Below are 111,926 nucleotides of genomic sequence, written 5' to 3' on the forward strand. Positions count from 1 at the left end.
CCGGGGGGGGGGGGGTGTTGTGGGGCGGGGGGGCCCCCCGGGGGCCCCGCCCGGGGGGCTACATCGGGTCCAACACCCGGGGGGCCCCGCCCCCCCCCCCCCCCCCCCCGCACTGGTCCCGCGCTGCTCAGCAGCCGCGGTCCACCAGGTCGAAGGACTCGTAGTGGTCGGCGGTGTAGTAGTCCTCGTCGGTCTGCTCGCCGGTGACGATGCGGCGGGCGCCGCGATCCGGGGATCCGGGGGTCTCGACGGTGTACTCGTGGTAGTAGCCGCTGTCCTGCTGCGGCAGGATGCCTTCGCGGTTGTCGAAGACGGTGCCGTCCTGCGGATAGGGGTAGGGGCCGCCCTTTTCTATGAGGTCCAGGGTCTCGTGGGCCTCGCCGGGCAGCTTCGAGTAGCAGATGTCACCGACGGCCGCCGTGTGCGCGGAAGTCGCGTGCACGGGGGCTGTGTGCACGGAAGCCGCGTGTACGGGGGCCGTGTATGCCACCGCGGCGGGGGCGGCCGCGGGCGTGACGGCGACGGCGGTGGGGCCCGCGAGGAACAGGGCCGAGGCGAGGGCGCCGAGGGCGCCGATCCGGGTGATCCGTGGGGGGATTCTCATGGCGTACAGCATGACGCGCGTAGACATGGACCTGTCAATCCAAGTGCGGGAAATTTCCCGGGAGTTCACAGAGAGAGTTCACAGGGAGGGACGAAGGCGCGGCGGACGCGAGACGCTCAGCGGCGGCAGCCTTTGCCTCTGAGGCAAATCTTTTGCCCGCCGGGCCGAAACTGGCTATACCAGAGATATGACCGAACCCCTGGACAACGGGGCCGACGCCGCGGCCGAAGAGCTGCCCGCCGTCGCGCCCCGCCTGCGTGACCTGCGGCGTCGCGCGGGGCTCACGCTGGAGACCGCGGCCCGGCGGGTCGGTCTGTCGCCCGCGCACCTCTCGCGCCTGGAGACCGGGCGCCGTCAGCCCTCGCTGCCGATGCTGCTCTCCCTGGCACGGACGTACGCCACTACGGTATCCGACCTGCTCGGCGAGACCGCGCCGGAGCTCCAGCCGGTGTTCCGCGGCAGCGACGCCGAGCCCTCGGAGGCGGGCGGCTGGACGTACTGGCCGATGGGCGGCCCCGGCCGGGCCATGCAGGCGCTGCGGGTGTTCGTCCCGCCGCACGACGGCCAGGCCGGGCTGGTGCGGGTGCACCCCGGCGAGGAGTGGCTGTACGTGCTCAAGGGCCGGCTGCGGCTCACGCTCGGCGAGACGCAGCAGCTCCTCGATCCGGGCGACGCGGCACACTTTGACTCGCTCACGCCGCACCGCATCGCCGACGCCGCCGGCAGCGGCACCGAGATCCTCTTCGTGCACACCCTCATGCAGAGCGGCGCCACCGAACTGTGCCTGGGCGGCGGCACCCGCCGCGGCCTGTGAAGCCGCCCGTCGTGGAAAGGACCAGCACCGTGTCCGAGCAGCCCGCGTCCCCGCCGGCGTCCGCCGGAGCCCGAGCCCGAGCCCGTAAGAACGACGTCGAGGACCGGGCTCCGCTCGGACTGTCCGTACGGGTCGCCCTCTATGTCGTCGGCTCGCACGTCCTCCTGGCGTTCCTCAGCTTCATCGTGGTCATGCTGAAGTCCGCCTCCTGAGCCCGCGGTGCGGGGGGCGCCCCCTCGGTCGCAGGGGGGTGCGACGACGAGCCCGAGGTGGAACCCCACTCATTAAGGCCCCGAGCGGCCGCTCTGTCGCCACACTGGAGGGGACCACGCGGGGCACCGCCCCGCCGTTGCCCGCCGAGGAGGCCGCCCATGGCCCGTTCCGCGACCGAAGTCCTCGACTCCGCCGTACGAGAGCTGGCCCCCGCGCCCGGCGCCAATCCCCTCGTACCGGCCATCGCCGCAGGTGAGGCGCCACGCGAGGTCTTCGCCGCGCTCGCCCTGGAGCAGCACCACATCATCGCCTCGGACCGGCGCAGCTTCCGCCACCTCGCCGGGCGGGCCGCCGCCGAGCCACCGCTCGCGGCGTTCTTCTCCTACCTCGCCGACGGGGAGGGCATCGCGCTGGAACACGTCCGCACCCTCGCCGGCGCCTGCGGCCTGACGGAGAAGGAGACCGCGGCGCACGAACCGCGGCCGGGCTGCCAGGCGTACCCGGCCTACGCGGCCTGGCTCGCCCTCGGCGCCGAGCCGGCCGACGCCGTACTGGCCCTCGCCGCCAACTTCGCCGCGTGGGGCGACTACTGCCGCGCCGTCGGCCAGGCCATGCGGCACCGCTACGGCTTCACCGACGACGCCTGCGCCTTCTTCGACTTCTTCGCCACCCCGGACCCGGAGCTGACCACCCGCACCCTGACGGCCCTCCAGCACGGCCTGGACTCCGGAGCCCTGGACCTCCCCCTGGCCCACCGCTACGGCCGCCACCTCCAGGCGTACGAGCTGATGTTCTGGACGACCCTGACCTCACCACACCGGCCGTAGCGGCGGCAGCCCGTCACCACCCGCATTCAACGCGCCGATCACACGTGCCAGTTCATCCCGCAGGACGGACAGGTCCGGCGCGCCCGCCCGCCGGGCCGTCTCGTCCTCCAGCTCGTGCAGGATGCGGCCGGCCACGGCCAGGTGGCGGTGCGCCGCGTCGGTCAGGACCACCAGCTTGCGGCGCCCGCCCGCGGGATGCGGCTCGCGGCGTACGTACCCCCGGCGCTCCAGGTCGTCGACGAGCTGCCCGGCGGCCTGCTTCGTCACGCCCAGCCGCTGCGCGAGCTCACTGCTGGTGGCTCCCGCGCCACGCAGCACCTGGAAGGCCATGCCGTGCACGGGCCGCAGATCCGGATAACCGGCCTCGGCCACCCTGCCGGTGAACTCGGCGAGCAGCAGCTGGAAGGCCATGCCGAGCAGGAAGGTCAGCTCGGTATCGGGGAGCCGACCACCGGGGGGCCGGTCGTCGGGAAGTTGATCGTCGGAGAGTCGGTCATCGGGGAGTCGGTCGTTCGGGCGCACGGATCCATGGTGACACACGCGAGTCAAGCTGCTTTACTCATCGAGCGAGTAAAGCAGCTTGACTCACCATGAGGATACGAGGAGAGACGCCATGCATGTGATCACCCCGTCCCCCGACCACGTCACCGCCACCCCCGCCGCCGTGATGACCGGGCTCGCCGCGCCCAGTCGGGGCAGCGTCGAACTGAGTACCTGGCGGGTGCGGATGGACCCGGGCGCCGCCGGGCCGGAGCACGCGGTCGACCGTGAGCAGGTGTGGACGGTGACCGACGGATCGGTCGAGGTGACGGCGGCGGGCCGCACCGAGACGGTGGCCGCGGGGCAGACGGTCGTCCTGCCGGCCGGCGTCGTACGGCAGTTCCGTACCGCCGGGGAGCCGTGCGAGGCGATGGTCGCCATGCGCGCCGGGGGCCGGGCCTCCGTACCCGGAAGTGAGGGGGACCGGCCGTTGCCGTGGGCGAGTTGAGTGCGGGCGCGGCGGACAGCGATCCCGTGGGCGCGGCGGGGCCAGTGGCCCGCCGCGCCCCGGAGGTCAGTCGCGTACGAGCAGTTCGCCCGTCGGGGCGGTCAGTTCGCCGGCGTCGTTGATCTTCTGGCCACGGAGCCAGGTGGAGCGGACCACGCCGTGCAGGGTCTTGCCCGCGTAGGCGGTGATCTTATTGCGGTGCTGGAGGGCCGCGGGGTCGACCGTGAAGGTGGCGTCGGGGTCGAGGACGGCGAAGTCGGCGTCGCGGCCCGGGGCGATGGCGCCCTTGCGGTCGAGGCCGACCAGGGCGGCGGGGGCCGCCGCCATCCAGCGGACCACGTCCTCCAGGGAGTGGCCGCGGGCGCGGGCCGCCGTCCAGATCGCGGGCAGGCCGAGCTGGAGGGAGGAGATGCCGCCCCAGGCGTCGCCGAAGTCCGGGGTCTTCAGGTCGGTGGTGGAGGGCGAGTGGTCGGAGACGATGCAGTCGATCGTGCCGTCGGCCAGGCCCTGCCACAGCGCGTCCTGGTTCGCGGACTCACGGATCGGCGGGCAGCACTTGAACTCCGTCGCGCCGTCCGGGATCTCCTCGGCGGTCAGGGTGAGGAAGTGCGGGCAGGTCTCGACCGTGAGCTTGACGCCCTCCGCCTTCGCGGCCGCGATCAGCGGCAGCGCGTTGGAGGAGGAGAGGTGGAGTACGTGCACCCGGGCGTCCAGCCGCTTGGCCAGGGCGATCAGGCCGGCGATCGCGTCGTCCTCGGAGACCCGCGGCCGGGAGGCCAGGAAGTCGGCGTACTTCGGGCCGCTGACGGGCGGCGCGCTCTCCAGGTGGTCCGGGTCCTCGGCGTGCACGATGAGCAGGCCGTCGAAGCCGGCGATCTCGCCCAGCGCCGCGGCCAGCTGCTCCTGGTCGAGCTGCGGGAACTCATCCACGCCGGAGGGCGAGAGGAAGCACTTGAAGCCGAAGACACCGGCGTCGTGCAGCGGCCGCAGGTCCTTGACGTTGCCGGGGATGGCGCCGCCCCAGAAGCCGACGTCGATGTGCGCCTTGGACCGGGCGACCTCGCGCTTGGTCTCGAGGTTCTCGGCCGTGGTGGTCGGCGGGAGGCTGTTCAGCGGCATGTCCACGAGGGTGGTGATGCCGCCGGCGGCGGCCGCGCGGGTGGCGGTCCAGAAGCCCTCCCACTCGGTCCGGCCCGGGTCGTTGACGTGGACGTGGGTGTCGACGAGGCCGGGCAGGAGGACGTCGTCGCCGAAGTCCTCGACCCGTGCCCCGGCCGGCACCGCGGCGTCGTGCGGCAGCACCGCGGCGATCTTCCCGTCCTTGACGGTGACGGACGCCGCGCGCGTCCCCTCCGGAGTGATGACCCGCGTGGAGCGGAGCACCAGCTGTACGTCGGACACCCGGTCCCCTTTCTTGTTGCTCGGTTTTCTTGCTGCTCGACGTTCTTACTGCTCGCGCGAGTGCGGGTGTTTCCGCACTACGAAATTCAACTTTCTGTTGAAGAGTCTTCACTTCGGGCAGCGACCCGTCAAGACCCTTCAGAGGCCGTCGGCAGCAGTCATCAGACGTCAGATGACTGATGTCTAAGCGGAAAAATTGGCGTCACCGCTGCGACGACGCCCGCTGCCCGCTGATCGGCCAGCCGCCGATCCGCTTCGGGCGCGGTGCGGCGAAGCTCCGTACGGTGCTCGTGGTGAGGCCCAGGCCGACCACGGCCTCGGCGAACTTCACGGCCGCCGCGACGCCGTCCACGACCGGCACGCCCAGCTCGGCCGCGACCTTCTCCTGCAGCCCGGCCATCCCGCCGCAGCCCAGGCAGATCACCTCGGCACCCTCGCGTACGAGTTCGCGCGCCGTCTCGACGATGATCCGCTCGGTCCGGTGTGCGTCCTCCTCCAGCTCCAGCACACCCAGGCCGGTGCCGCGGATGCCGGCGCAGCGCTGCAGCAGGCCCGCGGTCAGCAGCCGGTCGCTGATCTGCGGCACGGCGCGGTCCAGGGTGGTGACGACGCCGTAGGAGTGGCCGAGCATCATCGCCATCTGCGCGGCACTCTCGGTGATGTCCAGGACGGGCACGTCCAGCAGCTCCTGCGCACCCTCCCGCCCGGGCTCGCCGAACCCGGCCATGACCAGGGCGTCGAAGGGCGTGTCGATGGTGGTGAGCCGGTCCAGTACGGCCGCGGCGCTGAGGTATCCCTCGAAGTGGCCCTCGATCGACTCCGGGCCCCAGAGCGGTTCGGTGGCGAGGATCTCGGTGCCGGGGGCCGCCACGGCGGTGGCGGTGGCGCGGATCGATGCGGTCATGGAGGCCGTGGTGTTCGGATTCATGACGAGAATGCGCATGACGCTCCAGGAAGCCGGAGGCTTCGGCCGGGAAGCGCGACGGGGCGGCCCGGGGGTGGACACGGGCCCGGCAGCGGGGGCTCCGAGGGGGGCGGTCCGGCGCTTCGGTGAATTGGAGGATTCCACAGAATGAGAAGTAGCTTTCGCGTTGCAGAACGTAGCTTCGCCCACTAGGACCGTCAAGGGATCCCGGCCAGTAACCCAGGTCGCATCCCGGGTCAGCCGCCAAACGGGGGCTGACCGGCAGGAACGACTGTGCGATAGACAGTGTGTCGACAGCGGAGGACCGGTAGGCTGCTCCGGTCGGACGCGGAATTCTCCCTCTGCACGCGCCGGGCCCGACACCACCTGATCCGAAAGGAATGCGACGTGCCGTCGTCCAGCGCCAGCACTTCCGACGCAGCCAAGCCCGCAGCCGCGAGCGGCGGCGTCCAGTCTCTCGAGCGCGCCTTCGACCTGCTGGAACGGATGGCAGATGCCGGCGGCGAAGTGGGTCTCAGCGAGCTGTCGGCCAGCAGCGGACTGCCGCTGCCGACCATCCACCGCCTGATGCGCACGCTGGTGGCCTGCGGCTACGTACGCCAGCAGCCCAACCGCCGGTATGCGCTCGGCCCCCGCCTGATCCGCCTCGGCGAGAGCGCCTCGCGCCTGCTGGGCACCTGGGCCCGCCCGTACCTCGCCCGGCTGGTCGAGGAGACCGGCGAGACGGCGAACATGGCCCTGCTGGACGGCGACGAGATCGTGTACGTCGCGCAGGTGCCGTCCCGGCACGCGGTGCGCATGTTCACCGAGGTCGGCCGGCGGGTGCTGCCGCACACCACGGGCGTGGGCAAGGCGCTGCTGGCGAACCACTCACCGGAGGAGGTCCGCGCGCTGCTGGGCCGTACCGGCATGCCGGCCGCGACCGAGAAGACGATCACCGAGCCGGACGCGTTCCTGGACGCGCTCACGGAGGTCCGCGGGCAGGGCTTCGCGGTGGACGACAACGAGCAGGAGATCGGCGTGCGCTGCATCGCCGTGCCGGTCCCGGACTCGCCGACCGCCGCGGCCATCTCGATCTCCGGCCCGACCGGCCGCGTCACCGAGGCCGCCACGGACAAGATCGTGCCGGTCCTCCAGGAGGTCGCCCGCGAGCTGTCGGTGGCACTGGCGAACCAGAACCCGGCGTAACCGGGCAGCCGCCCACCACGGACGTACGAAGCGGGGGGGGGGGGGGGGGCCCCCCCCCCCCCCCCCCCCGCTTCGTACGTCCGTGTCTCTCAGCCGCGCGGCAGATCACCGAAGAGGTCGATGACCTTGCGCACCTCGGTGAGCGTCGGCGACAGCGCGCTGACCGAGCCCACCGCTCCCGCGATCAGCAGCAGGGAGCGGCGCAGCCGCGGCACTTCCGGCGTGCCGCCGCTCACCATGGCGTCCAGCGCGGCCAGTTCCTCCTCGGCGACGCCCCGGTCGGGCAGCTCCGCCGGGTACCCGGCCAGCTCGCGGCGGAGCCTGGCGACGGCCACGCGCAGCGCTTCGACGCGTGGATCGTCCGCGACCCCGGTCTCCTGCCTCGCCCTCTGCCTCTGCCATTGCTCCACAACGACGGCACCCTCCACGGCCGTTGGTTCGCACCGCACCTCATCGCCCCCTCACCCGGCCCCGCTCCATCGGGAAGCCGCGGATCAGTTAACGCCACGGTGCGCTATTCGCGCCATACGGAGAGCGAAATTCAGTTGTACCTCTCCCCCGCCGTCACATGACGCCCCACCGGCCCGTCCGGGGCGCCACTGGGGCCCGGTACCCCCGCGACCGGGAGTGTCACGACCGTGACCGGCGCTGTTCGGCGCGGGTCGGGCGGCAAATCTGACGCAGAATCGCCGTCGCGCCGGACGGCGCTTGACTTCCGGTACGCGCCCGTGGTGCGCCGGGCGCACCGGAGGCGGGCACGGCGCCGCGTGCTGCGACGCGCCGCGATGCGGTAAGCACGTCCCATGACGACCTCCGGCGCCGACGCGCACCCCACCGCTCCCCCGCCCGCCCCGTCCGCGGGAGCCGGCCGGCCGCCCGTCGCCGGCCTGCTGCTCGCCGCCGGCGGCGGGCGGCGGCTGGGCGGACGCCCCAAGGCGCTGCTGGACTTCCGCGGCCGGCCGCTGGTCGAGAACGCCGCGCGGGTGCTGCGGGAGGGCGGCTGCGGCCCGGTGCACATCGTGCTGGGCGCTGCGGCGGACACGGTACGCGCGCGGGCCGAGCTGTCCGGGTACACGGTCACCGAGAACCCGGACTGGGCGCGGGGCATGGGCGGCTCGCTGCGGGCCGGCCTCGCCTCGCTGGCCGGTACGGGCGCGGGCGCCGTACTGGTCTCCCTCGTCGACCAGCCGGGCATCGGGTCCGCGGCGGTGGCCCGGCTGGTGGCCGCGTACGAGGCGGGCGCGGATCTGGCGGCGGCGGTGTACGAGGGGCGGCGCGGGCACCCGGTCCTCTTCGGGGCGGAACGCTGGGCCGCGGTCGCGGCGGGCGCGTCGGGCGACCGGGGCGCGCGGGACTATCTCGCGGCGCACGCCGACGCGCTCACGCTCGTCGAGTGCGCGGACGTGGCCGAGCCGTACGACATCGACACCCCGGCCGACCTGCCCCGACTCGGCAGCCCTGGACGGGGGCCCGGCGGTAATGGAGCGTGACCACGGTGGCACTCAGCGCCATTCGATCGCCTCATCTGTCGATCAAAAGAATCTCGACGTCAACAAACCATTGAACTTCCGCCATAAGGAAACTACTCTCCACTGGTCAGAAGCGCCCTGAACCCCAGACGGCGCCCGCGACCGTATCTCGGAGCCCTCGGCACCCAGTGCCGCCAGGAGGGCGCCCCGGCGGCCGTCAAGGCACCGCTGCTGAATGGAGTGACAGCCCATGTCCGCACCAGCGCCGTCCCCGCTGGCCATCGTCGAAGCCGAGCCCCTGGAGCGTCAGGGCGAGGTCCTCACCGAGGCCGCTCTGGCCTTTGTGGCTGAGCTGCACCGCCGGTTCACCCCCCGCCGCGACGAACTCCTCGCCCGCCGCGACGAGCGCCGCGCGGAGATCGCCCGCACCAGCACCCTGGACTTCCTCCCCGAGACCGCGCACATCCGCGCGGACGACTCCTGGAAGGTCGCCGAGGCCCCCGCGGCCCTCAACGACCGCCGGGTGGAGATCACCGGTCCCACCGACCGGAAGATGACCATCAACGCGCTCAACTCGGGCGCCAAGGTCTGGCTCGCCGACTTCGAGGACGCCTCCGCTCCCACCTGGGAGAACGTCGTCCTCGGCCAGCTCAACCTGATCGACGCGTACGAGCGTCGGATCGACTTCACCGACGAGCGCAGCGGCAAGTCGTACGCGCTCAAGCCCGCCGAGGAGCTCGCGACCGTCGTGATGCGCCCCCGCGGCTGGCACCTCGACGAGCGCCACCTCCAGCTCGACGGCAAGCCCGTCCCCGGCGCCCTGGTCGACTTCGGCCTGTACTTCTTCCACAACGCGAAGCGCCTGCTCGACCTCGGCAAGGGCCCGTACTTCTACCTCCCGAAGACGGAGTCGCACCTGGAGGCCCGCCTCTGGAACGAGATCTTCGTCTTCGCGCAGGACTACGTCGGCGTGCCCCAGGGCACCATCCGCGCCACGGTCCTGATCGAGACGATCACCGCGGCGTACGAGATGGAGGAGATCCTCTACGAGCTCCGCGACCACGCCTCCGGCCTGAACGCCGGCCGCTGGGACTACCTCTTCTCGATCGTGAAGAACTTCCGCGACGGCGGCGCCAAGTTCGTCCTGCCGGACCGCAACGCGGTCACGATGACGGCCCCGTTCATGCGCGCGTACACCGAACTCCTCGTGCGCACCTGCCACAAGCGCGGCGCGCACGCCATCGGCGGCATGGCGGCCTTCATCCCGAACCGCCGGGACCCCGAGGCCAACGAGAAGGCGCTCGCCAAGGTCAAGAACGACAAGGACCGCGAGGCCGGCGACGGCTTCGACGGCTCCTGGGTCGCCCACCCCGACCTGGTCCCGATCGCCCGCGCCTCCTTCGACGCGGTCCTCGGCGACAAGCCGAACCAGAAGGAGCGGCTGCGCGAGGACGTCTCCGTCTCCGCCGCCGACCTGATCGCCATCGACTCGCTCGATGCCAAGCCCACCTACCAGGGCCTGGTCGACGCGGTCCAGGTCGGCACCCGCTACATCGAGGCGTGGCTGCGCGGTCTCGGCGCCGTCGCCATCTTCGGCCTGATGGAGGACGCGGCCACCGCCGAGATCTCCCGCTCGCAGATCTGGCAGTGGGTCGACGCGGGCGTCGTCTTCGAGGAGCCCGGCCACGAGGGCGAGAAGGTCACCGCCGACCTCGTCCGCCGCATCGCCGACGAGGAACTGACCGCCATCCGCAAGGAGCTCGGCGAGGAAGCCTTCGCCGCCGGCAAGTGGCAGCAGGCCCACGACCTCCTCCTCCAGGTCTCCCTGGACACCGACTACGCCGCCTTCCTGACCCTCCCGGCGTACGAACTCCTGGACTGACGTCCCGCACGTCAACGCCCCCGTCGCGCTCCGCGACGGGGGCGTTCGCGTGCCACCCGTTCCTCAACTCCCCACGCCCTGACGGGTATACGTCACCCCCCGCGCCTGGTAGGAAAGCTTCCTAACGATTGGGGAACCCCCCACGGAGCGCTCCTGGCAGGAGGAGATCCACCATGCGTACCCGATCGAAAGCCGCGGCGGCCGGCAGGGCCGCCGCCAGTGTTGTTCTCGGTCTCGCGCTGTTCGCCGTGCCCTCGGCGGCGCACGCCGGGCCGGCCGGGCTCGATGATCCGGCGAAGAAGGAGATCGCCATGCAGTTGGTGTCCAGTGCGGAGAATTCCTCGCTGGACTGGAAGGCGCAGTACGGGTACATCGAGGACATAGGAGACGGGCGCGGATACACCGGCGGGATCATCGGGTTCTGTTCCGGGACGCATGACATGGTGGAGCTGGTGGAGCTCTACACGCAGCGGAAGCCGGGGAATGTGCTGGCCGAGTACCTGCCCGCGTTGCGGGCGGTGGACGGGAGCGATTCGCACGAGGGGCTGGACCCGGGCTTCACCGACGCATGGAAGAAGGCCGCGCAGGACGCGGACTTCCGGAAGGCGCAGGACGACGAGCGGGACCGGGTGTACTTCAACCCCGCGGTGAAGCGGGGGAAGGCCGACGGGGTCGGGGTGCTGGGGCAGTTCGCGTATTACGACGCCGTCGTGATGCACGGCGACGGGGACGACGCGACGAGCTTTGGCAGCATTCGGAAGAAGGCGATGGGGAAAGCCAGAACCCCCGCACAGGGCGGGGACGAGCGGACGTACCTCGGTGCCTTCCTGGATGCGCGGGTGTGGGCCATGAAGCAGGAAGAAGCGCACAGCGACACCAGTCGGGTGGATACCGCGCAGCGGGTGTTCCTGAACAAGGGGAACCTGAACCTGGATCCGCCGCTGGACTGGAAGGTGTACGGGGACCCGTACCACATCGGCCGGTCCAGCACGCCGTAGGCCGGCGGGCCGGGGCACCCCACGCGCCCCAGCCCGCCGGTGACCGAGTGGCGGCCGGCGCGCCGGTCAGTGCGCCGTCGCCGGTTCCTCCACCGGCGCGCCGGCCCGCTTGCCCAGGTGGTTGAAGACCAGGTTCAAGGTGACCGCCAGGAGGCAGCCGGTGGAGATGCCGGAGCCGAGGACGATCTGGGCCCAGGAGGGGAAGGCGTCGTAGAAGCCGTCCGAGAGGGCCGGGGCCAGGCCCGCGCCGAGGGTGACGACGACGATCAGGGCGTTGTCGCCGCGGTGCAGGTCGGCCTGGAGCAGGGTCTGGATGCCGCTGACCGCGATGGAGCCGAAGAGGAAGAGGCTCACGGCGGCGAGGACGGGCATCGGTACGACGGAGATCAGCGCGGCGGCGGCCGGGCTCAGACCGATCAGGACGAGCAGGCCGCCGCTGAGCGCGACGACGAAGCGGCTGCGCACGTTGGAGATCACGACCAGGCCGATGTTCTGCGCGAACGCGCTGGCGTGGAAGGCGTTGAAGAGCGGGCTGAGCGCGGAGCCGAGGCTGTCGGCGCGCAGGCCGCGGGCGATGGTCCGCTCGTCGACGTCCTTACCGACGATCTTGCCCAGGGCGATCATGTCGGCGGTGGACTCGGTGAGGATCACCAGCATGACCACGCACATGGAGACGATCGCGGGGAGGGAGAACTCGGGGGCGCCGAAGTGGAGCGGGGAGGGGATGCCGACCAGGGCCGCGTCGTCGAGCTTCGAGAAGTCGGCGAGGCCCATCGGGATCGCCAGCAGCGTGCCGAAGACCATCGCGAAGAGCATGCTGATCTGCTTCAGAAAGCCGCGGGTGAAACGCTGCAGGAGCAGCATGACGAGGATCGTGGCGCCGGCCAGGGCGATGTTCTCGGGGTGCGGGGTGCCGCTCGACGAGCCGTCCACGATCCAGTCGTACGCAACCGGGATGAGTGAGACGCCGATGAGGAGGATGACCGAGCCGGTGACCACGGGAGGGAAGAAGCGGACGAGGCGGGAGAAGTAGGAGCTCACCAGGAAGCCGAAGAGGCTGGAGACGATGATGGCGCCGAAGACGACGGGCATGCCCGCCTGCACGCCACCCTGCGTCGTGAGGATCGTCAGCATCACGCCGACGCCCGCGAAGGAGACGCCGTTGACGAACGGCAGCTTGGAGCCGATGAAGTTCCCGATGCCGAGCGTCTGGAGGAGGGTGGCGATGCCGGCCATGAGGAGGCTGCCGCCCATCAGGACCGCGGTGTCGCCCGGGGACATCTTGGCCGCGACGGCGACGACGAGCGGTACGGAGACGGCTCCGGCGTACATCGACGCGACGTGCTGAAGGCTCGCGACGAGCATGCGGCCCGCCGGGAGGATCTCGTCGACGGGGTGGACGTCCTCGACGGGGCGGTCTGCGGCAGTACTCATGGGTGGCGCTTCTTCCGTCTACAGTACGAAAACCGGCCCCACCCCATGGGCAGGACCGGTTTCGAGACTGGAAAGTAACTTCCATAAAGCCTGGGGGCTGCGGAGACGTTACGTCAGTGCACCCCGGCAGCGGAAGACCCTTCTGCCGTCCGCTGCTGCGGAATCCCCGAACTCGTATCTTCCGCCGAACTCCCCTTCTTTGCCCCGAGATGGTTGAAGAGCAGGTTGAGGATGATGGCGATCAGACAGCCGGTGGAGATCCCGGAGTCCAGCACGACCAGCAGGTCCTTCGGGAAGTTGTGGTAGAACTCGGGCGCCGCGATCGGGATCAGGCCGATGCCGACGGCCGCCGCGACGATCAGCGCGTTCTCGCCCTTCTCCAGCGCCGCGGTGGAGAGCGTCTGGATGCCGCTCGCCGCGACCGAGCCGAAGAGGACGATGCCCGCGCCGCCGAGGACCGGCAGCGGTACGAGGGAGATGACCGAGGCGGCGATCGGGCAGAGGCCCAGGACGATCAGGATCAGGCCGCCGGTCGCCACGACGAAGCGGCTGCGTACCTTGGTCATCGCGACCAGGCCGATGTTCTGCGCGAAGGCGCTGCACGCGAAGCCGTTGAAGAGCGGGCTGATGGCCGTGCCGAGGGTGTCGGCGCGCAGGCCGCCCTCGATGGTGCGCTCGTCGGCGGGCCGGCCGACGATCTTCCCGAGCGCCAGCATGTCGGCGGTCGACTCCGTCATGCAGACCAGCATCACGATGCACATCGAGATGATCGCGGCGACGTCGAACTGCGGGGCGCCGAAGTGGAAGGGCGTCGGGAAGCCGATGACGGCGGACTTGCCGAGCACGCTGAAGTCGGTGATGCCGACGGGGATCGCGATGAGCGTGCCGGCGATCAGGCCGAGCAGGATCGAGATCTGCTGGAGGAAGCCGCGCAGGGTGCGCCGCAGGACCAGCACGATCACGAACGTCAGCGCCGCCATGCCGATGTTGGTCAGCGAACCGTAGTCCGGCGCCGCCGCGTTGCCGCCCTGGGACCAGTTGAAGGCCACCGGGAGCAGCGAGACGCCGATCAGGGTGATCACGGTGCCGGTGACCACCGGCGGGAAGAAGCGGACCAGCTTGGAGAAGTACGGCGCGAGGAAGAAGCCGAGGACGCCGGCGACGATCACCGCGCCGAAGATGATCGGCAGCGCGTTCTCGGGGCCCTGCGCCTTGCCGATGGCGACCATGGGAGTGACGCCCGCGAACGAGACGCCGTTGACGAACGGCAGCTTGGCGCCGATCTTCCAGAAGCCGAGGGTCTGCAGCAGGGTGGCGATGCCGGCGGTGAAGAGGCTGGCGCCCATGAGGAACGCCGTCTCCGTCGCGCTCAGCCCGCAGGCGGGCCCGACGATCATCGGCGGGGCGACCACGCCCGCGTACATCGCGGCCACGTGCTGCAGGCCGCTGGTGAACATTTTGAATGGCGGAAGGGTCTCGTCGACCGGATGCTTCCGGTCCCCCTCCACGTGCTGCCCGGGTGTTGCGGCCACTGCGGGCCTCCTTCGATTTCTGTACCACCGGGCGGTGGCACGAGCCTGTCACGGAGGGACTGCCATGTGATGCCGTGCGGGTGCGAGTGCGGATGCGGGTGTGGCGACGCGCTTATGGCGCGCGTGGAGGGGTGATGCGTGGTGACGCGGAGAGCGGGTGCGGTACCGGCCCGGGGACGCGGGTGAGTGCCCGCGTCCCCGGGTTACGGCGCTTGTGGACCCCGCTCGGATCCACAAGCTCAGCCGGGGGCCGTCCCCCCCGACCGAGTCTTCAGGTGTGCCGTACAGGCTGTGCCGTACGAGTGGTGCGTACCGCTGGGGTCAGCCCCCGGCGGCGATCCGGGCGAGCCGCTGGGACTCGGCTCGCGCGGTACGTGCGATGGCGTCCTCGTCGACGGTGACGAGGCGGTTGTCCTCGACCACCGGCGCGCCGTTGACCAGCGAGAGGGTCACCGGGGCCGCCGCGCCGAAGACCAGCGCGGTGACCGGGTCGGCGATGGTGGAGTGGCCGAGGCCGTCCAGCTTCCACAGCACCAGGTCGGCGAGCTTGCCGGCCTCCACCGAGCCGATCTGGTCGGCCCGGCCGAGCACCCGCGCGCCGCCGTGGGTGCCCAGGCGCAGCGCCTGACGGGCATTCAGGGCGGCCTCGCGGTGCGGGCCGAGGCGGTTGATGAGCAGCGCGTTGCGCAGTTCGGTGTGCAGTTCGCCGGACTCGTTCGAGGCGGTGCCGTCCACGCCGAGGCCGACCGGGACGCCGGCCGCGAGCATGTCCGGTACCCGGGCGATGCCGGCCGCGAGGCGCGCGTTGGAGGACGGGCAGTGGGCGACGCCCGTACGGGTGCGGGCGAACGCCTCGATGTCGGAGTCGTTCATGTGGACGCAGTGCGCCATCCACACGTCCGCACCGAGCCAGCCGGTGGACTCGAAGTACTCGGTCGGGCCCATGCCGAACAGCTCGTGGCAGAACTTCTCCTCCTCCACCGTCTCGCTGCCGTGGGTGTGCAGCCGCACGCCCTTGCGGCGGGCCAGTTCGGCGCCCTGCTTGAGGAGGCCGGTGGTGACCGAGAACGGCGAGCACGGCGCGACGGCGATCTGCGTCATCGCGTCGAAGGAGGCGTCGTGGTGCCGGTCGATGGTCTCCTCGGTGGCCGCGAGCGCGCCTTCCAGGGACTCCACCGCGAAGTCCGGCGGCAGCCCGCCGTCCGACTCGCCGCGGTCCATCGAGCCGCGGGCGAGCGTGAAGCGTACGCCCATGTCGGACGCGGCCTTGATGATGGCGCCCGACAGGTCGCCGGAGCCGCGCGGATAGACGTAGTGGTGGTCCATGGCGGTGGTGACGCCGCCGCGGGCCATCATCGCCAGCGAGCCCTGCGCTGCCGCCGCCGCCATCGGCTCGTCGATGCGGGCCCAGGTGGGGTAGAGCGCGACCAGCCAGTTGAACAGGTTGTGATCGGTGGCGAGGCCGCGGGTGATCCACTGGTAGAAGTGGTGGTGCGTGTTGACCAGGCCGGGGGTGAGCAGGTGGCCGGTGCCGTCGATACGGCGTACGACACCGTCCAGGCCCTCGGGCGCGGAACCCGCGCCCACCGACTCGATCCGGTTGCCGGCGACGACGACATGCCCCGAGGCGTACTCGGTGTCGTCGGCGTCGACGGTCGCGATCGCGCAGTTCTCGATGACGATGCGCGCGACCCCGCTGTCAGGGGATGCCGATGCTGCCATGGCGGTTCCTTCGTTCTCTGGCGGTTCGGGCACGGCATGGCCCTACGGGATTTGAGTGCCGGAGCCGGGCGAGGCAGCTGACAGTACTGCCGCCCGCGGGGTGCTCCGGGTGCCGAGATGATGGAAGAACAGGTTGAGCAGGACCGCGACGAGCGCACCGGCGCTGATACCGGAGCCCAGGACGGTCTGCGCCCAGGCCGGGAAGTCCGCGTAGAAGGTCGGCGCGGCGAGCGGGATGATCCCGGCGCCGAGCGACACGGCCACGAGGATGATGTTGGAGCTGTCGTCCAGGCCGGCCTCGGAGAGCGTGCGGATGCCGCTGACCGCGATGGAGCCGAAGAGGACGATGCCGGCACCGCCGAGCACGGGCATCGGGACCAGCGAGACGACCGCGCCGAGCACGGGGAAGGCGCCGAGCACGATGAGGGCACCGCCCGCGACGGCGACGACGTAGCGGCTGCGTACCTTCGTGAGCGAGACGACACCGACGTTCTGCGCGAAGGCGCTGGTGGGGAAGCCGCCGAAGATCGGTCCGATGAGCGTCGCGATGCCGTCCGTACGAAGACCACGCGTGATGGTCTTACCGGTGCACTCACGGTCGCAGATCTCGCCGAGCGCCAGCATTCCCGCGGAGGACTCGGTCATCAGGACGAGCATGACGATGCACAGCGAGAGGATCGCGGCGGGCTGGAACTCCGGCGGGCCGAAGGCGAAGGGCGTGGGCAGCGCGGCGATCGGCGCCTCGCGCAGCGAGGAGAAGTCCGCCAGGCCGAACGGGATCGCGGCGAGCGTGCCGATGACCAGGCCGAGGAGGAGCGCGATCTGCTTGAAGAAGCCCCGGGTGAACCGCTGGATGAGCAGGATGACCACGAGCGTGAAGCCGGCCAGCGCCAGGTACTTCATGTCGCCGTAGTCGGACGCCTTGGCGTCGCCGCCCTGCGCCCAGCCGACCGGTACGGGCATCAGCGTCACCCCGATGAGGGTGATCACCACGCCGGTGACCAGCGGCGGGAAGAATTTCAGCAGCTTGCCGAAGAAGGGGCCGACGGCGAGGCAGAAGACGCCGGCGACCATGACCGCGCCGTAGATCGCGGGCAGTTGGTGCCCTTTGGCGGTGGTCTCCGCGATGGCGAGCATGGGCGTGATGCCGGCCGAGGAGGCGGCGTTCACGAACGGCAGCCGGTTACCGGCGATCTTCCGGATGCCCAGGGTCTGCAGAAGGGTGGCGAGCCCGGCAATGAGGAGGCTCGCGGCGATCAGCCGGGTCTGGCCTGCCGAGTCCAGGTGGGCGGCCTGGCCGATGATGAGCGGAGGGGTGACCACGCCGGCGTACATGGCGGCGATGTGCTGAAGGGCGGCGGGGACGAGCCGCTTGGGCCCCAGCTTCTCGTCCACCGGGTGGACGTCGGTTTCAGGGTGGTGCTCAACGTGCGATTGCTGTGCCATGGGTCGTTCCCCTCAAGGTTTCGCGGCCCCCTCCCGCCGTGCGGGATAACGGGAGGGGGAGGCGAGGCACTTCGCGGCGTGGGAGAGCCGTCAGAGGTTGGTCATGTCCACCGGGATGCGCGCGTCGACACCGTCGCGCAGGATGGTGGCCTCGATGAGCCCGTACGGGCGGTCCGCCGCGTAGTAGACGGCCCCGTCCTTGGCCTCGTTGTCGAGACCGAAGGGCGAGAGGTCCTGGCGGAAGTGGTGCTTGTTCGGCGCGGAGAAGCGGATCTCGTCTATCTCACTGCGGTTGTTGATGACCCGCGAACCCATTTGGTACAGGGTCTGCTGCAGGGAGAGCGAGTAGGTCTCGACGAAGGCGTTGAGGATGTGCTTCTTGGTCTGGTCGTAGGACCGCTCCCAGTTGGGCATCCGCTGTTCGTCGGACGTCCAGTTGTGCCGCCACCAGGTGGAGAGCGAGGTGGCGAGGATGCGGTCGTAGTCCTCCTGCAGCGTCGTGTACTTGTCCTTGATGTAGCCCCAGAACTCGGAGTTCGTGGAGTTCATCACGGTCAGGTCCTTGAGGCCCGAGAGGATCTCGAACTTCTCGCCGTCGTACGTGATCTGCGCGAGGCGGGTCTCCTGGCCCTTGCGGACGAAGGAGTGCTTGACCTCGTCGGCGCCGATGAACTTGGAGTTGGCGTCGGAGCCGGCGATGCGCTCCCAGGCGTACTCCTCGATGCGGATGCGCGCCCGGTGGATGGACGGCTGGCTGTCGACGAAGTGCCGGGCGAGGTGGATGCCGTACTGCTCGGCGGACTCGATGCCGTATTCCTTGGCGAACGCGAAGCAGGTGTTCTTCGTCGTGTCCGTGGGCAGGCAGTTGGCGTTCGAGCCGGTCAGGTGGACGTCGTCGAGGTCGCCGGAGAGGGCGACCGAGACGTTGAGGTCCTTGATGTGGTGCGTGTCGCCGTCCCGGGTGATCTTTACGACCCGGTTTTCCGCCTTGCCGTACTGGTTCTGGCCGAGAATCGTGGGCATGTCGGTGCTAGCTCCCTCGGTATACGGAGTAGCCGAACGGGTTGAGCAGCAGCGGTACGTGGTAGTGCTCGCCCGGCTTGACGGCAAAGGTGATTGCCACCTCCGGGAAGAAGGCTCCGCTGTCCCGTAGCGCGGGGGCGTCCTGCTGTTCCTCGGCTTGCTTTGTGGTGAAGTACGCCTCCGTCTCGAAATCGAGGCGTACGTGCGTGGTGCCGGCCGGCAGGGCCGGCAGGTCCTTGCAGCGCCCGTCCGCGTCCGTCTTGGACGCGCCGTGCGCGGTCCATGAACCGTCACTGCCGGAGCGCACCGAGAGCGTGAGGGCCACGCCCTCTGCGGGGCGGCCGACGCTGGTGTCCAGGATGTGCGTGGACACCGACGTCTCATTGGCAGCCGTGTCGCTGCTCATGCTGCGTCTCCTTCTGCGAGGCGGGTCAGGCGAATGCGGTTGATCTTGACGAGCTCTCCACGCACGATCTCTCGTTCGTGTTCCGGCGTGTTGTCGATCCGGTTACGGACCGCGTCCCTCATCTGCTCGGCGGTCAGGCCGGTCGCGCAGATGAGGAAGACGTGCCCGAAGCGCTCCTGGTAGGCCAGGTTCAGTTCGAGCATCTCGGCCTTGAGCTCGTCGGAGGCCCCCGCCATCCCGCGCTGCTCGCGCGAGGAGGTGGGGTCGCCCGGCTTGGGGCGGCCGATCGGCGGGTGCCCCGCCATCGCCTCGGCCAGGTCGTCCGCCGTCAGCTCTGCCATGGCGGCGTCGCTGGCGGCGAAGAGGGCCTCGGTGTCGGCGTACGGGCGCTGCGCGAGGATCTTGCTCCCCCACGCCTCGCTGGCACACACCTCGTGCAGCGCGGCCTGGGCCTCGCTGACATCGGCGGCATTGAACCGGGTGAGCCCCGGAGTCGTACTCGAAGACACGGGAAGCCTCCGTGGCTGCGTCGTGCTGTGCGTTGGACGGGCTGGGCATAGCTAAGTCTCCCGACAACACCACGTCAACACTTTGTTGAAAACTCGGCAACACGAAAGCCGCCGTTCCGGAAACCCGGAACGACGGCTTGTGGCGGTTTGCTGGGAGGTAAGGGGCGGGAGCCGGTCAGCGCTCGACCTTCGTCCCGTTCTCCCTGTTGAGGTAGTTGTACACCGTAAACCGGGACACTCCGAGCGCGCTCGCGACCGTCTCCACGCCGTGCCGTACGGAGAAGGCGCCGCGGGTCTCCAGGATGCGCACGACCGACTGCTTGGTCTTGCGGTCCAGCTCGGCGAGCGGGCGGCCGTGCCGGCGCTCCAGGTCCGCCAGCAGGTGGTCCAGGGAGTCGGAGAGGTGCGGCAGCCGTACGGCCACCCGGTCCTCGCCCTCCCAGGCCAGCACGACGTCGTCCCCCTGCGCCAGCTCCGGCGCGACCATCTCCCCGCCCATCGCGTCCACCAGCGGCTTCACCGCCTGGACGAACGGGTGGTCGGCAGCCTCGGTCACCGCTCGGCCTCCTTGCCGTCCTGGCCGTCCCGGCCCTCGCGTACCACGTTGACCTGGAGCGAGACGCGGGTGGCGCCGGCCGCCAGGGACTGCCGCAGCAGCGCGTCCACCGCGGTGAGCACCCGCTCCGCGTCCCCCTCGGCGGTATTGCCGAACGGGCCGACGTCGACCGCGTCCAGCTCGGCACCCGTGACGACCTCACGGGCCACCACCGCGTGGTCCGGCGCCTCGTCCAGGTCGAACGGTTCCGTCGTGAACTCCACTCTCAATCGCACACCCGTCAACCTACTGCCGACGTCGGGCCGGCCACCAGAATCGGTCGGACGTCACCCCTTGACAGCTCTCCTTCCCCGCGGGCACTCTTCCAATACGCAGAAAGAAAGTTTCGCAATACGGAAGGCGCTTACCCCGCATGGGCTTCACCGACACGCGCTTCGACGTCAACCTGTCGATCCTCTTCACCGAGCTCCCGCTGCTGGAGCGCCCCGCCGCCGCGGCCGCCGCCGGCTTCACCGCGGTCGAGCTGTGGTGGCCGTGGGTCGACGCGCCGGTGCCCGAGCAGGCCGAGCTGGACGCCCTGCGGGACGCGCTGAACGACGCCGGCACCCAGCTGGTCGGCCTGAACTTCTACGCCGGGCAGCTGCCGGGCCCCGACCGCGGCGCCCTCTCCCTGCCGGGTGAGGAGTCCGAGAAGTTCCGCGCCAACGTACCGGTCGCGGTGGAGTTCGCCCGCACGATGGGCTGCACGGCGCTGAACGCGCTGTACGGCAACCGCATCGAGGGCGTCGACCCGGCCCTCCAGGACGAGGTGGCCCTCGCCAACCTCATCTACGCCGCCCGCGCCGCCGACTCCATCGGCGCGACGCTGCTGATCGAGGCGCTGAACAAGCCCGAGTCGCCGCTCTGCCCGATCGTCTCCGCGCCCAAGGCCCTCGAGATCGTCGACAAGGTCAACGCGGCCACCGGCCTCGGCAACGCCAAGTTCCTGATGGACCTGTACCACCTGGCCATGAACGGCGAGGACCTCAACGAGGTCATCGAGTCGTACACCGAGAAGACCGGGCACGTGCAGATCGCCGACAACCCCGGACGCGGCGCGCCCGGCACCGGCCACCTGGACTTCACCGACCTGGTCAACCGCCTCAAGAAGGCCGGCTACGACGGCTGGGTGGGCCTGGAGTACAAGCCCGGCGACCGCCCGAGTGCCGGTGCCTTCGAGTGGCTGCCCGCCCCGCTGCGCGCCGCCGGCCGGAACTGAGCACGGACGACTGACGGACGGGCCGGGGGGAGCGACCGATGCCGAGGACGACCGCCGCAGCGGCGGCAGCCCGGATCGTCCGGGACGAGGGCGGCGACGCCGCCTTCGGCTGCCCGGACGCGCCCGGCGGCCCGCTGTACGCGGCGCTCGCCGACGCCGGCACCGCTCTCCGCACCGCACGCCACGCGCAGTCCGCGGTGCACATGGCCGACGGCTGGGCCCGCGCGAGCGGGCGCACCGGAGTGGTCGTCGCGGGCGCGGCGTCGGTGCCGGGACTGGCCCCCGGACTGCACGCCGCACGCGCCGACGGCGTACCGCTGGTCTGCCTCGCCGAGGGACCCGTGGAGCCGTTAGGGGCGGTGGCCGGGCAGGTCTTACCGGCCGCCTCCGCCGCCCGCCTGCCGTGGGCGCTGCGCGAGGCGTTCCGTACGGCCCGCGAGGGCCGGCCGGGCCCGGTGCTGGTCGAACTGCCCGCCGACACCGAGGCGGAGATCGCATACGATCCGGCGGTCGACGCACCACTGCCGACACGCAGCGGTATACCGCATCCACGACAGGTCGCGGCCGCCCTGGAGCTGCTGCTGGCCGCGCGCCGGCCGCTGCTGCTGGCGGGCGGCGGGGTGACCGCGGCGGACGCCGGTGCCGCGCTGCGCGCGCTGGCCGGGCGGTTGCGGGTGCCGTTCGCCGACACCCCGGGCGGCCGCGGCTGCGCGGCGGACGGCGACGAGCTGTACGCCGGTACCGTCGGGTGCTCTCCGGGACAGCGGGCCCTCGACGCGGCGGACTGCGTGCTCGCGGTCGGCACCGGGCGGGCCGCCGGCCTCCTCGCGGGGGTGCGCACGGTGATCCAGGTGGATGCCGAGCCGTCGGCGATCGGCGGGTACGGCACCGCCGGGCCGGGAATCGTCGCGGATGCCCGGCTCTTCCTGGAGGGGCTGCTGGACTCGGCGCTCGACGGTGGGGAGCGCCGGGAGTGCGCTCAGTGGACCAGGCCCGCCGGGGCCACGGTCCCCGCGTCCGGCCCGGGCGGCGCTCAGGTCCCGGTCCGCCGGGTCCACGCGGAGCTCGGCGCGGTCTTCGGTACGGACGCCTGCTTCGTCCTCACCGAGGAGGTGTACGGCGAGTGGAGCGGCGCGCTGCTCCCGGTCGGCGGGCCACGACGGCTGCTGCTCGGCGGCCGCGGCGGGCCGCCCGGCTGGGCGGTGCCCGCGGCGCTCGGCGCACGGCTCGCACTGGCCGCCACGGCGCCGGACACCGTGCTGGTCGGCATCGGCACGGGTCCCGGACTCCCGCCGCTCGCCGAGGAGTTGGCGGCCGCGGCGGAGTGCTCGGTGCCGTACGTGCAGTTACTGCTCGGCCGGGACGAGCGCGGTCCGGACGCCGTGCGCCTCGCCGAGGCGTACGACTGCTCGGGCTGCCGGGTCACGGACCGGGAAGGGCTGCGCTCCGCGCTGGAGTGGGCCCGGAAGGAGGCCGTCTCCACGCGGCGGCCGGTCCTGGTGGACGTGCTGGCCAGGCCCGGCGCATAACAGCACGCACAGACTTCCGGCGGCGGCGCCGACACCTGTCCTGTCGCGCCCAGGTGCCGCCGCCGGGACCCTTTTCCGGCCGCTGCGTGCGGTGGTAGAAGGTCACGAGCAAGTTTTCAACAAACTGTTGACGTTTGGTTGGAGCCCTCCATACGCTCCAACATGCGGAAGTCGGCTTCCGCGCTCTTCGTACGGAAGGTCACCATGACGAAGCCCTCGCTGACGGCGCGCACACTCACCACGGAGTCGGGCGCCCCCGTCGCCGACAACCAGAACTCCGCCACCGCCGGCATCGGTGGCCCGATCGTCCTGCAGGACCAGCACCTCATCGAGAAGCTCGCCCGCTTCAACCGGGAGCGCATCCCGGAGCGTGTGGTGCACGCCCGCGGTTCCGGCGCGTACGGGTACTTCGAGGTGACCGACGACGTCACCGGCTTCACCCGCGCCGACTTCCTGAACACCGTCGGCAAGCGGACCGAGCTCTTCATCCGCTTCTCGACCGTCGCCGACAGCCTCGGCGGCCCGGACGCGGCCCGTGACCCGCGCGGCTTTGCGGTCAAGTTCTACACCGAAGAGGGCAACTACGACCTCGTCGGCAACAACACCCCGGTGTTCTTCATCAAGGACCCGATCAAGTTCCCCGACTTCATCCACTCGCAGAAGCGCGACCCCTTCACGGGCAAGCAGGAGCCGGACAACGTCTGGGACTTCTGGGCGCACTCCCCCGAGGCCACCCACCAGGTCACCTGGCTGATGGGCGACCGGGGCATCCCGGCCTCCTACCGCCACATGAACGGCTACGGTTCGCACACCTACCAGTGGACCAACGCCGAGGGCGAGCAGTTCTTCGTCAAGTACCACTTCAAGACCAACCAGGGCATCCGCTGCCTGGACGCCGACCAGGGCGCCGAACTGGCCGGCAAGGACGCCACCTCGCACCAGACCGACCTCCTGCAGTCCATCGAGCGCGGCGTGTACCCGTCCTGGACGCTGTACGTGCAGATCATGCCGGCGGCCGAGGCGGCGGACTACCGCTTCAACCCGTTCGACCTCACCAAGGTGTGGCCGCACAAGGACTACCCGCTGCAGCGCGTGGGCCGGATGGTCCTGGACCGCAACCCGGACAACGTCTTCGCCGAGGTCGAGCAGTCCGCGTTCTCGCCGAACAACTTCGTGCCCGGCATCGGCCCGTCCCCCGACAAGATGCTGCAGGGCCGGCTCTTCGCCTACGCCGACGCGCAGCGCTACCGCCTGGGTGTCAACCACACCCTGCTGCCGGTCAACGCGCCGAAGGCCACCAAGGTGAACAACTACGGCCGGGACGGCTTCATGGCCGCCAACGCGTACGACCGGAACGCGAAGAACTACGAGCCGAACAGCTACGGCGGCCCGGTCCAGACGAACGAGGCGCTGTCCGCCCCGTTCGCCGTCACCGGCCACACCGGCACCCACGAGGCCCCGCAGCACACGAAGGACGACGACTTCTTCCAGGCCGGCGAGCTCTACCGGCTGATGTCGGAGGAGGAGAAGCAGCGGCTGGTGGCGAACATCGCCGGCGGTCTCTCGCAGGTCTCCCGCGACGACGTCATCGAGAAGATGATCTCGCACTTCAGCGCGGCCGACCAGGACTACGGCAAGCGCGTCGAGGCCAAGGTCCGCGAGCTGCGCGAGGACTGAGTCCGGTCCTCGAAAAGGCTGCGTGAGGACTGACGGGAGGTCAGCACCCTTGCGCGTCCGTACCGTCCGGCCCGTTGAGGGGTGGCCGGGCGGTACGGACCGGCCGGCGGCTTCGGCCGCCGGCCGACGGTGGGCTCCGCGGCGCGGCGGGGGAAACCAGTGCGGTGGTACGGGCGCGTCTCATAGGGAAGGGCGCGTCCTCTCCCCCGCACCGCGGAGCACACCTTCCTCTTCTCATCCCCTCCCCCTCCCCAGACTCCGTCCGGTGGCGCGTGTCCTGTCGCGCCTGTAACCCGTGTCACCGGGCGGGAACCACCCGCAGGGCCCGCTCGTCCGTACGGTCACGGACGTGCGGGCCCTGTGCGCGTCTCCCCTCCCGACTCTCCTCGCGATTCGCCCCACGAACGGCGCGTTCCGGGGGACCATGGACGGCGATGAGCCGAACGACCCGCCAGGAGCCGAACATGGCCGACAGCGTGCCGGTGCGCTGCCCCACGTGCCGCCGCGAGAACGCCTTCACGCCGCCCACCTTCCCGTGCGCGTGCGGGGCGCCGCTGACGATGCCCGTGCTGCGCGGCGGGGTGCCCGTCGAGATCCAGCACCGCACCTGGCAGAGCTCCTGGGTCGAGGTGCGCTGCGAGTCCTGCGGGCGGCTGGACGAGTGGCCGGCGCCGGAGTCGGCGTGCGCGTGCGGCACGGTCGTCCGGGTACCGGTGATACCGGCCCCAGGCCCGCCGGCCCCGGAGACCACCCCGCTCGGCCGCGCGGTGCACCACTCCCCCTCGCCCCCGGCCACGCTGCGGCCCGCCTTCCGCCCGGTGACGATCCGCACCGCGCGGGACTGTGTCACCGCCGCCGTCCAGTACCTGAAGTGGCTGGGCTTCACCGAGGTCGTACGCGCCCCCGAGCGCAGCTCGTCAGGGGTGGACGTACGAGGCCGCGGGCTGGTCGCCCAGGTCGACCCGACCACCCGCCCCACCCGCCTCCGCGAGATCGAGACGGTCTGGCTGAACGGCCTCAACGACTCCGCGCTCGCGGTGTTCTTCTCGCTGGCCGGTTACGCACGCGACGCCCGCGCCCGCGCCGACGCGCTGCACGTCCCGCTCTTCGTCATGGACCTCACGGGCACCCCGCAGCCGGTGAACGACCCGGCGGACGAGCTGATCAGGAAGGGCCCGTGACCCGTTCCCGGTCCTGACTCCGCTCGGCGCGGTCCGGGTTCCGGTCCGGGCTCTCCTGCGAGTTCCGGTAACCGAACAGCGCGTACACGACCATGCCCAGCGCCATCCACCCGGCGAACCGCAGCCAGGTGATGGGGTCGAGGTTGCTGATCAGCCAGACGGAGAAGGCGACGCCGATGGCCGGTACCAGCGGAACCAACGGCGTACGGAAGGCCCGCGGCAGGTCGGGGCGGGTGCGGCGCATGACGACCACGGCCACCGCGACCACGATGAACGCCATCAGAATGCCGATATTGGTGAGATCGGCGGCCTCCCTGATCGGCAGGAACCCCGCGATCACCGCCGAGCCGATACCGACCGGCCAGATCACCCGGGTCGGCACCTGCCGCTTCGGGTGGTTGCGGGCGAAGTAGCGCGGCAGCAGGCCGTCCCGGCTCATCGAGTACCAGACCCGGGACACCGCCAGCATGTTGGCGAAGGCCGAGGTGGTGATGCCGATGATCGCGCCGACGGCGACGACCATGCCGAGCCCGCCGAGGCCGACCGAGGCCAGCGCGCTGGAGAACGGGCTGTGCACGTCGATGCGGCGGTAGTCCTGCATGCCCAGCAGCACGACGCAGACCAGCAGGTAGATCACGGCCGCGATGCCGAGGGAGATCACGATGGCCTTCGGCAGCACCTTCTTCGCCTCGGCGCTCTCCTCCGCGGCCGCGCTCATCGCGTCGTACCCGTACACCGCGAAGAACGTGGTCGCGGCGCCGGTGAACGCGCCGCCGAGGCCGTACGGCAGGAACGGGCTGTAGTTGCCCGCCGAGATGTGGAACGCCCCCGCGATCACCACCAGCGCCACGATGCCCAGCTTGACCACGACCAGGATCGTCTCGAAGCGGGCCGACTCCTTCGTACCGCGCGAGAGCACAAAGGCGAGGAGCAGGCACAGCAACGCGGCGAGCAGGTCGACACGGTGCCCGGCGCCGGTCCCGGGCGCGCCGAGCATCCAGGTCGGCAGGTCGATGCCGATGCCTTCCAGGACGTACGAGAAGTAACCGGAGACGGCGATGGCCACGACGGCGACGATCGCGGTGTACTCCAGCAGCAGGTCCCAGCCGATGGCCCAGCCGACGACCTCGCCGAGCGCCGCGTAGGAGTAGGTGTACGCGGAGCCCGCCTTCGGGATGGTGCCGGCGAACTCGGCGTAACAGAGCGCCGCCGCGCTGCTGGCGATGATCGCGATCAGGAAGGAGAGCATGACGCCGGGCCCGGCGTCCTCGTGCGCGACGACCCCGGCCAGCGAGAAGACGCCCGCGCCCACCAGGCCGCCCAGGCTGAGCGCGACCAGCTGCCACAGGCCCATCGTGCGGCGCAGCCCGCCGGCGGACTCCTCCTCGGAGGAGTCCACGGGCTTACGGCGGAAGATCTCTCTCGCGACGCTCACAGGACGAACCCCTCGGGGAAGGGATCGCGGGGATCCAGGAGGTAGTTGGCGGTGGCGGTGATCCAGGCGCGGCCGGCGAACTCCGGTACGACGGCGGGGAGTCCGCCGACCTCGGTGGTGCCGACGAGGCGTCCCGTGAACCGCGTCCCGATGAACGACTCGTTCACGAACTCGGTGTTCAGGGGCAGTTCACCGCGCGCGTGCAGCTGGGCCATCCGGGCCGAGGTGCCCGTGCCGCACGGCGAGCGGTCGAACCAGCCCGGGTGGATGGCCATGGCGTTGCGCGAGTGCCGGGCGTCGGAACCGGGCGCTATGAACTGGACGTGCTTGCAGCCGGAGATGAGGGGGTCGACGGGGTGCGCGGGGCGGTTCTGCTCGTTGACCGCGGCCATGATGTCCAGCCCCGCGGCCAGGATTTCCTGCTTGCGTGCCCGGTCGAAGGGCAGGCCGATGCTGTCCAGTTCCACGATGGCGTAGAAGTTGCCGCCGTACGCCATGTCGTAGCGGACCTCGCCCAGCCCGGGGACGTCCACCTTGGCGTCCTGTTCGAGCGCGAAGGCGTCCACATTGCGCAGGGTGACCTTCTCGGCCGCGCCGTCCCGCACCGTGACCCGCGCCTCGACGAGCCCGGCCGGGGTGTCCAGCCGGACGACGGTCTCCGGCTCGGTGACCGGGACCATGCCGGTCTCGACGAGGACGGTGGCGACGCCGATCGTGCCGTGCCCGCACATCGGCAGAAAGCCGCTGACCTCGATGTACAGGACGCCCCAGTCGGCGTCGGGGCGGGTCGGCGGCTGCAGCAGGGCGCCGCTCATGGCGGGGTGGCCGCGCGGCTCGTCGACCAGGAACCGGCGCAGCCCGTCGAGGTGTTCGACGGCGTACCGGCGGCGGTCGGCCATGGTGGCGCCCGGTATCGGGCCGACCCCGCCGGTCACGACGCGGGTGGGCATGCCCTCGGTGTGCGAGTCGACGGCGCTGAGGGTGCGTACGGACCGCATCAGGCGGCCCCCAGCTTCTCCAGCGCGGTGATGGCGCGGGCCATGTCGGCGCGGACCTGCTCGCGGTGCTCCGGGATCAGCGGGCCGCGCGGCGGGCGGCAGGGACCGCCGTACCGGCCGACCTGCTCCATGCCCGCCTTGATGGCCTGCACGAATTCGGTGCGGGAGTCCCAGCGGAAGGCGGCGACCAGCGGCTCGTACAGCGCGCGTGCCTCCTCCAGGCGCCCGGCGCGCGCGAGGGCGTACAGCTTGGCCGACTCCGCCGGAAAGACGTTCGGGAAGCCCGCGAACCAGCCCACCGCCCCCATCAGCAGGCTCTCCAGGACCACGTCGTCCGCGCCGCTGATGATGTCGAGCCCCGGCGCCTGCTCCTTGATCTCCAGCACGCGCCGCACGTCGCCGGAGAACTCCTTCACCGCCACGACGTTGTCGATCTGCGCGATCTCGCCGAGGAGGGCGGGCGTCAGGTCGACCTTGGTGTCGATGGGGTTGTTGTAGACCATGACGGGGAGGCCGACGCCGGCCACCGCCTCGAAGTGGGCGAGCACCTCGCCGGGGTTGGCGCGGTACATGGTCGGCGGCAGACAGAGCACGCCGTCGGCGCCGTCCTCGGCAGCCGCCTCGGCCCAGTACCGGGCCTGGTGGCTGCCGACGCCGTGCACGCCGACGATGACGGTGCCGTCGTCGCCGACCGCCTCGATCGCGGTACGGGCGACCGCGCGGCGCTCCTCGTCGGTGAGGGAGGAGTACTCCCCCAGCGAGCCGTTCGGGCCGACGCCGTCGCAGCCGTTGTCCACCAGCCAGCGGCAGTGCTCGGCGTAACGGTCCAGGTCGGGGGCGAGCCCGGCGGGGGCGGCAGGGTCCTCGCGGTACGGGAGCGCGGTGGCGACGACCACGCCGCCGAGGCCGGCGGGGCGGTGGGAGGCGGTGCTGTTCATGCGGTGCTCTCCTTCGGGTCGGTGTCCGGTCCTTCGGGGGTACTGGCCGGCTCTGCTTCGGAGGTACGGGTCGGCTCCGCTTCGGAGGTACGGGTCGGCTCTGCTTCGGGCGTACTGGCCAGCTCACCCAGGCGGATGGGCTGGGCGATCGGGCGGCGGTGCGGGGCCGCGACGGGCAGGCCGTCCGCCGGGCGCGCGGGCCGGTCCCCGCCCGGCCGGGCGGTGAGTTCGGCGACCGTGGGGCCGCAGATCCGGGCCTGGCAGGGGCCGAGGCCCGCACGCGTGGCGAGCCTGGTGACGCGCGGCGCGGCACCGGCCTCCTCGGCGGCGGCCCGGCAGAGCGTCCCGTAATCGGTCTCCTCGCAGCGGCAGATCACGGTCTCCGGGCGCAGCCAGCCGGGCCAGGCCGGCCCGATGGGATGGGCGGCGGCCAGCCGAGCGGCGAAGGCCCGGCCCCGGTCGCGGTTGCGGCGGACCCGGCGCAGCGCGGGTGCCGCGGGGTCGCCGCCGGCCGCTAGCCAGCCCGCGAGCGCGCCTTCGGTACGGGCGGCCGGCGCGCCCGCGATGCCGGTGATCTCCCCGGCCGCGTACACGCCCGGGCAGCTGGTCAGCTGGTCGCCGTCGACGGCCACGAACTCACCGGCCGGGGACCGCAGTAGCGCGCAGCCCGCGGCCAGCGGCAGCTCCAGCTGCGGGCTGAAGCCGTGGCTGACGCAGAGCGCGTCCACGGGGACGGTCCGCTCGCTGCCGGGGACGACCGACCAGTCGGGCCGCAGCCGCGCGGTGACGGCCTCTTCGACGCGGCCTTTTCCGCGCGCCTCGATGACGGTCCTGCCCATGCGGTACGGGACCCGGTGGCGGGCCAACAGGGCGGTGTACTCGGCGAGTTCGGCGGCCTTGCCGGGCTGCTCCGCCAGTTCCCAGGGGCGGCGCGCCCAGCCGCGGGCGACGGTCGCGGGCGGATTCGCCTCCAGGACCGCCCGTACTCCGGCACCCGCCTCCAGCAGCGCGGCGGCGACGGGGAGCAGGAACGGTCCGCTGCCCGCGAGCAGCACATCGTCGCCGATGACCAGCCGCTCCCCCTTGGCGAGCGCCTGCGCCGCGCCGGCCGCGTACACGCCAGGCAACTCCCAGCCGGGGAAGGGCAGTACACAGTCGTGGGCGCCGGTGGCCAGCACCAGCGCGTCGGGGGCGAGGGTGCGGCGGGGCCGGTCCGTGCCGTCGGCGGGGCCGGTCAGGGTGTGGACGAGGGGCGGACCGGGCTGCCCGGGTTCCGGCCGCTCCAGCGCCCAGACGGAGGTCTCCGCGCGCCAGGTGCAGCGCGGGTGGCCGAGGACGCGGCGGCGCAGGCGGTCGAACGCGGACCACCCGTGGTGCAGCCGGCCGGGCCGGGCGGCGCCGTACTCCTCGGGCAGCATGCGGTGGTACTGGCCTCCGGGCCGCTCGGCCGCGTCGAGGAGGGTGACCGCGGCCCCGGCGGCGAGCGCGGAGGCGGCGGCGGAGAGACCGGCGGGGCCCGCACCGACGATGACGACGTGACGGCCCGTCATGCTCGCTCCTCGGGCGTACGGGACTGCGTACGCACCTCGTCCCCGTCCGCCCGGCTCTGCGTGGTCACCACGTCCCCGTCCGCCGCCCGGCGCCGGCAGGCCCGTACGTCCGGCGCGCCGTTCACGGTCAGTACGCAGTCGAAGCAGACGCCGATGCCGCAGAAGACACCGCGCGGGGCGCCCGAACGTGCCGTGCGCCAGGAGGTGCGGCCCGCCGCGAGCAGTACTCCTGCGATGCTCTGGCCCGCGATGCCGGTGACCGGCTCGCCGTCCACGGTGATGCGCAGCGGCCGCTCGGGCCGCCGCCCGGTGGCGTCGTCCGCGGCGCGGATCAGTCGGGGGCTCATGCGCTCTCCTCACTCAGGGCCGGTGCGCCCAGTACGGCCGGGCGGTCCACCCGGAACGGGGCGGGGTCGATCTCCGGTTCGGTGCCGCGCACCAGGTCGCGCAGCACGCGGGCGGTGCCGAGCGAGAGCCCGATGCCGGCGCCCTCGTGGCCGCTCGCGTGCCACAGGCCCGGCAGCCGCGGGTCGGCGCCGATGACCGGGAGGTGGTCGGGTACGTACGGGCGGAAGCCGCCGTACGCGCGCATCACGGGGACGTCCGCGAGGCCGGGGAAGAGCCGGAGCGCCTTCGCCGCGATCGCGGCGAGCACCTCGGGGCGCAGCCGGTCGTCGAAGCCGGTGCGGCGGCGGGAGGAGCCGAGCAGGACCGTGCCGCCGCGGGTGGCCTCGACGACGGCGGAGGTCTGCAGGTCCTCGGCGCTGCTGCCGACGGCGCCCACGTAGTCGGCGTCGTAGACCTTGTGGAAGACGGTGGGCGGCAGCGGGGCGGTGACGAGGATGTCACCGCGGCGGGGGCGGACGTCGACGGGGGCGCCGAGGCGGGCGGCGAGCCGACCGGACCAGGGGCCCGCCGCGTTGACGAAGAGGTCGGCGGCCAGGTCGCCTTCAGTGGTACGGACGGCGGTGAGGCGGCCGCCCCGGGTGCGGGCGCCGAGGACCTCGCAGCCGGTGCGCAGCGTGGCGCCGTGCGCGAGGGCGTCGCCGAGCAGCGCCGCGGCCGCGGCGGCGGGCTGGACCTGGGCGTCCTCGGGGTAGTGCAGGGCCGCGGCGTGGTCGCGGGTGACGTGCGGCTCGGCGGCGGCGAGCGCGGCGGCGTCCAGGACCTCGGCCCGGACCCCTGCCGCGCGCTGACCGGCGGCGAAGTCCGTCAGCCCCGCGGCGCCCGCTTCCGTCGTGGCGACGACGATGCCGCCTTTGGGGTCCCATTCGACGGCGCGTACGGCGTCGGCGCTGCCGGCCGGCCCGTCGGCGATCGTGGCGAGCGCCTCGGGCCAGAGGCGGCGCGACAGCTGGGCCAGCCGCAGCTCGGGGCCCGGGCCCTTGTCGGAGACGAGGACGTTGCCCTCGCCGTGTGCGGTGGTCGCCTCGGCCGGGCCGCCGCGGTCCACGACGGTGACCTCGAAGCCGCCGGCCAGGGCCAGTTCGCGTGCACAGGCCGCGCCGACGATCCCGGCGCCGAGAACCACGACCCGCGTTCCGTTCATCGACCGCATACAGCGCTCCTCCGTTCGCTTTAACGAACACTCAGAGGCTAGGAGGACACCCGAGGGAGGTCAATGGAACGCACACGGGATTTGATCTGACGTCACGTCAGTCGAGCACGGCGTGCAGGCCCTCGCCCTCGGGCCGGCGATCGGTCCGGTACTGGAGCAGCAGCACGGAGCGGACCGGCCCCCCGAGCGCGGTGTACGCATGCGGCTGCCCCGCGTCGAAGCCGATGTAGTCCCCGGGCTCCAGCTCGATCCGCTCGCCGTCCACGTCCACGGCCAGCCGCCCCGCCTGCACGATCGTGTGCTCGGTGCCGACGTGACCCAGCGAGTTCTGCCGCGCGCCCTCGCGTACCTGCTGGTCGTACACCTCGAAGCCGCCCTCGCCGAGCTCGAAGCGACGCAGCGGCCGCAGGTCGACCGCGTCGCCGCTGAGCACCTCGACGTCGGCGGCGCGCACCACGGTCGGGCCGTCGGCCGGCCGGGTGTCCAGTAGCCCGGAGATCGGCATCTCCAGCGCGCGCGAGAGGCTGAACACCGTCTCGATGGTGGGGTTTCCGGTGCCGGACTCCAGCTGCGACAGCGTCGCCTTACCGATCCTGGAGCGCCGGGACAGCTCGGAGAGCGAGAGTCCCCGCCGCGCCCTGGCGCGCTTCAGGTTCGCCGCCAGCATGTCCCGGATCGAGCCCTCGGGAGCGCTCACCCTTCCCGCCCTTCCGCCGCGGCACGACCCCGCGCCTGTTCTGTCAACCGAACGGCACCTCGTCGGTACCGTTCATCTCCCCGAACAGTCTACGGAGTACCGCAACGACAAGAAGGGCGCACGGAACCAGCCATCAACCGACCGGCACCATGCGCCCGTTCTGCTCCGTCACACCCCATTCGCCCCGCCCGGAACGGCGGGCGAGACTTATCCCACAGCGGCGGCCTCGCCCTGCGAACCCCGCGACCCCTGTGAGCCTTGCGCACCCTGCGCGGCGGCCGGCGGCACGGGGCCCGCCGACGAGCCGCCGTCCACGGCGATCTCGGCGCCGGTCAGGTAGGCGGAGGCGTCCGAGGCGAGGAAGGCGACCAGGCCCGCGACGTCGTCGGGCAGGCCGATGCGGCCCAGCGCGACACCCGGCGCCACGCCCGCGTCCGCCGTGGCGGCCACCTCGGCGAGCATCGGGGTGTCGATGACGCCCGGGTGCACGGAGTTGACCCGGATGCCGTACTGGCCCAGCTCCAGCGCCGCGACCTTCGTCAGGCCGCGCAGCCCCCACTTGGACGCGCCGTAGCCGCCCGTACTAGGGATGCCGGTGAGTCCGCCGACGGACGAAATATTGACGATGGAGCCGCCACCGGCCGCGACCATCGCCTCCCGGACCGCCTTGATGCCGAGGAACGGGCCGACGAGGTTGATCCGCAGCGTCCGCTCGAAGTTCTCCACGCTCTCGTCCGCCAGCGGCATCGAGCGCAGCACACCGGCGTTGTTGATCAGTACGTCCACGCCGCCGAACTCGGCCGTCGTGGTGGACACGACCGTCTGCCACCCCGCCTCGTCCGTGACGTCGAGGTGCACATAGCGCGCCGCCCCGCCGATCTCGTCGGCGACCCGCTTCCCGGGCTCGTCCAGCACGTCGGCCAGGACCACCCACCCGCCGAGCCGGGCGAAGAGCCGGGCCTCGGCCTCTCCCTGGCCGCGGGCCGCACCCGTGATGATCGCGGTCTTGCCTTCGAGCGTGAGCACAGGGCTTTCCTCCATCACCTCATCAACAGGCCCCTCAATCAGCCATATGACAAGAAGTCAGGTCAAGAGCTCTGCACCACATAATGACCGCATGTTCGATCACCACGCCCTGCGCGCTTTCTGTCTGGAATTCAACGGCTCGACCGAGGAATTCCCCTTCCCCGGCAACCCCGACGTGGCGGTCTACAAGGTGGGCGGAAAGATCTTCGCGCTCTCCTCGCTGGACGCCGCCGACCCGCTCACCGTCAGCCTGAAGTGCGACCCCGAGGAGGCGGTCCGGCTGCGCGCCGCCCACCCCGAGATCGTCCCCGGCTACCACCTCAACAAGCGGCACTGGAACACCGTCTCGCTGGCCGGCGCCCTCCCCGACGACCTGATCCGCGCCCTGATCGAGGACTCCTACGACCTGGTCGTCGCCGGCCTGCCGCGCGCGGAGCGTCTCCGCCTCGACCGCCCCTGAGCATCCGGATCCCGAGCAGCCGTACAGACCAGATCTCGAGCCGTACAGACCAGATCCTGAGCTGTGCACCCCGGATGTTGAGCTGTGCGGCCCAGTCGGTCGCGGCCCGTCCGCCGCGTTCTACCACCGGGAGCCCCGGAGGCCCCGTCCTCCCCCGTGGAGGTTCCTACGCCTGGCCGGCTGAACCGCCGGACACCTCCCCCGCCAGCCGGTCGCGGAGTTCGATCTTGCGAACCTTGCCGCTGACCGTCATCGGGAAGGACTCCAGGATGTCGAGGTAGCGGGGGATCTTGTAGTGCGCGAGGCGGTCGCGGCAGAAGGCGGCCAGCTCCTCCTGGGTGAGCGTGTCGGCCGGGTCCTTGAGGATGACGCAGGCCGCGATCTCCTCGCCGTACTTCTCGTCCGGCACGCCGACCACCTGCACGTCCGCGATCTTCGGGTGCCCGTACAGGAACTCCTCGATCTCCCGCGGATAGACGTTCTCCCCGCCTCTGATGATCATGTCCTTGATCCGGCCGACGATCCGCAGATAGCCGTCGTCGTTCATCACCGCGAGGTCCCCGGTGTGCATCCAGCCCTCGGGATCGATGGCCTCCGCCGTGCGCTCCGGCTCCTCCCAGTAGCCGAGCATCACGCTGTACGCGCGGGTGCACAGCTCACCGGGCTCGCCGCGCGGCACGGTCTCGCCGGTCACCGGGTCGGCCACCTTCACCTCGACGTGCGGCAGCACCCTGCCCACCGTCTCCGTACGGTGCGCCAGATCGTCGTCGCGACGGGTCTGAGTGGACACCGGCGAGGTCTCGGTCATCCCGTAACAGATCGACACCTCGGCCATGTGCATCTCGGCGACCACCCGCTTCATGACCTCCACGGGGCAGGGCGAGCCCGCCATGATGCCGGTGCGGAGCGAGGAGAGGTCGTACGAGGCGAAGTCGGGGAGGTTCAGCTCGGCGATGAACATCGTCGGGACGCCGTAGAGGGACGTGCAGCGCTCCTGCTGGACGGCGCGCAGGGTGGCGGCCGGGTCGAAGGCGGGCGCGGGGATCACCGAACAGGCGCCGTGCGAGGTGATCGCGAGGTTCCCCATCACCATGCCGAAGCAGTGGTAGAAGGGCACCGGCAGACAGACCCGGTCCCGCTCGGTATAGCCGATCGTCTCGCCCACCCAGTAGCCGTTGTTGAGGATGTTGCGGTGCGAGAGCGTGGCGCCCTTGGGGAAGCCCGTCGTGCCCGACGTGTACTGGATGTTGATCGGGTCGTCGGGGGCGAGGGTCGCCGCGATCTCCGCCAGCCGCTCCGCCGGGACCGCCGTGCCGGCCGCCAGCAACTCCTCCCAGCTGGGGTCCGCGATGTACACGACCTCCCGCAGCCGTGCGACGTCCGCCCGCACCTCCCCCACCATCCGCCGGTAATCACTGCTCTTGTGCGCGGTCGCGGAGACCAGCACCTCCACACCCGACTGATTCAGCACATACGCCAGCTCATGCACCCGGTACGCCGGGTTGATATTGACCAGGACGGCGCCGATGCGGGCCGTGGCGTACTGGACCAGCGTCCACTCCGGGCAGTTGGGCGCCCAGATGCCCACCCGGTCGCCCTTGCTCACCCCTTGGGCGACCAGCCCGCGCGCCACCTCGTCCACGGCCCGCCCGAACTGCTCGTACGTCCACCGCCGCCCGCCGGCCACGTCGACCATCGCCTCGCGGTCACCGAACCGCTCGATGGCCAGCTCCAGGTCGGCGCCGATCGTGCGGTCCAGCAGCGGGCGCTCACGCTCGCCGCTCTCGTAGGACAGCGGCCGGCCGTCCGGTGCCGTGCCGTTCTCGGCGGCATTCTCGGTGGCGTTCTCGCGTGCGCTCATCGATGGTCCTCCTCGCGGGCAACGTGCCGCCCAGCATGCCCCGCCCCTCTCCGGCCCGCCTACCCCGGCGCGCGAGAAAGATCGCCCCGGCCACGGCCCATACCTCGTCCGTGACATCGAGGCCCGGGGTCTCCCCCGAGCCGCACGGCCGGTTCCTTCGGCTCAGTCTTCCCTCGCGAGCTCGCGCAGCGCCTTCCCCACGTACGTCATGGGGTCGATGAGCTTGCCGTCCTTGCCCACGACGGAGAGGGCCTTGGCGCGCAGCAGTCCGATTCGCCCGCCGCGCTGCCACTCCTCGTAGAGCAGCGTGGTGATGAGGAAGCCCGACAGTGCGAAGAAGACGTCGACCCCGACAACACCCCATTCCGTCAACTGGAAGTGCCCCAGCAGCACGAGGAGTACGGCGATGCCTCTGAGTCCGTCCAACGGGGGCCGGTGGCCCAGAAGGTGAGGGGCTTCCGGCAGGGTTTTCCGGCCCATCGGGGCGCTCCTGAGGTCCGTAACCGAATGGACGCGCCCGGGATGCGCCCCGGGCGGCAGTCACAAGACTCGGTCCCATGGCAGAACAACGTCTCGCCCGGAACCGGACTTCCTCCGGAACGTCCACTCGGCGCGCCTCAGCGGAGCGGGGGCCCGAGAAGGCCGCCCAGCACGCGTGCGCGCGGCTGGAGGCGCTGATCGGCCATGCCCCGGAAGGGGCGTCCGCTGTCCGGCGTACCGAGGAGGGCTGGTGCGTCGTCGTGGACGTCCTCGAGGTCCCGCGGATCCCGGACACGACCAGCCTCCTCGCGTCCTACGAAGTGCAGCTGGACCGCGACGGTGAGCTGCTGGAGTACCGAAGGGTCCGCCGTTACCGAAGGGGTTCCGCGGACGAGTGAACCGTGGTGTCCGACCAGCCGAGAGGACGTTGCCATGACCATGACGACAACTACGTACTCCGACGACGTCATGTGCCGGCCTCGCGCCGGCACGCTCTACGACGTACTGGAGCTCATCCTCGACCGCGGCATGGTGATCGATGTCTTCGTCCGGGTCTCCCTGGTCGGCATCGAGATCCTGAAGATCGACGCACGCATAGTCGTGGCCAGCGTCGACACCTACCTCCGGTTCGCCGAGGCGTGCAACCGCCTCGACCTGGAGCGCGACTCGGGCAGCACCACCATTCCCGAGCTGCTCGGCGGCGGCGTGGCCAAGTCCGTCGGCAAGCGCAAGGTGAAGAGAGCCGCCGAGAGCGTGGGAGACACGGTGCGCAAGGCGGTCGGCGGTGGCGACGACGAGGACAGCGAAGACGAGGCCGAGGAGCAGGAGAAGGAGCAGCCCAAACGGCGTGCCCCGTCCCGCAGCCCGGCAAGCAAGCGTCGATGAGCGGAGGACTGAGCTGTGGCAGACCACGGTCTGTACGTCTATGCCGTGATCCGGTCGGGGCAGCCGCTGCCGGCGAACGCGCGGGGGGTGGGCGGCCCCCCGGCCACGCCCCGGCTCCTGCGCGAGGGCGCCCTCGCCGCGGTTGTCAGCGATGCCCCTCCCCAGCTGCGCGCACGCCGCCGCGACCTGCTCGCGCACCAGGAACTCCTGCTCGCGCTCGCTGAGGACGGGCCGGTACTTCCCATGCGCTTCGGCGTCGTCGCCCCGGATGAGCAGACCCTGCGCGAGCAGCTGGCCGAGGCGCGGACACGACACCTCGCGACGCTCGAGCAGCTCGCCGGCCGGGTCGAGTTCAACCTCAAGGCCGTGCCGGCGCAGAACGCGCTGGCCGCCCTGGTCCGCGAGGACCCGGCGATCCGGCAGCTGCGGGAAGACGCCCGCCACCGTCCCGGGTACGCGGCCGACCTGCGGCTCGGTGAGGCCGTGGCCGCCGCGCTGGCCCGCCGCGCGGCCGAGGCCGGCACGGAGGTCGTGCGGGAGCTCTCCCCTCTGGCACACGCGGTGGCCGCGGGGCCGGAGGTCCAGGGGTGCGCCGTCAACGCCTCCTTCCTCGTCGACCGGGAAGCGGTCGAGCGTTTCTCCGCGGCGGCCCGGCAGCTCGCCTTCACGCACCACGAACGCGCCGAACTCCGGCTGGCGGGCCCACTGCCGTGCTACAGCTTCGTCGCCGACCGGGCCCCCGCGCCGACCGCGGTGACGTGACATGGGCTTGATCACCGGTCTGCTCACGCTTCCGCTGGCTCCGGTCCGCGGCGTGGCCTGGGTGGCGGACAAGCTCAAGGACGCCGCCGAGAACGAAATTCACGACCCGGCCGTACTCCGCGCCCAGCTGGGCGCGCTCAACCAAGAGCTCGAAGACGGACACCTCGGCCTCGAAGAATTCGAGCGGCAGGAGGAAATGCTGCTCGACCGGTTGTACGCGTCCACCCCCTCCCCCTCCCCGTCCCCCACCCCACCACCTGCCGAGCAACGCGAATGCGACTCCACATGGACCAACAGACCAAGGTGACACTGGCGGCCGCGGTGATCGGCGGCTATGTACTGGGCCGGACGAAGAAAGGCCGACTGGCTCTCACTGCCGCGACATACCTGGCGGGAAGGCGGTTCGGCCTCCAGCCGCGTCAGCTCGCCGCCGAGGGAATGCGCAGGCTCGGCGAGATCCCGCAGGTCGCCGAACTCCAGGAGCAGTTGCGGGGTGAGGCGCTCGACGCCGGCCGCAAGGCGGTCACGGCCGCCGCGAACCGCAGCATGGCGTCATGGGCTGACGCGCTCAGCGAGCGGACGGCACGGCTGGGTTCGGCCGACGACGAGGCGGAGGAGGGCGAGGAACAGGAGGGCGAGGAAGAGGACCGGGGCCAGGGCCGGGACCGGGACCGGGAGCCGCCCAAGCGTGCCGCGAAGAAGGCGGCGAAGAAGGCACCGGCGAAAAAGACGGCCGGGGCGCGGAAGTCCGCGGCGAAGAAGACGGCGAAGAAGGCACCTGGAAAGCAGAAGACGGGGAAGCAGAAGACCGGAACGCAGGAGACGTCCTCGAATCGCGCTGCCAAGAAGACGGCCAGTCGCGCAGGTCGGCGGAGGTAACGCGGCATGGGCAGGACGGAAGAGGAACAGCCCGAGGAATCGGGGATCAGCCGGCTGCGCGAGGAGCTGACGAAGTACCTCAGCGCCCAGGCGGGCCAACTCGCCGATAAGGCAAGCGAAAAGCTCACCGGCCTCACGGACCAGCTGTCCGACGCGGCCGACAACGGCGGCTCACTGCCCGCCATCGGGTCCCGCCTGCTCAAGGGCGAATCCCCGCTGAAGGCGATCGCTTCCGAAAAGGCCAAGGGCGTCAAGGACAGCATCGTCGGTAAGGCCAAGGAGACGTTCGGGGGCGGCAAGGGGAAAGGCGGCTCCAGCGGCGGCAAGTTCATGAACATCATCGAAGTCCTCGATGTGGGCGTGCCCTTGCGTACCGCTTACGATCACTGGACGCAGTACGACAAGTTCAGCAGTTTCACCAAGGGCGTCCAGAACGTCTCGATGAGCGATGAGGCAACCAGCGACTGGAAGGTCAAAGTCGGGCCGTCCGCCCGCAGCTTCAAGGCCACCGTGCTGGAGCAGATCCCCGACGACCGCATCGTCTGGACGTCAGAAGGGGCGAAGGGCACCACACGCGGGGCGGTGAGCTTCCACGAGCTGGGGCCGACGCTGACGCGCATCGTCCTGGTCCTCGAGTACTACCCGGCCGGCTTCTTCGAGAAGACGGGCAATCTCTGGCGGGCGCAGGGCCGTCGCGTGCGACTGGATTTCAAGCACTTCCAGCGGTACGTCACGCTCACCGACGAAGAGCCCGAAGACGCGTGGCGCGGCGAGATCCGCGACGGCGAGGTCGTCGTGTCGCACGAGGACGCGGTGGCGAAGGAAGAGGAAGAAGGCGAGTCGCGGGACGAGGAGGGCGGCGACGAGTACGAGGAGGCGGAGGACGAAGGCGAGGGCGAAGGCGAGGCGAGCGACGACGAGGACGCCGAGTACGAGGACGAGGACGAAGAAGAGGAAGAGGGCGACGAGGAGTGAGTGACGTCGATTTCCGGGCCGGCTCCGCTCCTGTACCGGGACCCCCGAACAACAACCTCGCCGACATCCTCGAGCGCGTTCTCGACAAGGGAATCGTCATCGCCGGCGACATCAAGATCGATCTCCTCGACATCGAGCTCCTGACCATCCGGCTGCGGCTCTTCGTCGCCTCGGTCGACACCGCGAAGAAGGCCGGCATCGACTGGTGGGAGACCGACCCCGCGCTCAGCTCCCGGGCCGCCCGCAGCGCTCTCCGGGACGAGAACCGCGAGCTCCGCGCCCGTCTGGAGTCTCTGGAGGACGGGACGCAACAAGAGAACGAGGAGACACGGCAGACCGAGGAGGCACGACGCACATGACGCAATGCGCCTCCGGCCCGGCGGCCAAAGCCACCAAGTCCACCGAGTCCGCCAAAGCCACCAAGGCCACCAAGGCCACCTACGTCTTCGCCGTAGCCCGCACTCTGGACCCGGCCGTCGTCGCGGATCTGGGCGGGATGACCGACGGCGAGCCCGTGCGCGTCCTGCCGCTCGGCTCACTGACCGCTGTCGTCCAGAGCGTCCCCGCTCACGACTTCACCGACGATGCCTGGCAGAAACGCCTCTCGGACCCGCAGGACCTCGAACGGTGCGCCCGCTCCCACCACGAGGTCGTGTCCGCCTCCGCGGCACACGGCCCCGCCGTCCCGCTTCCCCTGGCCACCCTGTACTTCAGCGACGCGAGAGCCCGGCAGGCGCTGGAGGACGAGGCGGACCGCTTCCACGCCGTACTCAGGCGCATCGCGCACCATGCCGAGTGGGGCGTGAAGGTCTACGGCCCCCCGGCCTCGCCGCCCGACGATGTGGACCGGCCCGCGCCGGCCGCGGACCGCGGCCGGCCGGCACCGGGCGCCGGCCTCGCCTACCTGGAGCGCAAGCGCGGCCTCCAGCAGCGGCGCGAGCAGCACCATGAGCGGAGTCTGCGGATCGCGGAGGAGGTGGATGCCGAGCTGGGAAAGCTCGCCACTGCCGCGCGCAGGCTGCGGCCCCATGGCCACCGGCCGTCGGACGCGCGAGGCAGCCAGCTTCTCAACGCCACCTACCTCGTGGCCGAACACCGCGCGCACGAGTTCGCCGAGCTGACCCGGGCGTTGCGCGGCCGGACCGGAGCGCGCATCGAGATTTCCGGCCCGTGGGTCCCCTATTCGTTCGTCGGCGAGGTGTGAACGATGACGAGAGAACCGGTGCCCTGGGACACCCCCGGGCCCCTGTCCGGACCGATCGGCGTGCCGCTCGTCGACCTGCTGGACCGCGTGCTGGCCACCGGTGTGGTCGTGAGCGGTGACCTGGTCATCGCCATCGCGGACGTGCCGCTGGTACGGGTCTCCCTGAACGCGCTCCTCTCCTCGGTCAGCGAACGCGTACCTGCCCCATGGCCGGACGGAGGGCCTCTGTGACCAGCGCACGACTCGACGTGGACCGCGACCGGCTGGGGAAGGACCTGGTCACCCTCGTCCTGACCGTGGTGGAGCTGCTGCGGCAGCTCATGGAACGCCAGGCGATCCGCCGCGTCGAGCAGGGAGACCTGCTCGACGGGCAGATCGAGGAGATCGGCACCACCCTGATGATGCTCGACCAGCGCATGACCGAACTCTGCGAACAGCACGGCATCCGGCCCGAGGACCTCAACCTCGACCTCGGCCCGCTCGGGACCCTCCTCCCCACGGCTGACGGCTGACGACGAGAAGGCCGCAGTCAGTTCTGCGGTCAGTTGATCTGCCGGTCCCGCCCCGACCAGTAAGGCTCGCGGAGCTTGAATTTCTGGATCTTGCCGGTGGCCGTGCGGGGGATGGCCTCGCGGAATTCCACGGTGGTGGGGGCCTTGTAGCCGGCCATGTGCTGCTTGCAGTGGGCGATGATGTCGGCTTCCGTGGCCGTGGCTCCCTCGGCGAGGACGACGAGGGCCTTGATGGTCTCGCCCCACTTCTCGTGGGGGACGCCGATGACGGCCACCTCGGCGACGGCCGGGTGGCTGAAGATCGTGTCCTCGACCTCGATCGAGGAGACGTTCTCGCCGCCGGTGATGATGACGTCCTTCTTGCGGTCGGAGATGGTGAGGTGGCCGTCGGTTTCGTCGAGGATGCCGCCGTCGCCGGTGTGGAACCACCCGTCGCCCAGGGCCGCTTCGGTCTCCTCGGGCTTTTCCCAGTAGCCGTCCAGGACCGTGTTGGAGCGGGCCAGGACCTCGCCGGAGTCGGAGATGCCGAGCTTGACGCCGAGGGCGGGGATGCCGGCGCGGGAGAGTTTGCGGGCGCGCTCCTCGGCGGGGAGGGCGTCGTCGGCGGGCTGGAGGCGGTTGAAGGTGAGGAGGGGGGAGGTCTCCGTCAGGCCGTAGATCTGGGTGAACTCCCAGCCCAGTTCGTCGCTCATGCGCTGGATGGTCTTGCTGGGGGGCGGGGCGCCCGCGCAGACGACGCGGACGCGGTCGCGGCCGGGGATCTCGCCCTCCCAGGTGGCCGCAGCGTCGAGGACCGCGTTCCAGACCGCGGGAGCTCCGCACATGAGGGTGACGCCGTGTTCCTCGACGCGGCGGAGGATTTCGGTGCCGTCGACCTTGCGGAGCACCACCTGCTTCACGCCGAGGCCGGCCATGACGTACGGCATGCCCCAGCCGTTGCAGTGGAACATCGGGAGCGTGTGCATGTAGACGTCGCGTTCCCAGGCGCGGGTGTGCAGGCCGAAGGTCAGGCCGTTGACCCAGATGTTGCGGTGGGTGAGCTGGACGCCCTTGGGGCGTGCTGTGGTGCCGGAGGTGTAGTTGATCGTGGCGGTGGCGTCCTCGTCCGGGTTCGACCAGGGGCGCGGCTCGACGCCGAAGCGCATCAGCTCGGATTCGGTCTGCTCGCCGAGGACGAAGCGGTGGCGGGCCTTGATGCCGGACAGCGCCCCGTCCAGCTCCGGGTCCACGAGGAAGACCGAGGCGCCGCTCTGCTGCACCAGGTACTCGACCTCTTCGGGCTTGAGGCGGAAGTTGATCGGGACGCAGATGCGGCCGCTCATCGGGACGGCGAAGAGGAGCTCGAGGAGGCGGGCGGAATTGTGGCTGGCGACCGCCACGCGTTCGCCCTCGCCGACGCCGAGTGCGTCGAATCCGGCCTGCCAGGCGCGTACGCGCTCGGCGAGCCGGCCGTACGTGGACTCGGGCACCGGCGGGGCCGGCTGGTCCGGCTCGTCGATCACGCCGGGGCCGGTGGCGAAGCCGAGCTCTGCCCGGTCGAGGAAATCCGCGACGGTCATCGGTGTCCGCATTGCACTCTCTCCTGTATTCGCAGCATTCGGCCGGTGCGGCGCTGGTGGGGTCCGGACAGTGCCGCTTCCGTATCCTCGACCGACTCTCCGTCGGTCAACCCCGTCGGCGTCCTCCTCATTGCCCCGCGGCTTCCGGCCATCGTGTAATCAGTGACGCAGGTCTCACCACCCCCGAATGGGGGGAAGCGGAGGTTAGCGCGTGCTGAACGAGCCAGAGCAGAGCGGGTCGGCGGACGTCAGGGCGGCGCTGCTGCGGCTGCGCAGGGCCAGCGGGCTGCCCGTGGCGTTCGGCGGCCTGGTGACCGGCACGGGCCGGTTCCGCATCACCGAGCTGACCGGTGCGGCCACCACCGCGCTGCGCGGGCTGTCCATCCACTCGGGCAACGGCCTGGGCGGCAAGACGGCGGCCCGCTCCCGGCCCTTCGCGGTGACCGACTACCACTCCTCCGCGGTGATCAGCCATGAGTACGACGCGGCGGTGGCCGCCGAGGGACTGAAGTCCGTACTGGCGGTACCGGTCGTGGTGCGGCGGCGGGTGCGCGGCGTGCTGTACGGGGCGCTGCGCCAGCCGCTGCAGCTGGGCGACCGGCCGCTGTCCGCCGCGCTGGAGGCGGCCAGGGAGCTGGAGCAGGCGCTGGTGGTGCAGGACGAGGCGGAGCGGCTGCTGTCGGTGGCCCGGCAGCCGACCGCCGCCGATCCGGTGATGTGGGAGGAGGTCAGGGAGGCGCACAGCGCGCTGCGCACCCTGGCGCAGCGGGTCGGCGATCCGCTGCTGCGGCAGGAGATGCTGGCGGCCTGCGGCCGGCTCGCCGCCGCCTCGGGCGACGCCCGCGGGGGTCCCGCCGTGGCGCTCTCGCCGCGCGAGGTGGACGTGCTGTCCTGCGTGGCCTCGGGCGCGACGAACATCGGGGTCGCCGAGCGGCTGGGGCTGCGCCCGGAGACGGTCAAGGGCTATCTGCGCTCCGCCATGCGCAAGCTGGGCGTCCACACGCGGCTGCAGGCCGTGGTCGCGGCGCGCCGGGCGGGCCTGCTGCCGTAGCGGCGCCTTCTCGTGCCCAGGATCTCCGGCAGGCCACGGGCGCGATCCTGCGAGACGCTGGAGGAGGGCGTCGGTGCAGGTGGCGTCAGTGAGGAGGGCCGGGCGTGGCGGATCCCGCGACCGGGAGCGAGCCGGAGCCGGTACTGCCGGCCGGGCTGGTGGCCGGGGTCTACGTCCAGGACGGCTTCGGGCGGATCTCGTACGTCAACGACAAGGCCGAGGAACTGCTGGGCCGCACCGCCGGCGAGCTGCTCGGCGGCGACCCGCACGAGCTGCTGCACCGCAACCCCGACGGATCACGGCTGCCGCGGCCGAACTGCGTACTCCTCCAGGCGTTCCTGTCCGGTCAGGCGCTGTCCCTGGACGGCTGCCAGTGGTTCGCGCGCGGGGACGGCGAGCTGATCTGTGTGGGCGGGGTGTCCGTGCCGTACGAGGTGGACGGCGCGCCGGACGGGGCGGTCGTGGTCTTCTTCGAGCGGCCACCGGGCGACTCACAGACGCCGACGCCGCCGGAGAACCTGGAGGCGCTGACCGACCTCGCCGACCGGCTGACGATGGTCGCCGAGACCACCGCCGTGCTCACCTCCACGCTCGACCTGGACGAGTCGCTGAAGCGGCTCGTACGGCTGGTGGTCCCCCGGTTGGCGGACTGGGCGGTGGTCGATCTCCTGGAGGAGCAGGGCAAGCTGCGGCGGGTGGCCGTCGTCCATCACGTCGGCGGGCGGCACGTGCGGGTGGAGGAGCTGGCCGGGCCGATGCCGCCGCTGCTGGAGGGGTCGCGGATGCCGCTGTCCCGGGTGCTGCGCGGGGCCGCGCCGCGGATCGTGACGCCCGAGGACTACGCGGGGCCGCCGGACTCCGGCATCGCCGTCCAGCAGCGCGAGATGTTCCGGGCGATCGGCATGCGGTCCGCGGTGATCGCGCCGCTGCGCGGCCCGGGCAAGGTACTGGGGGCGCTGACCCTGATCCGTACGGAGCAGGAGAAGCCCTTCGACGCGGCGGAACTGGCGCTGGTCGACGACATCGCCCGCCGGGCCGGTCTCGCCGTGGACAACGCGCAGCTGTACGAGCGGCAGCGGCGGGTCGCCGAGACCATGCAGCGCCATCTGCTGCCGCCGCTCCCCCGGATCGAGGGCCTGGAGATGACGGTGCGCTACCACCCGGCGCCGCACGCCTCCCGGGTCGGCGGCGACTGGTACGACGCCTTCCGGCTGCCGGACGGGGCGACGGCGCTGGTCATCGGGGACGTGGTGGGCCACGACCTGCAAGCGGCGGCCTGTATGGCGCAGGTACGCAACATGGTGCGGGCCTTCGCCTGGGAGCACGCCGAGGCCCCGTCCGTCACCGTCGGCCGGCTGGACCGGGCTCTTGTGCACATCAGCGACGTGCAGCTGGCCACCATGATCCTGGCCCAGGTCGAGCGGGACGGCGACTGGCAGCTGCGCTGGACCAACGCCGGGCACCCGCCGCCGCTGCTGGTGCACGACGACGGCCGGGTGCGCTTCCTGGAGCACGGCGCCGCCGACCTGGTGCTCGGTACCGAGCTGCCGTCCACCCGCACCGACTTCCGGCAGACCCTCCCGCCGCGCAGCACGGTCGTCCTGTACACCGACGGCCTGATCGAGGCCCGGGACCTGCCGCTGAGCGAGGGCCTGGACCAACTCGCCGGCTTCGCCGCCGCCCTGGCCGACCGCTCCCTGGACGAATTCTGCGACCAGCTGATCAGCAGGGCCCTGTACGCGGCCAACGAGGACGACGTGGCGCTGCTGGCGCTGCGGGTGCCGGGGACGCCGTAGGAACCGACGCCCCACCAACTGCCGCCCCGGGAACCGACGCCTTGGGAACTACTGCGCCGACTGCTGGGCCGGCGGGGCCGGCATGCGGAAGTCCAGGACCTCGGTGGCTTCCCGCTCGGTCTTCTTGGCGTACTCGCGCGCCTCCGTGGCAACGTCACCATGCTCGTTGATGAGCTGATCGTAGATCGGGGTGAGTGGTCTGTCCGGCGAGTTCATCGTGCGGTGTTCCTTCGTTCTCGGACATGGCGGCAGCCGCCCACGAATGGCGCGGGCGGTCGGCCGCCGATCTTAGCTTCCGGCTCCCGGGAGCGGTATTGCTGCCCTCAGGCAACCGATCCGATACGGCGTGCCGTGACCGACGTGTCGTGATGGATCGGGGTATGCGCGCCGGTGAGCGGCACGCCGGTGCCGCCGCGGCGGGTGGCGACGATCTCGGCGGCGATGGAGAGGGCCGTCTCCTCGGGGGTCCGGGCGCCGAGGTCGAGGCCGATCGGGGAGCGGAGGCGGCCGAGTTCGAGGTCGGTGAGGCCGGCCTCGCGCAGCCGGTCCAGCCGGTCCAGGTGGGTGCGGCGGGAGCCCATGGCGCCGACGTAGGCGACGCGGAGCCTGAGGGCGCGCTCGAGGAGGGGGACGTCGAATTTGGCGTCGTGGGTGAGGACGCAGAGGACCGTACGGGCGTCCAGCTCCTGGGAGTCCAGGTAGCGGTGCGGCCAGTCGTTGACGATCTCGTCGGCGTCGGGGAAGCGGGCCCTGGTCGCGAAGACGGGGCGGGCGTCGCAGACGGTGACGTGGTAGCCGAGGAACTTGCCGGCTCTGGCCAGCGCCGCGGCGAAGTCGATGGCGCCGAAGACGAGCATCCGCGGCGGCGGTACGGAGGATTCGACGAGCAGGGTGAGCGGGACGCCGCACTGGCTGCCGTCCGCGCCGATCTCGACGGTGGTGGTGCGGCCCGCGTCCAGCAGCGCGCGGGTCTCCTCGACCGCGGTGCGGTCGAGTGCGGGGTGGCCGCCGAGGCTGCCGGTGTGGCTGCCGTCGGCGCGGACGAGGAGGGCACGGCCGAGGAGTTCGGCCGGGCCGGAGACGATGCGCGCGAGGGCCGCCGCCTCAGTGGTGACGGCGGCGGCCACCGCCGCGACGAGCGTCCCGGAGGTGCTGTCCACCACCGGGGCCGGGGGGTCGTCCGGCCCCTGAGATGGCTCCGGGGCGCTCGTGCGTACCGGGGTGACGAGGATGTCGATGACGCCGCCGCAGGTCAGTCCGACGGCGAAGGCGTCCTCGTCGCTGTATCCGAATTGCTCCAGCACCGGCTCGCCGGTCTCCAGAGCCTGTTGGCACAGCTCGTAGACCGCGCCCTCCACGCAACCGCCGGAGACGGACCCGATCGCCGTGCCGTCGCGGTCGACGGCGAGGGCGGCGCCCGGCTGCCGGGGCGCGCTGCCGCCGACGCCCACCACGGTGGCCACGGCGAAGTCGCGTCCCTGCTCGACCCACCGGTTCAGCTCATCGGCGATGTCCAGCATGTCCAGCTCCTTTGTGCGATTGCGCGGAGGGCCGGTCAGGGCCTCCTGGCGAGGCGGCGGGAGAGGTCCCTAATGCCCCACATTGACGAAAGCGAAGTTGAAGATGAAGACCACCGTGAGGATCCACATCAGCGGTCCCGGCTCACGCCACTTGCCCTGCGCCAGCTTGATCGCGCAGTACGAGATGACGCCGGCGGCCACGCCGTTGACGATCGAGTACGTGAACGGCATGAGGACCACGGTCAGGAAGACCGGGATCGCGACGGAACGGTCCTTCCAGTCCACGTGCCGTGCGTTCTGCATCATCATCGAACCGATGACGACCAGCGCGGCGGACGCGACCTGGGCGGGCACGATCTCGGCCAGCGGAGTGAAGAGCAGCGCCAGACCGAAGAGCAGGCCGGTGACGGTGGCCGACAGGCCGGTACGGGCGCCTTCGCCCACGCCGCTGGCGGACTCGATGAAGACGGTCTGGCCGGAGGCGCCGGAGACGCCGCCGATCGCGCCGCCCGCGCCGTCGATGAGCAGCGCCTTGTTCAGGCCCGGCATCCGGCCGAGGTGGTCGGCGAGCTTGGCCTCCTGGCCGACGGCGATGATCGTGGCCATGGCGTCGAAGAAGCCCGCCAGTACCAGGGTGAAGACGACCATGCCGACGGTGGCGGCGCCCAGTTCGGCGAAGCCGCCGAACTCGACGTGTCCCAGCAGTCCGAAGTCCGGGGTGGAGACCAGGGTGTCGGGAAGCTTGGGGGTCGCGAGGCCCCACTGCTTGTCGCCCAGCCCGTTGACCGCGGTGACGATCAGCGAGAAGACGGTGCCGACGGCGATGCCGATGAGGATCGCGCCGGGCACGTTGCGCGCCAGCAGCATGAAGATGACGAGCAGGGTGATGCAGAAGGCGAGGACCGGCCAGCCGGAGAGGTGGCCGCCGACGCCGAGGGTGACCGGCGCCGAGGCGTTGCCGATGCCGACGAAGCCGGCCTTGACCAGGCCGATGATGGTGACGAAGAGGCCGATGCCGATGGTGATCGCGTGCTTGAGCGCCAGTGGGATGGCGTTCATGATCTTCTCACGGAGACCGCTGATCACCAGCAGCATGATCACGACACCGTAGATCACACACATGCCCATGGCCTGCGGCCAGGTCATGTCGCTGATCACCTGGGTGCCGAGCACGCCGGAGACGCTCAGGCCGGCGGCGAGCGCCAGCGGGACCTTGCCGACGATGCCCATCAGCAGCGTGGCCAGAGCCGCCGCGAAGGCCGTCGCCGTGATCACCGCGCTGGGTGAAAGGGTGCCGCCTGCCGCGTCCTTGCCGCTGAGCAGGACGGGGTTGAGCAGGAGGATGTACGCCATCGCCATGAAGGTGGTGATGCCGCCGCGCAGCTCCCGGCCGAGGGTCGAGCCGCGTTCGGATATGTGGAAGTACCGGTCGAGCCACGACCGGCCGGAGGGCTGGCGCGTACCCGCGCCGGCGTCCTCCGCCGTGGTCGTGGGCTCGATGGTGGGCTGGGTCATGGTGCCTATCTCCCAAGGTTCATAGGGGCACTCACAAGGGGGGAAATGTGAGATTTGGGATGGAGCGGGCCGCACGACCCGGGGGACGGCCCGAGACGAACGTTTTTCAGCCAGGTGCGGCGCCGAGGACGGATCCTAGGAGCCCGGGCTGACGTGGGGGAAACTCCGGGCGGTACGAACCGCAGGAGGACGGACAGGACACCCCAAATATCCGTACCGCCCGGAGGCTTTTCACGTGCCGGTGAGGTGTTCTGGTCGCACCGGCGTCTTGGTGAGCGCCAGCCCGGTCGCCGCCCGGATCGCGGAGAGGACTGCCGGGGTCGACGACAGGGTCGGCGCCTCGCCGACGCCACGCAGCCCGTAAGGCGCGTGCTCATCGGCAAGTTCGAGGACATCCACCGGAATGGTGGGGGTGTCCAAAATCGTGGGGATCAGGTAGTCGGTGAAGGAGGGGTTGCGCACCTTCGCGGTCTTCGGATCGACGACGATCTCCTCCATGACCGCCACGCCCAGGCCCTGGGTGGTGCCACCCTGGATCTGGCCGATGACGGACAGCGGGTTGAGCGCCTTGCCGACGTCCTGCGCGCAGGCCAGCTCGATGACCTTCACCAGGCCGAGTTCGGTGTCGACCTCGACGACCGCGCGGTGCGCCGCGAAGGAGTACTGCACGTGGCCGTTGCCCTGGCCGGTCTCCAGGTCGAACGCCTCGGTGGGGCGGTGCCGCCACTCCAGCTCGGTCTCCACCACCTCCTCGCCCAGCACGTCCACGATGTCGGCGAGCACCTCGCCGCCGTCGGTGACGACCTTGCCGCCCTCCAGGAGCAGCTCGGCGGTGGCCCACGCCGGGTGGTACGTGCCGAACTTGAGCCGGCCCTTCTGCAGGACCTGCTCGCGCACCGCCTCGCAGCTGTTCTTCACCGCGCCGCCGGTGACATAGGTCTGCCGGGAGGCGGAGGTGGAGCCGGCCGAGCCGACCTGGGTGTCCGCGGGCTGGATGGTGACCTGCTGGACGCCCAGCTCGGTGCGGGCGATCTGCGCGTGCACGGTGACGCCGCCCTGGCCGACCTCGGCCATCGCGGTGTGCACGGTCGCGACCGGCTCGCCGTTGATGACCTCCATGCGGACGCGCGCGGTGGAGTAGTCGTCGAAGCCCTCGGAGAAGCCGACGTTCTTGATGCCGACGGCGTAGCCGATGCCGCGGACGACGCCCTCACCGTGGGTGGTGTTGGACAGGCCGCCGGGCAGCGCGCGGACGTCGGCGCCCTCGGTGGTCTCCCACTGGTTCTCCGGCGGCAGCGGCATGGCCTTCACGCGGCGCAGCAGCTCGGCGACCGGGGCCGGGGAGTCGACCGGCTGCCCGGTCGGCATGAGCGTGCCCTGCTCCATCGCGTTCAGCTGCCGCAGCTCGACCGGGTCCATGTCGAGCGCCTTGGCCAGCTTGTCCATCTGTGCCTCGTACGCGAAGCACGCCTGGACCGCGCCGAAGCCGCGCATCGCACCGCAGGGCGGGTTGTTCGTGTAGAGCGCGATGGCCTCGATGTCCACGTCGTCGACGGCGTACGGGCCGACGGCGAGCGAGGAGGCGTTGCCGACCACGGCCGGGGAGGCGGAAGCGTACGCGCCGCCGTCCAGCACGATGCGGCACTTCAGGTGGGTGAGCTTGCCGTCCTTGGTGGCGCCGTGCTCGTACCGGAGCTTGGCCGGGTGCCGGTGGACGTGCCCGAAGAAGGACTCGAAGCGGTTGTAGACGATCTTCACGGGCTTGCCGGTACGGAGCGCCAGCAGGCAGCCGTGGATCTGCATCGACAGGTCCTCGCGGCCGCCGAAGGCGCCGCCGACGCCGGAGAGCGTCATGCGCACCTTCTCCGGCGGCAGGCCGAGCACCGGCGCGATCTGCCGCAGGTCCGAGTGGAGCCACTGGGTCGCGACGTACAGGTCGACGCCGCCGTCCTCGGCCGGCACCGCGAGGCCGGACTCCGGGCCCAGGAACGCCTGGTCCTGCATGCCGAACTCGTACTCGCCGGTGACGATCACGTCCGCGCGCTTCGCGGCCTCGTCGGCGTTGCCGCGGACGATCGGCTGGCGGTGGACGATGTTCGGGTGCGGTACGTGGCCCGCGTGGTGGTCCTTGCGGCCCGGGTGGAGCAGCGGGGCGTCCTCGGCGGTGGCACTGGCCTCGTCGGTGACGACCGGCAGCTCCGCGTAGTCGACCTTGATCTTGGCGGCGGCCCGGCGGGCGGTCTCCGGGTGGTCGGCGGCGACCAGCGCCACCGGCTCCCCGTGGTGCCGCACCCGGCCGTTGGCCAGTACCGGGGTGTCCTGGATCTCCAGGCCGTAGTTCTTCACCGCGGTCGGCAGGTCGTCGTAGGTGAGGACCGCGTAGACACCCGCCTGGGCGAGCGCCTCGGAGGTGTCGATGGAACGGATCTCGGCGTGCGCGACGGTGCTGCGCAGCGTGTAGCCCCACAGCATGTCCTCGTGCCACATGTCCGACGAGTACGCGAACTCGCCGGTCACCTTGAGCGTGCCGTCGGGCCGCAGCGTGGAGGCCCCGATGCCGGCCGGGGCCGTGCTGCCCTGGGTGAGATTGGTCGGTGTCCGGGTGACTTCGGCCATGGTCAGGCCCCCGTTCCAGCGGTTTCGGACTCCCCGCGGGCGGCCGCGAGGCGGACCGCGTCGAGGATCTTCTCGTAGCCCGTGCAGCGGCACAGGTTGCCCGACAGCGCCTCGCGGATGTCGGCGTCGGAGGGCTGGGCGTTGCGCTCCAGCAACTCGTCGGCGGCGACCAGCAGGCCCGGCGTGCAGAAGCCGCACTGGACGGCGCCCGCGTCGATGAACGCCTGCTGGATGGGCGAGAGAGCTGCGTGCGGGGAGGTGCCCTGCTCACCGGTCCGGCTGTCGCCCGTACCGGCGGGCCTGGCGGCCCAGCCCTTCGCCTCGTCCAGCGTCGTGCCCTTGGAGCCGCAGGCGCCCGTCCCGCAGCCGCCCCGCTCCGCGCGCTGCCGCGCGAAGTCCGCCAGCCCCTCGACGGTGACGACCTCGCGGCCCTCGACCTGGCCGGCCGCGACCAGACAGGAGCACACCGGCACCCCGTCCAGACGGACCGTGCAGGAGCCGCACTCGCCCTGCTCGCAGGCGTTCTTCGAACCCGGCAGGCCCATCCGCTCGCGCAGCACGTACAGCAGGCTCTCGCCTTCCCAGACGTCGTCGGCGCTCTGCTCGCGGCCGTTGACGGTGAATTTCACGCGCACTGTGCGCCTCCTCCTGCTGTGCGGCCGTCGCCGCGGTAGGACTCCCAGACCCAGCCGAGCGTGCGCCGGGCCATGATGCCGACCGCGTGCCGGCGGTACTTCGCGCTGCCGCGCACATCGTCGATCGGGTTGCAGGCACCGCTCGCCAGCTGGGCGAACTGCTTCGCCACGGACGGCGCAACCGGCGCGCCGGACTCCCAGTGGCCGCCCTCCTCCAGCGCCGCGGCGAGAAATACCTCCGCCTCCTTGGCCCGTACGGGGGTAGGGGCGGCCGAGCCGATGCCGGTCCGTACCGTCTTCGTCTCCGGGTGCAGCGCGATACCGAACGCGCACACCGCGATCACCATCGCATTGCGGGTACCCACCTTGGAGAACTGCTGCGGACCGGTGGCCTTCGGCAGGTGGACGGCGCGGATCAGCTCGTCCTGCTCCATGGCGTTGCGCTTCACGCCGGTGTAGAACTCGTCGATGGGGATCATGCGGACGCCACGGGCCGCCGACTCCACCTCGACCTCGCCGCCGGAGGCGAGCAGCGCGGGGTGCGCGTCGCCGGCCGGCGAGGCGGTGCCGAGGTTGCCGCCGACGCCGCCGCGGTTGCGGATCTGCGGGGAGGCGACGGTGTGCGAGGCGAGCGCCAGTCCGGGCAGCTCAGCACGGAGGTTCTCCATGATCTGGGTGTACGGGACGGAGGCACCGAGCCGTACCGTGTCCGCGCCGGTCTCCCACTCCGCCAGATCGCCGATGCGGTTCAGATCCATCAGGTACGCGGGGCGGCGGTGGTCGAAGTTGATCTCGACCATGACGTCCGTACCGCCCGCGATCGGCACAGCGGTGGGGTGCTCGGCCTTGACGGCGAGCGCCTCCTCCCAGGTGGCGGGGCGAAGGAAGTCCATGCGCGGCTCTCTTCATCCGAAGGTGTTCATCGGTCGTTCATGTTTCAGTTACGCGATGTGACCCAGTACACGCGCCGGTTGCGTACCCGGTGCAGTCACCGAAACCATGAAGCGGTTGGCTGGCCAGGGCAGCTGTCTTGTAGATTCGAACGAAAAGCGGGGCGCGGCAACCTCGCGGTATTCCACCGGCAGCATTCAGACAGAAAGATCGGCGGGCGACGACGTCATGCGGCTCCGCACACTCCTGGACACCGACTCCCTGGGCCTGCGGCTGCTCGGGGGCGAGGACGAGCTGGACCGTACGGTCCGCGGCGTGATGACCACCGACCTGCGCGATCCCAGCCGCTATCTCTCGGGGGGCGAGCTGGTGCTCTCCGGGCTCGCCTGGCGGCGCGAGCCGGAGGACTCCGAGCCCTTCGTACGCATCCTGGCCCAGGCCGGGGTGGCCGGTCTCGCGGCCGGCACGGCGGAGCTGGGCCCGGTCCCCGAGGACCTGATCGCGGCCTGCGCCCACCACCACCTGCCGCTCTTCTCCGTTGCCGAGTCGGTCTCCTTCGCCACGGTCACCGAGTACGTCGTACGGCAGGTCTCCGGCGAGCGGGCGGGCGACCTGGCCGCCGTCGTCGACCGGCACCGCCGCCTGATGACCTCGGGCCCGGCGGGCGGCGGCCCCGAGGTCGTCCTCGACCTGCTCGGCTCCGACCTCGACCTGCGCGCCTGGGTCCTCTCCCCCACCGGACGGCGGATCGCGGGCGCGGTGCCCGGCGGCGACGCCACACCGGCCGGGGACGCGGCGGTCGGCGCCCGGCTGGCGGGCGAGCACCTGGCCGCGGCGCGCAGCGGGCGGCGCAGCCCGCACCGCGTCCTGCTCGGCAACAGCACGTACTCCCTCTTCCCCATCCGCAGCGGCGGCCGCGACCTGCGCGAGACGGTGCTCTCGGACTGGCTGCTGGCCGTCGAGGCGGACGCCGGTGACTGGCCGGCCGAGCGGCTGGACCTGCTGCAGGGCGTCACGCAGCTGATCGCCGTGGAGCGGGACCGGCGCGACGCGGCCCGTACGGTGCGTCGCCGGCTCGCGCAGGAGGTGCTGGAGCTCGTCCAGACGGGTGCCGCGCCCGCCGAGATCGCCGCCCGCCTGCGGGTCGCCGCGCCCGTGCTGCTGCCCGGCCTGGGCACGGCGCCGCACTGGCAGGTCGTGGTCGCACGCGTCGAATGGGACGGCGGGGACCTGCCCGGCGGCCCGGTCGCGCAGACCCTCCTCGAAGAGATCCTGGTGGACCCCGCCAGCGCGGGCCCCGACCCGGCGGACCGCATCGCCGTGGCGCACACGGGGGACGAGGCGGTCGCACTGGTACCGCTGCCCGCGCTGCACGAGGACGACGCGGACACCAAGGCCGACGGCCTGCACGCGGAGGCGCTGCTCCGGGCGGTCCAGGAGCCGCTGGCCCGCGGGCTCGCGGACGACGGCCGGCTCACCATCGGCGTCAGCGCCGCCGTCCACTCGGCGGAGGGGCTGCGCGGCGCGCTGGAGGAGGCCCGGCACGCCCGCCGGGTCGCGGCGGCCCGGCCCGGCCCGGTGTGCGCCGCCGGCCACGAGGAGCTGGCCTCGCACGTCCTGCTGCTCCCCTTCGTCCCCGACGACGTGCGCCGCGCCTTCACGGCCCGGCTGCTGGACCCGCTGCGGGACTACGACCGCCGGCACCGCGCCGAGCTGATCCCCACCCTGGAGGCGTTCCTCGACAGCGACGGCTCCTGGACCCGCTGCGCCGGCCGGCTGCATCTGCACGTCAACACCCTCCGGTACCGCGTCGGCCGCATCGAGCAGCTCACCGGCCGCGACCTGTCCCGCCTGGAGGACAAGCTGGACTTCTTCCTGGCGCTGCGGATGACGTGAGCACGGCTCGGCCGGCCGTGCGCGCGCTGTGATCCCCGCTGGCCAGGCCCCGCACGACCGGTGATCAAGGCTCGATAAGGTTTTCCCATGGCGATGACGAACGGGCCGGAGGCGGCCGCCGGGCCGGACCCGGCGGAACCGGCGGACCCCGCGGAACCGACGGCTCCGGCGGCCCCGGTCTGGCAGGCGCCGAGCGAGGTCGAGCAGCAGCTGTACGACGCGAAGACGCGCGGCGACTGGCCCGCGTACTTCGACGTACTGGCCCGCAACGAGCTGTACATCGCCGACTCCCGGGCCGCGGCCGACGCCCATCCCGGCACGGTGCGCTTCCAGCCGTACTGGGACCGGCGGACCGGGACGCTCTGCCTGGCCGCCTTCACCCTCGGCATGCTGCCCGCGCCCGTCGAGGACCCGGTCTTCTGGTCCGGCTCGCTGGACTGGTTCGCGCGCAACTGGGAAGCGCACGACCCGCCGTGGCTGGCCGTCAACCCCGGCAGCCCCTGCGAGGCGTACTTCCCGACCTCCCCCGGACACCGCGCCGTGTGGCAGCGGCACGCCGCGGCCGCCGCGGCCGAAGAGCCGCAGCAGCAGATCAGGCTGCGCACCCTGCACGTGGGCGGCCCGCTGCACGGCCCGGTGGCGCACGGACTCGCCTGCGGGGCGCTGCTCTTCGTCAACAACGGCCGGCCGTGGAACGCCATGGCCCACCACGGCCGGGGCTACTACCCGGAGAAGAAGCAGCTCGCCGAATTCTGGAACGTCACCGACCGCGCGACGTGGCAGCAGGCACAGGAGCGGCTGACCGCCGCCGACATGGTCAGCGAGGTATGGGAGTTCGCGCTCGCCGTGCGGCGCTCGCTCGCGCTGGACTTCGCGGGCGCGGTGAGCGTGGACCACTGGCGCGGGGTGGCCGAGCGGGTACTGCGGCACAACGCCGAGAAGGGCGCCGAGGTCAAGCTCACCCCGGAGGGTGTCACGAAGACCGAGCCGCCCGGCGAGGCGGAGGTCGCCTCGCAGGTCGCCGGGGTGCAGCGGCTCATCGGCCGGATCGCGCGGTACGAGGCGCGGTTCCGCGCGGACGGCGTACTGGCCGAGGGCAAGTTCGTCCGGTCCGTCGAGGCGTGGGACTACGGGCGGGCCTCGGGCATGGCCCGCTGGGGGCTCGGCGCGCGCTACTGCACCCTGCCGGAGGCGGAGCAGGCCGTGCTGCGCGCGGGCGCGGCGAGCCGGAGCGCGTACCGCTCCTGGGAGGACTTCTCCGCCGGCTTCATCCTCGGCCGCTGCTTGCAGTTCGACGAGGAGGAGTTCGGCCACTGGTACACGGACATGGCCACCGCGCACCAGATCCTCACCACCGATCCGGCCAGCCCGTGGCGGAACATCCCCTGGGAGTAGCGCCGCGCGTTCGGTCCCGGGGATGATCTCCGCTCCCCCGCCACGCGCGCCGCACCGCCGCCATCCGGTGGTCCGCACTCCGCCACGCGTCCACCGCCCTCTCCGTCACCGGGACCGGGCGGCGGGATCACGGGGCGGGCGGCGAAGGGCGCACGGCGCGGGGCCGACCGCGCGACTCCGGATCACTCGTTCGAGCGGCTTTCGCGTGCCGTCGCGACGGCCTTTGAAGCGCCAGGTCAGAGCGCTCGGTGACCGATCACCCCCGGCACACACCCCGCCGGACAGCCATGATCAGCTCCTCTAGCGGCTCAACTCCGCTTCGTACACGGCCCGCCGGAGATTGTGAAATCATTCACCCAGCCCCTTGGCCCCACGCCGAAATTCGTGCTGAGATTCGCCCACTGCTTCCAGTCCAGCTCAAAGGTGCGCTCGGGGAGGGCAATGTGGCGGACACCGCCATGCCGGAATCTGCCGAAACCGATGGGTCCGAAGGATCTGTCGAACGACTGCCGGTGCCGGGAGCACCGGTGACGGGACTGCCGGCGGCCAGGACCGCCGGTCCGGCCGCGGACGGGCACGGAAACGGGGACGACCCACTGGACCGGGCGGTCTGGCGGCTCAGGTCCCGCGGCTGCTGGGACGACGCGGCGGCACTGCTCGAACCACACGCGGCGGCGCACCCGACCGCCGCGCTCCGCCGCGCCGCGCTCCTCGTGGAGCGCTGCATGTTCACCTGTACCGGCTGGGCCGAGGCCGAGGACGCGCTGCGGTACGCCGAGGCCCGCGCGGGCACCGACGACGAGCGCGGCGACGCGGCCTGCGAGCGCGGCCATCTCGCCTACGCCGCCACGGTCCTGGGCGTACGCGACCGCGCCGACGAGGCCAGGGCGGCACTCGGCCGCGCCGCGGCGCTGCTGCCACCGGCCGCCGAGGGGCGCGCGCTGCTGGACTTCCGGCGCGGCCTGATGGCCGAGCACATCGCCGACAGCCCGCAGTCGGCGCGGGCCGCCTACCGCCGCGCCCACGCCGCCGCGACCGCGCACGACGACTCGCTCCTGCTCTCCTTCACCTGGCGCCATCTGGCCGGACTCGCCCTGCGCGACGGCGAGTTGGCGGAGGCGAGGCACGGCTTCGCCGAGTCCCTCCGCATCCGCGAGGAACTGGGCTACCTCATCGGCACGGCCCCGGCCCTCGCCGCCCTCGCCGACGCCGCCCCGGAAGAAGACGCCGCCCGCCTCCGCGCCGAAGCCGCCCGCCTCTTCCGCCTCATGGACGGCATCCCCACCTGGCTGGCGGACCAGCTGCCGACGGCGGCGTAACGACCGGAATCCCGGGGGGAGTTCGGAGCCTCGGGGGAATTCGGAGCCTCGGGCGAACCAGCGCCCCGCAACGGAAGAAGCGCGCCTCAGTGGAGGAAGCGGTTTCCCGTGAGGTGGTCGCGGGCGATGCGTTCGGTGAGGGGGAGGTCCTGGGCCTGGAGGGCGTCCAGGAGGGCCATGTGGTCCGAGGCGTCGGCCAGGAGGTCGGCCACGCCGACGCGGGTGCCGCCGCACGGCCAGGCCGTGCGGCGCTGGACGTCGTCGGCGACGAGGGTCAGCTGGCGGTTGCCGGTCAGGGCGAGGAGCGCGCGGTGGAAGGCGCGGTCCGCCTCCGCGTACGCCACGCAGTCGCCGTGGCCGGCGGCCGTGACGGTCGCGGCGGCCAGCGGGCGCAGCTCCTCCCAGCGCTCGGGGGACAGCGTGCGGGCCAGCCGCAGTACGGTCGGCACCTCCAGCATGGCCCGTACCTCCGCCAGCTCGGCGAGGTCGCGAGGGGTGCGCTCGGCGATCCGGAAGCCGCGGTTGGGGACCACCTCGACCGCGCCCTCGGTGGCGAGCTGCTGCATGGCCTCGCGGACCGGCGTCGGCGACACGCCGAAGCTCTCGGCGAGCGCGGGCGCCGAGTAGACGGCGCCGGGGGCCAGCTCGCCGGAGAGCAGCGCGTCGCGGAGGGCCGACAGGATCTGCGCGCGTACGGAGTGCCGCTGCGGCTTGCGTACGGACGGCGTGGCAGGTGGCGCGGGCGGTGGCGCCGCGGGCGGGGCCGCGACCGCGTGGGTGGCGGCCCCGTCGGCGTCGGCCGGGTGCCGTCCGCGTACCGCCTCGGGGCGCCCCTGTGCGGGCACGCGGGCGCGTATTCGCGGCGGCTGTTCCGCTCCGCGCTGCTCCATGGGGTACCTCCAGATGTCCTTGAGCACCATAGGCGGCCCCTGCCGCAGTTCAAACCTCGGAGAGTTCCGCTAAGGTAAGCCTTACCTGCCTACGACGCGATTCGGTGGTTCTCCGCATGAATGCTTCCGTCCTCGCCGCCCCGCCGTCCCCTTCCCCCGTGACCGGCGCCTATGCCCGGCTCACCGAGGTGTTCCCGGGGCTGCGGGTGACCGAGCTCGGGCCGCGGGACGCGGCACCCGCGGGCGAGGACTGGACCAGCGCGGCGGAGCTGGCGGCCGGCGGCGCGGCCCTGGACGCCTTCCTGGCCTGGGACGACGCGCAGGTGATCAAAAACTACGGGAAGCGCGCCCGCCCGGACGTGGTCGCCAGCTTCGGTCTGCACCGGTACGCCTGGCCGGCCTGCCTGCTGATCACCATGCCGTGGTTCCTGCACCGCCGGGTGCCCCGGCTGCCCGCCGGCGCCGTCTTCTTCCCGCGCGAGCTGGGCCACGCCGCCGTACGCGTCACGTCCTTCGCGTGCCTGCCCGACGACCCGGCGGCCGGGCTGCCGGGGGCCGTGGCCGTGGCCGACGAGGAGGCGCTGCGCGCCGAGGTGCGGGCCGCGGTCGCCGAGCACCTCGGGCCGGTACTGGACGGCTTCCGGCCCCGCGTGCGGCGCGGCCCGCGCGCCCTGTGGGGCATGGCGACGGACGAGATCGTCGAGGGGCTGTGGTACCTCGGCCACCTGCTCGGCGAGGAACGGCGCGCCGTGGCCGAGGTGGCGCGGCTGCTGCCGGGCGCGACGGCGCCGTACGTCGGCGGCGCGGGCTTCCGCGAGCTGACCGGCCCGGCCGGGGAGAAGCTGCCGACGCGGGACCGCGCGAGCTGCTGCATGTTCTACACGGTGCGTCCGGAGGACACCTGCGTCACCTGTCCGCGTACGTGTGATGCGGACCGGGTCGCGCGGCTGACCGCGAGCGCCTGACCCGAGCGCTCCGCTCCCCCGCCACGGCACTCCACTTCCCCGCCACCCGATCGAGTGGCGGTAATCGAACTCAACTGCCGCCGCCCTCAAGGCTGTGCGAACAGTTCGCCCCTCTCGGCGGCCCTGGCCGCCTCCTTGGCGTCCTCTTGCCCCGAAAACCCCTGCCGTACCGACCGGCTCCGCCAGGATGTCGCGCGAAACGCGTACCGCGATGCAAGGGGTCCCAGATGAGAATGACGGACATATCGCTGGACTGGCTCGTCCCGGGAGCCCTGCTGCTCGTCGGTGTCACGGCAGCCGTGGCGGTGGTCCTGCGCGGCAAGCAGAGCGCGGACAAGGCGGCCGACGACTCCTGGGAGCGCAGCGAGGAACGCCGGCGCCGCAAGGAGGCGGTCTACGGCTCGGCCTCCTATCTGCTGCTCTTCTGCTGCGCCGCGGTGGCCGCCGCGCTCTCCTTCCACGGCCTGGTCGGCTTCGGCCGGCAGAACCTCAACCTCTCCGGGGGCTGGGAGTACTTGGTGCCGTTCGGTCTGGACGGCGCCGCGATGTTCTGTTCCGTACTGGCCGTGCGCGAGGCCAGCCACGGTGACGCGGCGCTCGGCTCCCGGATGCTGGTGTGGACGTTCGCGGGCGCGGCCGCGTGGTTCAACTGGGTGCACGCGCCGCGCGGCCTGGACCACGCGGGCGCGCCGCAGTTCTTCGCGGGCATGTCGCTGTCGGCCGCGGTCCTCTTCGACCGGGCGCTGAAGCAGACCCGCAGGGCGGCGCTGCGCGAACAGGGCCTGGTGCCCAGGCCGCTGCCGCAGATCCGGATGGTGCGCTGGCTGCGTGCCCCGCGCGAGACCTTCGCCGCCTGGTCGCTGATGCTGCTGGAGGGCGTGCGGAGCCTGGACGAGGCGGTCGATGAGGTACGCGAGGACCGCCGCGAGAAGGAGCGGACCCGGCGGCGCCGGCGCGAGCACCGGAAGCTGGACCGGGCCCGGGTGCGGGCGCTGAACCGGCAGCACCGGTGGGGGCGCGGTGTCCGTCAGGTGCCGGACGTGACGGCCGGGCGGCCGGTGGCGCAGCAGGCCGAACCGCCGGCGATCGAGGGCCAGGCGGCCGGGGGCCGTACGGCCGGAGACCGCGGGCACGCGGCGGAGGGCCAGGCGGTCGAGGCCCCGCCCCCGGCCGGGGGCCCGGGCATCGAACCGGAGGGCGGCCGGTCATGGAACCGCCCCACGCTGAAGGCCGTGGCCGGCCGTGCAGGCGGCGCCGAGCGGTCGGGCCCGCGCACCGTGGACCTCACCGCCGAGGACGACACGCAGACGATCCCGCGGCTGGACTCCCTGGAGGAGAAACTCGCCGAGATCGAGCGGCAGTTCGGCTGAGCGCAGCAGGACGACAGAGCGGCGGGCCGCCCCCTGGAGGGCGGCCCGCCGCACGTTCGCCGATCCGGGCACCGGCATTCACTTCGCCGTGCCGCCCAGTTCGAACCACACGCACTTGCCGACGCCGTGCATCCGTATGCCCCAGGCGTCCGCGAGCGAGCGCACCAGCATCAGTCCTCTCCCCGAAGTGCCTTCGGTGGTCGGTCTGCGGGGCTGCGGCCGCCGGGATACAAAGTCCCGCACCTCCACCCGCAGGCGGTCGGTGACCGTCACGGTCACCACGGCACCCCGGTCGGTGTGCACCAGGGCGTTGGTGACCAGCTCGCTGATGAGCAGCTCCGCGATGTCCGACCTGCCGGAGTCCCCCCAGTGGACCAGCAGTTGGCGCAGGTCCCTGCGGACCGTCGCCACCGCCGTCAGGTCGGCGTGGCGCAGCCGGTGCCGGATGGCCCTCGGCCGCTGCCCTTCGATCCATGTGCCGCCACGGCCGTCGAAGGGGCCGGTGACCGGCCCGTCGATCCGTCCGTGCAGTTGCTCGCCCCCTACAGGCTGACGCTTCATCCTCCCCGCCCCGAGCGCTCCGGTGTCCCCGATCTTCATCCCCGATCTTTCGAACAACCTCAGATCGATGCATGCCCACCGGGATACGACCCAAGCTTCGCCCCCTGCTTCCGCATATGCCACGAGATGCCCGGCTGGTCCCGACCAAGGCCCGGCCCGGCTGTCATGACAAGGGCAGAAACATGCGCGTGCCCCGGCCGTCCGTAGGACGAATTCGCCCTCGCTGTCGACCGGCCCGCTGCCGCAGCCGGTACAGCTCGTCCCGGCGGAGCCGTCGAGGCGCGGGGTCCACCGAGTGGCCCGGTGCGGCTACGCCCGCGTCCGCGCCCCTCGCGGCACCGCGGCGCAGCCCGGAAGCCCCTGACGCTTCCTGCCGCGAACGGCACAGCTGCGGGGCATGTGCCCCGCTGGACGGTAACGGCTCAGAAGCGCGGGATGTTGCGGAGGTTCGACCGGGCCATCTGCACCATCCGGCCCACGCCGCCGTCCAGCACGATCTTGCCCGCCGAGAGCGCGAACCCGGTCACCATGTCGGCGCTGATCTTCGGCGGGATGGACAGCGCGTTCGGGTCGGTGACGACGTCGACGAGCGCGGGCCCGTTGTGCTTGAAGGCGTCCCGCAGCGCGCCCCGCAGCTGCTTGGGCTTCTCCACACGGACGCCGTACGCGCCCGCCGCCCGGGCGATGGCCGCGAAGTCGGGGTTCTGGTTGCCGGTGCCGTACGAGGGCAGGCCCGCGACCAGCATCTCCAGCTCGACCATGCCGAGGGAGGAATTGTTGAACAGGACGACCTTCACCGGCAGATTGTGCTGGACCAGGGTGAGGAAGTCGCCCATGAGCATGGAGAATCCGCCGTCCCCCGACATCGAGACGACCTGCCGCCGGCGGTCGGTCAGCTGCGCGCCGATGGCCTGCGGCAGCGCGTTGGCCATCGAGCCGTGCGTGAACGAACCGATGACGCGGCGGCGCCCGTTGGGCGTGAGGTAGCGCGCCGCCCAGACGTTGCACATGCCCGTATCGATTGTGAAGATCGCGGAATCCGATGCCTCCTCGTCCAGTACGGAGGCGACGTACTCGGGGTGGATTGGCACGTGCCGGTCCACCTTGCGGGTGTACGCCTTGACCACGCCTTCCAGCGCGTCGGCATGCTTCTTCAGCATCCGGTCCAGGAAGCGGCGGTTCTTCTTCTCCTGGACCAGCGGGGTCAGGCAGCGCAGCGTCTCCCGTACGTCGCCCCAGACAGCCAGGTCCAGCGTGGAGCGGCGGCCGAGGTGCTCGGCGCGCACGTCGACCTGCACGATCGGCACGTCCTTCGGCAGGAACGCGTTGTACGGGAAGTCCGTGCCGAGCAGGATCAGCAGATCGCACTCGTGCGTGGCCTCATAGGCCGCGCCGTATCCGAGCAGACCGCTCATGCCCACGTCGTACGGATTGTCGTACTGGATCCACTCCTTGCCGCGCAGCGCGTGGCCGACGGGTGACTTGATCTTCTCGGCCAGTGCCATGACCTCGGCGTGTGCGCCCGCCGTACCGCTGCCGCAGAAGAGCGTCACCTTGCCGGCCTGGTCGATCATGCGGGCGAGCTGCGCGATCTCGGCGTCGCCGGGCCGTACGGAGGGCCGCGAGGTGACCAGTGCGTGTTCCTCGGCGCGTTCGGGCGCCTCCTCGCCCGCGATGTCGCCGGGCAGCGCGACCACGGAGACGCCGCTGCGGCCCACCGCGTGCTGGATCGCGGTCTGCAGGACGCGCGGCATCTGCCGGGTGTTGGAGATCAGCTCGCAGTAGTGGCTGCACTCCTGGAAGAGCTGGTCGGGGTGGGTCTCCTGGAAGAAGCTGGTACCGATCTCGCTGGAGGGGATGTGCGAGGCGAGAGCCAGTACGGGAGCCATCGAACGGTGCGCGTCGAACAGGCCGTTGATGAGGTGGAGGTTGCCCGGGCCGCAGGAGCCGGCACAGGCGGCGAGCCGGCCGGTGATCTGGGCCTCGGCGCCGGCCGCGAACGCCGCGACCTCCTCGTGCCGGACCTGGACCCAGTCGACGGCCGAGGTGCGGCGGATGGCGTCGACGACGGGGTTCAGGCTGTCGCCGACGACTCCGTAGAGCCGCTTGACCCCGGCGCGCGCCAGGATGTCGACGAACTGCTCGGCCACGGTCTGCTTCGCCATCGCGCGCACGCCCTTCGGGTGGGGATCAGTGGCTCGCGCCGCCCGTCGGGCGTTTTGCCCGCTTCACGGCATTGGTTCGGTTCTACCACTCCATCCCGGGGCGGAGCCGGAAGGTGTACGTCGTGCTGCGCCGTGCCGCGGGCGGTACTCAGCTGTCCCAGACCGCCGCGGCCGTGCGGTCCTTCGCGTGGCCCTTCACCCGCAGCTGGGCGTCGGCCAGGAAGGCGGCCAGCCCCGGCGGCTCGGTCTCGGCCCACCGCCCGGCCAGCCGCGCGGCGAAGTCGGGCGCCTCGCGCAGCGGCTCGGCCAGCCCCGCGCTGCACAGCAGCAGGGTGTCGCCGGAGCGGGCCACGGAGGCGCGGAAGAGGAACGGTTCACCGACGGGCTCGGGAGCGTTTTCGGGAGCGGCCTGGCGGGCGGCTCCCGGGGCCCCGGTGACCCCGAGGTTCATCGTCGGCTCCGGGTCCTGCGCGGCCGGGTCCCGCACGGCCGGCTCCTGGCCGGCGAGGCCGCGCTGCGCCGGGATGCCGGGCGGCTGCGTGCCGTACCCGACGACCGGCCCGCCGACCGCCTCCTCCGGCGGCAGCGGCGGCTCCAGGTCCTGCCAGACGCCGTCCCGGAGCCGGAAGAGCCCGCCGTCGCCGAGGCCGAAGAAGACACGGGTGCGGCACGCCGGGTCGGCGGGCAGCAGCAGGCAGCGCAGCGAAGCGGTATAGGCGCGGGGGTCGAGGCCCAGCTCGGCGGCGCGGGCCCGCAGCCGGCCGTAACTCCGGTCGGTGAGCCGCTGCAGCCCGGACCTGAGCGCTTCGCGGCGGCCGGTACGGATGTCGTCGGCCAGCCGGGCGCCGGAGCGGCCGACGGCGGCGCCGATCCACTGGCAGACGTCCCGCGCCGCGCGGTGCCCCTCGGGCGAGCCGTGCGCCCCGGAGGCGACGGCGAGCAGGATCAGCGTCTGCCGCCCGCTGCCGAAGCAGGCGGTGAGCAGGGCGTCGCGGCGCGGGTCGCCGCGGTACCGGGCGGAGTCGCCCCGTACGGAGGCGGCGCGCAGCGTGAGCGTGCCGTACTGCGCGCCGTCCAGCTCGGTGTCCGGGACGAGCCCCGCGAGGTCGTCCGGGTCGGCGGCGGGCAGCGCGACCGGCTCGGCCGCGTACGTGGGCGGCCGGTCCCCGATGAACTCCACTACGGGGACGGGCGGCTCGGCCTCCACGGCCGCGTCGGCCGCACCGGCTGCTTCGTCGGCCTCATCGGCCGTGTCCAGCGTGCGCAGGGCTGAGTCGACGCGGTCGTCCAGCGTGTCCGGCGCGGTCGAGGGCCCCGCGTCACCCGGCTTGCCGTCGCCCGCTTCGTACAGCTCGCGCCACCAGTCGTCCTCATGTCCGCGTGTGTCCCCCTGCTGGCTCATGGACCGTATTGTCCATGGCCGAGTGGCGGCGAAACAGTGCACAAAAGAGTGCTCCGCGACGCGTCACCGGGCCGCGTCGACGCCCTCCAGGGACAGCAACGCGCGCTTGCGCTCCAGGCCGCCGGCGTATCCGGTGAGCGAGCCGTCGGCTCCGATGACGCGGTGGCAGGGGCGCAGAATCAGCAGCGGATTCGCGCCGATCGCGGTGCCGACGGCCCGTACGGCGGGCCGGGTGGCCCCGATGCGGCGGGCGATCTCCCCGTAACTGGCGGTCTCGCCGTACGGGATGGCGTCCAGCGCCGTCCACACGCGCTCGCGGAAGGCGGTGCCGCGGGTGGCCAGGGTCAGCGCGAAGTCCCGGCGCTCGCCCGCGAAGTACTCCTTCAGCTGCCGTTCCGCCTCGGCGAAGGCGGCCGGTTCACGGGTCCAGTCCCCCGAGGGCACGACGCCGCCCTTCTGGTCCGGCAGGGAGAGCGCGGTCAGTACCGTGCCGCCGGGGGCGTCGGCCGACGCCTCGCCCACGAGGGTCAGCCGGCCGAGCGGGCTGTCAAGCAGCGTGTAGAGCGGCATGGTTGATGCTGTCCTTCGGGTCGTGGTTGTCGGCGTGCGCCGGGGCGTGGTTTTCGCAGTGCGCGGTGTCAGGCTCTTCGGGTTCGTGGGCGGCACCGGCCTGAAGGCCCACGTGCCGGAGGTACTGGCAGGCGTACGAGCGCCAGGGCCGCCGGCGCTCCGCTTCGGGGCCGGCGTCCGGCGGGCCCACGTCCGGGTCGCCCAGCGCGCGCCTTCGGATGACCGCCGCGGCGGCGGGGCCGACGCCCGGGAGCGCGGCGAGGGCCCGTTCGGCGGCGTCCCGGTCCGCGCCCGCCGCGAGGTCCACCGTGCCGTCGGCGAGCGCCGCGCACAGCGCCCGTACGCCCTCCCCGACGTCCGCCCCGGCCAGCTCCTCCGGCGTCGGGAAGAGGTGGGTGAGCGTGCCGTCGGGGGTGTCCAGCGGCTTGCCGTACGCCCGTACGAGGGCGGCGGCGCGCTCCGGTGTCCCGCCGAGCACGGTCCGTACCGCCTGCTCCGCCGGATCGGCCGCGCCCGGCGAGCGCAGCCCGGGGCGGGCCGCGACCAGCGGCCGGAGCAGCGGGTCGGCGGAGAGCCGGGCGGCGACCGCGTACGGATCGGCGTCCAGGTCGAACAGGCGGCGCAGCCGCTGGCCGGCGGTGGGCAGGTCGCGCAGGTCGGTGAGGTGCAGCCGGCAGTCGAGCCAGCCGGAGCGGGCCGGTCCGGCCGGCCCGCCGGGCCGCTCGCCGACCTCGGCGACGGCGGTGCCGTGGGTGAGGCGCAGGGTACGGCGGTACGTACGGGCCCCTGGAGCACCGATGATCTCCTCGACGCCCGGTACGGCCGCTTCCTGGAGCTCGTCGAAGATCTCCCGCGCTGCGTACGGGCCGCGGAAGGCGAGCCGCAGCGGGATGCCGCCGGGGGTGCCGTGCTCCCCGCGCGCGGTACGGCCGCGTGCCGCGGCGCGCAGCTCGCTCGGGGTGCTGCCGTAGATCTCCCGCATGGTGGCGTTGAACTGGCGGATGCTGCCGTATCCGGCGGCGAACGCCAGCTCCGTGACCGGCAGCCCGGTGGTCTGGAGCAGGATGCGCGCGGTGTGGGCGCGGCGGGCGCGGGCGAGCGCGACCGGGCCCGCGCCCAGCTCGGCGGTGAGCTGGCGCTGGACCTGGCGGGCGCTGTAGCCGAGCCGTGCGGCGAGGCCCGCGACGCCCTCGCGGTCGACGACGCCGTCGCCGATGAAGCGCATCGCGCGGCCCACCAGGTCGGCGCGGACGTTCCAGTCGGCCGAGCCGGGGACGGCGTCCGGGCGGCAGCGGCGGCAGGCCCGGAAGCCGGCGCCCTGGGCGGCGGCAGCGGACGGGAAGAACCGCACGTTGGCCCGCTTGGGCGTGACCGCGGGGCAGCTCGGGCGGCAGTAGATACCGGTGGTCACCACGGCGAAGAAGAATTCTCCGTCGAAGCGCGCGTCCCGGCTCGCCACCGCCTCGTACCTGCTGCTTTCGTCCTTCACACCGTCCAGTGTGCGGGATCGGGGCGAGGGCTTCCGGCGGAAATCGGACATGGCGTTCGGGCCGCCCCGGGGGACGGCCCGAGGACGACCCCGGGACGGCCCGAACGCCGGACGTCAGGGCCGCGTCCCCCGCTTCCGCTCCCCCATGTGCCGCCCGAGCGCCTGCTTCTGTTTCCAGTCCCGGCGCAGCTCGGCGCGGAGCCGGGCGTCGGTCTTGGCGACGATGCGCTGGTTCTCGCGCAGCAGCTTGCGGTAGCTGTCCAGGCGGCGCTGCGGCAGATCGCCCGCGTCCACGGCCGCCAGCACCGCGCACCCCGGCTCGGCGGTGTGCGCGCAGTCGTGGAACCGGCAGTCGGCCGCCAGCTCCTCGACATCGGTGAAGGTGCGCGCGAGGCCCTCCTCGGCGTCCCACATGCCGACGCCGCGCAGCCCCGGGGTGTCGATCAGCACCCCGCCGCCGGGCAGCGCCAGCAGGTCGCGGGTGGTCGTGGTGTGCCGCCCCTTGCCGTCCCGGTCGCGCACGGCGTGCACGTCCTGCACGTCGGCGCCGAGCACGGCGTTGGCCAGGGTGGACTTGCCCGCGCCGGACCGGCCGAGCAGGACGGAGGTGCCGCCGGCCAGTACCGCCGCGAGGACGTCCAGGCCGGCGCCGGTCGCCGCGCTCACCGCCAGTACCGGCACGCCGGGCGCGGCCGTCTCGGTGTCGGCGACGAGGTGGCCGAGGCCCGCCGCGTCCGGCACCAGGTCCGCCTTGGTCAGCGCCACGACGGGGGTGGCGCCGCTCTCCCACGCCAGGGAGACGAAGCGTTCGACGCGCCCCAGGTCGAGCGGCTCGGCGAGGGAGACGGCGACGACCGCGTGGTCGATGTTGGCGGCCAGGATCTGGCCCTCGGAGCGCTTGGAGGAGGCGGACCGCACCAGGGCGGTGCGCCGCGGGAGCAGCGCGCGGACGACGGCGTCCGGCCCGCTGCCGGGATCGATCGCGGCCCAGTCGCCGGTGCACGGCACCTTGAGCGGGTCGCCGGTGGCCACGAGCGCGGTGCTCGCGAGCACGGTACGGACGCCGTCGCCGCCGGGCACGACGGCGTCCACGCGGCCGCGGTCGATGCGGACCAGGCGGCCGGGCAGCAGGCCCTGCTCGGCGTACGGGGTGAACTCCCGCGCACGGTCCTCGTCCCAGCCGTAGGGAGCGAGAGGGTGCGCGGCGGTGATGTCGGACGTGAGGTCGGACAACGGGATGACCCTTCGAAGCGGGTGGTCCCGGCGAGGGCGCGCAACTCGGGCGCGCCGAAAAGGAGTTGAGGTCAGCCGGGAACCACGGAGGCGATATGGATGATCTTCCGGATGCGGGCAGCGCCCATCTCAACGACAGTCATCAGTACTCACCTCCTGATCCCTCTGATTCCTCATCAGTCGACGTCACCGACCTTAGACCGGCACCATGCGGCGGCGCCAGCGGTTTTCCCAGGGGTGGCGTCACCGCCCGCGGCGGCGGGTCAGGCCGGCCGGTCACCGCCCTGCAATTGCTCGACGGCCTGGACCAGCGGCGCGAGTACGGGGTCGGCGGCCGCCTCGTCGAGGGCCTCGCGCAGGGCGGTGTTGTGGGTGGGGCGGGCCTCCTCCAGCAGGCGCCGGCCGTCGCCGGTGACGTCGGTGTAGATGCCGCGGCGGTCGGTGGGGCACAGGTAGCGCGAGAGCAGCCCGCGGTCCTCCAGCCGGGTCACCAGCCGCGTGGTGGCGCTCTGGCTGAGGACGACGGCGTCGGCGACCTGCCGCATCTGCAGGTGGCCGCCCTCGCCGTCGTGCTGCCGGCTGAGCACGTCCAGCAGCGAGTATTCGCGCACGCTCAGCCCGTGCCCGGCCTGCAGGGCGCGCTCGATATGGGCCTCGATCCTCCCGTGCAGCAGCGAGAGCGCCGACCAGCTGTGCGCCAGTGCGGTCATCGCCGGGTCGGTGGCGGTCATGAGCAGCTCCCTCGGTCGGGTCGTACGAGCGGTGGGGCCGTACGGGCGGAGGCGCCGGCAGGGGCCCTGCCGCCGTATCACTGACTCAACTATACCCGCGTTTGCCATTAGCCATCGTGTGCAACTATTGTCGACGCATGTAAGGCGCTCATGCCCGTAAGGCGCTCGCGCCGCTTCCTGCTTCCCTCCGCATGTCAAAGGACCCTCGTCATGCCGCTCGCACTGCTGGCCCTGGCCATAGGGGCCTTCGGAATCGGCACCACGGAATTCGTGATCATGGGGCTGCTGCCCCAGGTCGGCGCGGATCTCGGCGTGTCCGTACCGACGGCCGGTTTCCTGGTCACCGGCTACGCCCTCGGCGTCATGGTCGGCGCGCCGATCATGACCGTCCTCGGCACCAAGATCTCCCGCAAGAACATGCTCATGCTGCTCATGGGCCTGTTCATCCTCGGCAACGTCATCTCCGCCGTCGCCCCGGTCTTCGCCGTCATGCTGATCGGCCGGGTGGTGGCCTCGCTGGCGCACGGCGCCTTCTTCGGCATCGGCTCCGTGGTTGCCGCCGAACTGGTGGCACCGGAGAAGAAGGCCGGCGCCATCTCCATGATGTTCACCGGCCTGACCGTGGCCAACGTCGTCGGCGTGCCCCTGGGCACGTTCGTGGGCCAGAGCGCCGGCTGGCGCGTGACCTTCCTGATCGTCGCCGCGCTCGGCGTGCTCGGCCTGGCCGGCGTCGCCAAGCTCGTACCCGACGTGCCCAAGCCGGAGGGCGTCCAGCTGCGGCACGAGGTCGCCGCCTTCAAGAACACCCAGGTCGTCCTGGCCATGGCCATGACCGTCCTCGGCTTCGGCGGCGTGTTCGCCGCGATCACCTACATCGCGCCGATGATGACCGAGGTCAGCGGCTTCGCGGAGTCCTCCGTCACCTGGCTGATGGTGGTCTTCGGGCTGGGCATGGTCGCCGGCAACCTCATCGGCGGCCGTTTCGCGGACCGCAAGCTCATGCCGATGCTCTACACCGCCCTCGGCGGCCTGGCACTGGTCCTGCTGCTGTTCACCTTCGTGGCGTCCGGCAAGGCCGCGTCCGTCGTGGCGATCTTCCTCATCGGGGCGCTCGGCTTCGCCACCGTCCCGCCGCTGCAGAAGCGCGTACTGGACCACGCCCACGGCGCCCCGACGCTGGCCTCAGCGGCCAACATCGGCGCCTTCAACCTGGGCAACGCCCTGGCCGCCTGGCTCGGGGGCCTGGTGATCTCCGCCGGGCTCGGCTACACCGCGCCCAACGCCGTCGGTGCCGTCCTGGCCGCCGCCGCGCTCGTACTGGCCGTCCTCTCACACCGGCTGGAGCTGCGGCCCGCCCGTACGCCTGCGGCTCCCGCCGCGCCCGCGGACCACGGCGTCGCTCCGGCCACGGCGGGAGCCGGCCGCTCCTGACCGACACGCCCTCCTGACCGACACACCGACCACACCTCCCCACCCACTCGCACAAGGAAAGTTCCCATGAGCACCATCACCGTGACCCCGCTGACCGCCACCGACGCCGAGACCCTCATCGCCGCGGCTCGCCGCGCCGCCGACGAGGCGGGCGTCCCCGTCAGCATCACCGTCCTCGACGCCGGCGGGAACCTGCTGGCCTTCCGCCGCGACGAGCGCGCCGTCCTCATCTCCGGCGAAACCAGCACGGCCAAGGCGTACACCGCACTCCAGCTGAACGCGCCGACGGCCGACCTGGTCGACCTGGTCAAGCCGGACGGCCCCTTCCACTCCCTGCCCACCGCGCTGGACAAGCCCCTGCTGTTCATCGCCGGCGGCGTGCCGGTCCACCGCGACGGCCGGCTCATCGGCGCCCTCGGCCTCGGCGGCGGCGCCCCCGAGCAGGACCACGGCTTCGCGCAGGCCGCCCTCCAGGCTCTCTGACCCACCAAGCAGCACCGTAGAAAGGCCCTCTGATGACTTCCGTACCGAACGTGCCGCTCAACAACGGCGTGACCATGCCGCAGCTGGGCTTCGGCGTCTTCCAGGTCCCCGACGAGGAGACCACCGCCGCCGTCAGCAGCGCCCTGGAGGCCGGCTACCGCAGCATCGACACCGCCGCGATCTACGGCAACGAGCGCGGCGTCGGCAAGGCCATCGCCGCCTCCGGCCTCCGCCGCGAGGAGCTGTTCGTCACGACCAAGCTGTGGAACGAGGACCAGGGTTACGACCGGGCCCTGGCCGCGTTCGACGCCTCCCTGGACAGGCTCGGCCTCGACCACGTCGACCTCTACCTCATCCACTGGCCCACCCCGGCCCGTGACCTGTACGTGGAGACCTACAAGGCGCTGGAGAAGATCCTCGCCGACGGGCGGGCCCGTGCCATCGGCGTCTCGAACTTCCAGGTCCCGCACCTGCGGCGGCTCATGGAGGAGACCGGCGTCACCCCGGCGGTCAACCAGGTGGAGCTGCACCCCGGCCTCCAGCAGGCCGAGCTGCGCGCCTTCCACACCGAGCACGGCATCGCCACCGAGGCATGGAGCCCGCTGGCCCAGGGCGCGGTCCTCGGGGACGAGGCGATCGTGCGGATCGCCGAGGCGCACGGCGTCACCCCGGCGCAGGTCGTCCTGCGCTGGCACCTGCAGACCGGCAACGTCGTGATCCCCAAGTCCGTCACCCCCGCCCGCATCCGGCAGAACCTCGACGTCTTCGGCTTCGAGCTCACCGACGCCGACCTGGCCGCCATAAAGGGCCTGGACCGCGGGCTGCGCACCGGCCCGGACCCCGACACGCTCAACTGACCGGCCCCGAACGCCCCGCAGCCTCGACGAGAGGAACCCCCATGCAGATCGATCTCACCGGCCGCACCGCTCTGGTCACCGGCTCCACCCAGGGCATCGGCCTCGCCATCGCCACCGGCCTCGCCCGCGCGGGAGCGCGCGTCGTCGTCAACGGCCGCGGCGAGGAGCGCGTCGCGGAGGCCATCCGTACCGTACGTGCCGACTCCGGCAGCGACGACGTGACCGGCGCCGCGGGCGACCTGGCGACGGAGGAGGGCGCCGCCGCCGTACTGGAGGCCGTGCCCGCGGTCGACATCCTCGTCAACAACCTCGGCATCTTCGGCTCCGCCGATCCGCTGGAGATCGACGACGCCGAGTGGCGCCGCTACTTCGAGGTCAACGTCCTCTCCGCGGTCCGGCTCATCCGCGCCTACCTGCCCGGCATGAAGGAGCGGGGCTGGGGCCGCGTCCTCAACATCGCCAGCGACTCGGCCGTGGTCATCCCCGCGGAAATGATCCACTACGGCATGACGAAGACCTCGCTGCTCGCCGTGGGCCGCGGGTTCGCCAAGGACGCCGCCGGCACCGGCGTCACCGTCAACTCCGTCCTCGCCGGGCCGACCCACACCGGCGGCGTCGAGGGATTCGTCCGCGAGCTCGTCGGCGACGAGCTGCCCTGGGACGAGGCGCAGCACGAGTTCATGGTCAAGTACCGCCCGCAGTCGCTGCTGCAGCGCCTCATCGAGCCCGAGGAGATCGCCAACCTGGTCGTCTACCTCGCCTCGCCGCTCGCCTCCGCCACCACCGGCGGCGCCGTGCGCGTGGACGGCGGCTACGTCGACTCGATCCTGCCCTGAGGCCGGCGCCCGGTCCCGCCACCGGCCCCGGCGTCCCCACCCCGCACGCCCCCCCGCACGACAAGGAACTTCTGATGAGCCTCACCCACCTGCTGCCCGGTTCGCTGGGCTTCGGCACCGCCCCCATGGGCAACATGTTCCGCGCCATCCCCGAGGACGAGGCGCAGGCCACCCTGCAGGCCGCCTGGGACCAGGGCATCCGGTACTACGACACCGCCCCGATCTACGGCGCGGGCCTGGCCGAGATGCGGCTCGGCGCGCTGCTGTCCCAGCACCCGCGGGACTCCTTCGTCCTGTCCACCAAGGTCGGCCGGATCATCCACGACGAGGTGGCGGACCCCGCCACCCGCGATCTGGGCGAGAAGGGCGGCCTGTTCGAGCACGGCCGTCCCAACAAGGTGACGGACGACTACAGCGCCGACGCCACCAAGCGCTCCATCGAGGACAGCCTCAAGCGGCTGAACACCGACCGGCTGGACATGGTCTGGGTGCACGACGTCGCCCAGGACTTCCACGGCGACCGCTGGCTCGCCCAGTTCGAGACCGCCCGCACCGGCGCCTTCCGGGTCCTGGACGACCTGCGCGACCAGGGCGTGATCAAGGCTTGGGGCCTGGGCGTCAACCGGGTCGAGCCCATCGAGCTCACCCTCGCCCTGGACGAGCCGCGCCCCGACGGGTTCCTCCTGGCCGGCCGCTACACCCTGCTGGACCACGGCCAGGCGCTGCAGCGGCTGCTGCCCGCGGCCCAGGAGCAGGGCGTCGACATGGTCGTCGGCGGCCCGTACAGCTCCGGCGTGCTGGCCGGCGGTACCCACTTCGAGTACCAGGAGGCCCCGGAGCACATCCTTCAGGCCGTCCGGCGCATCCGGGAGCTGGCCGAGCGGCACGGCGTGTCCGTCAAGGCCGCCGCGCTGCAGTTCGCGCTGGCCCACCCGGTCACCGCCGCGGCGATCCCCGGCGCCTCCCGCCCCTCCCGTATCGCCGAGGACCTCGGCGCCCTGCGCGAGGAGATCCCCGCCGCCTTCTGGCACGACCTGCGGGAGACCGGCCTGCTCGACCCGGCTGCGCCGCTCCCGGCCGGCGCCTGACCCATCCGTCGCCCCGTAACCCGCTCCGGCACAGCACCCAGCTGTGCCGGAGCGGGTTACGGGGCGCTGTGTTGAGTATCCGTTTAGTATTGACGTATTCTGTTTGGCGTGGCTAAATTTCGGTAGCCGACGGAAGGGCAGGGAACCGTGGTCGACAGCGCTCGTCCCGATGAACCGGCCGCCGATGCCGCCGATGACCCGACCCAGCAAGTGGGCGCGGAGATCAAGCGGATCCGCACCGAGCGCGGTATGACGCTGCGGGACCTGGCGGAGCGCTGCGGACTCTCGGCGGGCTTCCTCTCGCTGGCCGAGCGCGGCATCAACTCGATCTCGCTGACCTCGCTCTTCGCGCTCGCGGGCGCACTGGAAGTGGACGCGGTCGAGCTGCTGGGAGCGGCCGGCCGCCGGAGCCGGCACGAGTACGCGATCGCCCGGCACGACGACCCGCACGCCATGCGGGTGGCGGTGGGCGAGCGTGAACACCGCGTGCTGACCGCCGACCTGCCGGACCAGCGCATCGAAGCGCTGGTCACCACGGTGCGCCCGACCGCCGAGCCCTCCCCCGTCACGCAGCACGACGGCGAGGAGTTCTGCTACGTGCTGCGCGGTGAGCTGACGTTCCTGCTGCCGGACGAGACCGCGGTGCTCACCGCGGGCGACTCGATCCACTTCAAGTCCCGGATTCCGCACGCCATTCACAACCGCGGCACCGACAGCGCGGAGGTGCTCTGGACGGTCGACCGCCCCCTGCTGCGGCGCCCCGACAGCACGATCAGCTGACCTCGCTCCACCTCCTGCCGGTACCCGCCACCCCCCAGAGACCCTGCCGGTGCACGCGTTTCACCGAGAGGCGGCCATGAGCGAACCGACGAAGGCACCCCTGAGCGAACCGCCGCAGGCGCCCCCGGGCGACCGAGGCTTCTTCGGCCATCCCCGCGGCCTGGCCACGTTGTTCTTCCTGGAGATGTGGGAGCGGTTCTCGTACTACGGGATGTCCGCGATCCTGCTGTACTACCTCTACGACCGGACCTCCGACGGCGGGCTCGGGCTGGACAAGCCGACCGCGTCGGCGCTGGTGTCGGTCTACGGCGCCCTGGTGTTCATGTCCGGCATCCTCGGCGGCTGGCTGGCCGACCGGTTGCTGGGCATGCGCCGCGCGGTCCTGCTGGGCGGCGTACTGATCATGTGCGGTCACCTGGCGCTGGCGGTGCCCGGCGGGCTGCCCGCGCTGCTGGTGTCGATGCTGCTGATCGTGGCCGGCACCGGCCTCCTGAAGCCGAACGTGTCCAGTCTGGTCGGGGAGTTGTACTCGTCGGCCGACAACCGCCGCGACGCCGGGTTCTCCCTCTTCTACATGGGCATCAACCTGGGCGCCTTCATCGCGCCGTACCTGGTGGGCACCCTCGGGCAGCAGGTCGACTACCACCTCGGCTTCGGTCTCGCGGCGGTCGGCATGGCCGCGGGGCTGGTGGTGTACGTCCGGGGGCGGGCGCGGCTGGGCCGGTCCGGGGATGCGCCGACGCATCCGCTCCGCGCGAGTGAGCGGCGCCCGGCGGCGCTGCGCGCAGTCGTCGGTACCGCGGTGCTGGCTCTGGTGCTCGTATCCCTCGGCGTCACCGGGACCCTGACCGTCCGGACGCTGATCAACGCCGTGTCGGTGCTCGCGGTGCTGCTGCCCGCGGCGTACGTGATCATGATGCTGCGCAGCCCGCACACCGATGCCGTGGAGCGCTCCCGGCTGATCGCCTACATCCCGCTGTTCATCGGCGCGGTGTGCTACTGGGTCGTCAACGAGCAATCCGGCTCGGTCCTCGCGCAGTTCGCCGACACCCGAACCGACCTGGAGCTCTTCGGGCTCGCGGTGCCGTCCTCGTGGTTCCAGTCGCTCAACCCGATCGCCACGCTCCTCCTGGCCCCGACGTTCGCCTGGCTGTGGATCAGACTCGGGGACCGGCAGCCCACCACGCCGCGGAAGTTCGGCACCGGACTGCTGCTCGGCGGTGCCTCGTTCGTGCTGATGGCCGGGCCCGGCCTGCTGCACGGCGTGGACGCGCTCGCCGGTCCGTGGTGGCTCGTCGCGAGTTACTTCGTGGTGATCTGCGGGTCGATGTGCCTGTCGCCGGTGGGGCTCTCGGCCACCACCAAGCTCGCGCCGCGGGCCTTCCTGGCCCAGATGATGAGCCTGTGGTTCCTGGCCTCCGCAGCGGCCGGAGGCATCAACGCCCAGCTCGTACAGCTCTACCGCCCGCAGACCGAGGTCGCCTACTTCGCCGGGGTCGGTGCGGCGGTGATGGCAGCCGGGGTTGTCATGCACCTGATATCGCCGTGGGTGCAGCGGCGCATGGGCGGTGTGCGGTGAGAAAAGGCCGGTCGAACCAGAAATCGAGGCAGAAGGAGGAACGAACGATGCGAGTGGTGGTCATCGGCAGCGGCATCGCGGGCGCGGCAGCCGCTTACGAACTGGCGCGGGCCGGGGTGGCCGTCGTCCTGGTGGACTCCATGAACCCGGGCCGCGCGACGTCGGCCGGAGCGGGCATCATCTGCCCGTGGTCGTCCCAGGTCGACGACCCGGACTGGTACCGGATCGCGGTCGCCGGGGCGGAGCACTACCCGGAGCTGCTGGCGGCGCTGGCGGCCGACGGGGAGACCGAGCTCGGCCACCGGCGGGTCGGCTCCCTGCGACTGGTCTCCGAAGCCGAAGCCGAGGAGGCGCTGCGGCGCGTGGCCGAGCGCGCCGAGGCGTCCCCGATGGCCGGCAAGGTGGAGCTGATCAGCGCGCGCCGGGCCCGCGAGCTCTTCCCGCCCCTCGGCCACGACGGCCCGGCGATCCACATCCCCGGAGCGGCACGCCTGGACGGCCGCGCGGTCCGCGACGCGATGCGGCGCGCCGCGGTCCGGCACGGCGCGCGCCTCCTCAACGGCACGGCCGCGATCGTCGCCGACAGCGCGGTCCGCGGAGTCCGGATCGACGACGAGTACGTCGCCGCCGACGCCGTCATCGCAGCGGCCGGTGCCTGGTCGCCACAGCTGCTCGAACCGATCGGCGTCCAGGTGCGGATCGCACCGCAGCGCGGCCAGATCATGCACCTGCGGCTGCCGGGCGTCACCACGGCCGACTGGCCGGTCGTACTGCCGCAGTCCCGGCACTACCTCCTGGCCTTCGACGACTCGCGGGTCGTGGTCGGCGCGACCCGCGAGGACGACGCGGGCTTCGACCACCGCGTGACCGCGGCAGGCATGGCGGAGGTACTCAACGAAGCGCTGTCCGTGGCCCCCGGACTGGCCGGTGCCACCCACGTGGAGACCCGCATCGGCTTCCGCCCGGTGGGCCCCGACATCCGCCCCCTGCTCGGCCGGGTCCCGCACGTCACCGGCCTGATCGTGGCCAACGGCCTGGGAGCGTCCGGCCTGACGATCGGCCCCTACGCGGGGGCGATCGCGGCGCGACTGGCCCGCCGGGCCGACCCGGAGCTCGACCTGACGCCGTACGACCCGCTGCGCTGACGGCTCGGACCGGTCCCGTCCACCCGGAGCACGCCCTGCGTCTGACTACCGGAGGCTCCTCATGCACACAGGTTCGCCCGGACAGCTCATCGGTATCGGTATCGCCAGTTTGCTGGTGATCGGCTGGGGCGCGGCGATGTCCGTCTACTTCGGGCGCCGCGCCACGACATCCCGGGACTGGCTCTCCGCCAACGAGTCGCTCCCGTTGTTCGTCGTCGTCATCACCCAGTTCGCCGCCGCCGCAGGGGGCGGCGTACTCATCGCGCACGTCGGGATCGGCTATCAGTCGGGCTGGTCGGTGTTCGTCTACGAGGGCTGCGTGCTGGCCGGCTTCCTCCTGCTGACGCTGATCGCGCGGTGGCTGCGCGAGCAGAGCTTCACCACGATCCCCGACGTCGTCACCCGGCTGTTCGGGCAGAGCAAGCTGGTCACCGCCATCGCCGCGCTGGCCGCGCTCGCGGTCCCGTTCGGCTGGATCGCCACCCAGTTCGTCGCCTTCGCCAAGCTCTTCGGGCAGCTGACCGGGGTCTCGGCACCCGTGCTCGTCGCGGTGATCGCGCTCGCCTCGCTGACCTTCGTCCTGCCCGGCGGGCTGACCTCGGTGGCCTGGGCCGACTTCGTGTTCGGCCTCTTCAAGATCGTGATGGCGCTCGCCGTGGCGTTCTACGGCATCCACCTGGCCGGCGGCTGGCACCGCATCACCGTGACCGTGCCGGAGCAGCTGTGGAGGCCCGAAGGCTTCACCGCGGTGGGATGGCAGCAGATCTGGCTCTGGGCCGCCGCGATCATCCCCGGAACCCTCACCAACCAGCTCTACTACCAACGCGTGTTCGCCACCAAGAAGGTCTCCGACGCACGCCGCGGCCTGGCGCTGTCCGGACTGGCGATGCTCATCAGCGGCGTCTACGCGGGCTGCATCGGCCTCGCGGTGCGCTCGATGAACCCGGACCTGGCCAACCAGGAGGACGCCGCGGGGTGGCTGCTCACCCAGCTCCCGTCCTGGATGCTCGTCGTCTTCGCCGCGTTCCTGGTGGCGACGATCGTGGCCACCAGCGGCGCCGCCCTGCAGTCCACCGTGGCCACGCTGACGCGCGACGTCTGCCAGACCATCGCGGGGCAGGAGGCGGGCGAACGCCGGACCGTCGCCCTCTCGCGGCTGATCACCGTCGTCGTGGCGGCGGTCGCGGCGCTGCTGGCGATCGCGTTCCCGACCGCCCTGACCTGGCTGGTCGCCTCCTATGCGTACTCGGCGGCCGCGCTCGCCGCGCCGGTCTTCCTCGGCTACCTGCTGCATCGCCGCCGACAGCTCAAGCCCGTCGTGGCCATCGGCAGCATGGCCGCCGGGCTCCTCGGCTGCGGCGGCGCCCAACTGCTCGACACCACCGTGCCGTACGCGGTGTACGGCATCGCGGCGTCGGCCGTCGTCCTCCTCCTGCTGACCGCGGCAACCGCCAAGAAGCACGCCCCCACCGTCCCGCACGAGATTGCGAGCAAGGCATGAAGATCGCCGTCATCGGACTCGGCGTACTGGGCGCCGCCGTCGCCCGCTCCCTGGCCCTGAGGGGCGCCGAGGTCACCGTCTTCGAGCGGCACGCCCCCCTGGCCGGCACCTCCGGCACGTCGTTCGCCTGGACCAACTCGCACAACAAGAACCCGCGTTCGTACCACGACCTCAACGTGGCCGGCATGGCCGAGCACGCCGCTCTCGCCCAGCACTCCGGAGCGGCCCCGGCCTGGTTCGTCCGCAACGGGAACCTGGAGTGGGCCGAGGACGCGGCGGGGACGGAACGGCTGGCCGCCTCGGTCGCCGAACTCCTCGACCGCGACTACCCCGTCCGCTGGATCACCCGGCAACAGGCCCGCGAACTCGTGCCCGACCTGCGCCTTGCGGCCCCCGTCGAGCACATCGCCCACTACCCCGACGAGGGCCATGTCTTCCCCGCCCTGCTCGTGTCCCGGCTGTGGGGCGAAGCCCGGGACCTGGGCGCCCAACTCCGCTGCCCGGCAAGGGTGGTGGGCATTGCGGAGACCGCCGGCGGGGTACGCATCGAGCTGTCCGACGGCAGCGCCGACGCCGACGCGGTCGTGATCGCCGCCGGCCGCTGGACCGAGGCACTCACCGCGGCGGCCGGCCACCGCGTCCCGGTGGCCGACCCCGACGCCGCGGGCACCGCCACGGTGGGGCTGCTCGGCTACACCAACCCGCTCCCGGCACGGCTGGACCGCGTGCTGACCACTCCGCGGCTCAACGTCCGCCCGGACGGCGCGGGCCGCCTGATCGTGCAGGGCCTGGACCTGGACGCGGACGCCGACCCGGCCGCCCCGCCCGCCGTGGACGGCCACCACGCCGCCGACCTCATCCGCCGCCTCACCGACCTCCTCGCCGGTACCGAAGGAGCCCGGCTGGAATCCCTGCGCGTCGGCCAGCGCGCGCTGCCCGCCGACGGCCTCACGGTCGCGGGCTTCCTCGGCGACACCGCGCGCGTCTACACGCTCGCCACCCACAGCGGCATCACCCTCGGCCCCCTCCTCGGCAAGCTCGCCGCGCGGGAACTGCTCACCGGCAGCCCCGAGGACGTCCTCGCGGACTTCCGCCCGGGACGCCTGCTCGGCCGCACCGGACTCCCGCCCCTCCAGCCGGCCCGGTTCGCCGGCCAGCAGTGACGCACGCTCTCCGGGGGCACCGCCGGCGGTAGGGGCGGCGGGCCCCTGGAGCGGAGATCCGGCGCTGATCCGTATCCTTGCTCCGACACCACCCGGAGGTAAGGACCCATGGCGCGGCGGCCCACTGTCACGAGCGTGCAGATCGCGCGCGAGGCGGGGGTGGCGCAGTCGACGGTCTCCCGGGTCCTCAACGGCGGGAGCGCGGCCCCCGAGACCCGGCGGCGGGTGCTCGAGGTGGTCGCCAAGTACGACTTCCAGCCCAGCCAGGCCGCGCGGAGCCTGGTGGGCGCGCGCTCGGGGCTCATCGGGGTGGTCATCCGGGATCTGACGAACCCGTTCTACCCGGTGATGGTCAAGGCGATGGAGCGCGTGCTGCACGAGCAGGGCCTGCGCCTCTCGCTGGTCACGGACGTGATGACCGCCGAGGAGGGCCTGGCGCTGCTGCGCCGCGAGGGCGTGGACGGCGTCGTGTTCACCTCGGCGGTGCAGGACGATCCGCTGGCCCAGCGCATGCTCGGCCACGACATCCCCGTCGTGCTGTGCCACCGCACCCTCGAAGGCTTCCCGGCCGACCAGGTGGAGGCGGACAACGACACGGCCGGGCGGCTGGCCGCCGAGCACCTGCTGGACCTGGGACACCGCCGGATCGCGATGGTGTGCGGCCTGGCCGGGGCGAGCACGGCGCAGCAGCGCGGCCACGCGTTCCGTGCACGGGTCGCGGCCGACGCGGACGTCAGCCTGACGGAGATCGACGGGGGTTACGACTACGCCACCGCCTATGACGCGGTGCGTACTCTCCTCGCCGGTGCCGAGCCGCCCACCGCGCTGTTCTGCCACAACGACGTCATGGCGTACGCGGCGCTCAACGCGGCCGCGGCGGCGGGCGTTTCGGTGCCGCGCGAGCTGAGCGTGGTGGGCTGTGACGACGTACCGCTGTCGGCGTGGGAACGCATCGACCTGACGACGGTGCGCCAGCCGCTGGAGCGGATCGCGCAGGTCGGCGTGGAACTGCTGCTGGACCGGCTGGAGAACCCGGACCTGCCGCACCGGCACGAGGTCCTGCCGGTGGAGTTCATCGGGCGCTCCACGACCGCACGCGTCTGAACCTTCCTCGAAAACACCTCTTGACTGATCCGCGACGCGCCTTCCATGCTGTGGATACGTATCCAATGGATACGTATCCATCCGAGCAAAGGAGCTGGGCGTGTCCCGCACCCTCAAGGCCGCCACCACCTCGTCCGCCGCGCCGTCCGGCAACGACTCCGTCGGGCAGGCCGTCCGTGAGCTGATCGCCGACGTACGCGGCCGGGGCGACGCGGCAGTCCGCGAGCTCTCCGCGCGCTTCGACCGCTGGGAGCCGGAGTCCTTCCGCCTCGGCGACGAGCAGCTCGCCGAGATCATCGGCACGCTCGACCCCCAGGTCATCGAGGACATCAAGACGGTCCAGGCCAACGTCCGCCGCTTCGCCGAGGCGCAGCGGGAGTCGATGTCGGAGATCGAGATCGAGACCGCGCCGGGCGTGTTCCTCGGCCACCGCCACGTGCCGGTCCAGTCCGTCGGCGCGTACATCCCCGGCGGCCGCTACCCGCTGACGGCCTCCGCGCACATGACGATCGTGACCGCCAAGGCCGCCGGGGTGCCCCGCGTGGTCGCCTGCACCCCGCCGATCCGCGGCGAGATCCCCGCCGCGACCGTCGCCGCGATGCACTTCGCCGGCGCGGACGAGATCTACATCCTCGGCGGCGTCCAGGCGATCGCCGCGATGAGCGTCGGCACCGAGACGATCGCGCCGGTGGACATGCTGGCCGGGCCTGGCAACGCCTACGTGGCCGAGGCCAAGCGTCAGCTGTTCGGCGAGGTCGGCATCGACCTGTTCGCGGGCCCCACGGAGATCCTGATCGTGGCCGACGACGCCGCCGACCCGTTCGTCGTCGCCGTCGACCTCCTCTCGCAGGCCGAGCACGGCCCGGACTCCCCCGCCGTGCTGGTGACCACCAGCGAGCGCGTGGCCGAGGAGGCGCAGCGGCACATCGAGGAGATCCTCCCGGGCCTGCAGACCGGCGACATCGCAGGCCAGGCATGGCGGGACCACGGCCAGGTCATCCTCGCGGACGACCTCGACGAGGCGTACCGCGTCGCCGACGGCTTCGCCTTCGAGCACGTCCAGATCCTCACCGAGAACCCGCGCGAGGCGCTGGAGAAGATGCAGGCCTACGGCGCCCTGTTCCTCGGCGAGGGCACCTGCGTCTCGTACGGCGACAAGGTGATCGGCACCAACCACGTGCTGCCGACCCGCGGCGCGGCCCGCTACACCGGCGGGCTGTGGGTCGGCATGTACCTGCGCACCGTGACCTACCAGGAGGTGCGCGAACCGAAGTCGTCCGCCGACCTCGGTGTGCTGTGCGGGCGGGCTGCCCGCGTCGAGCTGTTCGAGGGCCACGCCCGCTCGGGCGATGTCCGGGCCGCCAAGTACGCCGGTATCCCGCTGGAGTGGACCGACCACTACGCCGGCACCGACCGCGCCTGACACCACCACCCCCACCACTCCGGCCGCCCCGCCGCCCCCGATCAACGGAGATCACATGCCCACCGCCGCCACCCCGACGCCGGAGCAGATCCGCCGTCGATCACTGCAGTCCGGCACCATCGGCGCGATCGTCGAGTGGTACGAGTACACGATCTACGGAGTCGCCGCCGCGCTGGTCTTCGGGAACCTGTTCTTCCCGAACCTCTCCCCCGGCATCGGCCAGATCGTCTCGCTCGCCACGTTCGGCGTGGGCTTCCTGGCCCGCCCGGTCGGCGCGTTCGTCGCCGGGCACCTCGGGGACCGGATCGGGCGCAAGTCCACGCTGATCCTCACGTTCTCGGTCATGACGGTGGCCACCGCGGCGATCGGCCTGGTGCCGACGTACCAGCAGATCGGGGTGGCGGCGCCGCTGCTGCTGTGCGTGCTGCGCCTCGCGCAGGGCTTCGCGGTGGGCGGCGAGTGGGGCGGGGCGGCGATCGTCGCGGTGGAGAACGCACCGCGCGAGCGGCGCGGTTACTTCGGCGCCTGGCCGCAGATCGGCGTCTCCGCCGGTCTGCTGCTGGGCACGGCCGCGGTGTCGTTCTCGTCGTGGGTCTCCGGCGACGCCTTCGACGAGTGGGGCTGGCGGCTGCCGTTCCTGCTCAGCGTCGTCCTCGCCGGCGTCGGCTTCTTCATCCGGCTGCGCGCCACCGAGAGCCCGGCGTTCCTCGCCGAGAAGGCCAAGATGGACGCCGAGCTCGAACGCCGCAAGGCACCCGCGGCGATCCTCTTCCGGGACCATCGCAAGGCCCTGCTCATCACCGTCTTCGGCCGCTTCGCCGAGGCCGGGAACTACTACCTGTTCACGACCTTCATCCTGTCCTACGTCACCACCACGCTGAACGTCCCGAAGAACTACGGCCTGACGGCGTCGATGATCGGTGCGGCGGTGAACATCGTGATGATCCCCGTCTTCGGCGCACTGTCCGACCGCATCGGTCGCGTACGGACCTTCCTCATCGGCGGCGCGCTGATCGTGGTCACGACCTGGCCCATCTTCGCGCTGGTCCACACCGGACACCTGTGGGCGATCGTGGCCGGGGTGGTCCTCTTCCTCGCCCTCGGCCACGCCATGGTGTACGCGCCCCTGCCCGCCCTGTACTGCGAGATGTTCCCCACGGCGGTGCGGTACTCCGGTATCTCGATCGGGTACCAGATGGCCTCGATCCTGCTCGCGAGCTTCACCCCGGCGCTGGCCGGCGCGATGGTGATGTGGGCCGACGGCAGCCTGTGGATGGTGATCGCCCTCGTGATCGTGACGACGCTCATCGCGATGGCGGCGATCGCCTTCGCCCCCGACCACCGGGACCGCGACCTCAACGAGACCGGCGGCCGGCACACCGAGGACGCACCGGCCGTGGCGGCAAGCTGACGGTCCCGGGCCTCAGACGGTCGGCACCGTGCCCGATTCCACGACCTTCACCAGCGGCGCCAACTCCGGCCGCGTGCGCGCCTCTTCGAGCGCTTCGCGCAGGGCGGCGTCGTTGGTCGGCCGGGCTTCTGCCAGCAGTTTCAGGCCCGCTTCGGTGACGTTGGTGTAGATGCCGCGGCGGTCGGTGGGGCACAGGTAGCGCTCGAGGAGCGCACGGTCCTCCAGGCGGGTGACCAGGCGCGTGGTGGCGCTCTGGCTGAGGACGACGGCGTCGGCGACCTGCCGCATCTGCAAGTGGCCGCCCTCGCCGTCGTGCTGCCGGCTGAGCACGTCCAGCAGCGAGTACTCGCGCACGCTCAGCCCATGACCGGCCTGCAGGGCACGCTCGATGTGCGCCTCGATCTTCCCGTGCAGCAGCGAGAGCGCGCACCAGCCCTGCGCGAGGGCGGTGAGTGCCGGGTCTTTGGCGGTCATGGGGCCTGGAACCTCCGTACGGGTGAGACTGAGGTCCAGGGTAGACATGAACGAAATTGCCAGCGTTCGCATTTATTGCCCGGCTGCAAATACCGCGTAGGCGCGCTCCGGTACGCGCGGAGCGGTAGTTGATGATAAAACTAAATTGCGGGGAAGCCGCTGGGAAGCCGACCCACGGGCAGAGAGCGAGTGACACCGATGAGCAACGCCGAGACCCGCCCCGCCGAGCTGCGGTGCGCCGCCCAGCAGACAGCGACCGGCTCCCGGCCCGCGGGAGTCGAGATCCTCACGCCCCGGGACGTACCGCTCGGCGGCCCGCGCGCCATGACCGTGCGCCGGACCCTCCCGCAACGCGCCCGCTCACTGATCGGCGCCTGGTGCTTCGCGGACCACTACGGCCCCGATGACGTCGCCCGCACCGGAGGCATGGACGTCGCGCCGCACCCGCACACCGGCCTGGGGACCGTGAGCTGGCTGTTCACCGGCGAGATCGAACACCGTGACAGCCTGGGCACGCACGCGATGGTGCGGCCCGGCGAGCTGAACCTGATGACGGGCGGGCACGGCATCTGCCACTCGGAGGTGTCGACCCCGCGGACCACCGTCCTGCACGGAGTGCAGCTGTGGGTCGCGCTGCCCGAGGCGCACCGCGACGCGCCCCGCGACTTCCAGCACTACGTCCCGACCCCCGTCGCACACGGGGAAGCGACGGTGCGGGTCTTCCTCGGCGACCTGTGCGGCCAGTCCTCTCCTGTCCGGGTCTTCACGCCGTTGCTGGGTGCGGAGATCACCCTGCCGGCCGGGGCCCGCGTGACGCTGGACGTCGAGGGCTCCTTCGAGCACGGCGTACTGGTCGACACCGGTACCGTCACGGCCGAGGGAACGGCCCTGCAGAACGGCGAACTCGGCTACCTGCCGCCCGGCCGCCCGCACCTCACCCTGGCCAACGACGGCAGTGCGCCCGCCCGGCTCGTCCTGCTCGGCGGCGAACCGTTCGGCGAGGAGATCGTCATGTGGTGGAACTTCGTCGGGCGCAGCCACGACGAGATCGTCCGCTTCCGCGAGGACTGGCAGCACGAGTCCGACCGCTTCGGCCGGGTCGAAGGCTACGAAGGCACACCGCAGCGCCTGCCCGCCCCCACGCTCCCCAACGCCCGCATCACACCCCGTCGCAACCCGGCATCCCGCTCGGCCGACTGAAAATCTGTCGACAGCTATCGACGGCTGTCAACGCCTGGAGAAGCCTGTCGAGAATCGCCGGAAACCGCCCGACAATCGGCCGTCGGAAATTAGTTGCTCGAGTGCCTGCTTTCGATCCGTGTGGCACCTGAGTAAGGTGTGGCGTCAGCCGGAGCCCCGGAGGGATTTCCGGCCGAATGCGCATCGCCGATTACGGGGGAAGGAACGGCACGCAGTATGGCCGCTGGCCTGTTCGAAGGGCAGTACGTATGGCATCCGGCGGCCGATGACCGGCGGCTGGCGAGCGCCTGTGTCGATGTGCGGGCGGGGCGCTACTTCAGCGCCCGGGAGATCCTGCGGGAGAGCCGCGACGATTTCGGCGTACGGGCGCACCGTTCTCTCGTACTGGCCTCCGAGGCGGCCGATTCCGACCTGACCGAGCGCTGGCTCGCCGAGGAGCCGGGGACCGAGGCCGCGCTGCTGTGGGCGCGGGTCGCGGCGCTGCGCGCCACCCGCGCCGCCGAAGCACACGACCGGCACGCCACCGCGCTCAGCCGGATCGCGCTGGCCGCCTGCGACCGGGCTGCTGAGCTCGCGCCGCAGGACCCGACGCCCTGGGCCGCCAGGCTCTCGCTGGCCCGCTTCCAGCGCCACCTCGACCCGGCACCGGAGGGCCTGATCACCGCGCCGCCCGGCCCCTGGTCGCTGTTCTCGCACATCCTGCGGCTGGACCCGTGGCACCGCGAGGCCCATCACCGGTTCCTGGCGTGCTTCTTCGCGCGGCACGGCGGGTCGGCGGGCGCGGCCTGGGACGTCGCCGCCTTCCTCGCGCAGCGCGCCCCTGCCGCCTCGGCGCTGCGGCTGCTGCCGCTGGTGGTCGCGGTCGAGGAGTACGACCCGCGCGCGCCGCTCGCCGACCGCACGTGGGAGCAGCCGCAGTGGCGGCAGACCGCGCTGCGGGTCTACCAGCAGTGGCTGCCGGAGGTGGCCGGCTACCGCTTCACGCCCGTGCTGGACCTGGCGTACCTGGCGCACGCGCTGTGCATGGCGCGTCACGAGTTCGAGGCGCGGGCGGTCTTCGCGGCCATGGGCCCGTACGCCTCGCGGATGCCCTGGAGCGCGTTCGGCGACCCGGCCGAGCAGCTGAGCAGGGCCCGGCGGCGGTGCGGGCTCCCCGTCCCGCACGCCCCCGACACGGGATGACACCGTCCCGGTACGGGATGCGCGCCGTTCCCCCCACAGCACACCGACCGACACCTCACTGACCGTCACAGGAAAGGTTCGTCCGTGTCCGATTCCGCATTTCTCGCCCGGGTGCGCGCCCGCCGGCGGGAAGAGCAGCCCCCCACGCTGGACGATGACGCGACCCTGCACGCCATGGGTTATCCCCGGAAACTCACCCGGAGATTCCGCGCATTCGACAATTTCGCGATCTCCTTCACGATCATCAACATCATATCCGGGATTTTTTCGTCCTTCGGATTCGGCATGAACGCCGGCGGACCGCGCATTCTGGTCTTCGGCTGGATCGCGGTCTCGATTCTGGTGCTTTTCATCGGCGCCTCGATGGCGGAAATCACCTCCGCCTATCCCACGAGCGGCGCGCTGTATTTCTCCGCGGGCAAGCTCGCCAAGCGGCACAAGGGCGCCTGGTCCTGGTACACGGGCTGGCTGAATTTCGTGGGGCAGGTCGGCGGTACGGCCGCCACCGGCTACGCCGCGGCCACCTTCCTCCAGGCGTTCCTCGCGCTGCAGTGGCCGTCCTACCAGGTCTCCGAGCAGCGCACGGTCCTCATCACGGCGGCGATCCTGCTGGTCCAGGCGCTGGCCAACACCTACACCGTGCACCTGGTCGCCATCTTGAACCGGATCTCGGTGTGGTGGCTGCTGGTGGGGATGGTGGTCATCGTCGTGGCGCTGACCGTGCTGCCCGAACACCACCAGCCGGCCTCGTTCGTGACGCATTTCGCCAACAACACCGGCTTCACGAACGGGCTTTACGGCGCGCTGCTGGGCCTGCTCGTCACCAGCTGGACGTTCACCGGATTCGACGGCAGTTTCCATATGTCGGAAGAAACGGTGGGCGCCACCGTCAACGCGCCGAAGGGAATCATGCGGGCGATCAGCTACTCCGCCGTCGCCGGTCTGATCCTCATGCTGGCCCTGGTCTACGCGATACGTGATTACACAGCGGAAGCGGGCGCTGACGCACCGCCCGTACAGATTCTCATCGACGCGCTCGGCACCGGCACCGCCAAGTTCCTGCTGCTGATCGTCATCGGCGCGATGCTCTTCTGCGGGCTGGCCAATATGACGAGCAACACCCGCCAGATCTTTGCCTTTTCGCGGGACGGCGCGATGCCCGGCTCGCGGTGGTGGCACTCGGTCTCCGCGCGGACCCGTACGCCCGTCAAGGCGGTCTGGCTCGCCGCGGCCTGCTCGCTGGTGCTGGTGATCCCCGGCTGGTGGTCGCACACCGCCTTCACCGCCATCGTCAGCGTCAACGTCGTCGGGCTGTTCCTCGCGTACGGCGTGCCGATCTTCCTGCGGCTGCGGCTGGACACCTTCGAGCCGGGGCCGTGGAACCTTGGCCGCTGGGGCAAGCCCGTCGCGGCGGTCGCGGTGGTCTGGATCGTGCTGAGCAACGTGCTGTTCATGCTGCCGCAGGCGTCCCCCATCACGCCCGGCTCGTTCAACTACGCGCCGATCGCGCTGGCGGTGGTACTGGTCATCGCCACGGTGTGGTGGTTCGCCACGGCCCGGCACCGCTTCCAGGGCCCGGTCAGCTACGGCCGCCCGGACGAGGTGGCGGCGATGGATTTGATCTGACGGACGTTGCGCCGTGGGTGGTCCGGTCGTCGGCCGACCGCGCCGCCCCGCGGGTTGCTCGCGCGGTTCCCCGCGTCCCTGAAGGGCGCGGGGAACTGTGCACGGTCACTCCTTCTTCGGTTCCTCCTGCGGCCCCGGCCCGTCGTCCAGTTCGTCCGCGCTCTCCGCCTCCTCCCGCGCGTCGCGCAGCAGTTCGGCCTCCGCGCGGCGGCGTTCCTCGCGCTCCGCGCGGCCCGCCGCGGTCTCCAGCGAGGGCCAGACCCGGTCCAGCGCCGCGTTGACCGCCGCGCCGACCAGTACCGCGAAGGCCGAGACGCCGATCCACAGGAGGACCGCGACGGGTGCGGCGAGCGAGCCGTAGATGGTCGGGCCCTCGACCGTGGAGGCGAGGTAGACGCGCAGCAGCAGGCTCCCCAGCAGCCACATCGCGAGCGCGACCACCGCGCCGGGGATGTCCTCCTGCCAGGGCGAGCGGACCGGTACGGACACGTGGTACAGCGTCGTGAGGAAGACGACCGAGAGCACCAGGACGACAGGCCAGTACAGCGCCCGGACGGCGTCCTCGCTGGCGGGCAGCAGATGCACCACGGTGTCCGGGCCCGCGACCATCAGGGGCAGCGCGATCGCGCCGAGCACGAGGGCGACGAGGTAGAGGAGGAACGCCAGCAGGCGGGTGGCGACGATGCCGCGCTTGCCCTCCAGCCCGTACATGATCGTGATCGTGTCGACGAAGACGTTCAGCGCGCGCGAGCCCGACCACAGGGCGATGGCGAAGCCGATCGAGATGACGTCCGGGCGGCCGCCCCGGAAGATGTCGTCCAGCAGCGGCCGGGCGATCTCGTCGACGCCCTTGTCGGACAGCACGGTCGCGGACGCGGTGAGGATGTTCGCCCGGATGGTGTCGATCGTGTCGTGGCCGATCCACGGCTCCAGATAGCCCAGCAGCCCGATGAGGCCGAGGAACAGCGGGGGCAGCGAGAGCAGGCAGAAGAAGGCGGCTTCGGCGGCGAGACCGGTGACGCGGTACTCCACGCAGGAGTGCACGGTGTCCTTGAGCAGCAGCCACCCGAGGCGTCGTTTCGATACGTGGCGGTACAGGACGCGAGCCCTGTGCAGACGGCCCGTGGGGCGCTCGGCTGGTTCGTTCGCTGGCTGCACCTCGCCACCGTATCCGGCGGGGCGGCGACGGCCCACGCACCGGAGGCGGCATCCGGCACGGAAGCGGTGCCGCGCCGACTCGGCACCGCTTCCGACCCGCGCCCAGCCTTTCCCCTCATATCAGGAGTGGCAATCGTTGCACGACGTTGCAACGGATCTGCCGGTTCCGCACTCCGCCGGGCCCCGGCCCCGGCACGATGGGCCGCGGCGATACCCCAAAACAGCACAAGCGGAGCGACGTTGAGCACACGGCACCACGACAGGACCAAGACCCCCGTCCTGGCAGCGGCGCTGGACCCCCAGGAAACGGCCCGCCGGCTGGCTTCCGTACGGGAGGCCACCCTCGCGGGGGACGAGCCGCCCGACGGCCCCCGCACCGTGATCGGGGAATCCTGGCGGCGGGTCATCGGCACCGGCCTCGACCCCGACCGGGACCGCCGCGCGCGGCCGCTGTCCCTGGCCGAGCTGGAGGAGCGCCGGCACCGCTCGCAGCTGCTGCGGCTGCTGCCCGTACTGCACTCCCATCTCCTCCCGGCCGCGGACGCCGCGCAGCAGATCCTGGTGGTGACCGACTCCGAGGGCCGGGTGCTGTGGCGGGAGGGCGCGGCGCCGGTGCGCCGGATGGCCGACCGGCACGGGTTTGAACCGGGCGCCGACTGGACCGAGGACGTGGTCGGCACGAACGGCATCGGTACGGCGCTGGTGACCCGCGCCCCGGTCCTGGTGCACTCCGCCGAGCACTACGTCCGCACCCACCACCAGTGGACCTGCGCCGGGGCCCCGCTGCACGATCCGCGCGACGGGCGGCTGCTGGGCGTGGTGGACCTCAGCGGCCCGGCGCACTCCTTCCACCCCACCACTCTCTCGCTGGTCTCCGCGGTCGCCCGCCTCGCCGAGTGCGAGGAGCGCAACCGGCATCTGGCCGCGCTGGACCGGCTGCGGACGAGCGCCGCGCCGCTGCTCGCGCGGCTGGGCGGGCGGGCACTGGCCGTGGACCGGGACGGCTGGACGGCCGCGGCCACCGGCACGGCGCCGCCCGCGCGGATCCCGCTGCCCAGGTCGCCGCAGGCCGGCCCGCTGTGGCTGCCGCGGTACGGCGCCTGCGCGCTGGAGCCGCTGCCGGGCGGCTGGCTGGTACGGATCGGGAAGGAGGGGCCGCCGGGGCCCGCACCGAGCCGGGTGGTGCTGGACCTCAGCGGCCGGGCCGGCTGGACGGTGACGGTCGGCGGACCGGCCGGCAGCTGGACGCACGAGCTGAGTCCGCGCCATGCCGAGCTGCTCTTCACCCTCGCCGTCCACCCCGAGGGCCGCACCTCGGCGCAGCTGGCCCGCGACCTGTTCGGGGACGACCGCCGCACGGCGACGGTCCGCGCGGAACTCTCCCGGCTGCGCCGCACCCTCGGCTGCGTTCTTTCGCACCGCCCGTACCGCTTCGCCGACGAGGTCGACGTCGAGCTCCGCCGTCCTGCCCGCCCCACCGACCTCCTCCCCCACTCCACGGCCCCGGCCGTGCTGGCCGCCCGCGCCATGATTGGGTGACGGCCATGACCGAGACTGTCACCACCTGGTACCTGGAGCAGACCGCCCCGGCGGACCTCGTGCCCGCCGCCGAGCCGCCCGCCGAGCAGGAGGTCCGGATCGTCCTGTCCGGGACGCCGCTGCCCGAGTTCAGCCGGTTCCTGTACACGGCGGTGGGCGGGGACGTGACCTGGACGGACCGGCTGCCGTGGACGTACGCGGAGTGGGCGGAGCACCTGGGACAGCCCGGTACGGAGACATGGGTGGCGTACGAGCGGGGGACGCCGGCCGGGTTCATCGAGCTGCAGGCCCGGCCGGACGCCTCGGTGGAGATCGTCTACTTCGGCCTGATCCCGGCGTTCCGCGGCCGGCGGATCGGCGGCCACCTGCTCTCGTACGGCATCGCGCGCGCCTGGGACCTGGCCGATCGGCGGCCGGAGTGCGAGCCGACGAAGCGGGTGTGGGTGCACACCTGCAGCAAGGACGGCGAGTATGCGATGGCCAACTACCAGCGCCGCGGGTTCCGGGTGTACGACACGACCGTGACGGAGGAACCCGAGATGGCGGCGCCGGGCCCCTGGCCCGGCGCCTGAGCCGCGCCGTGAGCGCCGGTCACGGCAAGCGGAACGTGACCGGCGCCACAATGTCTCACCTCTTAAGACATACTCGTCCGCATTCTGGACGACGGTGGACTGGTCCAAGACCGTCGTGACACGCTTCCGTCATGTCTCGAGCTGGAATTGCCTTGGTGAGTCGGCGCCACGTCGACCTTGCGCGCGTGTCCAGCGCCATCTGTCAGGCGCGCTGACGCTGTACCCACAGGGGTCGGCGACTCTGACCGGTAACCCCTGACAGCACCCAGCTCCACCGACTTTCCCGCCGTCCCCATCGTCGCGGACGTGCGACCACCCCTGATCCGGCAAGTCATGCCAAGGCGCGCTGCCACGCGTCGCGATCCGGCACGTCTTCGCAGGTCACAGTGGGTGCAACCTTGCCTGAAACCGCATCCCCTGCAGCCGCCGAGAAGGACGTATCACCATGGCCGCCACTCCGGAACGCCCCGCCACGACCCGCCGCAAGGCCGGACGCCACCGCGGCGAGGGGCAGTGGGCCGTTGGTCACTTCACTCCGCTCAACGGCAACGAGCAGTTCAAGAAGGACGATGACGGTCTCAATGTGCGGACACGCATTGAGACGATCTACTCCAAGCGCGGCTTCGACTCCATCGACCCCAACGACCTGCGCGGCCGTATGCGCTGGTGGGGCCTGTACACCCAGCGTCAGCCCGGCATCGACGGCGGCAAGACCGCGGTCCTGGAGCCGGAGGAGCTGGAGGACAAGTACTTCATGATGCGCGTGCGCGTGGACGGCGGCCGGCTGACCGTCGCCCAGCTGCGCGCCATCGGCGAGGTCTCCGAGCAGTACGCCCGCGGCACCGCGGACATCACCGACCGGCAGAACATCCAGCTGCACTGGGTACGCATCGAGGACGTGCCCGCGATCTGGGAGAAGCTGGAGTCCGTCGGGCTGTCCACGACCGAGGCGTGCGGCGACTGCCCGCGTGTGATCATCGGCTCCCCGGTGGCCGGCATCGCCGCCGACGAGATCATCGACGGCACCCCGGCCGTGAACGAGATCCACGAGCGCTACATCGGCAGCAAGGAGTTCTCCAACCTGCCGCGCAAGTTCAAGACCGCGGTCTCGGGATCCCCTGTCCAGGATGTGGTCCACGAGATCAACGACGTGGCGTTCGTCGGCGTGAACCACCCCGAGCACGGCCCCGGCTTCGACCTCTGGGTCGGCGGCGGCCTGTCCACCAACCCCAAGCTCGCGCAGCGCGTGGGCGCCTGGGTCCCGCTGGACGAGGTCGCGGACGTGTGGGCCGGTGTCGTCGGCATCTTCCGTGACTACGGCTACCGCCGGCTGCGCAACCGCGCCCGCCTGAAGTTCCTGGTCGCCGACTGGGGCATCGAGAAGTTCCGGCAGGTGCTGGAGGACGAGTACCTGAAGCGGAAGCTGATCGACGGCCCCGCGCCCGAGGCGCCCTCCTCCAAGTGGCGCGACCACATCGGCGTCCACAAGCAGCAGGACGGCCGCTTCTACGTGGGCTTCGCGCCGCGCGTCGGCCGCGTCGACGGCAAGACCCTCACCAAGCTCGCCGAGCTGGCCGCCGAGCACGGCTCGGACCGGCTGAACACCACGGTCGAGCAGAAGATGATCATCCTCGACGTGACCGAGGACCAGGTCGACTCGCTGGTCGCCGGGCTGGAGGCGCTGGACTTCCAGGTCAAGCCCTCGCCGTTCCGGCGCGGCACGATGGCCTGCACCGGCATCGAGTTCTGCAAGCTGGCCATCGTCGAGACCAAGGGCCGCGGCGCGTCCCTCATCGACGAGCTGGAGCGCCGGATGCCGGAGTTCCAGGAGCCGATCACCATCAACCTCAACGGCTGCCCGAACGCCTGCGCCCGTATCCAGACCGCGGACATCGGTCTCAAGGGCCAGCTGGTCCTGGACGACGACGGCAACCAGGTCGAGGGCTACCAGGTGCACCTGGGCGGCGCGCTGGCCCTGGAGGCCGGCTTCGGCCGCAAGGTCCGCGGCCTGAAGGTCACCGCCGACGAGCTCCCCGACTACGTCGAGCGGGTGCTGCGCAACTTCGAGGCGGAGCGCACCGACGGCGAGCGGTTCGCCCAGTGGGCGGCCCGCGCCGAAGAGGGTGCTCTCAAGTGAGTGAGCGTGCCGCTCCGTTCTTCTGCCCCTACTGCGGGGACGAGGACCTGCGGCCTTCGGAAGAAGGCCACGGGGCCTGGGAATGCCGGTCCTGCAGCCGGGCCTTCCGGCTGAAGTTCCTCGGCCTGCTGAGCCCGGGGGCCGCCGGCTCCCCCGCCACCGACGGAGGTACCCAGTGACCACCGCAACCGACGCGCACCAGTCCGCACGCGCCGAAGACCTTCAGGCGCTCGCCGAGCAGGCGGGCCGCGACCTGGAGGACGCCTCGGCGCTGGAGATCCTCAAGTGGGCCGCCGAGACCTTCGGTCCGCGCTTCTGCGTCACCTCCTCGATGGAGGACGCGGTCGTCGCGCACCTGGCCTCGCGGGCCTACCCCGGCGTGGACGTGGTGTTCCTGGACACCGGCTACCACTTCCCGGAGACCCTCGGCACCCGGGACGCGGTCGCGGAGGTGATGGACGTCAACGTCATCACCCTGACGCCGCGTCAGACTGTGGCCGAGCAGGACGCCGAGCACGGGCCGAAGCTGCACGACCGCAACCCGGACCTGTGCTGCGCGCTGCGCAAGGTCAAGCCGCTCGAAGAGGGCCTGACGGCGTACGACGCGTGGGCGACGGGCCTGCGCCGGGACGAGTCGCCCACCCGGGCGAACACCCCGGTCGTCGGCTGGGACGCCAAGCGGCAGAAGGTGAAGGTCTCGCCGATCGCGAAGTGGACGCAGGCCGACGTGGACGCCTACGTCACCGAGCACGGCGTGCTCACCAACCCGCTGCTCCAGGACGGCTACGCCTCGGTCGGCTGCGCCCCCTGCACGCGGCGCGTGCTGGAGGGCGAGGACGTCAGGGCCGGCCGCTGGGCCGGCAGCAACAAGACCGAGTGCGGACTGCACGGATAGCGCGGCACGCACGATGACGGACACTCAGGAGATATCCATGACGGGCGCCACGATCTGGCTGACCGGTCTGCCGAGCGCGGGCAAGACGACCATCGCGCACGAACTGGCCGGGAAGCTGCGCGGCGAGGGCCACCGCGTCGAGGTGCTCGACGGCGACGAGATCCGGGAGTTCCTCTCCGCGGGCCTCGGCTTCAGCCGGGAGGACCGGCACACCAACGTCCAGCGCATCGGCTTCGTCGCCGAGCTGCTGGCCAGCAACGGCGTCAAGGCGCTGGTGCCGGTGATCGCGCCGTACGCGGACAGCCGGGAGGCGGTGCGCAAGCGCCACCAGACCGAGGGCACCCCCTACCTGGAGGTGCACGTGGCGACGCCCGTCGAGGTGTGCTCCGAGCGCGATGTGAAGGGCCTGTACGCCAAGCAGGCGGCGGGCGAGATCTCCGGGCTGACCGGCGTCGACGACCCGTACGAGGCTCCCGAGTCGCCCGATCTGCGGATCGAGTCGCACACCCAGACCGTGCAGGAGTCCGCGGCGGCGCTGCACGCGCTGCTCACCGAAAGGGGACTGGCATGACGACCGCAGCAACCACCCGCACCGGTACCGGTCCGGTCCCGGAGGGCGACGACTCTCCGTACGCGCTGTCCCACCTGGACGCGCTGGAGTCGGAGGCCGTGCACATCTTCCGCGAGGTGGCGGGCGAGTTCGAGCGGCCGGTGATCCTCTTCTCCGGTGGCAAGGACTCCATCGTCATGCTGCACCTGGCGCTGAAGGCGTTCGCGCCCGCGCCGGTGCCGTTCTCCCTGCTGCACGTGGACACCGGGCACAACTTCCCGGAGGTCCTGGAGTACCGGGACCGTACGGTCGAGAAGCACGGGCTGCGGCTGCACGTCGCGTCCGTACAGGAGTACATCGACCGCGGCGTCCTCAAGGAGCGCCCGGACGGCACCCGTAACCCGCTGCAGACCGTGCCGCTGACCGAGGCCATCCAGCAGCACCGCTTCGACGCCGTGTTCGGCGGCGGGCGACGCGACGAGGAGAAGGCCCGGGCCAAGGAGCGGGTGTTCTCGCTGCGCGACGAGTTCTCCCAGTGGGACCCGCGCCGTCAGCGTCCCGAGCTGTGGCAGCTCTACAACGGCCGGCACGCTCCCGGCGAGCACGTCCGCGTGTTCCCGCTGTCCAACTGGACCGAGCTGGACGTGTGGCAGTACATCGCCCGCGAGGGCATCGAACTGCCCCAGATCTACTTCGCCCACAAGCGTGAGGTCTTCCGGCGCAGCGGCATGTGGCTGACGGCCGGCGAGTGGGGCGGCCCCAAGGACGGCGAGACCGTCGAGACCCGCCAGGTCCGCTACCGCACCGTCGGCGACATGTCCTGCACCGGCGCCGTCGACTCCGACGCGACGACGCTGGAAGCCGTGATCACCGAGATCGCCGCCTCCCGGCTCACCGAGCGGGGCGCGACCCGGGCCGACGACAAGATGTCCGAGGCCGCGATGGAAGACCGCAAGCGCGAGGGGTACTTCTAACCATGACCACGATCACGAGCGAGGTTCTCGCGGAGACCACCCTGCTGCGGTTCGCCACCGCCGGCTCCGTCGACGACGGAAAGTCGACCCTGGTGGGGCGGCTGCTGCACGACTCCAAGTCGGTCCTCACCGACCAGCTGGAGGCCGTCGAGCACGCCTCCCGCAACCGCGGTCAGGAAGCGCCCGACCTGGCGCTGCTCACCGACGGGCTGCGCGCCGAGCGCGAGCAGGGCATCACCATCGATGTCGCCTACCGCTACTTCGCCACGCCCCGGCGCCGGTTCATCCTGGCCGACACCCCGGGCCATGTGCAGTACACCCGCAACATGGTCACCGGCGCGTCCACCGCCGAGCTGACGGTGATCCTCGTCGACGCCCGTAACGGTGTCGTCGAGCAGACCCGCCGGCACGCCGCGATCGCCGCGCTGCTCCGCGTCCCGCATGTCGTCCTCGCCGTCAACAAGATGGACCTCGTCGACTACGAGGAGACGGTTTTCGCGAAGATCGCCGAGGAGTTCACCGCGTACGCCGGCGAGCTGGGCGTCCCCGAGATCACCGCGATCCCGATCTCCGCGCTCGCCGGTGACAACGTCGTGGATCCGTCCGCGAACATGGACTGGTACGGCGGCCCGACGGTCCTGGAGCACCTGGAGACCGTCGCGGTCAGCCACGACATGGCGCACTGCCACGCCCGGCTGCCCGTGCAGGTCGTCATCCGCCCGCAGACCCCCGAGCTCCCCGACTACCGGGGTTACGCGGGCCAGATCGCGGCCGGCACGTTCCGCGTCGGCGACGACGTCACCGTGCTGCCCTCCGGCAAGAAGTCGAAGATCAGCGGGATCGACCTGCTCGGCAAGCCGGTCGACGCCGCCTGGACCCCGCAGTCGGTCACCCTCCTGCTGGAGGACGACATCGACATCTCGCGCGGCGATCTGATCGTGCCGACCCCGGACGCGCCCGCGACCACGCAGGACATCGAGGCGACCGTCTGCCACGTGGCCGACCACCCGCTCACCGTCGGCCACCGGGTCCTGCTCAAGCACGGCACCCGTACGGTCAAGGCGATCGTCAAGGACATCCCGTCCCGGCTGACCCTCGCCGACCTGTCGCTGCACCCGCACCCGGGTCAGCTGGTCGCCAACGACATCGGCCGCGTCAAGATCCGTACCGCCGAGCCGCTGCCGGTCGACTCCTACGCCGACTCGCGGCGCACCGGTTCGTTCATCCTGATCGACCCGAACGACGGCACCACGCTCACCGCGGGCATGGTCGGCGAGTCCTTCGCCGCGCCGGAGCCGGTGAAGACCGAGGCCGACGACGAGGGCTGGGACTTCTGATCATGGCGGGCGAGGCGTTCTCGACGTTCGCGAAGGAGGGCGGCCGGATCGGCAGCGGCGCCCTCGGCAGCGGGCAGGGCGGAGTCGGCCGATGTGTGTGCTGACGATGCCTCACCTCGACTCCCTCGCCCGGCCTTTCCGAAGATCCGCTGACCTGCCGGGTGCGCCTTAGGGGCGCACCCCGCCACCGAGAGGACCCTCTCCCGTGCTGCCTGCCGCTCGCCCCCGCTCCACCGCCCGCCGCCTGCTGGCGGCGGCCGCCACCGTCCCGCTGCTGATCGGGGCGCTGGGGGCCTGCGGTTACGGCTCCAAGGCGCCGAAGAGCACCAAGCCGGTGGCCGCGAAGGGCCCGAAGACCGACGGCCTGGACTCGGTCAAGGTCGGGTACTTCGGCAACGTCACGCACGCGACGCCGATGGTGGACCGGCAGAAGGGCTTCGTCCAGAAGGAGCTGGGCGGCACGCAGGTCAAGCCGTACATCTTCAATGCGGGCCCCTCGGAGATCGAGGCGCTGAACGCGGGGACGATCGACATCGGCTGGATCGGCCCGTCGCCCGCAATCAACGGGTACGTGCAGTCGCACGGCAAGAACCTGAAGATCATCGGCGGTTCGACGTCCGGCGGCGTCTCGCTGGTGGTGAACCCCAAGAAGATCAAGTCCCTGAAGGACCTGAAGGGCAAGCGGATCGCCACACCGCAGCTCGGCAACACCCAGGACGTCGCGCTCCTGAACTACCTGCACGAGAAGGGGTACCAGGTCGACCCGGACACCGGTAAGGGCGAGGTCGGGGTCCTCCGGCAGGACAACAAGGAGATCCCGAACACCTTCCGGCAGGGCGGCGTGGACGGCGCGTGGGTGCCCGAGCCGACCGCGTCCAAGCTGGTCGCCGAGGGCGGCCGCACGCTGCTGGACGAGAAGCAGCTGTGGAAGGACGGCAAGTTCGTCATCACGAACATGATCGTCTCCCAGCGGTTCCTCAAGGAGCACCCCAAGGCCGTCGAGGCGGTGCTGCGCGGCTCGGTCAAGACCAACGACTGGATCAAGGGCCACCCGGGCGAGGCCGCGCAGGCGGTCAACGACTCGCTCGCCGACCCCAAGGTCTCCGGCACCCGGCTGTCCGACAAGGTGCTCAACTCCGCCTTCCGGAACGTCGAGGTCACCGACGACCCGCTGGCCTCCACCCTCAAGGACGAGGCACAGCACGCGGTCACGTCCGGACTGCTCAAGAAGCCCGACCTGCACGGCATCTACGACCTCCGGCTGCTCAACAAGGTCCTCAAGGCCGAGGGCAGGCCCCCGGTCGGCGCCGCCGGACTCGGCGCGCAGTAACCGATCGATCCGTACGTTTCCCAGGAGGTGACACCGATGACGACCCCTACCCTCACGAAGCAGGCCGCCACGGCCGGCGCGCAGGAGACGGCGGGCTACGCGGCGCGTATCGACCACGTCTCGAAGTCCTTCGGCCGCGCCGGCGCGCAGCAGCACGTACTGGACGACATCACGGTCGATGTCGCGCCGGGCGAGTTCGTCTGCCTCCTGGGCGCCTCGGGCTGCGGCAAGTCCACGCTGCTCAACCTCGTCGCCGGGCTCGACAAGCCCACCGCCGGGACCATCGACGTGCCCGGCAGCCGCCCGGCCCTGATGTTCCAGGAGCACGCGCTCTTCCCCTGGCTCACCGCCGGCAAGAACATCGAACTGGCCCTGAAGCTGCGCGGCACGCCGCGCGCCGACCGCCGCGACGAGGCCGAACGGCTGCTGGAGCTGGTACGGCTGAAGGGCGCGTACGGCAAGCGCGTGCACGAGCTGTCCGGCGGCATGCGGCAGCGGGTCGCGATGGCCCGCGCGCTCGCCCAGGACAGCGGGCTGCTGCTGATGGACGAGCCGTTCGCCGCGCTGGACGCCATCACCCGTGACGTGCTGCACGACGAGCTGACCCGCATCTGGGAAGAGACGAACCTGTCCGTCCTCTTCGTCACGCACAACGTCCGCGAGGCGGTCCGGCTCGCGGAGCGCGTCCTGCTGCTGTCCTCGCGGCCCGGCCGGGTCGCCCGCGAGTGGCAGGTCGACATCCCGCAGCCGCGCCGCATCGAGGACGCCGCCGTCGCCGAGCTCTCCGTAGAGATCACCGAACAGCTCCGTGGGGAGATCCGCCGCCATGGCCAGCACTGAGACCACCACCGACACCCGCAACGCGGCCGACGCCAAGGCGGCGGACGCGCGCGGCAGCGAGACCGCGGGCCTGGAGGCCGGGCTCGACGCGCTGGAGACGCAGGCCGTCAGCCGGCCGCCCGTGCTGCGCACGCTGCTCTCCAAGGTCGTGCCGCCCGTCGTCGCCGTCCTGATCGTGCTGATGCTCTGGCAGCTCGCGTACCACTTCGAGCTCAAGGCGCACTACCAGCTGCCGAGCCCGCTGGACGTCTGGGGCTCGCTGCGGGAGAAGTGGCTGGAGGGCACGCTCCTCAGCTACGTCTGGGAGTCGGTCTCGCGCGGCGCGCTCGGCTTCGCCGCCTCGCTGGTCATCGGCACGCCGCTGGGCCTGCTGGTGGCCCGCGTACGCCCCGTGCGCGCCGCCATCGGCCCGATCCTCTCGGGTCTGCAGTCCCTCCCCTCCGTGGCCTGGGTGCCCGCCGCGATCATCTGGTTCGGCATCACCGACGCCACGATCTACGCGGTCGTGCTGCTGGGCGCGGTGCCGTCCATCGCCAACGGCCTGATCTCGGGCGTGGACCAGATCCCGCCGCTCTTCCTGCGCGCGGGCCGCACGATCGGCGCGACCGGCATGAAGGGCGTACGGCACGTCCTGCTGCCCGCCGCGCTGCCCGGGTACATCTCCGGCCTCAAGCAGGGCTGGGCGTTCTCCTGGCGCTCGCTGATGGCCGCCGAGCTGATCGCCACCTCGCCGGACCTCGGCGCGGGCCTCGGCCAGCTCCTCGACCAGGGCCGCGTCGGCTCCGACATGTCCCTCGTGCTCGCCGCGATCCTGCTCATCCTGGTCGTCGGCATCGGCATCGAGCTGCTGATCTTCGCCCCCGTCGAGCGCCGCGTGCTGCGCAGCCGCGGACTGCTCCCCAACGCCCGCTGACACCCACCGAATCCTCCGAACGGAAGCGCCATGCGTCCCCATCTGCTCGCCCCCACGTCCGGCACCGCCTCGGCCGCCGGCCGGTGCGGGCTGCGCGAGCGGCCGGCGCTGCTGGTCGTCGCGCACGGCAGCCGGGATCCGCGGCACGCGGCGACCGTCGGCGCGCTGTGCGAGCGCGTCCGGTCGCTCCACCCGGAGCTCCGCGTCGAGGTCGGCTACCTGGACTTCAACGCGCCGAGCGTGCCGCAGGTACTGGAGCGGCTGCACGCGGACGGCGTACGGGAGGTGGTGGCGCAGCCGCTGCTGCTCACCCGCGCCTTCCACGCCAAGACCGACATCCCTTCCGTGCTGCGCGAGACCTGCGCGCGGCTGCCCCGCCTGAGCGTCCAGCAGGCCGAGGTCCTCGGCCCCGCCCCCCTGCTGGTGGGCGCGCTGGAGCGGCGGCTCACCGAGGCGGGGCTCGCCCCCGCCGACCGTGCCTCGACCGGGGTCGTACTGGCCTCGGCAGGCTCTTCAGACCCGGAGGCGATCGCAGTGATCGCTGAAATCGCGCGGGAGTGGCGGCGTACCACTGGTTGGTATGCCGTGCGGCCTGCGTTCGCCTCCGCATCCCTTCCCCGCACGGAGGACGCCGTACGGGAACTCCGAGCCGCGGGCGCCGCGCGGGTCGCCGTCGCCCCGTACGTCATCGCCCCGGGCCGCCTCCCGGACCGCATCGTCGCCGGGGCCCGGGAGGCGAGCGCCGACCTCCTCGCCGACGTCCTGGGCCCGGCCCCGGAACTGGCCCACCTCCTGGCCCTGCGCTACGCGGAAACACTGCGCCGTCCGACGGCGGCGCTGACGGCCTGACCTGGGCGGCTACGCCTGCCAGTGGGCGGGGTGCACCAGGGACGCGGGCAGCTTGGTACCGGCGTCGCCCCTCGCCGCGTTCAGCTGGGACTGGGTGAGGAAGACGGCGTCGGTGAGGTCGGCGCCGGACAGGTCCGCGTCACGGAGGTCCGCGCCGATCAGGTCGGCGGAGCGGAGGTCGGCGCCGGACAGGTCGGCCGCGATCAGGCAGGCGCCCCGGAGGCAGGCGCCCTGGAGCTTCGCCTTGTTCAGCCGGGCGCCGAACAGGTCGGCGCCGCGGTGGTTCTTCTTCTTGCCGGGGACGGCGTTGCGTATCAGCTCCCCGGCGCGCAGCAGCAGCGCGTTGACCTCCTGGCGGACCGCCTCGGTGTCCAGCTCCGCCAGTACGTCGGCGGGGCTGAGCGTGAGCCGTTCCAGATCCGCCTGCGCGGTGCGGAGCCCCTCGTGCGCGGGCCGGGCCTCCGGCCGGTCCAGCGCCTCCGTCACGTACGCGAGCAGTTCGTGCAGCTGCCGCATCACCGGGAAGACCGCGAACATCTGCCGGGCGGTGTCCGGGTGCTGCCGCCAGTCCCGGCCGCCGAACGTCACCTGCGAGACCTGCTGGCCGGCGCCGAAGCAGTCGAAGACCGTACAGCCGCGGAAGCCCTTGTCCCGCAGCTGCGCGTGGATGCCGCAGCGGAAGTCCGCCTGAAGGTTTGTGCACGGCGTACCGGCGTCCTTGTCCGCCGCGAAGTCGTTCGACGCGGCGAAGGGCAGCGCGACGCAGCACAGGCCGAAGCACTGTGCGCAGTTCGCCTGGAGGTCGGCTGGGGGCATTCCGGTTCGTTCTCCTACCGCGGGTCGAACTCCCATTCTCCCCCACGGCCGCCGTCGGGTCAGCGCACCCCGAAGGAGTGCACGGTCGTCGTCCGGTAGGTCTGTCCCGGGCGCAGCACGGTGGCGGGGAAGGACGGCCGGTTGGGCGAATCGGGGAAGTGCTGGGTCTCCAGGCAGAGGCCGTCGGCCTGCCGGTAGAGCGCGCCCGAGGTGCCGCGCAGCGTGCCGTCCAGGCCGTTGCCGCTGTAGAACTGCACGCCGGGTTCGGTGGTGGCGATGTCCATGACGCGGCCCGACGCCGGGTGGGCGAGGGTCACGGCGTACTCCGGGGTGGCCGTGACGCCCTTGTCCAGTACGAAGTTGTGGTCGTAGCCGCCGCCGAAGACCAGCTGCTGATGGCCCTGGCGGATGTCCCGGCCGATCGGCTTGGCCCGGCGGAAGTCGAAGGGGGTGCCTGCCACCTTCGGCAGTTCGCCGGTGGGGATGAGGGTGTCGTCGACGGGCGTGTAGCGGGACGCGGCGATCCGCAGGGTGTGCCCGAGGACGTCGCCGGTGCCCTCGCCCGCCAGGTTGAAGTAGGTGTGGTTGGTGAGGTTGACGACCGTGGCCTTGTCCGTCGTCGCCTCGTACGAGATGCGGAGGTCGCCGCGGCGGTCGAGGACGTAGTCGACGCGGACGGCCAGGGTGCCGGGATAGCCCATCTCACCGTCCGGACTGACGCGCCGCAGAGTGAGACCGCTGCCGTCCCCGCCGGCGTACGGCTCGACGTCCCACACCCGCTTGTCGAAGCCCTGGTCCCCGCCGTGCAGGCTGTTCGGGCCGTCGTTGACCGGCAGGTGGTACGTCCGGCCGTCGAGGGTGAAGGTGCCGCGCGCGATGCGGTTGCCGTAGCGGCCGATGAGGGCGCCGAAGTACGTCCCCGCGGTGAGGTAGGGGGCGAGTTCGCCGAAGCCGAGCGACACGTTGGCCGGGCGGCCGTGGCGGTCGGGGATCTCCAGGGTCTGGACGATGCCGCCGTAGGACAGCACGCCGAGCCGGGTACCGCCGCTCTCCACCGTCCAGCGGTCGACGCGGGTGCCGTCGGGGAGGGTGCCGAAGTGTTCCTTGTGCGGGCGGGCGTCGCGGGAGGCGGGCGCCGCGGCGAAGGCGGGTCCGGTGCCGAGAGCGGTGGCCGCCACCCCGGCCGCCGCCGCGGCCATCACCGTACGTCTGCTGGTCGTCATGGGCAGTCTCTCCTCATGCCTCGAAGGTCAAGAACCGGCCTTGCGCTTGTTGTAGATGTCGAAGCCGACCGCGGCGAGCAGCACCAGGCCCTTGATGACCTGCTGGTAGTCCGTGCCGATGCCGACCAGCGACATGCCGTTGTTGAGGACGCCGAGGACGAGGCCGCCGATCACGGCGCCCATCACCGTGCCGACGCCACCGCTCATCGAGGCGCCGCCGATGAACGAGGCGGCGATCGCCTCCAGTTCGAAGTTCAGGCCGGCCTGCGTGGTGCCCGCGTTCAGCCGCGCCGCGTACACACAGCCCGCGAGCGCCGCCAGCAGGCCCATGTTCACGAAGACCAGGAAGGTGACGCGCTTGTCCTTGACGCCGGAGAGCTTCGCGGCGGCCTTGTTGCCGCCCAGCGCGTACACATGGCGGCCGATGACCGCGTTGCGCATGACGTACCCGAGGGCGAGCAGCAGCGCGCACATCACGAGCATCACGACCGGCACACCGTGGAAGCTCGCCAGGGTCAGCGTGAAGGCGACGACAGCGGCGGTGAGCGCGACGCACTTGGTGACCCACAGCCCGGTGGGCAGCACGTCCAGCTCCAGGGCGAGCTGGCGGCGCCGGTCGCGCCACTCGCGCAGCAGCAGGAAGACGACGGCGGCGAGCCCGAGGAGCAGGGTGGGGTTGTGGTACTGGGTGTACGGGCCCATCTCGGGGATGAAGCCCTTGGCGAGGTTCTGGAAGCCCTCGGGGAACGGGGCGAGGGACTGGCCCGCGAGCACGATCTGCGTCAGGCCGCGGAAGAGCAGCATGCCGGCCAGCGTGACGATGAAGGACGGGATGCCGACGTAGGCGATGAAGAAGCCCTGCCAGGCGCCCGCGACCGCGCCGATCAGCAGGGACAGCACCAGTGCCAGGACCCAGGGCACGTCCTGTTTGACCATCATCACCGCCGACATGGCGCCGACGAAGGCGACCAGTGAGCCGACGGACAGGTCGATGTGGCCCGCGATGATGACGATCATCATGCCCATGGCCAGGATCAGGATGTAGCTGTTCTGCTGGATCAGGTTGGAGACGTTGTTCGGCAGCAGCAGCGTGCCGTCGGTCCATATCTGGAACAGCACGACGATGAAGGCCAGCGCGGTGAGCATGCCGTACTGGCGCATGTTGTTCCGCACGCTCTGCACCAGCAGCGCGCCGGCCGAGCGGACGGCGGACGGCACCGCGGCGTCGGAGTCCTTGGGCGGGGTGGTCGTGGTCGTCATCGCGGGCCTCAGCTTCTGTTCATGGTCATCTGGCGCATCAGGACTTCCTGGGTGGCATCGGCGCGGGCGACCTCACCGGTCAGCCGGCCCTCGGCCATGGTGTAGATCCGGTCGCACATGCCGAGCAGCTCCGGCAGTTCGGAGGAGATGAAGAGCACCGCCTTGCCCTGTGCCGCGAGCCGGTCGATGACGGTGTAGATCTCGTACTTGGCGCCGACGTCGATGCCGCGGGTCGGCTCGTCGAGGATCAGCACGTCGGGGTCGGCGTGGATCCACTTGCTGAGCACGACCTTCTGCTGGTTGCCGCCGGAGAGCCGCCCCACCTGCTCGAAGACCGTGGGCGCCTTGATGTTCATCGAGGTGCGGTAGCGCTCGGCGACGGACCGCTCGTGGTGTTCGTCCACGGCGCCCCGGCGCGTCATGCCGCGCAGCGAGGCCAGCGAGATGTTGCGGTGGATGGTGTCGATGAGGTTCAGGCCGTACTGCTTGCGGTCCTCGGTGACGTACGCGATGCCGGCGGCGATGGCGTCGGGCACGGTGGCGGTGTTCACCTCGCGGCCGCCGACCGCCACCGTCCCGCCCTCGTGGATCCCGTACGAGCGGCCGAAGACGGACATCGCGAGTTCGGTTCGGCCCGCGCCCATCAGGCCCGCGATGCCGACGATCTCGCCGCGCCGTACGGTCAGCGACGCACCGTCGACGACCTTGCGGGTCCGGTCCACGGGGTGCCGCACGCTCCAGTCCCGTACGGACAGCGCGATCTCCCCGGCGTCGTCGCCCTCGTACGCGGTGCGGTCGGGGAAGCGGTGGTCCAGGTCGCGGCCGACCATGCCGCGGATGATGCGGTCCTCGGACAGCTCCGGCGCGGCCTCCGGGCTCTCCCGCACGGCCAGCGTCTCGATGGTGCGGCCGTCGCGCAGGATCGTCACCGCGTCGGCGATCTCCCGGATCTCGTTCAGCTTGTGGGAGATGATGATGCAGGCGATGCCCTGGTCGCGCAGCTCCCGGATCAGGCTCAGCAGGGTGGCGCTGTCCTCGTCGTTGAGGGCCGCGGTCGGCTCGTCGAGGATGAGCAGCCGTACTTCCTTGGACAGCGCCTTGGCGATCTCGACGAGCTGCTGCTTGCCCACGCCGATGTCGGCGACCGGGGTCTGCGGGTTCTCCCGCAGCCCCACCCGCTTGAGCAGCTTCGCGGCGCCGCTGAGGGTGGTGGGCCAGTCGATGATGCCGCGCCGGCCCTGCTCGTTGCCGAGGAAGATGTTCTCCGCGATGGACAGGAAGGGGATGAGGGCCAGCTCCTGATGGATGATCACGATGCCGTGCCGCTCGCTGGCGTTGATGTCCTTGAAGGCCACGGGCTCGCCCTCGAAGCGGATCTCGCCCTCGTAGCTGCCGTGCGGATGCACCCCGCTGAGGACCTTCATCAGCGTCGACTTGCCCGCGCCGTTCTCCCCGCAGATGGCGTGGATCTCGCCCGCTCGTACGGTCAGGTTCACGTCGGAGAGGGCCGTGACGCCGGGGAAGGTCTTGGTGATGCCGCGCATCTCCAGTACGGGGCGGCGCGTCTCCGGTACGGGGCGGTCCGGCATGGCGTCGCGGCCCGTCACTTGAGCTGTCCCGCCGTGAAGTACCCCTCGTCCACGAGGAGCCCGGTGTTGGACTTGTCGACGGAGACGGGGTTGAGGAGGTAGGCCGGGACGACGCGCTTGCCGTTGTCGTAGTCGGTGGTGTTGTTGACCTCCGGCTTCTTGCCGGTCAGCAGCGCGTCGCCCATCTGGACGGCCTGCTTGGCGAGCTTGCGGGTGTCCTTGAACACCGTCTGGGTCTGCTCGCCCCGGGCGATGGACTTCACCGAGGCCAGCTCGGCGTCCTGCCCGGTGACCACCGGCAGGTCCTTGCCGCTGTAACCGGCGCTCTTCAGCGCGGAGATGATGCCGAGCGACATGCCGTCGTACGGGGAGAGGACCGCGTCGACCTTCTCGTCGCCGTAGCTCTTGCTGATGAGGTCGTCCATGCGCTTCTGCGCGATGCCGCCGTTCCAGTCCTGGGTGGTCGCCTGGTTCATCTTCGTCTGCTTGCTGCGCACGACGAGCTGTCCGGAGTCGAAGTAGGGCTTGAGGACCTTCATGGCCCCGCCCCAGAAGTACTTCGTGTTGTTGTCGTTCGGCGAGCCGGCGAACAGTTCGATGTTGTAGTGCTCACGCGCGCCCTTGTCGGGCTTCTTCAGCTTCAACTGGTCGAGGATGTACTGCCCTTGGAGGCGGCCGACCTTCTCGTTGTCGAAGGACGCGTAGTAGTCGACGTACGGCGTGCCCAGGATGAGGCGGTCGTACGAGATCACGGGGATGCCCGCGTCGTGCGCGCGCTGGAGGACCTCGGTGAGCGCGGAGCCGTTGATCGCCGCGACCACCAGCAGCCGGTGCCCCTTGGTGATCATGTTCTCGATCTGCGCGACCTGGTTCTCGACCTTGTCGTCGCCGTACTGGAGGTCGGTCTTGTACCCGGCCTTCCGGAACTGCTCGGCCATGTTCTTGCCGTCGGCTATCCACCGCTCGGAGGACTTGGTGGGCATCGCCAGGCCGATGGTGCCGCCCTTGCCGGCGTCGGGCTTGTACCGGCTGCCGCCGCGGGCCTCCTGGCCACAGGCGGCGAGCGAGCCGATGAGGAGGACGGCGGCCAGGGCGGCGGCTCGTCTGCGGGTGGGCATGGGTGGGGTTCCCTTCGGGTGGTGGGGCGGGGCACGCGGCGGCCGGGCCGGGCGGGGTGGTGCCTACGGGTGCAGCAGTACCTTTCCGGCGCCCGGCGCCATCGCCTCGGCGAAGCCCTCCAGCGGCAGGCGGTGGGTGACCAGCGGCAGCAGGTCCAGCAGCCCGGCGTCGAAGGCGCGTACGGCGTGGGACCAGGCGGCGGGCGGGGCGCCGAAGACGGTCCGTACCTCGGTCTGGCGGACGACCAGGTCCGTGGGGTCCAGACCCGCCGCGCCCGGTGCCGGGAGGCCGGTGAGGACCAGCCGGCCGCCGCGCCGGAGCAGTCCGGCCGCGGTGCGGGCCGCGTCGGCCGACCCCGCGGCCTCGATGACCACATCGAAGTCGTCCGGCAGCGGCTCGTCCGCCGTACGGAAGGAGGTCGCCCCGAAGTCGTGCGCGAGCTTCTCCCGGTCCCGGCCCAGGCCGACCACCAGCAGCTCGCCGGGCGACCCCGCGGCCAGGAACTGTACGGCGATCATGCCGAGCGTGCCCGTGCCGACCACCGCCACCCGCTCCCCCGGCCGCGCCTCCGCCTTCAGCGCGGCGGCCGCGACGCAGGCCGCGGGCTCCAGGAGCGCGGCGGCCGTGAGGTCGGCGCCGTCGGCGAGCGGGTGCAGCAGCCGGGCGGGCAGCACCAGCGTGTCGGCCATCGCGCCCGGCTGCGTGAAGCCGGTCTCCTCGTACCCGGCCGTGCACAGCGTCGTCTCGCCCGCGTGACAGCGGGCGCACACCTGGCAGTTCCGGAACCCCTCGCCGACGGTCTTCCGGCCGAGCAGGGCCTCCGGTACCCCGGCGCCGACCGCCTCGACCGTGCCGGACCACTCGTGCCCGGGGATCACCGGATACCGCACGTACCCGGCCGGGCGCGTGCCCCGGTACAGCTCGCGGTCGCTAGCGCAGACGCCGGTCGCGTGCACTCCGATGCGTACCTCGCCGGGCCCGGGGTCGGCGGGCGCCGCGTCGGTCAGACGATGAGCGCCGGGCGCGTCCAGGACGAGCGCGCGGCCGGTCACCGGCCCGCCCCGGTGGGGTCGCGCTTCTCCCAGCCCTCGGCCCAGAGGTCGAACCGGGCCTGCTGCTGCGGGAATTCGGCGGCCGCGTCGGTGTCCAGCTCGACACCCAGGCCCGGCGCGTCGGGCAGTGCGAAGTAGCCGTCGACGACCTGCGGTGCGCCCTTCACGACCTTCTTGATCTCCGCGTCGGCGAAGTCGTTGAAGTGCTCCAGGATCTTGAAGTTCGGGGTGCAGCCGGCGACCTGGAGGGAGGCGGCGGTGAGCACCGAGCCGCCGACGTTGTGCGGCGCGACCAGCATGTAGTGGGTCTCGGCGGTGGCGGCGAGCTTGCGGGTCTCCAGGATGCCGCCGAGGTGGCCGACGTCGGGCTGGATGATGTCGGCGGCCTGCGACTCGAAGAGCTCACGGAACTCGATGCGGTCGTGAATGCGCTCGCCGGTGGCGACCGGGATGTCGACCTTCGCGGCGACCTTCTCCAGCGCCTTGAGGTTCTCCGGCGGTACCGGCTCCTCCAGCCAGGCGGGCTTGAAGGGCGCCATCTCGTGCGCGAGCCGGACGGCGGTGGCCGGGCTGAACCGTCCGTGCATCTCCAGCATCAGCTCCCGCTCGGGACCGATCGCATCCCGCACCGCCTCGATCAGCGAGACCGCGTACACGGTCTCCTCGTGGTCGAGTTCGAAGTGCCCGGTGCCGAACGGGTCGATCTTCAGCGCCCGGTAGCCGCGCTCCACGACCGCCTGCGCGGCCTTGTGGTACGCCTCCGGGGTGCGCTCGGTGGTGTACCAGCCGTTGGCGTACGCCTTGACCTTGTCGGTGACCTTGCCGCCCAGCAGCTGCCAGACGGGCACCCCCAGCGCCTTGCCCTTGATGTCCCAGCAGGCCATCTCCACGCACGCGATGCCGGACATCACGATCTCGCCGGCCCGCCCGTAGTCGCCGTACTTCATGCGGCGCACCAGGTCCTCGACGGCGAACGGGTCGGAGCCCGCGATGTGGTTGGCCTCCGCCTCGCGGAGGTAGCCGAGCAGCGCGTCGGTGTGGCCGAGCATGCGGGTCTCGCCGACGCCGGTGAGCCCCTCGTCGGTGTGGACCTGGACGTAGGTCAGGTTGCGCCACGGCGTCCCGACGACATGAGTGCTGATTCCGGTGATGCGCACGGGAGGTGCCCCTTCGCGGCTCGCGGTGTCCTACTGCTTCGCGTTCGAAATTTCGTCACACGTTCGAAATGCTGCGAGATAGGTAATGCCACGAAGGGAGCGGTGTCAACGGTCCTCGCACGGAATCCCTGGATTCGCAGGGGTGTTGACGGCGCGGCGGAGCGGACGCCATTCTCACCGGGCGATATCCCGTGCACTGTCCGACATTTCGAACAGCTTGTCAGGAGCGCACCATGCCCACCACGGCACCCGCCGCACCGCCCCGGCCGCGAAGACGCGGCCGGCTCACCCTCCTCACCGGAGCGCTGACCCTCGCCCTCGCGGTGCCCGCCCTCGCCGCTCCCCCGGCGGCGGCGGACGTCACCGACTACACCCTGGACGTCGATCCCGCCCGCCAGGGCCCGGCCATCGACCCCACCATGTACGGCGTCTTCTTCGAGGACATCAACCGGGCGGCGGACGGCGGTCTGTACGCGGAGCTCGTCCAGAACCGCTCGTTCGAGTACGACCGCGCCGACAACGCCTCCTATACGCCGCTGACCTCGTGGGACACGACCGGTTCCGCGAAGGTGGTGAACGACGACGGCCGGCTGAACGCGCGCAACCGCAATTACCTCTCCCTGGGCGGCGGTTCGTCCGTCACCAACGCCGGATACGGCACCGGCATCGCGGTACGGAAGGGCGAGCGGTACGACTTCTCGCTCTGGGCCCGCACCGAGCGCGCCACTGCCCTCACCATCACCCTCCAGGACGCCGACGGCGAGCTGACGCGCGCCCGCAAGGTCACCGCGCGCGGCGGCTGGACGAAGTACACGGCGTCCTTCACCGCGACCCGGACCTCCGCCACCGGCCGGCTCACCGTCGCGTCCGGTGCCCCCGTCGCGCTCGACATGATCTCCCTCTTTCCCCGCGACACCTACAAGGGCCGCGCGAACGGCCTGCGCAAGGACCTCGCAGAGAAGATCGCCGCGCTGCGTCCGGGCTTCGTCCGCTTCCCCGGCGGCTGCCTGGTCAACACCGGCAGCCACCAGGGGTACGACGAGTCGTCCGGTTACCAGCGCAAGCGCTCGTACCAGTGGAAGGACACCATCGGCCCCGTCGAGCAGCGCGCCACCAACGCCAACTTCTGGGGCTACAACCAGTCCTACGGCCTCGGCTACTACGAGTACTTCCAGTTCGCCGAGGACCTCGGCGCGATGCCGCTGCCGGTGGTCCCCGCGCTGGTCACCGGGTGCGGCGAGAACAAGGTGACGGACGATCCGGCGCTGCTGAAGCGGCACGTCCAGGACACCCTGGACCTGATCGAGTTCGCCAACGGCCCGGTGACCTCGGAGTGGGGCAGGAAGCGGGCCGCGATGGGCCACCCGAAGCCCTTCCACCTCACCCACCTGGAGGTGGGCAACGAGGAGAACCTCCCCGACGCGTTCTTCGCCCGCTTCAAGGAGTTCCGCGCCGCCATCGAGGCGAAGTACCCGGACATCACCGTCATCAGCAATTCAGGGCCCGACGACAGCGGCACCACCTTCGACCGGGCCTGGCAGCTCAACCGCGACGCCAAGGTCGGCATGGTCGACGAGCACTACTACAACAGCCCGCAGTGGTTTCTGGAAAACAACGCGCGCTACGACTCCTACGACCGCAAGGGCCCGAAGGTGTTCCTGGGTGAGTACGCCTCCCAGGACAACCGCTTCCGCAACGCGCTGTCCGAGGCCGCGTTCATGACAGGGCTGGAACGCAACGCCGACGTGGTCAAGCTCGCCTCGTACGCCCCGCTGCTCGCACGCACCGACTCGGTGCAGTGGCGCCCCGACATGATCTGGTTCGACGGGCAGCGGTCCTGGGGCTCGGCGAACTACGAGGTCCAGAAGCTGTTCATGAACAACGCGGGCGACCGGGTCGTCCCGAGCACCGCCTCCGGCACCCCGGCCACCACCGCGCCCATCACCGGCGCCGTCGGCCTGT

General features: G+C 71.7%; 108 protein-coding genes (1 of these 108 running past the window's edge). 60 read left to right on the top strand and 48 right to left on the bottom strand.

The features are described 5' to 3' along the window. Positions 1-127: 127 nt before the first annotated feature. Positions 128-604 (bottom strand): ribonuclease domain-containing protein, encoded by a 477-nt coding sequence (locus ACIGXO_RS05860; protein ID WP_399780836.1) that lies wholly within the window; start codon positions 602-604, stop codon positions 128-130. 187 nt (positions 605-791) lie between these two features. Here ACIGXO_RS05860 and ACIGXO_RS05865 point away from each other — a divergent pair, with 187 nt between their 5' ends. The 3 genes from ACIGXO_RS05865 to ACIGXO_RS05875 all read left to right on the top strand — a co-directional run bounded on the left by ACIGXO_RS05865 (position 792) and on the right by ACIGXO_RS05875 (position 2,458). Further along, a complete protein-coding gene (locus ACIGXO_RS05865) occupies positions 792-1,418 on the top strand; it encodes a helix-turn-helix domain-containing protein (protein ID WP_399780839.1) in 627 nt (208 codons plus the stop codon). Between the two features lie 29 nt (positions 1,419-1,447). Beyond that, on the top strand, positions 1,448-1,630 hold the full coding sequence (locus ACIGXO_RS05870; protein ID WP_399780842.1) for a DUF6126 family protein: 183 nt from the start codon (positions 1,448-1,450) through the stop codon (positions 1,628-1,630). A gap of 159 nt (positions 1,631-1,789) precedes the next feature. Next, positions 1,790-2,458 carry a transcriptional regulator gene (locus ACIGXO_RS05875; RefSeq protein WP_399780845.1) on the top strand — a complete coding sequence of 223 codons (669 nt, stop codon included), beginning with the start codon at positions 1,790-1,792 and terminating at the stop codon, positions 2,456-2,458. On the opposite strand, the gene ACIGXO_RS05880 is transcribed toward ACIGXO_RS05875, so the two are convergent. Continuing rightward, positions 2,441-2,869 (bottom strand): MarR family winged helix-turn-helix transcriptional regulator, encoded by a 429-nt coding sequence (locus ACIGXO_RS05880; RefSeq protein ID WP_399781934.1) that lies wholly within the window; start codon positions 2,867-2,869, stop codon positions 2,441-2,443. The two genes, ACIGXO_RS05875 and ACIGXO_RS05880, sit on opposite strands and share 18 nt — an antisense overlap. Before the next feature lie 202 nt (positions 2,870-3,071). On the opposite strand from ACIGXO_RS05880, the gene ACIGXO_RS05885 reads away from it, so the two are divergent. Further along, positions 3,072-3,446: a cupin domain-containing protein gene (locus tag ACIGXO_RS05885; RefSeq protein ID WP_399780848.1), complete on the top strand. Its 375-nt coding sequence runs from the start codon at positions 3,072-3,074 to the stop codon at positions 3,444-3,446. Between the two features lie 66 nt (positions 3,447-3,512). On the opposite strand, the gene allB is transcribed toward ACIGXO_RS05885, so the two are convergent. After that, positions 3,513-4,847, bottom strand: coding sequence for an allantoinase AllB (gene allB, locus ACIGXO_RS05890; RefSeq protein WP_399780851.1), 1,335 nt, complete (start codon positions 4,845-4,847; stop codon positions 3,513-3,515). Between the two features lie 202 nt (positions 4,848-5,049). Next, positions 5,050-5,790: an aspartate/glutamate racemase family protein gene (locus ACIGXO_RS05895; RefSeq protein WP_399780854.1), complete on the bottom strand. Its 741-nt coding sequence runs from the start codon at positions 5,788-5,790 to the stop codon at positions 5,050-5,052. Between the two features lie 369 nt (positions 5,791-6,159). Here ACIGXO_RS05895 and ACIGXO_RS05900 point away from each other — a divergent pair, with 369 nt between their 5' ends. Next, positions 6,160-6,960 (top strand): IclR family transcriptional regulator, encoded by an 801-nt coding sequence (locus ACIGXO_RS05900; protein WP_399780857.1) that lies wholly within the window; start codon positions 6,160-6,162, stop codon positions 6,958-6,960. An 89-nt stretch (positions 6,961-7,049) separates the two neighbouring features. Here the strand turns inward: ACIGXO_RS05900 and ACIGXO_RS05905 are convergent, their stop codons facing one another. Continuing rightward, positions 7,050-7,370: a DUF5955 family protein gene (locus tag ACIGXO_RS05905; protein ID WP_399780860.1), complete on the bottom strand. Its 321-nt coding sequence runs from the start codon at positions 7,368-7,370 to the stop codon at positions 7,050-7,052. Positions 7,371-7,847: 477 nt separating this feature from the next. Here ACIGXO_RS05905 and ACIGXO_RS05910 point away from each other — a divergent pair, with 477 nt between their 5' ends. The 3 genes from ACIGXO_RS05910 (at position 7,848) to ACIGXO_RS05920 (ending at position 11,309) form a co-directional block, all read left to right on the top strand. Next, complete coding sequence (locus ACIGXO_RS05910; protein ID WP_399781936.1) at positions 7,848-8,450, top strand: NTP transferase domain-containing protein; 603 nt, start codon at positions 7,848-7,850, stop codon at positions 8,448-8,450. A 229-nt stretch (positions 8,451-8,679) separates the two neighbouring features. After that, entirely contained in the window at positions 8,680-10,311 is a 1,632-nt protein-coding gene (gene aceB, locus ACIGXO_RS05915; protein WP_399780862.1) for a malate synthase A, read from the top strand. Positions 10,312-10,484: 173 nt separating this feature from the next. Beyond that, complete coding sequence (locus ACIGXO_RS05920) at positions 10,485-11,309, top strand: chitosanase (RefSeq protein WP_399780865.1); 825 nt, start codon at positions 10,485-10,487, stop codon at positions 11,307-11,309. A 66-nt stretch (positions 11,310-11,375) separates the two neighbouring features. Here ACIGXO_RS05920 and ACIGXO_RS05925 read toward each other — a convergent pair whose 3' ends face one another. The 9 genes from ACIGXO_RS05925 to ACIGXO_RS05965 all read right to left on the bottom strand — a co-directional run bounded on the left by ACIGXO_RS05925 (position 11,376) and on the right by ACIGXO_RS05965 (position 20,212). Then, positions 11,376-12,743 (bottom strand): nucleobase:cation symporter-2 family protein, encoded by a 1,368-nt coding sequence (locus tag ACIGXO_RS05925; protein WP_399780867.1) that lies wholly within the window; start codon positions 12,741-12,743, stop codon positions 11,376-11,378. A 113-nt stretch (positions 12,744-12,856) separates the two neighbouring features. Further along, positions 12,857-14,275, bottom strand: coding sequence for a nucleobase:cation symporter-2 family protein (locus ACIGXO_RS05930; RefSeq protein WP_399780870.1), 1,419 nt, complete (start codon positions 14,273-14,275; stop codon positions 12,857-12,859). A gap of 321 nt (positions 14,276-14,596) precedes the next feature. After that, positions 14,597-15,997: an 8-oxoguanine deaminase gene (locus tag ACIGXO_RS05935; protein WP_399780873.1), complete on the bottom strand. Its 1,401-nt coding sequence runs from the start codon at positions 15,995-15,997 to the stop codon at positions 14,597-14,599. 42 nt (positions 15,998-16,039) lie between these two features. Then, positions 16,040-17,443 carry a nucleobase:cation symporter-2 family protein gene (locus ACIGXO_RS05940; protein ID WP_399780875.1) on the bottom strand — a complete coding sequence of 468 codons (1,404 nt, stop codon included), beginning with the start codon at positions 17,441-17,443 and terminating at the stop codon, positions 16,040-16,042. A 90-nt stretch (positions 17,444-17,533) separates the two neighbouring features. Further along, positions 17,534-18,466, bottom strand: coding sequence for a factor-independent urate hydroxylase (gene pucL, locus ACIGXO_RS05945; protein WP_399780878.1), 933 nt, complete (start codon positions 18,464-18,466; stop codon positions 17,534-17,536). A gap of 7 nt (positions 18,467-18,473) precedes the next feature. Next, complete coding sequence (gene uraH / locus ACIGXO_RS05950; protein ID WP_399780881.1) at positions 18,474-18,872, bottom strand: hydroxyisourate hydrolase; 399 nt, start codon at positions 18,870-18,872, stop codon at positions 18,474-18,476. Then, positions 18,869-19,381, bottom strand: a complete 513-nt coding sequence (uraD, locus tag ACIGXO_RS05955; RefSeq protein ID WP_399780885.1) for a 2-oxo-4-hydroxy-4-carboxy-5-ureidoimidazoline decarboxylase — start codon at positions 19,379-19,381, stop codon at positions 18,869-18,871. Before uraD ends, uraH begins: the two co-directional genes overlap by 4 nt. A gap of 175 nt (positions 19,382-19,556) precedes the next feature. After that, the gene (locus ACIGXO_RS05960) at positions 19,557-19,937 is read right to left on the bottom strand and encodes a helix-turn-helix domain-containing protein (protein ID WP_399780888.1); all 381 of its coding nucleotides are present in this window, start codon (positions 19,935-19,937) and stop codon (positions 19,557-19,559) included. Further along, positions 19,934-20,212 (bottom strand): hypothetical protein, encoded by a 279-nt coding sequence (locus ACIGXO_RS05965; RefSeq protein ID WP_399780891.1) that lies wholly within the window; start codon positions 20,210-20,212, stop codon positions 19,934-19,936. The genes ACIGXO_RS05960 and ACIGXO_RS05965 overlap by 4 nt, the downstream gene beginning before the upstream one ends. Positions 20,213-20,349: 137 nt before the next feature. Here ACIGXO_RS05965 and ACIGXO_RS05970 point away from each other — a divergent pair, with 137 nt between their 5' ends. The 4 genes from ACIGXO_RS05970 (at position 20,350) to ACIGXO_RS05985 (ending at position 25,582) form a co-directional block, all read left to right on the top strand. Then, the gene (locus ACIGXO_RS05970) at positions 20,350-21,195 is read left to right on the top strand and encodes a TIM barrel protein (RefSeq protein ID WP_399780894.1); all 846 of its coding nucleotides are present in this window, start codon (positions 20,350-20,352) and stop codon (positions 21,193-21,195) included. A 38-nt stretch (positions 21,196-21,233) separates the two neighbouring features. Beyond that, the gene (locus tag ACIGXO_RS05975; protein ID WP_399780896.1) at positions 21,234-22,724 is read left to right on the top strand and encodes a thiamine pyrophosphate-binding protein; all 1,491 of its coding nucleotides are present in this window, start codon (positions 21,234-21,236) and stop codon (positions 22,722-22,724) included. Positions 22,725-22,928: 204 nt separating this feature from the next. Further along, positions 22,929-24,401 (top strand): catalase, encoded by a 1,473-nt coding sequence (locus ACIGXO_RS05980; RefSeq protein ID WP_399781938.1) that lies wholly within the window; start codon positions 22,929-22,931, stop codon positions 24,399-24,401. A gap of 464 nt (positions 24,402-24,865) precedes the next feature. Beyond that, positions 24,866-25,582 carry a hypothetical protein gene (locus tag ACIGXO_RS05985; RefSeq protein WP_399781941.1) on the top strand — a complete coding sequence of 239 codons (717 nt, stop codon included), beginning with the start codon at positions 24,866-24,868 and terminating at the stop codon, positions 25,580-25,582. On the opposite strand, the gene ACIGXO_RS05990 is transcribed toward ACIGXO_RS05985, so the two are convergent. The 8 genes from ACIGXO_RS05990 to ACIGXO_RS06025 all read right to left on the bottom strand — a co-directional run bounded on the left by ACIGXO_RS05990 (position 25,566) and on the right by ACIGXO_RS06025 (position 33,784). Next, on the bottom strand, positions 25,566-27,017 hold the full coding sequence (locus ACIGXO_RS05990) for an amino acid permease (protein ID WP_399780899.1): 1,452 nt from the start codon (positions 27,015-27,017) through the stop codon (positions 25,566-25,568). The genes ACIGXO_RS05985 and ACIGXO_RS05990 overlap by 17 nt on opposite strands. Next, positions 27,014-28,015 (bottom strand): proline racemase family protein, encoded by a 1,002-nt coding sequence (locus tag ACIGXO_RS05995; protein ID WP_399780901.1) that lies wholly within the window; start codon positions 28,013-28,015, stop codon positions 27,014-27,016. Before ACIGXO_RS05995 ends, ACIGXO_RS05990 begins: the two co-directional genes overlap by 4 nt. After that, the gene (locus ACIGXO_RS06000) at positions 28,015-28,953 is read right to left on the bottom strand and encodes a dihydrodipicolinate synthase family protein (protein ID WP_399780905.1); all 939 of its coding nucleotides are present in this window, start codon (positions 28,951-28,953) and stop codon (positions 28,015-28,017) included. Before ACIGXO_RS06000 ends, ACIGXO_RS05995 begins: the two co-directional genes overlap by 1 nt. Then, positions 28,950-30,503, bottom strand: a complete 1,554-nt coding sequence (locus ACIGXO_RS06005) for an FAD-dependent oxidoreductase (RefSeq protein WP_399780907.1) — start codon at positions 30,501-30,503, stop codon at positions 28,950-28,952. The genes ACIGXO_RS06000 and ACIGXO_RS06005 overlap by 4 nt, the downstream gene beginning before the upstream one ends. Continuing rightward, positions 30,500-30,850 (bottom strand): (2Fe-2S)-binding protein, encoded by a 351-nt coding sequence (locus ACIGXO_RS06010; protein WP_399780910.1) that lies wholly within the window; start codon positions 30,848-30,850, stop codon positions 30,500-30,502. Before ACIGXO_RS06010 ends, ACIGXO_RS06005 begins: the two co-directional genes overlap by 4 nt. Then, positions 30,847-32,052, bottom strand: a complete 1,206-nt coding sequence (locus ACIGXO_RS06015) for an NAD(P)/FAD-dependent oxidoreductase (protein WP_399781944.1) — start codon at positions 32,050-32,052, stop codon at positions 30,847-30,849. The genes ACIGXO_RS06010 and ACIGXO_RS06015 overlap by 4 nt, the downstream gene beginning before the upstream one ends. A 106-nt stretch (positions 32,053-32,158) precedes the next feature. Further along, positions 32,159-32,758, bottom strand: a complete 600-nt coding sequence (locus ACIGXO_RS06020) for a helix-turn-helix domain-containing protein (protein WP_399780913.1) — start codon at positions 32,756-32,758, stop codon at positions 32,159-32,161. Positions 32,759-32,965: 207 nt separating this feature from the next. Further along, positions 32,966-33,784 (bottom strand): glucose 1-dehydrogenase, encoded by an 819-nt coding sequence (locus tag ACIGXO_RS06025; RefSeq protein ID WP_399780916.1) that lies wholly within the window; start codon positions 33,782-33,784, stop codon positions 32,966-32,968. Between the two features lie 91 nt (positions 33,785-33,875). Here ACIGXO_RS06025 and ACIGXO_RS06030 point away from each other — a divergent pair, with 91 nt between their 5' ends. Continuing rightward, entirely contained in the window at positions 33,876-34,244 is a 369-nt protein-coding gene (locus ACIGXO_RS06030) for an MmcQ/YjbR family DNA-binding protein (protein ID WP_399780919.1), read from the top strand. Positions 34,245-34,410: 166 nt separating this feature from the next. Here the strand turns inward: ACIGXO_RS06030 and ACIGXO_RS06035 are convergent, their stop codons facing one another. Together ACIGXO_RS06035 and ACIGXO_RS06040 are read right to left on the bottom strand one after the other, a co-directional pair. Further along, positions 34,411-36,105, bottom strand: a complete 1,695-nt coding sequence (locus ACIGXO_RS06035) for an AMP-binding protein (RefSeq protein WP_399780921.1) — start codon at positions 36,103-36,105, stop codon at positions 34,411-34,413. Positions 36,106-36,267: 162 nt separating this feature from the next. Beyond that, entirely contained in the window at positions 36,268-36,531 is a 264-nt protein-coding gene (locus tag ACIGXO_RS06040) for an acyltransferase family protein (protein WP_399780923.1), read from the bottom strand. A 131-nt stretch (positions 36,532-36,662) separates the two neighbouring features. Between ACIGXO_RS06040 and ACIGXO_RS06045 the strand changes: the two genes are divergently transcribed. The 10 genes from ACIGXO_RS06045 to ACIGXO_RS06090 are packed head-to-tail and all read left to right on the top strand — an operon-like array spanning position 36,663 to position 41,802. Beyond that, the gene (locus ACIGXO_RS06045) at positions 36,663-36,983 is read left to right on the top strand and encodes a gas vesicle protein (protein ID WP_399780926.1); all 321 of its coding nucleotides are present in this window, start codon (positions 36,663-36,665) and stop codon (positions 36,981-36,983) included. Positions 36,984-37,023: 40 nt separating this feature from the next. Further along, positions 37,024-37,470 (top strand): gas vesicle structural protein GvpA, encoded by a 447-nt coding sequence (locus ACIGXO_RS06050; protein WP_399781947.1) that lies wholly within the window; start codon positions 37,024-37,026, stop codon positions 37,468-37,470. Positions 37,471-37,485: 15 nt separating this feature from the next. Next, positions 37,486-38,232, top strand: a complete 747-nt coding sequence (locus ACIGXO_RS06055; protein ID WP_399780928.1) for a GvpL/GvpF family gas vesicle protein — start codon at positions 37,486-37,488, stop codon at positions 38,230-38,232. Position 38,233: 1 nt separating this feature from the next. Next, the gene (locus ACIGXO_RS06060) at positions 38,234-38,539 is read left to right on the top strand and encodes a gas vesicle protein GvpG (RefSeq protein WP_399780930.1); all 306 of its coding nucleotides are present in this window, start codon (positions 38,234-38,236) and stop codon (positions 38,537-38,539) included. Next, a complete protein-coding gene (locus ACIGXO_RS06065; protein ID WP_399780932.1) occupies positions 38,518-39,111 on the top strand; it encodes a hypothetical protein in 594 nt (197 codons plus the stop codon). The genes ACIGXO_RS06060 and ACIGXO_RS06065 overlap by 22 nt, the downstream gene beginning before the upstream one ends. Positions 39,112-39,117: 6 nt before the next feature. Beyond that, complete coding sequence (locus ACIGXO_RS06070) at positions 39,118-40,086, top strand: SRPBCC family protein (RefSeq protein ID WP_399780935.1); 969 nt, start codon at positions 39,118-39,120, stop codon at positions 40,084-40,086. Continuing rightward, positions 40,083-40,445, top strand: coding sequence for a gas vesicle protein (locus ACIGXO_RS06075; RefSeq protein ID WP_399780937.1), 363 nt, complete (start codon positions 40,083-40,085; stop codon positions 40,443-40,445). Before ACIGXO_RS06070 ends, ACIGXO_RS06075 begins: the two co-directional genes overlap by 4 nt. Next, positions 40,442-41,290 (top strand): GvpL/GvpF family gas vesicle protein, encoded by an 849-nt coding sequence (locus ACIGXO_RS06080; protein WP_399780940.1) that lies wholly within the window; start codon positions 40,442-40,444, stop codon positions 41,288-41,290. The genes ACIGXO_RS06075 and ACIGXO_RS06080 overlap by 4 nt, the downstream gene beginning before the upstream one ends. 3 nt (positions 41,291-41,293) lie before the next feature. Further along, the gene (locus ACIGXO_RS06085) at positions 41,294-41,521 is read left to right on the top strand and encodes a gas vesicle protein (RefSeq protein ID WP_399780943.1); all 228 of its coding nucleotides are present in this window, start codon (positions 41,294-41,296) and stop codon (positions 41,519-41,521) included. Further along, positions 41,518-41,802: a gas vesicle protein K gene (locus ACIGXO_RS06090; protein WP_399780946.1), complete on the top strand. Its 285-nt coding sequence runs from the start codon at positions 41,518-41,520 to the stop codon at positions 41,800-41,802. The genes ACIGXO_RS06085 and ACIGXO_RS06090 overlap by 4 nt, the downstream gene beginning before the upstream one ends. Positions 41,803-41,831: 29 nt before the next feature. Here the strand turns inward: ACIGXO_RS06090 and ACIGXO_RS06095 are convergent, their stop codons facing one another. Then, positions 41,832-43,373, bottom strand: coding sequence for an AMP-binding protein (locus ACIGXO_RS06095; protein ID WP_399780948.1), 1,542 nt, complete (start codon positions 43,371-43,373; stop codon positions 41,832-41,834). A gap of 199 nt (positions 43,374-43,572) precedes the next feature. Between ACIGXO_RS06095 and ACIGXO_RS06100 the strand changes: the two genes are divergently transcribed. Together ACIGXO_RS06100 and ACIGXO_RS06105 are read left to right on the top strand one after the other, a co-directional pair. After that, positions 43,573-44,412 carry a response regulator transcription factor gene (locus tag ACIGXO_RS06100; protein ID WP_399780949.1) on the top strand — a complete coding sequence of 280 codons (840 nt, stop codon included), beginning with the start codon at positions 43,573-43,575 and terminating at the stop codon, positions 44,410-44,412. A 104-nt stretch (positions 44,413-44,516) separates the two neighbouring features. Then, complete coding sequence (locus ACIGXO_RS06105; protein WP_399780952.1) at positions 44,517-46,208, top strand: SpoIIE family protein phosphatase; 1,692 nt, start codon at positions 44,517-44,519, stop codon at positions 46,206-46,208. Positions 46,209-46,256: 48 nt separating this feature from the next. Here ACIGXO_RS06105 and ACIGXO_RS06110 read toward each other — a convergent pair whose 3' ends face one another. The 6 genes from ACIGXO_RS06110 to ACIGXO_RS06135 form a co-directional block, all read right to left on the bottom strand. After that, entirely contained in the window at positions 46,257-46,424 is a 168-nt protein-coding gene (locus ACIGXO_RS06110; RefSeq protein ID WP_169746115.1) for a hypothetical protein, read from the bottom strand. 107 nt (positions 46,425-46,531) lie between these two features. Then, on the bottom strand, positions 46,532-47,728 hold the full coding sequence (locus tag ACIGXO_RS06115; protein ID WP_399780956.1) for an XdhC family protein: 1,197 nt from the start codon (positions 47,726-47,728) through the stop codon (positions 46,532-46,534). Positions 47,729-47,797: 69 nt separating this feature from the next. Continuing rightward, positions 47,798-49,243 (bottom strand): NCS2 family permease, encoded by a 1,446-nt coding sequence (locus ACIGXO_RS06120; protein ID WP_399780958.1) that lies wholly within the window; start codon positions 49,241-49,243, stop codon positions 47,798-47,800. A 231-nt stretch (positions 49,244-49,474) separates the two neighbouring features. Beyond that, the gene (locus tag ACIGXO_RS06125; protein WP_399780961.1) at positions 49,475-51,859 is read right to left on the bottom strand and encodes a xanthine dehydrogenase family protein molybdopterin-binding subunit; all 2,385 of its coding nucleotides are present in this window, start codon (positions 51,857-51,859) and stop codon (positions 49,475-49,477) included. Between the two features lie 2 nt (positions 51,860-51,861). Further along, positions 51,862-52,494 carry a (2Fe-2S)-binding protein gene (locus ACIGXO_RS06130; protein WP_399780964.1) on the bottom strand — a complete coding sequence of 211 codons (633 nt, stop codon included), beginning with the start codon at positions 52,492-52,494 and terminating at the stop codon, positions 51,862-51,864. Continuing rightward, on the bottom strand, positions 52,485-53,387 hold the full coding sequence (locus tag ACIGXO_RS06135; RefSeq protein WP_399780967.1) for an FAD binding domain-containing protein: 903 nt from the start codon (positions 53,385-53,387) through the stop codon (positions 52,485-52,487). The genes ACIGXO_RS06130 and ACIGXO_RS06135 overlap by 10 nt, the downstream gene beginning before the upstream one ends. A gap of 226 nt (positions 53,388-53,613) precedes the next feature. Between ACIGXO_RS06135 and ACIGXO_RS06140 the strand changes: the two genes are divergently transcribed. The 3 genes from ACIGXO_RS06140 to ACIGXO_RS06150 all read left to right on the top strand — a co-directional run bounded on the left by ACIGXO_RS06140 (position 53,614) and on the right by ACIGXO_RS06150 (position 57,995). Beyond that, positions 53,614-55,281 (top strand): PucR family transcriptional regulator, encoded by a 1,668-nt coding sequence (locus ACIGXO_RS06140; protein ID WP_399780970.1) that lies wholly within the window; start codon positions 53,614-53,616, stop codon positions 55,279-55,281. A 93-nt stretch (positions 55,282-55,374) separates the two neighbouring features. Continuing rightward, a complete protein-coding gene (locus ACIGXO_RS06145; RefSeq protein ID WP_399781950.1) occupies positions 55,375-56,676 on the top strand; it encodes a DUF1266 domain-containing protein in 1,302 nt (433 codons plus the stop codon). Positions 56,677-57,134: 458 nt separating this feature from the next. Continuing rightward, positions 57,135-57,995, top strand: a complete 861-nt coding sequence (locus ACIGXO_RS06150) for a hypothetical protein (protein WP_399780973.1) — start codon at positions 57,135-57,137, stop codon at positions 57,993-57,995. Positions 57,996-58,081: 86 nt separating this feature from the next. On the opposite strand, the gene ACIGXO_RS06155 is transcribed toward ACIGXO_RS06150, so the two are convergent. Next, positions 58,082-58,885 carry a GntR family transcriptional regulator gene (locus ACIGXO_RS06155; RefSeq protein ID WP_399780975.1) on the bottom strand — a complete coding sequence of 268 codons (804 nt, stop codon included), beginning with the start codon at positions 58,883-58,885 and terminating at the stop codon, positions 58,082-58,084. Between the two features lie 116 nt (positions 58,886-59,001). Here ACIGXO_RS06155 and ACIGXO_RS06160 point away from each other — a divergent pair, with 116 nt between their 5' ends. Both ACIGXO_RS06160 and ACIGXO_RS06165 read left to right on the top strand, forming a co-directional pair. Next, positions 59,002-59,850: a (2Fe-2S)-binding protein gene (locus ACIGXO_RS06160; protein WP_399780978.1), complete on the top strand. Its 849-nt coding sequence runs from the start codon at positions 59,002-59,004 to the stop codon at positions 59,848-59,850. 227 nt (positions 59,851-60,077) lie between these two features. Next, on the top strand, positions 60,078-61,220 hold the full coding sequence (locus ACIGXO_RS06165) for a DUF2637 domain-containing protein (RefSeq protein WP_399780981.1): 1,143 nt from the start codon (positions 60,078-60,080) through the stop codon (positions 61,218-61,220). 78 nt (positions 61,221-61,298) lie between these two features. Here ACIGXO_RS06165 and ACIGXO_RS06170 read toward each other — a convergent pair whose 3' ends face one another. The 7 genes from ACIGXO_RS06170 to ACIGXO_RS06200 form a co-directional block, all read right to left on the bottom strand. Continuing rightward, entirely contained in the window at positions 61,299-61,781 is a 483-nt protein-coding gene (locus ACIGXO_RS06170; RefSeq protein WP_399780984.1) for an ATP-binding protein, read from the bottom strand. Positions 61,782-62,203: 422 nt separating this feature from the next. Next, positions 62,204-63,946, bottom strand: a complete 1,743-nt coding sequence (locus tag ACIGXO_RS06175) for a pyruvate dehydrogenase (RefSeq protein ID WP_399780987.1) — start codon at positions 63,944-63,946, stop codon at positions 62,204-62,206. Positions 63,947-64,094: 148 nt separating this feature from the next. Next, a complete protein-coding gene (locus tag ACIGXO_RS06180; protein WP_399780990.1) occupies positions 64,095-65,348 on the bottom strand; it encodes a protein phosphatase 2C domain-containing protein in 1,254 nt (417 codons plus the stop codon). 63 nt (positions 65,349-65,411) lie between these two features. Continuing rightward, entirely contained in the window at positions 65,412-65,918 is a 507-nt protein-coding gene (locus ACIGXO_RS06185; RefSeq protein WP_399780993.1) for a methylated-DNA--[protein]-cysteine S-methyltransferase, read from the bottom strand. Beyond that, the gene (locus ACIGXO_RS06190; RefSeq protein ID WP_399780996.1) at positions 65,896-67,458 is read right to left on the bottom strand and encodes a DNA-3-methyladenine glycosylase 2 family protein; all 1,563 of its coding nucleotides are present in this window, start codon (positions 67,456-67,458) and stop codon (positions 65,896-65,898) included. Before ACIGXO_RS06190 ends, ACIGXO_RS06185 begins: the two co-directional genes overlap by 23 nt. Positions 67,459-67,521: 63 nt before the next feature. Then, positions 67,522-68,640: a ribosome small subunit-dependent GTPase A gene (gene rsgA / locus ACIGXO_RS06195; RefSeq protein WP_399780999.1), complete on the bottom strand. Its 1,119-nt coding sequence runs from the start codon at positions 68,638-68,640 to the stop codon at positions 67,522-67,524. 263 nt (positions 68,641-68,903) lie between these two features. Beyond that, positions 68,904-69,371, bottom strand: coding sequence for a MarR family winged helix-turn-helix transcriptional regulator (locus tag ACIGXO_RS06200; RefSeq protein WP_399781002.1), 468 nt, complete (start codon positions 69,369-69,371; stop codon positions 68,904-68,906). Positions 69,372-69,581: 210 nt separating this feature from the next. On the opposite strand from ACIGXO_RS06200, the gene ACIGXO_RS06205 reads away from it, so the two are divergent. The 13 genes from ACIGXO_RS06205 to ACIGXO_RS06265 all read left to right on the top strand — a co-directional run bounded on the left by ACIGXO_RS06205 (position 69,582) and on the right by ACIGXO_RS06265 (position 84,172). Beyond that, on the top strand, positions 69,582-70,802 hold the full coding sequence (locus tag ACIGXO_RS06205; protein WP_399781005.1) for an MFS transporter: 1,221 nt from the start codon (positions 69,582-69,584) through the stop codon (positions 70,800-70,802). Positions 70,803-70,868: 66 nt separating this feature from the next. After that, positions 70,869-71,285 (top strand): heme-binding protein, encoded by a 417-nt coding sequence (locus tag ACIGXO_RS06210; protein ID WP_399781008.1) that lies wholly within the window; start codon positions 70,869-70,871, stop codon positions 71,283-71,285. Positions 71,286-71,317: 32 nt separating this feature from the next. After that, positions 71,318-72,142, top strand: coding sequence for an aldo/keto reductase (locus ACIGXO_RS06215; protein WP_399781011.1), 825 nt, complete (start codon positions 71,318-71,320; stop codon positions 72,140-72,142). Between the two features lie 41 nt (positions 72,143-72,183). Further along, the gene (locus ACIGXO_RS06220; protein WP_399781014.1) at positions 72,184-72,978 is read left to right on the top strand and encodes an SDR family NAD(P)-dependent oxidoreductase; all 795 of its coding nucleotides are present in this window, start codon (positions 72,184-72,186) and stop codon (positions 72,976-72,978) included. Between the two features lie 74 nt (positions 72,979-73,052). Beyond that, entirely contained in the window at positions 73,053-74,066 is a 1,014-nt protein-coding gene (locus ACIGXO_RS06225) for an aldo/keto reductase (protein ID WP_399781018.1), read from the top strand. A gap of 147 nt (positions 74,067-74,213) precedes the next feature. Next, positions 74,214-74,846, top strand: coding sequence for a helix-turn-helix domain-containing protein (locus tag ACIGXO_RS06230; RefSeq protein ID WP_399781021.1), 633 nt, complete (start codon positions 74,214-74,216; stop codon positions 74,844-74,846). Between the two features lie 76 nt (positions 74,847-74,922). Next, entirely contained in the window at positions 74,923-76,425 is a 1,503-nt protein-coding gene (locus ACIGXO_RS06235; protein ID WP_399781024.1) for a peptide MFS transporter, read from the top strand. Between the two features lie 47 nt (positions 76,426-76,472). After that, positions 76,473-77,570 carry an NAD(P)/FAD-dependent oxidoreductase gene (locus tag ACIGXO_RS06240; protein ID WP_399781027.1) on the top strand — a complete coding sequence of 366 codons (1,098 nt, stop codon included), beginning with the start codon at positions 76,473-76,475 and terminating at the stop codon, positions 77,568-77,570. 61 nt (positions 77,571-77,631) lie between these two features. Further along, a complete protein-coding gene (locus tag ACIGXO_RS06245) occupies positions 77,632-79,071 on the top strand; it encodes a sodium:solute symporter family protein (RefSeq protein WP_399781030.1) in 1,440 nt (479 codons plus the stop codon). After that, positions 79,068-80,234, top strand: coding sequence for an NAD(P)/FAD-dependent oxidoreductase (locus tag ACIGXO_RS06250; RefSeq protein ID WP_399781033.1), 1,167 nt, complete (start codon positions 79,068-79,070; stop codon positions 80,232-80,234). Before ACIGXO_RS06245 ends, ACIGXO_RS06250 begins: the two co-directional genes overlap by 4 nt. A 135-nt stretch (positions 80,235-80,369) precedes the next feature. Then, complete coding sequence (locus ACIGXO_RS06255) at positions 80,370-81,338, top strand: LacI family DNA-binding transcriptional regulator (protein WP_399781035.1); 969 nt, start codon at positions 80,370-80,372, stop codon at positions 81,336-81,338. A 100-nt stretch (positions 81,339-81,438) separates the two neighbouring features. Next, on the top strand, positions 81,439-82,761 hold the full coding sequence (gene hisD, locus ACIGXO_RS06260) for a histidinol dehydrogenase (protein WP_399781038.1): 1,323 nt from the start codon (positions 81,439-81,441) through the stop codon (positions 82,759-82,761). A gap of 55 nt (positions 82,762-82,816) precedes the next feature. Continuing rightward, positions 82,817-84,172, top strand: a complete 1,356-nt coding sequence (locus ACIGXO_RS06265) for an MFS transporter (RefSeq protein ID WP_399781041.1) — start codon at positions 82,817-82,819, stop codon at positions 84,170-84,172. 12 nt (positions 84,173-84,184) lie between these two features. Here ACIGXO_RS06265 and ACIGXO_RS06270 read toward each other — a convergent pair whose 3' ends face one another. After that, a complete protein-coding gene (locus ACIGXO_RS06270) occupies positions 84,185-84,646 on the bottom strand; it encodes a MarR family winged helix-turn-helix transcriptional regulator (RefSeq protein WP_399781044.1) in 462 nt (153 codons plus the stop codon). A 198-nt stretch (positions 84,647-84,844) separates the two neighbouring features. On the opposite strand from ACIGXO_RS06270, the gene ACIGXO_RS06275 reads away from it, so the two are divergent. From ACIGXO_RS06275 to ACIGXO_RS06285, 3 genes are all read left to right on the top strand, one after another. After that, positions 84,845-85,846, top strand: coding sequence for a pirin family protein (locus ACIGXO_RS06275; protein ID WP_399781047.1), 1,002 nt, complete (start codon positions 84,845-84,847; stop codon positions 85,844-85,846). A 216-nt stretch (positions 85,847-86,062) separates the two neighbouring features. Further along, on the top strand, positions 86,063-87,028 hold the full coding sequence (locus ACIGXO_RS06280; RefSeq protein WP_399781050.1) for a hypothetical protein: 966 nt from the start codon (positions 86,063-86,065) through the stop codon (positions 87,026-87,028). Positions 87,029-87,202: 174 nt separating this feature from the next. Further along, the gene (locus tag ACIGXO_RS06285) at positions 87,203-88,654 is read left to right on the top strand and encodes an amino acid permease (protein WP_399781953.1); all 1,452 of its coding nucleotides are present in this window, start codon (positions 87,203-87,205) and stop codon (positions 88,652-88,654) included. 105 nt (positions 88,655-88,759) lie between these two features. Here ACIGXO_RS06285 and ACIGXO_RS06290 read toward each other — a convergent pair whose 3' ends face one another. Beyond that, positions 88,760-89,812, bottom strand: coding sequence for a YihY/virulence factor BrkB family protein (locus ACIGXO_RS06290; RefSeq protein ID WP_399781053.1), 1,053 nt, complete (start codon positions 89,810-89,812; stop codon positions 88,760-88,762). Between the two features lie 240 nt (positions 89,813-90,052). On the opposite strand from ACIGXO_RS06290, the gene ACIGXO_RS06295 reads away from it, so the two are divergent. The 13 genes from ACIGXO_RS06295 (at position 90,053) to ACIGXO_RS06355 (ending at position 101,748) form a co-directional block, all read left to right on the top strand. After that, entirely contained in the window at positions 90,053-91,351 is a 1,299-nt protein-coding gene (locus ACIGXO_RS06295; RefSeq protein WP_399781055.1) for a GAF domain-containing protein, read from the top strand. Between the two features lie 5 nt (positions 91,352-91,356). Next, complete coding sequence (locus ACIGXO_RS06300; RefSeq protein WP_399781058.1) at positions 91,357-91,923, top strand: GNAT family N-acetyltransferase; 567 nt, start codon at positions 91,357-91,359, stop codon at positions 91,921-91,923. 131 nt (positions 91,924-92,054) lie between these two features. Next, complete coding sequence (locus tag ACIGXO_RS06305) at positions 92,055-92,138, top strand: putative leader peptide (RefSeq protein WP_351598321.1); 84 nt, start codon at positions 92,055-92,057, stop codon at positions 92,136-92,138. Positions 92,139-92,368: 230 nt separating this feature from the next. Continuing rightward, on the top strand, positions 92,369-94,060 hold the full coding sequence (locus ACIGXO_RS06310; protein ID WP_399781061.1) for a nitrite/sulfite reductase: 1,692 nt from the start codon (positions 92,369-92,371) through the stop codon (positions 94,058-94,060). Beyond that, the gene (locus ACIGXO_RS06315) at positions 94,057-94,239 is read left to right on the top strand and encodes a hypothetical protein (protein WP_399781064.1); all 183 of its coding nucleotides are present in this window, start codon (positions 94,057-94,059) and stop codon (positions 94,237-94,239) included. The genes ACIGXO_RS06310 and ACIGXO_RS06315 overlap by 4 nt, the downstream gene beginning before the upstream one ends. Then, the gene (locus ACIGXO_RS06320; protein WP_399781067.1) at positions 94,236-94,955 is read left to right on the top strand and encodes a phosphoadenylyl-sulfate reductase; all 720 of its coding nucleotides are present in this window, start codon (positions 94,236-94,238) and stop codon (positions 94,953-94,955) included. Before ACIGXO_RS06315 ends, ACIGXO_RS06320 begins: the two co-directional genes overlap by 4 nt. 37 nt (positions 94,956-94,992) lie before the next feature. Next, positions 94,993-95,526, top strand: coding sequence for an adenylyl-sulfate kinase (gene cysC, locus ACIGXO_RS06325; protein ID WP_399781070.1), 534 nt, complete (start codon positions 94,993-94,995; stop codon positions 95,524-95,526). Continuing rightward, entirely contained in the window at positions 95,523-96,479 is a 957-nt protein-coding gene (cysD, locus tag ACIGXO_RS06330) for a sulfate adenylyltransferase subunit CysD (RefSeq protein WP_399781073.1), read from the top strand. The genes cysC and cysD overlap by 4 nt, the downstream gene beginning before the upstream one ends. Positions 96,480-96,481: 2 nt before the next feature. After that, on the top strand, positions 96,482-97,816 hold the full coding sequence (locus tag ACIGXO_RS06335) for a sulfate adenylyltransferase subunit 1 (protein ID WP_399781076.1): 1,335 nt from the start codon (positions 96,482-96,484) through the stop codon (positions 97,814-97,816). Between the two features lie 208 nt (positions 97,817-98,024). Beyond that, the gene (locus tag ACIGXO_RS06340; RefSeq protein ID WP_399781956.1) at positions 98,025-99,146 is read left to right on the top strand and encodes an aliphatic sulfonate ABC transporter substrate-binding protein; all 1,122 of its coding nucleotides are present in this window, start codon (positions 98,025-98,027) and stop codon (positions 99,144-99,146) included. 36 nt (positions 99,147-99,182) lie between these two features. After that, a complete protein-coding gene (locus ACIGXO_RS06345) occupies positions 99,183-99,986 on the top strand; it encodes an ABC transporter ATP-binding protein (protein WP_399781079.1) in 804 nt (267 codons plus the stop codon). Next, positions 99,973-100,899 carry an ABC transporter permease gene (locus ACIGXO_RS06350; protein ID WP_399781081.1) on the top strand — a complete coding sequence of 309 codons (927 nt, stop codon included), beginning with the start codon at positions 99,973-99,975 and terminating at the stop codon, positions 100,897-100,899. Before ACIGXO_RS06345 ends, ACIGXO_RS06350 begins: the two co-directional genes overlap by 14 nt. 30 nt (positions 100,900-100,929) lie before the next feature. Continuing rightward, entirely contained in the window at positions 100,930-101,748 is an 819-nt protein-coding gene (locus ACIGXO_RS06355) for a sirohydrochlorin chelatase (RefSeq protein ID WP_399781084.1), read from the top strand. A 9-nt stretch (positions 101,749-101,757) separates the two neighbouring features. Here the strand turns inward: ACIGXO_RS06355 and ACIGXO_RS06360 are convergent, their stop codons facing one another. From ACIGXO_RS06360 to ACIGXO_RS06390, 7 genes are all read right to left on the bottom strand, one after another. Continuing rightward, positions 101,758-102,564, bottom strand: a complete 807-nt coding sequence (locus ACIGXO_RS06360) for a pentapeptide repeat-containing protein (RefSeq protein ID WP_399781087.1) — start codon at positions 102,562-102,564, stop codon at positions 101,758-101,760. Positions 102,565-102,623: 59 nt separating this feature from the next. Next, positions 102,624-103,787: an aldose epimerase family protein gene (locus ACIGXO_RS06365; RefSeq protein ID WP_399781089.1), complete on the bottom strand. Its 1,164-nt coding sequence runs from the start codon at positions 103,785-103,787 to the stop codon at positions 102,624-102,626. Positions 103,788-103,814: 27 nt separating this feature from the next. Then, positions 103,815-105,047 carry a multiple monosaccharide ABC transporter permease gene (gene mmsB, locus ACIGXO_RS06370; protein ID WP_399781093.1) on the bottom strand — a complete coding sequence of 411 codons (1,233 nt, stop codon included), beginning with the start codon at positions 105,045-105,047 and terminating at the stop codon, positions 103,815-103,817. 8 nt (positions 105,048-105,055) lie between these two features. After that, the gene (gene mmsA, locus ACIGXO_RS06375; protein WP_399781959.1) at positions 105,056-106,636 is read right to left on the bottom strand and encodes a multiple monosaccharide ABC transporter ATP-binding protein; all 1,581 of its coding nucleotides are present in this window, start codon (positions 106,634-106,636) and stop codon (positions 105,056-105,058) included. Positions 106,637-106,650: 14 nt separating this feature from the next. Continuing rightward, positions 106,651-107,754, bottom strand: a complete 1,104-nt coding sequence (gene chvE, locus ACIGXO_RS06380; protein ID WP_399781096.1) for a multiple monosaccharide ABC transporter substrate-binding protein — start codon at positions 107,752-107,754, stop codon at positions 106,651-106,653. 63 nt (positions 107,755-107,817) lie between these two features. Beyond that, positions 107,818-108,807: a zinc-binding dehydrogenase gene (locus ACIGXO_RS06385; protein WP_399781099.1), complete on the bottom strand. Its 990-nt coding sequence runs from the start codon at positions 108,805-108,807 to the stop codon at positions 107,818-107,820. Next, a complete protein-coding gene (locus ACIGXO_RS06390; RefSeq protein WP_399781103.1) occupies positions 108,804-109,964 on the bottom strand; it encodes a mandelate racemase/muconate lactonizing enzyme family protein in 1,161 nt (386 codons plus the stop codon). Before ACIGXO_RS06390 ends, ACIGXO_RS06385 begins: the two co-directional genes overlap by 4 nt. A gap of 233 nt (positions 109,965-110,197) precedes the next feature. Between ACIGXO_RS06390 and ACIGXO_RS06395 the strand changes: the two genes are divergently transcribed. Beyond that, positions 110,198-111,926, top strand: partial view of an alpha-L-arabinofuranosidase C-terminal domain-containing protein gene (locus ACIGXO_RS06395; protein WP_399781105.1) — the 5' portion only. Its footprint extends 791 nt past the window's final position; only the first 1,729 of its 2,520 coding nucleotides appear in the window; it begins with the start codon at positions 110,198-110,200; its stop codon lies beyond the right edge, outside the window.

Origin of the sequence: Streptomyces sp. NPDC053542, assembly GCF_044544685.1 — a bacterium.
Lineage (GTDB): Bacteria > Actinomycetota > Actinomycetes > Streptomycetales > Streptomycetaceae > Streptomyces.

What these genes read in the sequence shown, in the direction of transcription:
- ACIGXO_RS06145 (WP_399781950.1), top strand. Translation starts at nt 55,375, where the DNA reads ATGACGAACGGGCCGGAGGCGGCCGCCGGGCCGGACCCGGCGGAACCG.
- ACIGXO_RS06050 (WP_399781947.1), top strand. Translation starts at nt 37,024, where the DNA reads ATGACGACAACTACGTACTCCGACGACGTCATGTGCCGGCCTCGCGCC.
- ACIGXO_RS05985 (WP_399781941.1), top strand. Translation starts at nt 24,866, where the DNA reads ATGGCCGACAGCGTGCCGGTGCGCTGCCCCACGTGCCGCCGCGAGAAC.
- ACIGXO_RS05935 (WP_399780873.1), bottom strand. Translation starts at nt 15,997, where the DNA reads ATGGCAGCATCGGCATCCCCTGACAGCGGGGTCGCGCGCATCGTCATC.
- cysC (WP_399781070.1), top strand. Translation starts at nt 94,993, where the DNA reads ATGACGGGCGCCACGATCTGGCTGACCGGTCTGCCGAGCGCGGGCAAG.
- ACIGXO_RS06005 (WP_399780907.1), bottom strand. Translation starts at nt 30,503, where the DNA reads ATGACGGGCCGTCACGTCGTCATCGTCGGTGCGGGCCCCGCCGGTCTC.
- ACIGXO_RS06365 (WP_399781089.1), bottom strand. Translation starts at nt 103,787, where the DNA reads ATGACGACCAGCAGACGTACGGTGATGGCCGCGGCGGCGGCCGGGGTG.
- ACIGXO_RS06125 (WP_399780961.1), bottom strand. Translation starts at nt 51,859, where the DNA reads ATGGCCGAAGTCACCCGGACACCGACCAATCTCACCCAGGGCAGCACG.
- ACIGXO_RS06180 (WP_399780990.1), bottom strand. Translation starts at nt 65,348, where the DNA reads ATGAGCCAGCAGGGGGACACACGCGGACATGAGGACGACTGGTGGCGC.
- ACIGXO_RS06060 (WP_399780930.1), top strand. Translation starts at nt 38,234, where the DNA reads ATGGGCTTGATCACCGGTCTGCTCACGCTTCCGCTGGCTCCGGTCCGC.
- ACIGXO_RS06285 (WP_399781953.1), top strand. Translation starts at nt 87,203, where the DNA reads ATGGGTTATCCCCGGAAACTCACCCGGAGATTCCGCGCATTCGACAAT.
- ACIGXO_RS06110 (WP_169746115.1), bottom strand. Translation starts at nt 46,424, where the DNA reads ATGAACTCGCCGGACAGACCACTCACCCCGATCTACGATCAGCTCATC.
- ACIGXO_RS05975 (WP_399780896.1), top strand. Translation starts at nt 21,234, where the DNA reads ATGCCGAGGACGACCGCCGCAGCGGCGGCAGCCCGGATCGTCCGGGAC.
- ACIGXO_RS06200 (WP_399781002.1), bottom strand. Translation starts at nt 69,371, where the DNA reads ATGACCGCCACCGACCCGGCGATGACCGCACTGGCGCACAGCTGGTCG.
- ACIGXO_RS06140 (WP_399780970.1), top strand. Translation starts at nt 53,614, where the DNA reads ATGCGGCTCCGCACACTCCTGGACACCGACTCCCTGGGCCTGCGGCTG.
- ACIGXO_RS06205 (WP_399781005.1), top strand. Translation starts at nt 69,582, where the DNA reads ATGCCGCTCGCACTGCTGGCCCTGGCCATAGGGGCCTTCGGAATCGGC.
- ACIGXO_RS06070 (WP_399780935.1), top strand. Translation starts at nt 39,118, where the DNA reads ATGGGCAGGACGGAAGAGGAACAGCCCGAGGAATCGGGGATCAGCCGG.
- ACIGXO_RS05875 (WP_399780845.1), top strand. Translation starts at nt 1,790, where the DNA reads ATGGCCCGTTCCGCGACCGAAGTCCTCGACTCCGCCGTACGAGAGCTG.
- ACIGXO_RS06035 (WP_399780921.1), bottom strand. Translation starts at nt 36,105, where the DNA reads ATGAGCGCACGCGAGAACGCCACCGAGAATGCCGCCGAGAACGGCACG.
- ACIGXO_RS06270 (WP_399781044.1), bottom strand. Translation starts at nt 84,646, where the DNA reads ATGACCGCCAAAGACCCGGCACTCACCGCCCTCGCGCAGGGCTGGTGC.
- ACIGXO_RS06265 (WP_399781041.1), top strand. Translation starts at nt 82,817, where the DNA reads ATGCCCACCGCCGCCACCCCGACGCCGGAGCAGATCCGCCGTCGATCA.
- ACIGXO_RS06155 (WP_399780975.1), bottom strand. Translation starts at nt 58,885, where the DNA reads ATGGAGCAGCGCGGAGCGGAACAGCCGCCGCGAATACGCGCCCGCGTG.
- ACIGXO_RS06300 (WP_399781058.1), top strand. Translation starts at nt 91,357, where the DNA reads ATGACCGAGACTGTCACCACCTGGTACCTGGAGCAGACCGCCCCGGCG.
- ACIGXO_RS06115 (WP_399780956.1), bottom strand. Translation starts at nt 47,728, where the DNA reads ATGCTGGACATCGCCGATGAGCTGAACCGGTGGGTCGAGCAGGGACGC.
- ACIGXO_RS06150 (WP_399780973.1), top strand. Translation starts at nt 57,135, where the DNA reads ATGCCGGAATCTGCCGAAACCGATGGGTCCGAAGGATCTGTCGAACGA.
- ACIGXO_RS06275 (WP_399781047.1), top strand. Translation starts at nt 84,845, where the DNA reads ATGAGCAACGCCGAGACCCGCCCCGCCGAGCTGCGGTGCGCCGCCCAG.
- ACIGXO_RS06080 (WP_399780940.1), top strand. Translation starts at nt 40,442, where the DNA reads ATGACGCAATGCGCCTCCGGCCCGGCGGCCAAAGCCACCAAGTCCACC.
- ACIGXO_RS06350 (WP_399781081.1), top strand. Translation starts at nt 99,973, where the DNA reads ATGGCCAGCACTGAGACCACCACCGACACCCGCAACGCGGCCGACGCC.
- aceB (WP_399780862.1), top strand. Translation starts at nt 8,680, where the DNA reads ATGTCCGCACCAGCGCCGTCCCCGCTGGCCATCGTCGAAGCCGAGCCC.
- mmsA (WP_399781959.1), bottom strand. Translation starts at nt 106,636, where the DNA reads ATGCCGGACCGCCCCGTACCGGAGACGCGCCGCCCCGTACTGGAGATG.
- ACIGXO_RS05925 (WP_399780867.1), bottom strand. Translation starts at nt 12,743, where the DNA reads ATGAGTACTGCCGCAGACCGCCCCGTCGAGGACGTCCACCCCGTCGAC.
- ACIGXO_RS06085 (WP_399780943.1), top strand. Translation starts at nt 41,294, where the DNA reads ATGACGAGAGAACCGGTGCCCTGGGACACCCCCGGGCCCCTGTCCGGA.
- ACIGXO_RS06045 (WP_399780926.1), top strand. Translation starts at nt 36,663, where the DNA reads ATGGCAGAACAACGTCTCGCCCGGAACCGGACTTCCTCCGGAACGTCC.
- ACIGXO_RS06250 (WP_399781033.1), top strand. Translation starts at nt 79,068, where the DNA reads ATGAAGATCGCCGTCATCGGACTCGGCGTACTGGGCGCCGCCGTCGCC.
- ACIGXO_RS05865 (WP_399780839.1), top strand. Translation starts at nt 792, where the DNA reads ATGACCGAACCCCTGGACAACGGGGCCGACGCCGCGGCCGAAGAGCTG.
- ACIGXO_RS06120 (WP_399780958.1), bottom strand. Translation starts at nt 49,243, where the DNA reads ATGACCCAGCCCACCATCGAGCCCACGACCACGGCGGAGGACGCCGGC.
- ACIGXO_RS06355 (WP_399781084.1), top strand. Translation starts at nt 100,930, where the DNA reads ATGCGTCCCCATCTGCTCGCCCCCACGTCCGGCACCGCCTCGGCCGCC.
- ACIGXO_RS06000 (WP_399780905.1), bottom strand. Translation starts at nt 28,953, where the DNA reads ATGAACAGCACCGCCTCCCACCGCCCCGCCGGCCTCGGCGGCGTGGTC.
- ACIGXO_RS05880 (WP_399781934.1), bottom strand. Translation starts at nt 2,869, where the DNA reads ATGGCCTTCCAGCTGCTGCTCGCCGAGTTCACCGGCAGGGTGGCCGAG.
- pucL (WP_399780878.1), bottom strand. Translation starts at nt 18,466, where the DNA reads ATGCCCACGATTCTCGGCCAGAACCAGTACGGCAAGGCGGAAAACCGG.
- mmsB (WP_399781093.1), bottom strand. Translation starts at nt 105,047, where the DNA reads ATGACGACCACGACCACCCCGCCCAAGGACTCCGACGCCGCGGTGCCG.
- chvE (WP_399781096.1), bottom strand. Translation starts at nt 107,754, where the DNA reads ATGCCCACCCGCAGACGAGCCGCCGCCCTGGCCGCCGTCCTCCTCATC.
- ACIGXO_RS06220 (WP_399781014.1), top strand. Translation starts at nt 72,184, where the DNA reads ATGCAGATCGATCTCACCGGCCGCACCGCTCTGGTCACCGGCTCCACC.
- ACIGXO_RS06010 (WP_399780910.1), bottom strand. Translation starts at nt 30,850, where the DNA reads ATGAGCCCCCGACTGATCCGCGCCGCGGACGACGCCACCGGGCGGCGG.
- uraH (WP_399780881.1), bottom strand. Translation starts at nt 18,872, where the DNA reads ATGAGCAGCGACACGGCTGCCAATGAGACGTCGGTGTCCACGCACATC.
- ACIGXO_RS06235 (WP_399781024.1), top strand. Translation starts at nt 74,923, where the DNA reads ATGAGCGAACCGACGAAGGCACCCCTGAGCGAACCGCCGCAGGCGCCC.
- ACIGXO_RS06360 (WP_399781087.1), bottom strand. Translation starts at nt 102,564, where the DNA reads ATGCCCCCAGCCGACCTCCAGGCGAACTGCGCACAGTGCTTCGGCCTG.
- ACIGXO_RS06280 (WP_399781050.1), top strand. Translation starts at nt 86,063, where the DNA reads ATGGCCGCTGGCCTGTTCGAAGGGCAGTACGTATGGCATCCGGCGGCC.
- ACIGXO_RS05940 (WP_399780875.1), bottom strand. Translation starts at nt 17,443, where the DNA reads ATGGCACAGCAATCGCACGTTGAGCACCACCCTGAAACCGACGTCCAC.
- ACIGXO_RS05885 (WP_399780848.1), top strand. Translation starts at nt 3,072, where the DNA reads ATGCATGTGATCACCCCGTCCCCCGACCACGTCACCGCCACCCCCGCC.
- cysD (WP_399781073.1), top strand. Translation starts at nt 95,523, where the DNA reads ATGACGACCGCAGCAACCACCCGCACCGGTACCGGTCCGGTCCCGGAG.
- ACIGXO_RS06170 (WP_399780984.1), bottom strand. Translation starts at nt 61,781, where the DNA reads ATGAAGCGTCAGCCTGTAGGGGGCGAGCAACTGCACGGACGGATCGAC.
- ACIGXO_RS06015 (WP_399781944.1), bottom strand. Translation starts at nt 32,052, where the DNA reads ATGAACGGAACGCGGGTCGTGGTTCTCGGCGCCGGGATCGTCGGCGCG.
- ACIGXO_RS06305 (WP_351598321.1), top strand. Translation starts at nt 92,055, where the DNA reads ATGTCTCGAGCTGGAATTGCCTTGGTGAGTCGGCGCCACGTCGACCTT.
- ACIGXO_RS06335 (WP_399781076.1), top strand. Translation starts at nt 96,482, where the DNA reads ATGACCACGATCACGAGCGAGGTTCTCGCGGAGACCACCCTGCTGCGG.
- ACIGXO_RS05995 (WP_399780901.1), bottom strand. Translation starts at nt 28,015, where the DNA reads ATGCGGTCCGTACGCACCCTCAGCGCCGTCGACTCGCACACCGAGGGC.
- ACIGXO_RS05860 (WP_399780836.1), bottom strand. Translation starts at nt 604, where the DNA reads ATGAGAATCCCCCCACGGATCACCCGGATCGGCGCCCTCGGCGCCCTC.
- ACIGXO_RS06240 (WP_399781027.1), top strand. Translation starts at nt 76,473, where the DNA reads ATGCGAGTGGTGGTCATCGGCAGCGGCATCGCGGGCGCGGCAGCCGCT.
- ACIGXO_RS05920 (WP_399780865.1), top strand. Translation starts at nt 10,485, where the DNA reads ATGCGTACCCGATCGAAAGCCGCGGCGGCCGGCAGGGCCGCCGCCAGT.
- ACIGXO_RS06030 (WP_399780919.1), top strand. Translation starts at nt 33,876, where the DNA reads ATGTTCGATCACCACGCCCTGCGCGCTTTCTGTCTGGAATTCAACGGC.
- ACIGXO_RS06175 (WP_399780987.1), bottom strand. Translation starts at nt 63,946, where the DNA reads ATGGCGAAGCAGACCGTGGCCGAGCAGTTCGTCGACATCCTGGCGCGC.
- ACIGXO_RS06135 (WP_399780967.1), bottom strand. Translation starts at nt 53,387, where the DNA reads ATGGACTTCCTTCGCCCCGCCACCTGGGAGGAGGCGCTCGCCGTCAAG.
- ACIGXO_RS06095 (WP_399780948.1), bottom strand. Translation starts at nt 43,373, where the DNA reads ATGCGGACACCGATGACCGTCGCGGATTTCCTCGACCGGGCAGAGCTC.
- ACIGXO_RS06210 (WP_399781008.1), top strand. Translation starts at nt 70,869, where the DNA reads ATGAGCACCATCACCGTGACCCCGCTGACCGCCACCGACGCCGAGACC.
- ACIGXO_RS06165 (WP_399780981.1), top strand. Translation starts at nt 60,078, where the DNA reads ATGAGAATGACGGACATATCGCTGGACTGGCTCGTCCCGGGAGCCCTG.
- ACIGXO_RS06160 (WP_399780978.1), top strand. Translation starts at nt 59,002, where the DNA reads ATGAATGCTTCCGTCCTCGCCGCCCCGCCGTCCCCTTCCCCCGTGACC.
- ACIGXO_RS06345 (WP_399781079.1), top strand. Translation starts at nt 99,183, where the DNA reads ATGACGACCCCTACCCTCACGAAGCAGGCCGCCACGGCCGGCGCGCAG.
- ACIGXO_RS05970 (WP_399780894.1), top strand. Translation starts at nt 20,350, where the DNA reads ATGGGCTTCACCGACACGCGCTTCGACGTCAACCTGTCGATCCTCTTC.
- ACIGXO_RS06185 (WP_399780993.1), bottom strand. Translation starts at nt 65,918, where the DNA reads ATGCCGCTCTACACGCTGCTTGACAGCCCGCTCGGCCGGCTGACCCTC.
- ACIGXO_RS05895 (WP_399780854.1), bottom strand. Translation starts at nt 5,790, where the DNA reads ATGCGCATTCTCGTCATGAATCCGAACACCACGGCCTCCATGACCGCA.
- ACIGXO_RS06190 (WP_399780996.1), bottom strand. Translation starts at nt 67,458, where the DNA reads ATGTCCGATTTCCGCCGGAAGCCCTCGCCCCGATCCCGCACACTGGAC.
- ACIGXO_RS05980 (WP_399781938.1), top strand. Translation starts at nt 22,929, where the DNA reads ATGACGAAGCCCTCGCTGACGGCGCGCACACTCACCACGGAGTCGGGC.
- ACIGXO_RS06225 (WP_399781018.1), top strand. Translation starts at nt 73,053, where the DNA reads ATGAGCCTCACCCACCTGCTGCCCGGTTCGCTGGGCTTCGGCACCGCC.
- ACIGXO_RS06065 (WP_399780932.1), top strand. Translation starts at nt 38,518, where the DNA reads ATGGACCAACAGACCAAGGTGACACTGGCGGCCGCGGTGATCGGCGGC.
- ACIGXO_RS06245 (WP_399781030.1), top strand. Translation starts at nt 77,632, where the DNA reads ATGCACACAGGTTCGCCCGGACAGCTCATCGGTATCGGTATCGCCAGT.
- ACIGXO_RS06215 (WP_399781011.1), top strand. Translation starts at nt 71,318, where the DNA reads ATGACTTCCGTACCGAACGTGCCGCTCAACAACGGCGTGACCATGCCG.
- ACIGXO_RS06310 (WP_399781061.1), top strand. Translation starts at nt 92,369, where the DNA reads ATGGCCGCCACTCCGGAACGCCCCGCCACGACCCGCCGCAAGGCCGGA.